General features: G+C 47.7%; 80 protein-coding genes. 49 read left to right on the plus strand and 31 right to left on the minus strand.

The window, feature by feature from the left end:
• Nucleotides 1–492: 492 nt before the first annotated feature.
• The gene (locus SHD_RS13635; RefSeq protein ID WP_023267648.1) at nucleotides 493–2,322 is read right to left on the minus strand and encodes an ABC transporter ATP-binding protein; all 1,830 of its coding nucleotides are present in this window, start codon (nucleotides 2,320–2,322) and stop codon (nucleotides 493–495) included.
• Nucleotides 2,323–2,503: 181 nt separating this feature from the next.
• Here SHD_RS13635 and SHD_RS13640 point away from each other — a divergent pair, with 181 nt between their 5' ends.
• The 7 genes from SHD_RS13640 (at nucleotide 2,504) to SHD_RS13670 (ending at nucleotide 9,707) form a co-directional block, all read left to right on the plus strand.
• Nucleotides 2,504–4,132, plus strand: a complete 1,629-nt coding sequence (locus SHD_RS13640) for a DNA-3-methyladenine glycosylase 2 family protein (RefSeq protein ID WP_023267649.1) — start codon at nucleotides 2,504–2,506, stop codon at nucleotides 4,130–4,132.
• A 116-nt stretch (nucleotides 4,133–4,248) separates the two neighbouring features.
• A complete protein-coding gene (locus SHD_RS13645; RefSeq protein WP_023267650.1) occupies nucleotides 4,249–4,815 on the plus strand; it encodes a methylated-DNA--[protein]-cysteine S-methyltransferase in 567 nt (188 codons plus the stop codon).
• A gap of 37 nt (nucleotides 4,816–4,852) precedes the next feature.
• Complete coding sequence (locus tag SHD_RS13650; RefSeq protein ID WP_023267651.1) at nucleotides 4,853–6,136, plus strand: DEAD/DEAH box helicase; 1,284 nt, start codon at nucleotides 4,853–4,855, stop codon at nucleotides 6,134–6,136.
• A gap of 64 nt (nucleotides 6,137–6,200) precedes the next feature.
• Nucleotides 6,201–6,671, plus strand: coding sequence for a phosphatase domain-containing protein (locus tag SHD_RS13655; protein WP_023267652.1), 471 nt, complete (start codon nucleotides 6,201–6,203; stop codon nucleotides 6,669–6,671).
• A gap of 136 nt (nucleotides 6,672–6,807) precedes the next feature.
• Complete coding sequence (locus tag SHD_RS13660) at nucleotides 6,808–7,707, plus strand: chemotaxis protein CheV (RefSeq protein ID WP_023267653.1); 900 nt, start codon at nucleotides 6,808–6,810, stop codon at nucleotides 7,705–7,707.
• Nucleotides 7,708–7,879: 172 nt separating this feature from the next.
• Nucleotides 7,880–9,106, plus strand: a complete 1,227-nt coding sequence (sstT, locus tag SHD_RS13665; protein ID WP_023267654.1) for a serine/threonine transporter SstT — start codon at nucleotides 7,880–7,882, stop codon at nucleotides 9,104–9,106.
• Nucleotides 9,107–9,182: 76 nt separating this feature from the next.
• Nucleotides 9,183–9,707 (plus strand): CIA30 family protein, encoded by a 525-nt coding sequence (locus tag SHD_RS13670; protein WP_039978413.1) that lies wholly within the window; start codon nucleotides 9,183–9,185, stop codon nucleotides 9,705–9,707.
• A 52-nt stretch (nucleotides 9,708–9,759) separates the two neighbouring features.
• Here the strand turns inward: SHD_RS13670 and SHD_RS13675 are convergent, their stop codons facing one another.
• Nucleotides 9,760–11,139 carry a Gfo/Idh/MocA family oxidoreductase gene (locus tag SHD_RS13675; RefSeq protein WP_023267656.1) on the minus strand — a complete coding sequence of 460 codons (1,380 nt, stop codon included), beginning with the start codon at nucleotides 11,137–11,139 and terminating at the stop codon, nucleotides 9,760–9,762.
• 335 nt (nucleotides 11,140–11,474) lie between these two features.
• Here SHD_RS13675 and SHD_RS13680 point away from each other — a divergent pair, with 335 nt between their 5' ends.
• Nucleotides 11,475–11,909 (plus strand): hypothetical protein, encoded by a 435-nt coding sequence (locus SHD_RS13680; RefSeq protein WP_023267657.1) that lies wholly within the window; start codon nucleotides 11,475–11,477, stop codon nucleotides 11,907–11,909.
• A 122-nt stretch (nucleotides 11,910–12,031) separates the two neighbouring features.
• On the opposite strand, the gene SHD_RS13685 is transcribed toward SHD_RS13680, so the two are convergent.
• From SHD_RS13685 to SHD_RS13695, 3 genes are all read right to left on the minus strand, one after another.
• Nucleotides 12,032–12,703 (minus strand): RluA family pseudouridine synthase, encoded by a 672-nt coding sequence (locus tag SHD_RS13685; protein ID WP_023267658.1) that lies wholly within the window; start codon nucleotides 12,701–12,703, stop codon nucleotides 12,032–12,034.
• A 106-nt stretch (nucleotides 12,704–12,809) separates the two neighbouring features.
• Entirely contained in the window at nucleotides 12,810–13,364 is a 555-nt protein-coding gene (locus SHD_RS13690) for a protein disulfide oxidoreductase (protein WP_039978415.1), read from the minus strand.
• A 104-nt stretch (nucleotides 13,365–13,468) separates the two neighbouring features.
• Entirely contained in the window at nucleotides 13,469–14,095 is a 627-nt protein-coding gene (locus tag SHD_RS13695; RefSeq protein ID WP_023267660.1) for an acyl carrier protein phosphodiesterase, read from the minus strand.
• Nucleotides 14,096–14,276: 181 nt separating this feature from the next.
• Here SHD_RS13695 and SHD_RS13700 point away from each other — a divergent pair, with 181 nt between their 5' ends.
• The 10 genes from SHD_RS13700 (at nucleotide 14,277) to SHD_RS13745 (ending at nucleotide 22,683) form a co-directional block, all read left to right on the plus strand.
• Nucleotides 14,277–14,486, plus strand: a complete 210-nt coding sequence (locus SHD_RS13700; protein ID WP_023267661.1) for a hypothetical protein — start codon at nucleotides 14,277–14,279, stop codon at nucleotides 14,484–14,486.
• A 64-nt stretch (nucleotides 14,487–14,550) separates the two neighbouring features.
• Nucleotides 14,551–15,588 (plus strand): tRNA preQ1(34) S-adenosylmethionine ribosyltransferase-isomerase QueA, encoded by a 1,038-nt coding sequence (gene queA, locus SHD_RS13705; protein ID WP_023267662.1) that lies wholly within the window; start codon nucleotides 14,551–14,553, stop codon nucleotides 15,586–15,588.
• 161 nt (nucleotides 15,589–15,749) lie between these two features.
• Nucleotides 15,750–16,874 (plus strand): tRNA guanosine(34) transglycosylase Tgt, encoded by a 1,125-nt coding sequence (gene tgt, locus SHD_RS13710; RefSeq protein WP_023267663.1) that lies wholly within the window; start codon nucleotides 15,750–15,752, stop codon nucleotides 16,872–16,874.
• Nucleotides 16,875–16,900: 26 nt separating this feature from the next.
• A complete protein-coding gene (gene yajC, locus SHD_RS13715; RefSeq protein WP_023267664.1) occupies nucleotides 16,901–17,233 on the plus strand; it encodes a preprotein translocase subunit YajC in 333 nt (110 codons plus the stop codon).
• Nucleotides 17,234–17,250: 17 nt separating this feature from the next.
• Nucleotides 17,251–19,101, plus strand: coding sequence for a protein translocase subunit SecD (secD, locus tag SHD_RS13720; protein WP_011716500.1), 1,851 nt, complete (start codon nucleotides 17,251–17,253; stop codon nucleotides 19,099–19,101).
• A 12-nt stretch (nucleotides 19,102–19,113) separates the two neighbouring features.
• On the plus strand, nucleotides 19,114–20,061 hold the full coding sequence (gene secF / locus SHD_RS13725; protein WP_023267666.1) for a protein translocase subunit SecF: 948 nt from the start codon (nucleotides 19,114–19,116) through the stop codon (nucleotides 20,059–20,061).
• A gap of 255 nt (nucleotides 20,062–20,316) precedes the next feature.
• Complete coding sequence (locus SHD_RS13730; RefSeq protein WP_023267667.1) at nucleotides 20,317–20,634, plus strand: putative signal transducing protein; 318 nt, start codon at nucleotides 20,317–20,319, stop codon at nucleotides 20,632–20,634.
• Between the two features lie 111 nt (nucleotides 20,635–20,745).
• Nucleotides 20,746–21,105: a rhodanese-like domain-containing protein gene (locus SHD_RS13735; protein WP_023267668.1), complete on the plus strand. Its 360-nt coding sequence runs from the start codon at nucleotides 20,746–20,748 to the stop codon at nucleotides 21,103–21,105.
• A 35-nt stretch (nucleotides 21,106–21,140) separates the two neighbouring features.
• Nucleotides 21,141–22,052: a precorrin-2 dehydrogenase/sirohydrochlorin ferrochelatase family protein gene (locus tag SHD_RS13740; RefSeq protein WP_023267669.1), complete on the plus strand. Its 912-nt coding sequence runs from the start codon at nucleotides 21,141–21,143 to the stop codon at nucleotides 22,050–22,052.
• 85 nt (nucleotides 22,053–22,137) lie between these two features.
• Nucleotides 22,138–22,683, plus strand: coding sequence for a YaeQ family protein (locus SHD_RS13745; protein WP_023267670.1), 546 nt, complete (start codon nucleotides 22,138–22,140; stop codon nucleotides 22,681–22,683).
• Nucleotides 22,684–22,727: 44 nt separating this feature from the next.
• On the opposite strand, the gene SHD_RS13750 is transcribed toward SHD_RS13745, so the two are convergent.
• From SHD_RS13750 to SHD_RS13830, 17 genes are all read right to left on the minus strand, one after another.
• On the minus strand, nucleotides 22,728–25,160 hold the full coding sequence (locus tag SHD_RS13750) for a S8 family serine peptidase (protein ID WP_023267671.1): 2,433 nt from the start codon (nucleotides 25,158–25,160) through the stop codon (nucleotides 22,728–22,730).
• A 578-nt stretch (nucleotides 25,161–25,738) separates the two neighbouring features.
• Nucleotides 25,739–26,137 carry a rhodanese-like domain-containing protein gene (locus tag SHD_RS13755; protein ID WP_039978418.1) on the minus strand — a complete coding sequence of 133 codons (399 nt, stop codon included), beginning with the start codon at nucleotides 26,135–26,137 and terminating at the stop codon, nucleotides 25,739–25,741.
• 25 nt (nucleotides 26,138–26,162) lie between these two features.
• The gene (locus SHD_RS13760) at nucleotides 26,163–26,375 is read right to left on the minus strand and encodes a YgaP family membrane protein (RefSeq protein ID WP_023267674.1); all 213 of its coding nucleotides are present in this window, start codon (nucleotides 26,373–26,375) and stop codon (nucleotides 26,163–26,165) included.
• Nucleotides 26,376–26,416: 41 nt separating this feature from the next.
• On the minus strand, nucleotides 26,417–29,665 hold the full coding sequence (locus SHD_RS13765) for an efflux RND transporter permease subunit (RefSeq protein ID WP_023267675.1): 3,249 nt from the start codon (nucleotides 29,663–29,665) through the stop codon (nucleotides 26,417–26,419).
• A 35-nt stretch (nucleotides 29,666–29,700) separates the two neighbouring features.
• A complete protein-coding gene (locus SHD_RS13770) occupies nucleotides 29,701–30,714 on the minus strand; it encodes an efflux RND transporter periplasmic adaptor subunit (RefSeq protein ID WP_023267676.1) in 1,014 nt (337 codons plus the stop codon).
• Nucleotides 30,715–30,901: 187 nt separating this feature from the next.
• Nucleotides 30,902–31,618, minus strand: a complete 717-nt coding sequence (locus SHD_RS13775) for an SIMPL domain-containing protein (protein WP_023267678.1) — start codon at nucleotides 31,616–31,618, stop codon at nucleotides 30,902–30,904.
• Nucleotides 31,619–31,775: 157 nt separating this feature from the next.
• The gene (locus SHD_RS13780) at nucleotides 31,776–32,162 is read right to left on the minus strand and encodes a VOC family protein (RefSeq protein ID WP_023267679.1); all 387 of its coding nucleotides are present in this window, start codon (nucleotides 32,160–32,162) and stop codon (nucleotides 31,776–31,778) included.
• Between the two features lie 98 nt (nucleotides 32,163–32,260).
• Nucleotides 32,261–33,577 carry an OmpP1/FadL family transporter gene (locus SHD_RS13785; RefSeq protein WP_023267680.1) on the minus strand — a complete coding sequence of 439 codons (1,317 nt, stop codon included), beginning with the start codon at nucleotides 33,575–33,577 and terminating at the stop codon, nucleotides 32,261–32,263.
• Nucleotides 33,578–33,917: 340 nt separating this feature from the next.
• On the minus strand, nucleotides 33,918–35,369 hold the full coding sequence (gene putP / locus SHD_RS13790) for a sodium/proline symporter PutP (RefSeq protein ID WP_023267681.1): 1,452 nt from the start codon (nucleotides 35,367–35,369) through the stop codon (nucleotides 33,918–33,920).
• A gap of 158 nt (nucleotides 35,370–35,527) precedes the next feature.
• A complete protein-coding gene (locus tag SHD_RS13795; protein WP_023267682.1) occupies nucleotides 35,528–36,232 on the minus strand; it encodes a DUF3379 domain-containing protein in 705 nt (234 codons plus the stop codon).
• The gene (locus tag SHD_RS13800) at nucleotides 36,225–36,788 is read right to left on the minus strand and encodes a sigma-70 family RNA polymerase sigma factor (protein ID WP_023267683.1); all 564 of its coding nucleotides are present in this window, start codon (nucleotides 36,786–36,788) and stop codon (nucleotides 36,225–36,227) included. The genes SHD_RS13795 and SHD_RS13800 overlap by 8 nt, the downstream gene beginning before the upstream one ends.
• Before the next feature lie 93 nt (nucleotides 36,789–36,881).
• Nucleotides 36,882–38,543: a BatD family protein gene (locus SHD_RS13805; RefSeq protein ID WP_023267684.1), complete on the minus strand. Its 1,662-nt coding sequence runs from the start codon at nucleotides 38,541–38,543 to the stop codon at nucleotides 36,882–36,884.
• Complete coding sequence (locus SHD_RS13810; RefSeq protein WP_023267685.1) at nucleotides 38,537–40,615, minus strand: vWA domain-containing protein; 2,079 nt, start codon at nucleotides 40,613–40,615, stop codon at nucleotides 38,537–38,539. The genes SHD_RS13805 and SHD_RS13810 overlap by 7 nt, the downstream gene beginning before the upstream one ends.
• The gene (locus tag SHD_RS13815) at nucleotides 40,615–41,631 is read right to left on the minus strand and encodes a vWA domain-containing protein (RefSeq protein ID WP_023267686.1); all 1,017 of its coding nucleotides are present in this window, start codon (nucleotides 41,629–41,631) and stop codon (nucleotides 40,615–40,617) included. Before SHD_RS13815 ends, SHD_RS13810 begins: the two co-directional genes overlap by 1 nt.
• A complete protein-coding gene (locus SHD_RS13820; protein WP_023267687.1) occupies nucleotides 41,625–42,218 on the minus strand; it encodes a DUF4381 domain-containing protein in 594 nt (197 codons plus the stop codon). Before SHD_RS13820 ends, SHD_RS13815 begins: the two co-directional genes overlap by 7 nt.
• A gap of 63 nt (nucleotides 42,219–42,281) precedes the next feature.
• On the minus strand, nucleotides 42,282–43,250 hold the full coding sequence (locus SHD_RS13825) for a DUF58 domain-containing protein (RefSeq protein ID WP_023267688.1): 969 nt from the start codon (nucleotides 43,248–43,250) through the stop codon (nucleotides 42,282–42,284).
• Between the two features lie 72 nt (nucleotides 43,251–43,322).
• Complete coding sequence (locus tag SHD_RS13830; protein WP_011622189.1) at nucleotides 43,323–44,279, minus strand: AAA family ATPase; 957 nt, start codon at nucleotides 44,277–44,279, stop codon at nucleotides 43,323–43,325.
• Nucleotides 44,280–44,552: 273 nt separating this feature from the next.
• On the opposite strand from SHD_RS13830, the gene fadI reads away from it, so the two are divergent.
• Nucleotides 44,553–45,863: an acetyl-CoA C-acyltransferase FadI gene (gene fadI, locus SHD_RS13835; RefSeq protein WP_023267689.1), complete on the plus strand. Its 1,311-nt coding sequence runs from the start codon at nucleotides 44,553–44,555 to the stop codon at nucleotides 45,861–45,863.
• A gap of 5 nt (nucleotides 45,864–45,868) precedes the next feature.
• The gene (gene fadJ / locus SHD_RS13840) at nucleotides 45,869–47,998 is read left to right on the plus strand and encodes a fatty acid oxidation complex subunit alpha FadJ (RefSeq protein ID WP_039978451.1); all 2,130 of its coding nucleotides are present in this window, start codon (nucleotides 45,869–45,871) and stop codon (nucleotides 47,996–47,998) included.
• 747 nt (nucleotides 47,999–48,745) lie between these two features.
• On the opposite strand, the gene SHD_RS13855 is transcribed toward fadJ, so the two are convergent.
• The 3 genes from SHD_RS13855 to SHD_RS13865 all read right to left on the minus strand — a co-directional run bounded on the left by SHD_RS13855 (nucleotide 48,746) and on the right by SHD_RS13865 (nucleotide 56,767).
• Nucleotides 48,746–49,324, minus strand: a complete 579-nt coding sequence (locus SHD_RS13855) for a hypothetical protein (RefSeq protein WP_023267692.1) — start codon at nucleotides 49,322–49,324, stop codon at nucleotides 48,746–48,748.
• Between the two features lie 108 nt (nucleotides 49,325–49,432).
• The gene (locus SHD_RS13860) at nucleotides 49,433–53,692 is read right to left on the minus strand and encodes an EAL domain-containing protein (protein WP_023267693.1); all 4,260 of its coding nucleotides are present in this window, start codon (nucleotides 53,690–53,692) and stop codon (nucleotides 49,433–49,435) included.
• Nucleotides 53,693–53,977: 285 nt separating this feature from the next.
• Nucleotides 53,978–56,767, minus strand: a complete 2,790-nt coding sequence (locus tag SHD_RS13865; protein WP_039978420.1) for an insulinase family protein — start codon at nucleotides 56,765–56,767, stop codon at nucleotides 53,978–53,980.
• 169 nt (nucleotides 56,768–56,936) lie between these two features.
• On the opposite strand from SHD_RS13865, the gene sixA reads away from it, so the two are divergent.
• Nucleotides 56,937–57,407, plus strand: coding sequence for a phosphohistidine phosphatase SixA (sixA, locus tag SHD_RS13870; RefSeq protein WP_023267695.1), 471 nt, complete (start codon nucleotides 56,937–56,939; stop codon nucleotides 57,405–57,407).
• 65 nt (nucleotides 57,408–57,472) lie between these two features.
• Here the strand turns inward: sixA and smrB are convergent, their stop codons facing one another.
• The gene (smrB, locus tag SHD_RS13875; protein WP_023267696.1) at nucleotides 57,473–58,003 is read right to left on the minus strand and encodes an endonuclease SmrB; all 531 of its coding nucleotides are present in this window, start codon (nucleotides 58,001–58,003) and stop codon (nucleotides 57,473–57,475) included.
• Nucleotides 58,004–58,083: 80 nt separating this feature from the next.
• On the opposite strand from smrB, the gene prmB reads away from it, so the two are divergent.
• The 6 genes from prmB (at nucleotide 58,084) to SHD_RS13905 (ending at nucleotide 63,649) form a co-directional block, all read left to right on the plus strand.
• Nucleotides 58,084–59,028: a 50S ribosomal protein L3 N(5)-glutamine methyltransferase gene (prmB, locus tag SHD_RS13880; protein WP_023267697.1), complete on the plus strand. Its 945-nt coding sequence runs from the start codon at nucleotides 58,084–58,086 to the stop codon at nucleotides 59,026–59,028.
• 114 nt (nucleotides 59,029–59,142) lie between these two features.
• Complete coding sequence (gene aroC, locus SHD_RS13885) at nucleotides 59,143–60,237, plus strand: chorismate synthase (RefSeq protein ID WP_023267698.1); 1,095 nt, start codon at nucleotides 59,143–59,145, stop codon at nucleotides 60,235–60,237.
• A 69-nt stretch (nucleotides 60,238–60,306) separates the two neighbouring features.
• Nucleotides 60,307–61,476 (plus strand): MFS transporter, encoded by a 1,170-nt coding sequence (locus tag SHD_RS13890; protein ID WP_023267699.1) that lies wholly within the window; start codon nucleotides 60,307–60,309, stop codon nucleotides 61,474–61,476.
• A gap of 64 nt (nucleotides 61,477–61,540) precedes the next feature.
• The gene (locus tag SHD_RS13895; RefSeq protein WP_023267700.1) at nucleotides 61,541–62,725 is read left to right on the plus strand and encodes an ATP-NAD kinase family protein; all 1,185 of its coding nucleotides are present in this window, start codon (nucleotides 61,541–61,543) and stop codon (nucleotides 62,723–62,725) included.
• Between the two features lie 30 nt (nucleotides 62,726–62,755).
• Nucleotides 62,756–63,037: a YfcL family protein gene (locus tag SHD_RS13900; protein WP_023267701.1), complete on the plus strand. Its 282-nt coding sequence runs from the start codon at nucleotides 62,756–62,758 to the stop codon at nucleotides 63,035–63,037.
• A gap of 3 nt (nucleotides 63,038–63,040) precedes the next feature.
• The gene (locus tag SHD_RS13905) at nucleotides 63,041–63,649 is read left to right on the plus strand and encodes an RNA methyltransferase (RefSeq protein ID WP_023267702.1); all 609 of its coding nucleotides are present in this window, start codon (nucleotides 63,041–63,043) and stop codon (nucleotides 63,647–63,649) included.
• Nucleotides 63,650–63,840: 191 nt separating this feature from the next.
• Here the strand turns inward: SHD_RS13905 and mnmC are convergent, their stop codons facing one another.
• The gene (gene mnmC / locus SHD_RS13910) at nucleotides 63,841–65,934 is read right to left on the minus strand and encodes an FAD-dependent 5-carboxymethylaminomethyl-2-thiouridine(34) oxidoreductase MnmC (RefSeq protein WP_039978422.1); all 2,094 of its coding nucleotides are present in this window, start codon (nucleotides 65,932–65,934) and stop codon (nucleotides 63,841–63,843) included.
• 138 nt (nucleotides 65,935–66,072) lie between these two features.
• On the opposite strand from mnmC, the gene fabB reads away from it, so the two are divergent.
• The 9 genes from fabB (at nucleotide 66,073) to purF (ending at nucleotide 78,397) form a co-directional block, all read left to right on the plus strand.
• On the plus strand, nucleotides 66,073–67,284 hold the full coding sequence (fabB, locus tag SHD_RS13915; protein ID WP_039978423.1) for a beta-ketoacyl-ACP synthase I: 1,212 nt from the start codon (nucleotides 66,073–66,075) through the stop codon (nucleotides 67,282–67,284).
• 149 nt (nucleotides 67,285–67,433) lie between these two features.
• On the plus strand, nucleotides 67,434–68,564 hold the full coding sequence (locus SHD_RS13920; RefSeq protein ID WP_023267705.1) for a 4-phosphoerythronate dehydrogenase: 1,131 nt from the start codon (nucleotides 67,434–67,436) through the stop codon (nucleotides 68,562–68,564).
• 2 nt (nucleotides 68,565–68,566) lie between these two features.
• Complete coding sequence (locus SHD_RS13925) at nucleotides 68,567–69,583, plus strand: aspartate-semialdehyde dehydrogenase (protein ID WP_023267706.1); 1,017 nt, start codon at nucleotides 68,567–68,569, stop codon at nucleotides 69,581–69,583.
• A gap of 179 nt (nucleotides 69,584–69,762) precedes the next feature.
• Nucleotides 69,763–73,047: a FimV/HubP family polar landmark protein gene (locus tag SHD_RS13930; protein ID WP_023267707.1), complete on the plus strand. Its 3,285-nt coding sequence runs from the start codon at nucleotides 69,763–69,765 to the stop codon at nucleotides 73,045–73,047.
• Between the two features lie 103 nt (nucleotides 73,048–73,150).
• A complete protein-coding gene (truA, locus tag SHD_RS13935) occupies nucleotides 73,151–73,936 on the plus strand; it encodes a tRNA pseudouridine(38-40) synthase TruA (protein WP_023267708.1) in 786 nt (261 codons plus the stop codon).
• 51 nt (nucleotides 73,937–73,987) lie between these two features.
• A complete protein-coding gene (gene folC / locus SHD_RS13940) occupies nucleotides 73,988–75,286 on the plus strand; it encodes a bifunctional tetrahydrofolate synthase/dihydrofolate synthase (RefSeq protein ID WP_023267709.1) in 1,299 nt (432 codons plus the stop codon).
• The gene (locus tag SHD_RS13945; protein ID WP_023267710.1) at nucleotides 75,279–76,103 is read left to right on the plus strand and encodes an SPOR domain-containing protein; all 825 of its coding nucleotides are present in this window, start codon (nucleotides 75,279–75,281) and stop codon (nucleotides 76,101–76,103) included. The genes folC and SHD_RS13945 overlap by 8 nt, the downstream gene beginning before the upstream one ends.
• A gap of 110 nt (nucleotides 76,104–76,213) precedes the next feature.
• Nucleotides 76,214–76,702 carry a CvpA family protein gene (locus tag SHD_RS13950; protein WP_023267711.1) on the plus strand — a complete coding sequence of 163 codons (489 nt, stop codon included), beginning with the start codon at nucleotides 76,214–76,216 and terminating at the stop codon, nucleotides 76,700–76,702.
• A 180-nt stretch (nucleotides 76,703–76,882) separates the two neighbouring features.
• The gene (gene purF / locus SHD_RS13955) at nucleotides 76,883–78,397 is read left to right on the plus strand and encodes an amidophosphoribosyltransferase (protein ID WP_011716540.1); all 1,515 of its coding nucleotides are present in this window, start codon (nucleotides 76,883–76,885) and stop codon (nucleotides 78,395–78,397) included.
• A gap of 102 nt (nucleotides 78,398–78,499) precedes the next feature.
• Here the strand turns inward: purF and SHD_RS13960 are convergent, their stop codons facing one another.
• Nucleotides 78,500–79,984, minus strand: a complete 1,485-nt coding sequence (locus tag SHD_RS13960) for an alanine/glycine:cation symporter family protein (protein ID WP_023267712.1) — start codon at nucleotides 79,982–79,984, stop codon at nucleotides 78,500–78,502.
• Nucleotides 79,985–80,354: 370 nt separating this feature from the next.
• Nucleotides 80,355–80,642 (minus strand): hypothetical protein, encoded by a 288-nt coding sequence (locus SHD_RS13965; protein ID WP_023267713.1) that lies wholly within the window; start codon nucleotides 80,640–80,642, stop codon nucleotides 80,355–80,357.
• A gap of 199 nt (nucleotides 80,643–80,841) precedes the next feature.
• Between SHD_RS13965 and SHD_RS13970 the strand changes: the two genes are divergently transcribed.
• Together SHD_RS13970 and SHD_RS13975 are read left to right on the plus strand one after the other, a co-directional pair.
• The gene (locus tag SHD_RS13970) at nucleotides 80,842–82,956 is read left to right on the plus strand and encodes a DNA topoisomerase III (protein WP_023267714.1); all 2,115 of its coding nucleotides are present in this window, start codon (nucleotides 80,842–80,844) and stop codon (nucleotides 82,954–82,956) included.
• A gap of 249 nt (nucleotides 82,957–83,205) precedes the next feature.
• Nucleotides 83,206–84,375, plus strand: a complete 1,170-nt coding sequence (locus tag SHD_RS13975; RefSeq protein WP_039978453.1) for a porin — start codon at nucleotides 83,206–83,208, stop codon at nucleotides 84,373–84,375.
• Between the two features lie 89 nt (nucleotides 84,376–84,464).
• On the opposite strand, the gene SHD_RS13980 is transcribed toward SHD_RS13975, so the two are convergent.
• On the minus strand, nucleotides 84,465–85,991 hold the full coding sequence (locus SHD_RS13980) for a sigma-54 interaction domain-containing protein (protein ID WP_023267716.1): 1,527 nt from the start codon (nucleotides 85,989–85,991) through the stop codon (nucleotides 84,465–84,467).
• A 165-nt stretch (nucleotides 85,992–86,156) separates the two neighbouring features.
• On the opposite strand from SHD_RS13980, the gene SHD_RS13985 reads away from it, so the two are divergent.
• Genes SHD_RS13985 through SHD_RS13995 form a run of 3 tightly spaced genes read left to right on the plus strand, consistent with a single transcriptional unit; the run spans nucleotide 86,157 to nucleotide 89,809 of the window.
• A complete protein-coding gene (locus tag SHD_RS13985; protein WP_039978426.1) occupies nucleotides 86,157–87,710 on the plus strand; it encodes a flavocytochrome c in 1,554 nt (517 codons plus the stop codon).
• A 36-nt stretch (nucleotides 87,711–87,746) separates the two neighbouring features.
• Nucleotides 87,747–89,384, plus strand: a complete 1,638-nt coding sequence (locus tag SHD_RS13990; protein ID WP_023267718.1) for an HAL/PAL/TAL family ammonia-lyase — start codon at nucleotides 87,747–87,749, stop codon at nucleotides 89,382–89,384.
• 41 nt (nucleotides 89,385–89,425) lie between these two features.
• Nucleotides 89,426–89,809 (plus strand): cytochrome c3 family protein, encoded by a 384-nt coding sequence (locus tag SHD_RS13995; RefSeq protein WP_023267719.1) that lies wholly within the window; start codon nucleotides 89,426–89,428, stop codon nucleotides 89,807–89,809.
• 221 nt (nucleotides 89,810–90,030) lie between these two features.
• On the opposite strand, the gene SHD_RS14000 is transcribed toward SHD_RS13995, so the two are convergent.
• On the minus strand, nucleotides 90,031–91,320 hold the full coding sequence (locus SHD_RS14000) for an alpha/beta fold hydrolase (RefSeq protein WP_023267720.1): 1,290 nt from the start codon (nucleotides 91,318–91,320) through the stop codon (nucleotides 90,031–90,033).
• Between the two features lie 176 nt (nucleotides 91,321–91,496).
• Here SHD_RS14000 and SHD_RS14005 point away from each other — a divergent pair, with 176 nt between their 5' ends.
• From SHD_RS14005 to SHD_RS14040, 8 genes are all read left to right on the plus strand, one after another.
• Nucleotides 91,497–92,141, plus strand: a complete 645-nt coding sequence (locus tag SHD_RS14005) for an MBL fold metallo-hydrolase (RefSeq protein WP_023267721.1) — start codon at nucleotides 91,497–91,499, stop codon at nucleotides 92,139–92,141.
• A gap of 317 nt (nucleotides 92,142–92,458) precedes the next feature.
• Entirely contained in the window at nucleotides 92,459–94,198 is a 1,740-nt protein-coding gene (locus SHD_RS14010) for a methyl-accepting chemotaxis protein (protein WP_039978430.1), read from the plus strand.
• A gap of 225 nt (nucleotides 94,199–94,423) precedes the next feature.
• Entirely contained in the window at nucleotides 94,424–95,437 is a 1,014-nt protein-coding gene (locus SHD_RS14015; RefSeq protein WP_039978431.1) for an XdhC family protein, read from the plus strand.
• Nucleotides 95,437–96,123 (plus strand): nucleotidyltransferase family protein, encoded by a 687-nt coding sequence (locus SHD_RS14020; RefSeq protein WP_023267724.1) that lies wholly within the window; start codon nucleotides 95,437–95,439, stop codon nucleotides 96,121–96,123. The genes SHD_RS14015 and SHD_RS14020 overlap by 1 nt, the downstream gene beginning before the upstream one ends.
• A gap of 3 nt (nucleotides 96,124–96,126) precedes the next feature.
• Nucleotides 96,127–96,624 (plus strand): (2Fe-2S)-binding protein, encoded by a 498-nt coding sequence (locus SHD_RS14025; protein WP_011625802.1) that lies wholly within the window; start codon nucleotides 96,127–96,129, stop codon nucleotides 96,622–96,624.
• 1 nt (nucleotide 96,625) lies between these two features.
• Entirely contained in the window at nucleotides 96,626–98,872 is a 2,247-nt protein-coding gene (locus tag SHD_RS14030; RefSeq protein WP_023267725.1) for a xanthine dehydrogenase family protein molybdopterin-binding subunit, read from the plus strand.
• A 368-nt stretch (nucleotides 98,873–99,240) separates the two neighbouring features.
• Nucleotides 99,241–99,732: a DUF1097 domain-containing protein gene (locus SHD_RS14035; protein WP_039978432.1), complete on the plus strand. Its 492-nt coding sequence runs from the start codon at nucleotides 99,241–99,243 to the stop codon at nucleotides 99,730–99,732.
• Between the two features lie 113 nt (nucleotides 99,733–99,845).
• A complete protein-coding gene (locus SHD_RS14040) occupies nucleotides 99,846–101,300 on the plus strand; it encodes a methyl-accepting chemotaxis protein (protein ID WP_023267727.1) in 1,455 nt (484 codons plus the stop codon).
• Nucleotides 101,301–101,410 lie beyond the last annotated feature (110 nt).

The following is a 101,410-nucleotide window of genomic DNA, read 5'->3' on the forward strand; positions in this document are numbered from 1 at the left end:
TCAACTAAGATTAATCGCTAATGTTAGTTGAGAACAATAAGCCACCGTTAGGTGGTTTTTTTGTATCTAAAATTCGTTATCTTGCCATAAGCCATAAGCCATAAGCCATAAGCCATAAGCCATAAGCCATAAGCCATAAGCCATAAGCCATAAGCCATAAGCCAATTCTATTGAGACCGTATCAGTTTATTTGTCTTGGGTTGTAGTAGGGGAGTTGGTACTTTCTGCGGTATTTTCGTCTTATCAAATCGCAGTACAGTGATGAGAGTAAACGACGTGTAATTTCAGCAGATCACAATACTTAAAGGGTCCAGTTTGCAGATTTTGTTGAGGATAAGTGCTGGCAATAAACTCTTTATGCCTTTACCTGACAATAAAGCAACATAACGAATAAAGCCGAATATAAAGGCGACTCAAGGTCGCCTTTTATATCCAAACGCAATGATTTTTCAAATCAAAATGCACGGTAGTGCGCTTAAGGAATGCTTCAATCTACTCAACCCCGAGGAAGCCACCAGTTTGATGCGCCCAAAGCTGTGCATAGATACCGCCAGCAGCAATCAACTCTTGATGGGTTCCTTGTTCGACAATACGACCTTGATCTAACACGATTAATCTATCCATTGCGGCAATAGTCGATAATCGATGGGCGATTGCAATTACGGTTTTGCCCTGCATCAATTCGTACAAGCTTTCCTGAATCGCGGCTTCCACTTCGGAGTCCAAGGCAGAAGTTGCCTCATCGAGCAGTAAAATCGGCGCATTTTTCAATAGTACCCGAGCAATCGCGATACGTTGTCTCTGTCCGCCGGAGAGCTTAACCCCACGTTCACCCACTTGTGCATCTAAGCCATGGTTGCCATTAGGATCGGTCAGTTCGTTAATAAAATCATGGGCCTGAGCCTGTTTTATTGCATGCTCGAGTTGGGTTTCGCTCGCATCAGGATTACCGTAAAGAATATTCTCCCGAATAGTGCGATGCAGTAGCGACGTATCTTGGGTCACCATACCAATCTGTGAGCGCAGTGAGTCCTGCTTGACCGCTTTAATATCTTGACCATCGATACAAATTTGGCCTTTCTCAACATCGTAAAAACGCATCAACAGGTTCACTAGGGTGGACTTACCCGCGCCAGAACGGCCAACGAGACCGACTTTTTCGCCCGCTTTGATATTGAGGTTCAGATCTTCAATAACACCCGCTTCTTCGCCGTAATGGAAGCTCACCTGATTAAAATCGATACGTCCTTGCTCAACCACTAAAGTGTTGGCATTGGGCGAATCTTGAATAAGAGTCGTTTTCGAAAGGGTATTCATCCCATCGGTCACTGTACCTATATTTTCAAATAACGAACTGATTTCCCACATGATCCATTGCGACATTCCATTGAGACGCAGCGCTAAACTCACGGCAATTGCAATCGCTCCAACAGAGATGGCATTGTCACTCCAGAGCAGGATAGATACAGCGGCAATGCTGAAGGCGAGCATATAGTTAATCACCTGCACACTGACACTGATCCCCGTAACGAGGCGCATTTGGCGGTACACAGTGTCGAGGAAACTGCGCATACTCGCTTTGGCGTAATCGGCTTCTTTATCTGTATGGGCAAACAGTTTTACCGTGGTGATATTGGTGTAACTGTCGACGATGCGTCCCGTCATCGTTGAGCGCGCATCGGCCTGTTCGGTCGAAACGGTTTTCAGCCTAGGCACAAAATACCACTGTAAACCGATATAGAGCGCCAGCCAGATCAACATGGGGATCACCAAACGCACATCGGCGCTGGCCACCATCACCAGCATAGAGGTGAAATACACTAAAATGTACACCAGTACATCGAGCAGTTTCATCACGGTCTCACGGACCGCAAGGGAAGTTTGCATCACTTTAGTGGCAATGCGGCCGGCAAAATCATTTTGATAGAAGGACACGCTTTGCTTGAGCAGATAGCGATGCGCAAGCCAACGAATCGACATGGGATAATTACCCAGCAAGGTTTGATGCATGATCAGCGCATGGAATAGCACTAATAATGGCATCACCACTAGGACCATCAGCCCCATTAATAGCAGCGTCGAACCTTCATCTTGAAAGAGTGTCTCAGGGCTTTTTTTCACTAACCAATCGACTAATTGCCCCATAAAGCCAAATAGCGAGACTTCGAGCATGGCGATTAATGCCGTCAGCACCGACATTAAGATAAGCGGTAATTCATAGCCCTTAGTGTAATGGCGGCAAAACGCATATACACCCGTGGGCGGCTTGGTTGGTTCGCCATCGGGCAGGGCTTCAACCCAAGATTCAAATCGTTTAAACATGAATTGACTCTATTTTATTGAGAAAAATGGATGGGGAAAACGTCGAGGTGTCTAGCATATAGGATCTTACACTTTAAAAGCACGTGATGATCCAGTTCCGTTTTCCGCGAGTGTGCTAGCATAGGGTGACGTACAGTAACCGACAAGTACAAAATTGTGAATAAGATTGTCGGATAGCCAAATGAAGCAAACAGCCGTGAGCCAAAACTCAACCCCCAAACCGCCATTCGAGCCGGCATTTAGCGACTCGCAGGATTGCCAAATATCCGCCGGGATTTGCCGTGAAGCGCGCATGAGCCGCGATCCACGTTTTGACGGTAAGTTCTTTGTGGGCGTGTTAAGTACAGGAATTTATTGTCGAACAGTGTGCCCAGCCGTTGCACCTAAAGAAGAAAATGTGCGTTATTTTGACTCGGCCATTAAAGCTGCACAGGCGGGACTCAGGCCTTGTCTACGTTGCCGTCCCGACAGTGCTCCAGGCTCTAATCCGTGGAAAGGCACTGGCACAACCTTAGACAGAGCCATTGGTTTGATTGAAGCTGGCGCCTTATCTGGCGAGCACGGATTAACGGTCGAGGCCTTGGCTGACAAACTGGGGATCAGCAGCCGTTATCTGAATAAGTTATTTACCGCAGGATTTGGCACTTCACCTAAACAATTTGCCCTCTATCGTCAGTTATTGTTCGCAAAACAGTTGTTGCATCAGACGCAGTTGCCCATCACTCAGGTCGCCCTTGCCGCAGGCTTTAACAGCATCCGCCGTTTTAACGAAGCGTTTCAGCAGGCGCTGCAATTAACGCCTACACAGTTACGAAAATCCAGCCAGAAATCGACAACGAAAATAGACGACGGGGAGAGTGCCGAACTCGCTTGTTCGCAGGAGATGCCAGCGCACAGCTTGATTCTGTATCAGTACTACCGGCCACCATTCGATTGGTCGGCGCAATTAGCCTTTTATCGCCTGCGCGCCGTCGCTGGCATGGAATGGTTTAGTGATAATGTAGACCCTCACTTCCATGAGGTAATTAACCAAGATACATCACTTGAGTATGGCCGCACCCTGCAACTTGAGGATATCCGCGCTGTGGTGCATATCGTCCATGAGGCACCTTTGCATCGCTTTAAAATCACGCTGACGTTAACGCCTGACTCGCCCTTATCGGGCCTACAAAAGCTCATCACCCAAGTGCGGCGCATTTTAGATCTCGATGCCGACATGCAGCTGATTGAACACAACCTTCAGCATCTGACCGATCTAAAACTCAGTAGCAAATCCGGGCTTAGGATCCCTGGCGCAGGCGCGGTGTTTGAGGCGGGTTGTCGAGCCGTCTTAGGTCAGCAGGTGAGCGTAGTGCAGGCGACTAAATTACTGAATATATTGGTCGAAGCCTATGGCGAGCGCTTTAGTTTAAATGGGCGGGAATATCGCCTGTTCCCCACGCCGCAGGCGATTCGTGAAGCGAGTCTCGATGAGCTTAAAATGCCCGGTGCGCGCAAACTGGCGCTCAATGCGCTTGCGGCGTTTATCTGTGAGCAGCCCGAAGCCTCAGTCGATGAGTGGATTGGGGTAAAAGGTATAGGTCCTTGGACCATTGCCTACGCCAAATTACGTGGACTTGGCGATCCGAATATCTTCTTGCACACAGATTTAATCGTTAAAAAACAATTGTTAGCCAGTGTTGCCGAGCAAAGAGGCTTGGATATTGAAGCGGTAAAACAGCTGGATTATACGGCGCTTGCACAGCGGGTGAGTGCGGATATCGCCCCTTGGGGAAGTTATTTGACCTTCCAGTTGTGGTCCAATGCATAAGGCATTTCAGGCCATTCGTTATTGTTCCAGTGACTAGGAACCAGTGACTAGGCTACATATGAGAGCCACTATTAACTATTTGAAACACAGTACTAAAGCCGTTTACGAGACCCATTATGAGCCCGAATTTCTCCCAATTGATTAGCGCGCCAACGGCCAAAGATTATCAGCCCTGCGCTGTCGATACCTTAAGTACCCCTGTCGGCGTACTACAACTCAATGCCAATGCCTACGGATTAAGCCACTTAACGGTCGTAGGGTCGAGCCGAACGGAGATCCCGCTAAAGGTTGCAACTGATGTCGAACTCGCGCGGGCCAAAAGCCATATTGAGCAGGCAAAGGCGCAGCTTCAGGAATATTTTCGCGGTGAGCTAACTGAGTTCCACTTAAGCTTAGCGCCTAAGGGAACCGAATTTCAGCAGCAGGTGTGGCAGGCGCTGGTACAGGTCGGTTATGGGCAGAGTTGCAGTTATGGCGATATCGCCCAGCGTATTGAAAGGCCAAAAGCCGTCAGGGCAGTAGGTGCCGCCAATGGCGCCAATCCCATCGCGATTATTGTGCCCTGTCACCGTATCATTGGTAAAAATGGCCAATTAACCGGTTATGCCTATGGACTTACGATGAAACAACAGCTGTTAATGCTGGAATCGACAAGCAAGGGAGCGCATTTTACGTTAGAATAGCGGTCATATTTGTTATTGATGAGCCATGTAATTTTTTATGACCCAAGCTTCTTCCTCCGTTGCCAGCTTTGCCGAACTTGGCATTATTGCGCCCCTGTGTAATCGACTCACTGAGCTGACCTATGCGGCGCCTACGCCCATACAAGCGGCGACTATTCCGGCCGTGCTCAGTGGACGGGACGTATTAGCGGGGGCGAATACGGGCTCTGGCAAAACGGCCGCCTTTGCCGTGCCGTTACTACAGCGCCTGTTTGAGGCGAAAACCGCGGAAAAATCGGCAGGCCAAGTGCGTTGTTTGGTACTCGTGCCAACCCGCGAATTGGCGCAGCAAGTTGCCGATAGCTTTTTATCCTATGCCTCTCATTTTAATGGCCAGCTTAAGATAGTTGCGGCGTTTGGTGGCGTGTCAGTCAATCTGCAAATGCAAAGTTTACGCGCGGGAGCCGATGTGTTGGTGGCAACGCCTGGCCGTTTATTGGATTTATTAGCCAGCAATGCGCTTAAGTTAAATCGCGTCTCGGCCTTAGTGTTGGATGAAGCGGACCGCATGCTAAGCCTTGGGTTTACTGATGAATTAAATCAAGTGCTTGAGGCGCTGCCGTCCAAGAAACAAACCTTATTATATTCGGCGACATTCCCTGAAGAAGTGCGTGCACTCACGGCCAAATTACTCCATCAACCGCTTGAATATCATCTGCAAAGTGAGCAAGAAAGCACCATTGAACAGCGCGTTATCACAGTCAACCGTGAACAAAAAACGGCGTTGTTGGCACACTTGATAAAACAGCATCAGTGGTCGCAGGCGCTTATTTTTGTCAGTGCTAAAAACACCTGTAATCACCTCGCACAGAAGCTGTCTAAACGTGGGATCAGTGCCGAAGTCTTCCATGGCGATAAGGCGCAAGGCGCGCGGACTCGGGTACTCGATGGCTTTAAAAGTGGCGAAATCAGTGTGTTGATTGCGACCGATATCGCAGCCCGCGGTATTGATATTGATAAACTCCCTGTGGTGATTAACTTCGATTTGCCAAGAAGTCCTGCCGATTATATGCACCGTATTGGCCGTAGCGGCCGCGCGGGAGAGGCGGGTTTGGCGGTGACCTTGATTTCTCATGAGGAATATCATCACTTCGGTGTGATTGAAAAGAAAAATAAAATCAAATTGGTACGTGAACAAATCCCCGGATTTGAAGCGAATGCCGAGATGCCACTGGAAGTGTTAGCGCAGGAAAAACCGCAGGCTAAACCCGAAGGCACTGGCAAGAAAAAGCGTAAACAGTTACCCGCGGCGAACCTTGAATTTTGGGGTAAAAAGTCTTAATTCCTTGGGCGTGAGTTATGCTTAGTGCATCTTATGTCCCTTCGCATCTGGTTGTGGGAGCAGTATGCAGCATCTATTTTGGTTAGTTGAAGGCAAGATAGCGGGTCGAAGTGGCCCCAATAAGGATCCTTGGGATTTAGCCGAGCTTAAAGCTGCAGGGATCCGTGCGGTGTTATCCGTGAATGGCGGAGAGGGCTGTGAGCCAGGCAGTTTTAAGCAGCATGGATTGCGTTATGAATGCATTCCTTTTTCACGCAATGTCCCGCCGCAGGAAGGGGATGTTGCTATTTGTGTGGCCCAGTTACCGCGGGCGTTGGCGTTTATTCAGCAGTGTGAAGCCGATAATTTGCCTGTGTTAATTCATTGCCGCTCGGGCAAAGACCGTACTGGGCTTATTATGGCCTATTACTTGATGGTCAATGGCGCAGCGCCTTTACATGCCGTTAGCCAAGTGCGCAGCATTCGCGACATTGCGTTTACAGCCGAAGGTTGGGATCAGTTTGCCTTCGATGTGCTTTATGCACTGCAGGATTAATTCAGTAATAGGTATGATTTTCGTAAAGCTAAATACAAATCACTGATTTCAACTCATTTGACCTTAGTCATCACTTTTAGCGCGTGTTAAGGTTAAGATACTGGCAGTTTAATTTGAGTGAGCACTCAGTTTTATTATGAAAAGTAAGGCAAATCAATCACAGGGATTACTCCTATTTAGGCTATCTCAACGTCAGATATTTGCCTTAGGCACCCTAAAAGTTCGTGAACTCGTTCCTTATACTCCGTTGAGTAAAATCCCTCAATCCCATCCCACGATCCTTGGGGCAGCTACTATTCGTGGCAATACTATCCCTGTGGTCGATATGGCGGCCGCGATTGGTTATCGCCCCATCAGCGATGAAGAGCGCCAACATTGCTATATCATCATTACCGATTGTCAGCGGATGATTATCGGCTTTTTGGTGCGTGCGATTGATAAGATCATCGAGTGCAATTGGCGCGATATTGAAGCGCCATCGGCCAATTTAGGCCGCAATGCCTTTTTAACCGGAGTAACGCGTTACGATAATCAGCTGGTGCAGTTACTCGACGTGGAGTTGTTGCTGTCGAAGGTCTTCCCCGATGCGCCCGAGGCCAATCGCGCCATTTTAACTGACGTGCAGCGCGAGAAGTTAAAACCCATGCGTATTTTGTTGGTGGATGATTCTAAGGTCGCACGCAAACAACTTTCTGACGCGCTTGATAGCATTAACATTCCTTATTTTGTGACCCCAGACGGTAAAGAGGCGCTCTCGATTATGGAGCAGGCCGCCGCTGAGCATCATCCCATCGATATTCTGGTCAGCGATATTGAAATGCCAGGGCTCGATGGTTATGAGCTGGCGTTTGAAGTGCGTGACAATCCTCTTCTCGCCAAGGCTTATATCATTTTGCATACCTCACTTTCGAGCGAGATTAGTGTCAGCCAAGCCCACCAAGTTGGGGCAAATGAGGCGCTGACAAAGTTTGATGCCCATGAGCTGGTCGAAGCCATGCTGCGGGGTGCCGATTTAGCGGCTACGCGGGCACATTAGACCCCATGTTGGATTTTTGTAAGGGTTTTGCAGGGGCAGGGTAATTTAATCGGCTTATTTCCCTGCAAAGCTAGACAAGTTCCGTCGCATCCTATAAAAACCTTATTGACCTCGATTTTGAAGGTGTGGGGTGGGGAAACTCAGCCGAAATATAATAACGATAGGTTAAGTAATGAAACAAGAATCGTCTTTGTTAGCCAAGTTGGCTAATGGCAGTTTGGTGCTGCAAATTCTCGTGGGGATTATCGCTGGTGTGAGTCTAGCCAGTTTTTCACATGAAGCCGCAAAGCAAGTCGCGTTTTTAGGAAGCCTCTTCGTAGGTGCATTAAAAGCCATTGCTCCTATTCTGGTGTTTATCCTTGTGGCGTCTTCCATCGCCAATCAAAAGAAAAATACTCAAACCAATATGCGCCCGATTGTGGTGCTGTACTTATTTGGCACCTTCGCAGCCGCATTAATTGCAGTTATTTTAAGTATGATGTTCCCAACCAATTTAGTGTTGGTTGCTGGCGTTGAGGGCACGAGTCCGCCGCAGGGTATTGGTGAAGTGATCAATACCTTACTCTTCAAACTGGTTGATAACCCAGTCAACGCATTAATGACGGGTAACTACATTGGCATTTTGGCTTGGGGTGTGGGTTTAGGTTTAGCCCTGCACCATGCGAGTGATTCGACCAAGCAAGTGTTTGCCGATGTGAGCCACGGTATTTCACAAATGGTGCGTTTTATCATTCGTTTAGCGCCTATCGGTATTTTTGGTCTGGTAGCGGCGACCTTTGCCGAAACCGGTTTTGCCGCCATTGCGGGTTACGCCAAGCTATTGGCCGTGTTACTCGGCGCGATGGCGATCATCGCTTTAATTGTTAACCCGCTGATTGTTTATGTGAAAATTAAACGTAATCCCTATCCATTAGTGATCCGTTGTCTGCGCGAAAGTGGCGTAACTGCATTTTTCACCCGTTCTAGCGCGGCAAATATTCCGGTGAATATGGCGCTGTGTGAAAAATTAAAGCTGCATGAAGACACCTATTCTGTCTCTATTCCGTTAGGTGCAACCATCAACATGGGCGGCGCTGCGATTACCATTACCGTGTTGACCTTAGCCGCGGCGCATACCTTAGGCATTCAGGTGGATTTATTAACGGCGTTACTGCTGAGTGTAGTAGCGGCGATTTCGGCCTGTGGTGCATCGGGTGTCGCTGGTGGTTCGTTACTGCTTATTCCACTGGCCTGTAGCTTATTTGGTATTTCCAATGATGTGGCCATGCAAGTGGTTGCCGTTGGCTTTATTATCGGGGTTATCCAAGATGCGGCCGAAACCGCACTGAATAGCTCTACGGACGTGATTTTTACGGCCGCTGCTTGTGAAGCCGCTGAAAACAAAGCTAAACTTGTATAAAGTGTGCTGTTGTTAGTGTAGAAAAAGTATCATAAGAGCAGTCACCACGGTGGCTGCTTTTTTTATGGGAGTAGTTATGATCCTTTTCGATTTTAAGGACTTAGATGCGGCTAAGTCTTGGTATGGCGTCAATGATACCGTGATGGGCGGCCTGTCACGCAGTAAGCTCACCATTTCACCTTTAGGCTATGGGATGTTTAGCGGCCATGTGTCGCTTGCCAATGGTGGCGGGTTTGCCTCAGTGCGTTGCGAGTTTGCACCGCTTGATGTCGGCGAGTTTAGTGGGATTTACCTCGAACTCGACCGTGACAGAAGCAAGCACTACAAAGTGAACCTTAAGGATGCCGATACGCCGCAGAGCACGGTTTATCAGGCGCCTATGCCCGATGCTAAGCATCAATCCTTTGGCGTTAACGGTGGCAGTATTATTCACTGGCAACGCATCGAAATTCCTTTTACGGCGTTTCATCCCCATTGCCGTGGTAAACCGATTGAGCGTGCTGCGATAGATTTAAGCCGTTTGACTAGCATAGGGCTGGTGATTGGTGCGCAGCAAAGTGGTGATTTTTCGTTAAAGATTAAATCGATAGGTTGTTATTAAAGGGATAAACCTAAGTGTATCCCTTTACGTTAACCACTCACTTTCGAGTGTTCTAGGCGCCGACAATCCCTAAGGGCGTGGCATGTTCCCACGCGCCGCGGGTAAAGTCGGGGAAATTGACCGAGTTGCTGCGGTTATTCAGCGATTGCTCACTTAAAATATTCACCACAGACCAAGCGGCGCCATCGTAGACATCCTGATCGAGCGCCTCGCCGTTACGTAGGCAATAGACCATACGCCAGAGCATCACAAAATCCATCCCGCCATGACCGCCGTTGATTTCGGCTTCTTTACCGATGCGTTGCCAGAGTGGATGATCGTATTTGTCATACCACTTTTGCATGTCCATATCCCACTCGTGGTAGCTCTTACCAAAACCGCCATGCTCAACGGCAATCCGATTTGGAAATCCGGCAAAAACGCCATTGGTGCCTTGGATAAGGTTATGGCGGCTGTAGGGTCGAGGTGTAGTGGTATCGTGCTGAACCATAATGGTTCGGCCCTTAACGGTTTTAATCAGGCTAGTGCTCATATCGCCATTGATGTACTTGAGCTGATTACGCTCATGATCGGCGGGAAATTCACGCTTGGCATACAGCGCGCGCCCGAGCGCGGGTGAACTCATGGAGGTGAGATAATCGAAACGGTCACCACGGTTGATGTTCATATATTGAGAAATCGGCCCTAAGCCGTGGGTCGGATATAAGTTACCGTTGCGTTTGGTGTGCCAATAGGTGCGCCACGAACCGGTTTTATGGTTAATTTCCTTCATTTGCCAGCGCAGCTCATGGATATAAGCGGCCTCACCGTGGAGCAGCTCGCCGAACACACCTTGGCGCACCATGTTGAGCACCATCAATTCTTCGCGGCCGTAATTGACGTTCTCCATCATCATGCAGTTTTTCTGGGTGCGTTCGGCGGTATCGACAAGTTGCCAGCATTCTTCCACTGTCAGTGCCAATGGCACTTCCACAAAGGCGTGTTTACCACTTTCCATGGTATCGATGGCCATGGGGGCGTGCCATTCCCACGGGGTCGAAATAATCACAATATCGATATCATCGCGGTTTAACAGCTCGCGATAGCTGAGATCATTCCCCGTGTAGACCGCAGGTTTTGGCCGTTTTTGCTTAACGATATGCTCAACGGCTCTATCGATAACGGCTTGGTGGGTATCACAAATGGCTTTAAGTTCTACGCCTTCTAAGTGACAGAATTGTTCGACATGGCTAAAACCTCGCTCTCCCACACCGATAAAACCGACTCTAACCACCTCCATTTTCGGGGCGATAAGTCCAATAACGGATTTTCCAACGCGGGGTTTAGGGGCAACGCTACTGGCGTTGGCATTGAGGGCGATATTGGCCGTAACAAGACCTGCGGTAACTGCGCCTGCGGTTTTTAGAAAATGGCGGCGATGAATATTGTGCATAGGCTTCCTGCATTATTTTTAATTATGTATAGGGCGATAAATAACCCATTTGTTATATCAGAATCCTTGAGTAAGTGGGCAATAAAAGATGTAACAAGCTCATACAGCGGGGAGAATGAATAAGGTGTGATACAAGGTATTTATCTTTACTTTAGCGATAGGTAAATAGTGATAAAGATCGCGTTTTTATTTTCTAATTAAGCTACACTGCCGATTAATTAATCAAGCTAAATTATCTTTTAGTTTTTAAATGTTGAGCAAATTAAATTTAACCAAAAAATTACATTTTGTGTTGAGTTTGACGTAATTTGCGACTCGGGGGAGTAAAGCGGTAAATGGGTTCTATGCTTAATGTACTACCACAACTGACGTTCACTTTAGGTGAGTGGGTATTGCATAAGGATATCAGGATGTCTGGGATTGAAAAACGCCGTCGCCTTCATTGGCGGGAGACAGATATGCAAAATCGAGAAATTATTGGTCGCTGGTTAGATGAGCGTCCACTGCTTGGTGACAAAATTACCCTCTATAAAGAAGCGGGCAAATATTATTTAGAAACCTGGTTTAGCGATGGCTGCCATAGTTTGGATGAAGTGAGTCTGTCCGATACGCCGCAGGGCCAAAAAGTGGAAGATGTCGGCGGCAACTTCTTCGGTGAATATTTTATGGTGACGCCTGCTATGCAACTCCAGTTCTGCAATGAGCAGGGCAGTTATTTCCAAGTTGATAAGTTGATGGCGGATATTGATTTCAATCAGCGCGTGGCTTAATCAGTCGCCGTGATAGACGCTAATCAATAAATCGGCAAACACCAACCCGGTTTGCTAAATATAAGGTCGCCTGAGGCGACCTTGTGTCTTTTTAGGGGGGGGGGAATTGATAAGGTGGCGTGTTAAGCCGAGAAGGGATGCTTACTGTAAAAATGCATGGCTTTACCCGAGTAAGGATGGGTAAAACGTAAACTTTGGGCGTGAAGACAGAGTCTTGGTCTGGCCTTTATCACTTCATCATCGCCATAAAATTCATCCCCAAGAATGGGATGCCCCAAGGCGAGCATATGCACTCTCAGTTGATGGGTACGGCCCGTTTGTGGTGTTAATTCGACTAAGGTGCTGTTTTCGCGTCTTTCTAGCACTCGGTAATGGGTCAGGGCACTCTTGGCGCCAGCCGTCCCTGCCGTTTGTGTCTTCTGATAGGGCGGGTGCTCGGGATCGGGCGCGATAGCTAAATCGATTATCCCTGCATCCTTTGCAATTACCCCCATGACTTCGGCGATATACACTTTCTCGTTTTGTCTATCTTGGAACTGGGTTTTTAACTGGGATTCGGCTTTTTTGTTGCGGGCAAACACCATAATGCCTGAGGTGGCGCAATCGAGTCGATGCACGAGAATAGTGTCAGGATACAAACGTTGTAGTCGGGTGAGGGCACAATCTAAGGTATGTGCGGCCCTGCCGGGATTAGACAACAATCCAGAAGGTTTATTAATAATGATCAAATCTCTATCTTGATAGCGAAGATCTATCCAAGGGACTGAAGGGGGCTGGTAATCAAATATCTGCATCGTATCCTCATCATTTGCGCGGCCATACTAGCAAAATATCAGTCACTAAGCAGTATATTCTCGAGCTGGCGTTTGCTGAGGTTGCTAGAACCGAACTAGAGCTGAACTAGAATTGTGCCAACCACAATCTGAACTTCATGCCCCAAGTCGAGGTGACTCCTGAGGTGACAAAACGGATTTCCCCTTGGGGATCGATTATATAAATAGCCGGAAATGCCATCGCGCCCCACTGAGTGCTTCGCTTACCATCGTCATCGTTTAGCACCGGAAAGTGATACTGATGCTCGTCCATATAACGCTGGATCTCACTATCACTGCCAGAGGCTACGGCTACCGAAATCACCTTATGGTCTTGGCTGATACTCTCAACCATAGGGGAAGTGACGCGGCACACCGGGCACCAAGTTCCCCAGAAATAGACTAATGTTGGCTCTGTCTGGGCTGTATTCAGCGTAAGCTGGCTGCCATCAATCGCGATACCGCCTAATACTGGCGCTTGGCCTGTGATCATATCCCGTTGCAAATAGAGGCTGATGCAGTAGAGCACCAGCGCTATGATGCTAAGATCCCTAAGCTGTTTAAGCCAAAAGCGCGGGCTTCGTAGTTTTTGGCGCCAACTGAGTGGGTGAGCTGGTTTAGGGCTTGGGTTTGCGGACGTCACTGTGACGGTAACCTCACTGAATATATGCTATTGCAAAGGCGTTAGGGTAAACGCTTAGGCTTAAACAAGGCTTGATACCAGAATGCAGGTGTTAGACTTCGAGCTTAGTCAGCTGAGCCACTGGGTAAATAGTCACTTGGGGTTTTACGGCTCCAAATACGGGTATACGCCATTAATTGAGGATAGAAGGTGCGAAAGGCGGTTTCTGTCTCTATTTGCATTTTCGCTAACAGTTTATCCGCGCCATTAAATAAGGCACTGTGTGGATGACCCTTGGCCCGTTGTACTAATGCCTGTTGTATTCCCTTCGATGTGGCGTAGTTGTTTAACCAATCATGACAGCGCATATCGGCGATGATCTCTAGGCAAGACTGTGGATGATACTCATCGCATTGGGTCGCAAATTCTTCCAGTTCAGCATAGGCTTTTTGGCTAAACTCAGACAATGGCTGCTGGTGATATTCTTCCCAGTAGTAGGCTAAATAATGATCGAAACTTACGAACATTAAATCTGCTGCTATGCTTGATAACCGAGCGGGAAAGAGTGCCATGAGTTCTTGAGTGAGCTCATGATTGACACAAAGCTGATTAATTTCTTGGTTTAACCACAGTCCTTGGCGAAGTGCTTGCGGCGCAGAATCGATTGGCGCAGTGACAAAATTGCCGGCCAAATTGGCGCCAAGGTGGGTTTTACTGATCTCAGCTAAATGTAAGTGTGTAAGAATGTTCATTTTTTGTGCTTGGTTTATCGCGTTAGTTCACGGTATCATGGGCAGGCGCGCTGAGGAAAGCACAAATAGGCAAAATCGTGTGCTTTTCTAAGGGAGTGCTTACGTTAGCGTTTCACCAGGAAGGCAAATGCTGATGTAGGATTGAAAATGCACCAATTAATTAACCTGTTAAGGATCATGGATGATGTGGAACTGGTTTTCCAAAATGCTTGGTAAAGACTCGCGCCCTAAGCGTAAAAAAGTGCTAGTCGATATTCCCTATGAGCAGCATAGTTTCAGCATGGATAATTTTTCGCGAACACGACCCAAATATGATGTAGATAACACATCGACCTCAGATGTGCTCGACGAGTCGGATACAACCGCGGATATGGACATCGCGAACAAGTAATCTTGATCTTATTGGCCTCTAACCATAGACTAGCCGCCGTTCTAAGCTATCTAGAGGCCTTTGCATGCGCGTAACAGACTTTTCCTTCGATCTTCCCGACGAACTTATCGCTCGTTATCCCATGGCGCAACGCACTGCGTCACGTCTGTTAACCTTAGATGGCAATACTGGCTTACTTGCCGATAAACAGTTTACCGATCTGCTGGGGATGATTAATCCTGGCGATTTAATGGTGTTTAACAATACTCGAGTGATCCCTGCGCGTTTATTTGGCCAAAAGGCCAGTGGTGGCAAACTCGAGATTTTAGTTGAGCGTATGCTCGACGATAAGCGTATTCTCGCCCATGTGCGTAGCTCCAAATCTCCGAAGGTGGACAGCATTATCCACCTCGATGGCGGTTATGAGATGAAGATGGCTGCCCGCCACGATGCCTTATTTGAACTTCAACTCTTATCCGACCTGACTATTTTAGAAGTACTCGAAGCGGTAGGGCATATGCCACTGCCTCCTTATATCGACCGTCCCGATGAGGATGCCGACAAAGAGCGCTATCAAACCGTGTATAACCAAAACCCTGGTGCGGTAGCTGCGCCTACGGCAGGCCTTCATTTTGACGATGCCATGCTTGAGGCATTAAAAGCCAAGGGCGTAAATATCGCATTTGTGACTTTGCACGTGGGCGCTGGTACCTTCCAGCCAGTGCGCGTAGATAATGTGCTCGAGCACAAAATGCATTCCGAGTGGGCCAATGTACCGCAGGATGTCGTGGATCTAATTGCCCAAACTAAAGCGGCGGGCAAACGTGTGGTCGCTGTTGGGACGACGTCCGTGCGCTCACTGGAGAGTGCCGCCCGGGCCAGTGAAGGCGAACTGAAAGCCTTTAGCGGCGATACCGATATCTTTATCTATCCTGGGTATCAGTTCCAAGTTGTCGATGCCATGATCACTAACTTCCACCTGCCGGAATCGACCCTCATTATGTTGGTCAGTGCCTTTGCAGGTTTTGATCATGTTATGGCGGCGTATAAACACGCAATCACGCAAAAATATCGCTTCTTTAGCTATGGCGATGCCATGTTTGTGACGAAAAAAGCTCACTAGACCAAGATTTTGTTTTAAAATAGCCGCCCACATTGAGTTTGGGCGGTAATTTTTTTCAGCCAAAGGTTGAACCTTTTAGATCTGTCCCTATCTCTATTGTTAATCAAAATGGCGCTTGCCATTACAAATGTAGTCAGACTGTTTATCTGGCGAGGTGAATTATGAAATTTGAACTCGACACTACCGACGGCCGTGCGCGCCGTGGTCGCTTGATTTTTGAACGCGGCACGGTAGAAACCCCAGCCTTTATGCCTGTTGGTACTTACGGTACGGTAAAAGGCATGACGCCTGAAGAAGTGCGTGCTACTGGTGCGGATATTCTGCTCGGTAACACTTTCCACCTGTGGTTACGTCCCGGCGAAGAAATCATGCGTAAGCATGGTGACTTGCATGATTTTATGAACTGGCAGCGTCCTATTCTGACCGATTCGGGCGGTTTCCAAGTATTCAGTTTGGGTGACATTCGTAAAATTACCGAAGAAGGTGTGCATTTCCGTTCGCCAATCAATGGCGAGAAAATCTTCTTAGATCCTGAAAAATCAATGCAAATTCAACATGCATTGGGCAGTGATGTGGTAATGATTTTTGACGAATGTACTCCGTATCCGGCAACTGAAGATGAAGCGCGCAAGTCAATGCAGATGTCACTGCGTTGGGCTAAGCGTTCACGCGACGAGTTCGACCGTCTGGAAAACCCCAATTCATTATTCGGGATCATCCAAGGCAGTGTTTATGAAGATTTACGCGACGAGAGCTTAAAAGGCTTAGTCGACATTGGTTTCGACGGTTATGCCGTCGGTGGTTTGGCCGTAGGTGAGCCTAAGGAAGACATGCACCGCATTCTTGAGCATATCTGTCCACAAATTCCTGCGGACAAGCCGCGCTATCTGATGGGGGTCGGTAAGCCAGAGGATTTAGTTGAAGGTGTGCGTCGTGGTATCGACATGTTTGACTGTGTCATGCCAACCCGTAACGCCCGTAACGGTCATCTGTTTACCAGTGAAGGTGTGATCAAGATCCGCAATGCGCGTCATCGTGATGACACATCACCGCTCGATCCTAAGTGTGATTGTTATACCTGTAAAAACTATTCACGGGCATACCTTTACCATTTAGATCGTTGTAATGAGATTCTGGGTGCGCGTTTAAACACCATTCACAACTTGAGATACTATCAAATGTTAATGGAAGGTTTGCGCGGGGCGATTGAGACAGGTACATTAGACGCCTTTGTAAAGGACTTCTATACCAGTCAAGGTCGTGAAGTACCAGAGTTAGTCGATTGATTTTTTGCTAATAAGAAGAGAAAACTATGTTCATTTCAAATGCATATGCAAATGCAGCAGGCGCTCCACAGGGTGGCGGCACCATGGAATTGATTTTCATGCTGGTGATTTTCGGTCTGATTTTCTATTTCATGATTTTCCGTCCGCAATCTAAGCGTGTTAAAGAGCACAAGAACCTGATGTCATCTTTAAGCAAGGGCGACGAAGTCCTGACCAGCGGCGGTATCTTAGGCAAGATTGCAAAGATCAGCGATGAAAATGACTACGTGTTACTGAGCTTGAACGACACGACTCAAATTACAATTAAAAAAGATTACATTGCAGCTGTATTGCCTAAGGGCTCTATCCAGTCGTTGTAAGCCAAGAGGGCTCAGGCGTGTTAAATAAATACCCAATGTGGAAAAACATTATGGTGGTGCTCGTCATCGCCATAGGTTGTTTCTATGCCGTACCTAACCTGTTCGGTGAAGATCATGCGGTGCAAGTAGTGGCGACTCGAGGTGCTGAAGTCACGGCATCTACCCAAGCCAGAGTGAACGAGCTGTTAGCCAGTAAGGGCATTGCGGTAAAACGTTCTGAGCTTGAAAAAGGCCAATTGTTGGTTCGCGTGCAAAACGCGGATCAACAGTTGCTGGCCAAGGAAACCATCGCCGAAGATTTAGGCGATAAGTTTACCGTGGCACTTAACCTTGCCCCTGCGACGCCGCAGTGGCTCGAGTCCATGGGCGGTAGCCCAATGAAACTCGGTCTGGACCTTCGTGGTGGTGTGCACTTCTTAATGGAAGTGGACATGGGCGAAGCCATCCGCAAGATGGAAGAGGCCAAAGTGGCCGATTTCCGTTCACAATTACGTGAAGAAAAAATCCGTTACGCTGGCATTCGCAACAATGCGCAAGGTATCGAGATTAAATTCCGTGATGCCGAAAGTTTAGCCAGTGCAGAACGTTTCTTAAAATCGCGCAGCAACGATATGGTGTTCAGCGATGTGAGCAAGGGTGAAGACTTTGCCCTGCAAGCCGTGATGAGCGAAACCTATCTCAAGCAGATTAAAGAAGAAGCGCTGCAGCAAAACATTACCACTATCCGTAACCGTGTGAACGAGTTAGGGGTAGCTGAGCCTGTGGTTCAACGCCAAGGTGCTGAGCGTATTATCGTTGAGCTGCCAGGTGTACAAGATACGGCTCGCGCTAAGGAAATCTTAGGTGCAACTGCATCGATTGAATTCCACATGGTAGACGATAAGGCCGACCCGAATGCGGCGCAATCTGGCCGTGTACCTGCGGGTTCTGAGGTGTATCAACGCCGTGAAGGCGGTCAAGTGGTACTGAAGAAGGAAGTGATGCTAACGGGTGATCATATCACTGGCGCACAACCAAGTTTTGACCAATACAGCCGTCCACAGGTGAGCATCAACCTCGATGCTAAAGGCGGTACCATTTTCTCTAACGTGACTAAGGACAATATCGGTAAACCGATGGCGACCTTGTTCATCGAATATAAAGACAGCGGTGAGCGTAACGCCGATGGCAGCGTCAAGATGCAGAAAATCCAAGAAGTGATTTCTGTGGCGACCATCCAAGCGCGTTTAGGCCGTAACTTTGTGATCACCGGCTTAAGCCATGGTGAAGCACAAAACCTCGCACTGCTACTGCGTGCGGGTGCCCTGATTGCGCCTGTATCGATTGTGGAAGAACGTACTATCGGTCCAAGCCTAGGTGCGGAAAACATCGAAAGCGGTGTGCAAGCCATGATTTGGGGTATGGCAGTCGTACTTATCTTCATGTTGGTTTACTACCGTAGTTTCGGCTTGATCGCTAACTTAGCCTTAACAGCCAACCTAGTGATGGTAGTTGGGGTGATGTCTATGATCCCTGGCGCCGTATTAACCCTGCCTGGTATTGCGGGTATGGTGTTAACAGTGGGTATGGCGGTTGACGGTAACGTACTGATTTACGAGCGTATCCGTGAAGAGTTACGTGCAGGTCGCAGCGTACAGCAGGCGATTCACGAAGGTTATGGTAACGCCTTCTCTACCATCGCCGACGCTAACATTACTACCTTCCTGACAGCGCTGATCCTGTTCGCCGTTGGTACGGGCGCGATCAAAGGCTTCGCGGTAACCCTGATGATCGGTATTGCGACATCAATGTTTACCGCTATCGTGGGTACCCGCGCAATCGTGAACGCGATTTGGGGCGGTAAGCGCGTGAAGACGTTGTCTATCTAAGGGGAAGCGATAATGTTAGAAATTTTATCTTTAAAACGTACGGTTAACTTCCTCCGTCATGCGCTGCCTATCAGTATTATGTCTGCCATTTTGGTGTTTGGCTCGCTGGTGTCCTTGGCGACCAAAGGCATTAACTGGGGCTTAGACTTTACCGGCGGTACTGTGGTTGAGATGGAGTTCACTCAACCCGTCGATTTGAACGTGCTGCGTTCGAAACTGTCTGCACCTGAGTTAGATGGTGCCGTGGTACAAAACTTCGGTTCTAGCCGTGACATATTGGTGCGTCTGTCTGTTAAAGAAGGCGTGAGCAGCGATGTACAGGTCAAATCTGTGATGGCTGCGGCCCAACAAGTGGATGCGGGCGTTCAACAGAAACGTGTTGAATTTGTCGGTCCTCAAGTGGGTAAAGAGTTGGCTGAGCAGGGCGGTTTAGCGGTATTGGTCGCGCTTATCTGTATCATGATCTACGTGTCTTTCCGTTTCGAATGGCGTTTAGCCTTCGGTTCGGTGGCAGCACTTGCCCACGACGTGATTGTAACCTTAGGTGTGTTCTCCTTATTCCAACTGGAATTCGACCTGACCGTATTGGCGGGGGTGTTAACGGTTGTGGGTTACTCACTTAACGATACTATCGTTGTGTTCGACCGTATCCGTGAAAACTTCCTCAAGATGCGTAAGAGCGAGCCTGAAGAAGTGGTCAACGTCTCTATCACCCAAACCATGAGCCGTACCATTATCACTACTGGTACGACGCTGGTGACCGTTGTGGCGCTGTTCCTGAAGGGCGGCACTATGATCCACGGCTTTGCGACTGCATTGTTGTTGGGTATTTTCGTCGGTACCTATTCTTCTATCTACGTAGCAAGTTACCTTGCGATCAAACTGGGCATTTGCCGTGAGCATATGATGCCAGTTGAAGTCGAGAAAGAAGGTGCTGATCAGCCATCAATGATGCCGTAGGCCATTCTGAGTACCGCTTATTACTCATTTTCGATATCAAATGCCACTTTTTAAAGTGGCATTTTTTTAGCTTAGATTTTTCAACCTTTGATAATCTGCTAGCAAACTCACAACTTTATAGTGACTAATGCTGTAAAACGTAAATGTTAAATTTATTAACAACTGATGTAAAAAACAGCACTCGACAGGCTAAGTTATTTCACTGTAGGATGTCGGCTGCCTAGTTTTTTGAAGATAAATGCAGTAGGAAGTCGCATGGAAGAACGTAAAACATTAATTGCTGGTGGAAACCTGTTACAGGCCCATACATGGAAGGGACTATTAGAAGCCTGTGGCATTCATGTTGAGTTGCGTGGCGAGGCCTTGCTCGGTGGTATAGGTGAGTTGCCTGCTGGGTTGCACAATATCGAGCTTTGGGTGTATGAGTCACAACTTGCAAAAGCACAAGCACAGCTTAGTGGCTTGGATGTGATTAGCCCTCAGTGGCAGTGTTTACAATGCCACGAGATGAACGAGGGCAGTTTTGAATTGTGTTGGCATTGCAGCGCCGAGCGTAGCGAAAGTCATAATTAATCTCTAGTTTGTCCCACGCCCACAGTGGCAAAGATTGCGTCCCATCACTTAGCGAATTACACTTCAGCAATATTCGCTAAGTCATTCAATCTCTTATCTAAGGAGTATGTGATGCATCCGTCCAGTGCTTTTTCCGCTCTTGTCGAATCTGTTCGTCCCCATGTCGTTGAAGTGAGCATTGAGGCCTATCAAGCCGACGACACTTGGGTACTAATTGATGTCCGTGAAGATCATGAATGGTTGCAGGATCATCTGCCCCAAGCGAAGCACATGAGCCGCGGCACTATTGAGCGCGACGTTGAACAGCGTTTTCCCGATAAAAGCACTCCGCTATTACTCTATTGTGCGGGTGGTGCACGCTCTGTACTGGCTGCAAGCAGTTTACAGCTTATGGGCTATAGCAGAGTTGCTTCTTTAATTGGCGGTTACAAGGGGTGGATCCAACGCCAACTACCCGTGGTGCAAGATTAATTTATATCCGGTTTGACTTCTTACAGGCGAGTGACATGCAATATTTCCCACTATTTATCGATACTGTTAATTTAAATGTTCTGTTGGTGGGGGCCGGTGATGTGGCTAGCCGCAAGCTGGCGTTATTAACGCGTACTGAAGCCAATATCCATGTCATTGCGCCCGAGGTGAATCCTGAGGTACAAGCCTTTGCAGATAAGGGGCGGATCCTGCTTTCACAACGGTCTGTGGTTCAGGCCGATATTCAAAACTACGATCTTATCTATCTAGCAACCGCAAACGATATGCTCAACGCTGAACTGGCTACCTTAGCCACTGAGCGTGGAATTTGGGTTAATGCTGTGGATAATCCCGCCTATTGCCGCTTTATTACGCCTTCAATTGTCGACAGGGGGCGCCTTGTGGTGGCGATCAGCACGGCGGGGGCGGCGCCCGTGTTTGCGCGAACCATTCGAGCAAGGTTAGAGACCAGCCTGCCGCAATCCCTTAAACCCTTATTCGACTTTGTAGCCGACAAGCGTCTCGAAGTACAGCAAAGACTTACTAAAACCGCGACGCGAAGATTGTTTTGGGAGCGCTTTTTCGACACCAATGGCGATAGGTTTGATGCGCGCACCCCAGAGCATTATCAAAATGCTTTTAATAATATCGTCAGCCGCGGGGAAATCCTGCTATTGGACGAGGCCACGCCTGTCGAGTTATTGCCGCTGGCGGCGATGCCGTTATTGCAGCGCCTCGACTGGATTTACAGCGAAGTCAGTTTAGCCGATAACTTGGCTGAGTTGGTGCGCCGCGATGCTAATCGGGCAGCGCTCCCTGCGCTGAGTGATATCAGCCGTGAATATGAGCAAGGCTCACGGATGCTGTTGGTTGCTGATACCCAGAAGATTGAGCAACTTAAGGCGCATTTTCCGGTGGCTAAGCATTTACGCCCAGGTGCGATTTAGTCTGCTTAATCGCAGTTTGTTTGAGCTAACGGCGAGTCTTAGGTAGACTCGCCGTTTATTTTTATCGTTAAGCTTAGGATGTACTATGGCTCTCAAAGCGACAGTGTTTAAGGTCAATCTTCAGATCGCTGATATGGACCGAGGTTATTATCAAGATCATCAGCTGACGTTAGCGCAGCATCCCTCCGAAACCGATGGCCGCATGATGGTGCGTTTGTTGGCCTTTATCTTAAACGCTTCTGAGACCTTAAGTTTTACTAAGGGATTGTGCGTCGACGATGAGCCTGAGCTGTGGGACAAGAGTCTCTCTGGGGAAGTGGACCTGTGGATTGAATTTGGCCAAGCCGATGAAAAATGGCTACGTAAGGCGAGCGGCCGAGCCAAAGCAGTACAGCTCTTCGCTTATGGTGGCCGTAGTGTGCCCATTTGGTGGAAACAAAATCAAGTGGCTCTAGAACGTTATAAAAATTTGAAAGTATGGAATATTGCCGAAGAGTCGGTGACGGCGATGGAGGCGTTAGTGAGCCGCACTATGTCGCTGCAGGCGTCTATCAGTGAAGGGCAAGTCTGGTTATCGGACAATGAGCACAGCGTGCTTATCGAGCCCAAAATGCTTAAAGATTATCAATAAAAAAAGAGCCTGCTATTGCAGGCTCTGATGTTTTTTCGTTTTGATTATTGGAATTTCAATTCCCAGCTATCGATATAGCCAACGTCGCCACGGGCTGCGTCAATTGCTTTTAGCTTCCAAACACCGCTAGATTCTACACCCGTCATATCAACTGTGTAGCTTTTATTGATATTGTCAGTGCCAGAACCTGTTCTATTGTGCAATGTTGAAGTTTGACCACTTGGGCTGATCAATTGCACTTTTAAATCACCGATATAAGGATGAACAATATTAACCACTGCAGTCACTGTGCCTGAATTACCAGTGCGGGTCACTGTAATTGGGCTAGTGATCCCTGCTGTTTTATTATCAGGAATATTGTAGTTGTCGGTATTGCTATAGCTTGATGGCGCAGTTGGAGGTGTTCCTCCGTCACTAGGATTGGTATAGCTTGCTGTTAAAGACACTCCGCTGAAGGCAGAATAACCTTTTACCATCGCGTAGTAAGTACCAGATTGAACGTTGCTGATTGGGCAAGATTCACTGTTACCACCTTTGTATGGACGGCAATCGTAGTTTGAGGTCGTTGGCGCTGCGCCGTACTGTACGTATAGATCAGCATCACCCGTGCCACCGTTCATTACAAAGCCTAGGTTAGTCGCGCCCTGTGGCACTTCAAATGAGAAATGCAGCTCTTCATTGGCAGCGCCGCTTAAACCTGTTTTAGGTACACCATTAACCAATACGCCATCTGTAGGTGTGGGATCGACAGGATCTGTTGGGCCATTACAAGACGCATCTAGGAAGGCTTTGGCAGCAACGGCATTCACTAAACCATAACCATAATAGTCATCACGGCCTGCAGTGCCTAAGTCTTCAGCGGTTTGCTTGAGCGCATTACGCACCTGGGCTGCGCTACACTCTGGGTGGTAGCTCCACACTAGGGTCGCTACACCCGAAACGTGTGGTGTCGCCATCGATGTACCGTTGTAATACTCGTAATCCTTGTTGCCTTGGTTACTGACAGTAACCGTTGCACCCAACTGGTTACGCAGTGCTAAACCGGTTGCACGGTCAACAGACACTGACACCATGTTGATTTCGCTATTCGCATCAACGAGGAAGGGGTTTTGTAATCCTGGTAGAGCACTATTACTGTAAACAATTGCAGCGCTGGCACCCGCATTCTTACAGGCTTTTACCGCATTGATTTCTGGATACGAAGTACCTTGGTTACCTACGCGTTCGACTAAACATACCTTGTTGGTCATGTTACCGCAGTTGAAGGTTGAGCCGTTAACACTACATTCGGCTAAGGTCGCAGTTGCTGTACCATTAAATGGATTTGGCGCGTAGTTGGTGCCCGATGGCGTAAAGCGATTGTGCGGCACCACACCAGAGTTAAAGTAAGATTGACCGCCGATAGTGATATCCGCTAAACGACCTTCACCGCGGGTAACGGTTGATAGAATCGCTTCACCTGGGCCTGCAATCTCAACTTGGTTAGTGTATTGCGAGAAGGCTGAATGATCTTTATGGCTATCAACAGAAGCGACTGACATCACCGCATCGTATGAGGCTGGATAGCTATGGGTGTTGTCACCATCGTTACCGGCAGCGGCGATTAATAGTACACCGTTGTTATAATGGGCTGCTAAAGCATTACGTTCAGTCGTGCTCGAACCTGCACCACCTAAGCTCATGGTAACAACATTGGCACCATTAGCCACACAAGTATCTACGGCAGAAACGAGCGATGAAGAGTAACCCCAGCCAGCCTCGTTAAACACTTTAATCACGTGGATATTGGCATTTTGGTTTGGCATTACACCAACCACACCATCGTTATTGGCAATGGCTGCGATAGTACCTGCAACGTGAGTACCGTGGGCATTGTTATTACCTGGCTCATACCAGTTACCTGTGCCTGAGTTATTGGTACCAGTGACATTGTTACCGCTTAAGTCGCTGTGGCCACGATCGTAACCTGAATCGATAATACAAATAGTACGATTGCCCGCTTGGCTATCGCTTAATTGAGTAGCACCCACATAGGTTTGCCCCCAAGGGGTTGTTTCACTTAAAAAGCGGCGTGGCATGTCTTCCTCAACATACTCTACATCAGCACGCGCTCTTAATGTCTTTAATGCATTGTTATCCAACTTGACAGAATAGCTGTTGCTGCGGCCAATGCGTTTCATTTCCTTGGCTTTTGCTTTGTTCAACACGCTATGTTGTGCGCTCACTTCTGCAACCTGAGGTTGATAATTCATGGTTGTTTGCAGTTGATCGCTTGCTTGTAAGCTGCCCTCAGACATCATTGCGGGGGCATCAGCATTTTTAAATTTAACAATATAACGTTTTGGCAGAGGAGAGGTCTGTGATTGCATTGCTGCGGCAAAACCAGGTGCTTCTGGTGCCGCATTAACACCTGCTGAGATCGCAATAGCTAAGCTGGATAAGCTTAGAACTATTTTTGAGGTTCTATTGATTCTCATGTTTTTCTTCCATGTTCAATTTAGTGTTAATCATTATTATTTTGTGCTTTTAAAGAATAACTACAACTCAGATGCTACTCATTTGGTGAATCTATCTTTGTTGTAACGTGTTGTAAAATAATTGTTAATAGTACGATGGTTGGTAAAATGCAATATGTACATAATCAGATTAAGTGAATAAATAGTCACATGTAACAAGTTGTAACCTTTATTTTTAACTATTTATGTTTTTTTATGTGGAAAAGGTGAATAAGGAAAAGCGAATCTTTAAGCTATTTTTAAGTGTTAATAAAGAATGGTTTTGATATAAAATTCTGAAAAATATGCTTATATTTTTTTGGAATTACATATTTTAAAAATATTAAGTGTTAGTTTTATTTGAGTGATGAATTTTGCTCAAGTGATTGATTATGCGATTTTATTGAATTTTGGCGTCGAGGGTTTGGCATTTGCCAATTTATTGGCTTATTTGGGCAAGGAATAGAATAATAAATGGGCTGAATAGCGGCGGGAGAAATGACGAAGGTAAAATCCAAAAGCGCCAAATGGCGCTTTTGGGGTGAAAGTAAATGAGTGACTTACTCCGTTTTCGGTTGAGTACCCGCTAAAGTTTGATAACCGCCACCGTTATAGGTTTGAGTATAACCTGCAGCAACGAGTGCTTCGGTCGCGATACTACTGCGCCTGCCGCTGCGGCAATACAAGACCACCGGGGCATCTTTGGCAATACCGCGTTTCGCAAATTCTGTTGCGACTTGCTCAAAGGGAATATTAACCGCATTGGCTAAATGACCTGCGGCAAATTCCTCAGGCGTTCTCACGTCTAATACCATAGCGCCAGCAGCGATTTTCGCCCATGCGACTTTGGGTTCTTGATCGGCGGCACTTGCCGCGCTGGGTACTAAGGCGAGTGATGATAGACTCAAGAGAGCGACCCCGAGTAAGCTCTTACTACGATACAGTAGCTGGTTGAACACTGACTTTCTCCTTTGCAATTGTGCATTAACCCTGTCTTGCGATTTCAGCCTCGGATTTCACGCCTAACTTGCGTAACACCATAGCTGCGGGGCAAAAACCCGTAAAAGCGCTTTGGAATAGGTTAGCGCCAACGAAGGCCGTTAACCACATAAAGTTATGGTGTACAAAAGCGGTTAATACCAAAGACAGTAACACCATAAATCCGGCAAAAGCCATAATGCTGCGTTCGAGTGACATATCTTGCTCCTAGCGGCAGCACAATAGCTGCCTATTGTGGGTTAGTCGTTTGTTTGAATTAAGTTTATGCGATTTTTCATCGCCGCGTAGTAAAGCACTGGGATAACGATTAGCGTTAGTAGTGTTGAGATGAAAATCCCAAAAATCAGACTGATCGCAAGCCCATTGAATATCGGGTCATCCAGAATAAATAGGGCGCCTATCATGGCCGCCAAAGCGGTCAGCATAATGGGTTTTGCCCGCACGGCGCCCGAGTGAATTACAGCCCGCTCAAAGGGAACGCCTGAAGCGGTTTCCTGATTGATAAAATCCACTAATAATATTGAGTTACGGACAATAATCCCCGCCAAGGCAATCATGCCTATCATCGACGTCGCGGTAAATTGCGCACCGAGTAGGGCATGCCCAGGCATGACTCCAATTACTGTCAGAGGGATTGGCGCCATAATGATAAGCGGCACTAGATAGGATCTAAATTGGGCGACGACCAATAAGTAAATTGCAATCATGCCCACCGCATAGGCAATGCCCATATCTCTGAAGGTTTCATAGGTGATCTTCCATTCCCCGTCCCAGAGCACGGCGACTGAGTCTAGCCCGGTTGGTTGGTGGATATAATGCTGATCGAAACCTAAGCCACCTTCGCCGTCGATTTTGCCCGCCATGTCGAACATGCCATAGAGCGGACTGTCGAGCGGACCTGCCATATCGGCAACCACCATCACCATAGGGATCATATTCTTATGGATGATAGGGGCATCGATGTTACCGCGCTTGATGGTCACCAGCTCAGACACGGGCACAGATTGGCCCGTTTGACTCTGTAGCTTCATATTCAGCACTTGCTCTAAATCGATTTTGGCCCCTTCTTGCAGTTGCAGGCGGATAGGCACGGGTTGTTTTTGCTGGGCGATATGCAAATAGCTCACATCCTTGCCGCCAACGGAAGTCGCAATTAAATCAACGATATTGCTATAGGGCACCGCCATCAGGCTAGCTTTAGAGCGGTCGATCATCACCTGCCATTTTTGCTGCGCTGCGGGCAAGAAGATATCAATATCGACCACATCTTTTGTTTCACGGAAAAGTGCCTGCAGATCATAGGCTGCTTGTTCGCGAATCGCAGGACTTGGACCATAGACTTCGGCCACAATCGGCGACCAGACTGGCGGGCCAGGTGGTACTTCGACGACTTTCACATTGGCCTGATATTTAGCGCCGATATGCTGCAATTCTTCACGTACCGCCAGCGCAATGCTGTGACTGTCGCGTTTGCGATGCTTTTTATCGACTAGATTGACCTGAATATCGCCAAGCTCTTGGCTGTGACGCAGAAAATAGTGGCGCACTAAGCCGTTAAAGTTCATTGGCGCATTGGTGCCGGCATACAGCTGCAAATGTTCCACCTCGGGCACAGTGGCAAGGTAGCGACTTAAATCCTGAAGTACCCGCTGGGTTTGTTCCACAGGCGTGCCTTCAGGCATATCCACCATGACTTGGAACTCGGATTTATTATCGAAGGGCAGCATCTTTAACACCACGAGCTGACCCACAGGCAGCGCCACGGCGATACCGATGAGTACAAAGACTCCGGCAGCGAGGCCAATCCGTGCTTTACGGGCACCTTTACCCAGCAGGAAGGGACCGATTAAACGGGTAAACAGGCGCACCATTTTGCTCTCGTTCATCTGAGCATCGGCATCACTGCTGTGTGCGGTATCAGTCGCCGAGCCGCTGTGCTGTTTGAGCAACTTACGACTCAGCCATGGGGTCACCATAAAGGCGACCACAAGCGAAATCAGCATGCCCATACTGGCGTTGATGGGAATGGGGCTCATATAAGGGCCCATTAATCCCGACACAAATGCCATGGGTAGCAGGGCGGCGATAACCGTAAAGGTGGCGAGAATTGTTGGGCCGCCGACTTCATCGACCGCAACGGGGATGAGTTCGCTAAAGGATTTTTTACCGAGCGCCATGTGCCGGTGGATATTCTCCACCACCACAATGGCATCGTCGACCAAGATCCCGATGGAGAAAATCAGCGCGAAGAGTGAAACGCGGTTAAGGGTAAATCCCCACGCCCAGGAGGCGAACAGGGTGATCGCCAAGGTGATAATAATGGCGACACCGACCACCAGTGATTCGCGGGCACCCATGGTTAAAAATACCAATACGACAACGGCGCTGGTGGCAAAAATCAGCTTAAGAATAAGGGTGTTCGATTTATCCGCCGCCGTCTCACCATAGTTGCGCGAAACAGTCACTTCGACATTGTTGGGGATCAACACATTCTTGACCTTAGCAATGCGTGCAAGCGTCGCATCGGCAATATCAACGGCGTTTTGCCCTGGCTGCTTACCAATGGCTATGGTCACTGCGGGGTAAATATCTGTCTTGTCACTATGCCAAACGCTTTGAGTGGGAATATCACTCTTTAAACTGATGTCGGCAATGTCAGCCAAATAAACGGGGATGGGTTTACCCTGTTTATCTTGTGAAATACTCACCACGAGCTGTTTTACATCATCGATAGATTGTAAAAACTGACCTGCCTGAACCTTAATCTCTTGATTACCTTGCACTAAAGATGCAGGCATCGAGATGTGATTATTGTCATTCAGGCTCTGTCTCAACTTGTCGTAGGTGAGATTAAAGCTATTCATTTTGGCGGGATCGATACGTACATTTGCCACTATTTCATGTTGGCCAACGGTGTATATTTCCCGCGTACCAGGGATACGCTTGATTTCGGTTTCTAAACCTTGTGCCACATGGGTGAGTTGTTCAGCCGATACCTGTTTATCCTTGGACCATAAAGTCAGGCTAACAATAGGCACATCATCAATACCGCGTGGTTTAATTAATGGTTCACCAACGCCCGCGCCCTGAGGCAGTTTATCCATATTGGAATAAATCTGGTTGTAAAGACTCACAATGGCATCGTTTCGGGTCACGCCGACCTTAAAGATCACAATGATCATGGCGCCATCGGGCTGCGAGAAAGAATAGAGCGTGTCTATCCCTTTGATTTCGGAAATAACTTGCTCAGCGGGCAGGGTGACTAAGTTTTCAACTTCGGTCGGGGTCGCGCCGGGGAAAGGGATAAAGACGTCGGCAAAAGTGACGTCAATCTGCGGTTCTTCTTCCTTGGGGGTCACTAAAATGGCAAATAAGCCGAGCAACAAGCCTAACAGCGCCAGCAGTGGCGTGATGGCACTGTTTTGGAAGGCCGCCGCAATTCGACCCGAAATGCCAAGTGACGTCGAAGATTCAGTAGCGTGTTTCATTCAACAACCTCATCAAATTGATATCGCTAGGGAATTTATTGCTTTTGCTCAAGCAACACTTGGTAAGCATCCATGGCGATAATATCTCCGGATTTAAGTCCTGCGAGTATTTCTACTTCACCATTGACAGGTTCTGATACTCGTACCTGAGTAAGCACAAATTGCTCACCTTTTTTCAGGTAAACGCTACTGAGTTCATTCATGGTGATTAGCGCTGAAGTCGGTAGTTGGATTTTTTCTCGCTCGCCATTTTTAAATAGTGCCTTGGCCCAAGTTCCGGGTTGCAAGTTGTGTTCATCTTTTGGCAGGTTAATCCGCACTTGATAGCTATGGCTAACGGGATCGGCAAAACTAAAGATGGTGAGATCCTTAGAGAGGATTTCACGACCATCATTTAAGCGGACTATAAATTCGGGGGCACTTTTTAGCTGTTGAATATAGCGCTGCGGCACTTGGGTGATGGCGCGCATTTGGCTGGGTGAAAAACCGGACAGTAGCGGTTGACCGACACTCACGGTTTCACCCAACTCAACTAAACGCTCGGTAACAATCCCGCTAAATGGGGCCGATACTACAGTATATTTAAGCGACTCAGTTGCCTTGATAACTCGGGCCTTAGCCGCACTCACGGCTTGTTCGGCGGCCTTGGCATTGGCGGTCGCTTCATCCATAGCGCCTTTCGAAATCGCGCCTTGGGGGAAGAGTTCTTTATAGCGTTTATATTGGGCCTGCGCCTCTACGTTTAGCGCGGTGGCTTTGGCGAGATCGGCCTCATAGCTTGCCAGTTCAGCGCCTTGCTCTTTACTGGTGATCTCGAGTAAGGCCGCACCTTCAGGTACGACATCATTGACATCGTAGTTGAGCTTAACAATTCGCCCTGAGGTTTGTGCTGATACAGTTGCCGCTTTTACAGCCTCAATATTGGCATCTAAAGTCACCCAATTCGCGTAGGGTTTGCTTATTACTTCGAGGGTTTCTAAAGAAGATGCCTGCGCTGTGAAGGCAGAAAATGCTAATAATGTGAACAGAGTACGTGAGATTGCAGCCATACTAAATCATCCCAAAAATAATTCATGAGTAAATTCTAATGGAGTTGGTTTCAATAGGCAATCAATATTTATTAGAAAAAATTAATGTAATCGATTTTACTAATATAGGGGAAAAGGCGAATGAATCTTCCCTTACATCAATCGCCATCGTCATCATTTTTAAGCCGCAATCAGAGCGGCTTAAATATCAGTCGTTTAAATAATAGGTCAGAGTTGAAACAATGCGAATTTGTTTTATATAAGGCGTGCTGCTGTCACGATCGGAAATCGTAAACTGGCCTTGGCTGGCACTCTTAATCTTGCCAAGGCGAGATTGTGAGTCCTTGGCAAACTTTTCGGCTACTTCTCGCGCATTTTGCGTCGCTTCCTGCACCATGGTGGGTTTGACATCATTGAGTGCCGTAAATAAAAACTCAGTGCGATTCTCATAGTCTTGGCTGGCGATAGCAATGCCTTCTTTAACTAAATTAATCATCTGCTTACGTGTACTTAGCATTAAGTCAATTTGCGAGGTATAGACGGAGAGATTAATCTTAGCCGAGTAACGATACCTTACATTGGGGTCGACATAGCCTTGGGCTTGACGATCTTCAATGGATGGCAATGACACCGTAATCTCACTGTCGCTAAATCCACGTTCTTTAAGGAAGGCGACCACTCTGTCGGTTTTTTGCTGCACTGTTTCATAGAGTTTAGGCAGATTGTTGTCGACTTCGGTGAAGTTAATCGGCCAGATAGCGATATTGGCTTTGACTTCTTTTTCGGCCAAGCCTTTAACCGTGACTGTGCGCTCTAAGGCTTTCATCTCTAATAATGCTGAGCTGGCACTTTGACCAAGATAGACCATACCAGCACATAAAAAACCGCCAAGTAATAATGCGGAGAGTAGATAATTTTTTTGCATAACAGATGCTCTCGATGGGATTCCTTAGGCTACCTTACTGCAATTATTCGGTTTTGTGCATAGGTAAAAATGAAAAGCGCAGCGCTTAATACTAAATGCTCAGCTGCCATACAGGATTGAAAATCTGTTGTTGCAAAAGTCGCATACTAAGAACAACTTAGTTGGCTGGTGGTATTGGGCTTGGCTGCCATAATTCCACTTTATTGCCATCGGGATCGATAAACCAACCGAAACGACCAAATTCAGAGTCTTCAATCTCCCCAATCTGTTCGCCACCACCTTGAGTGATTTGAATGAGTGCTTGCTCTAGATCATCGACAATGAAATTGAACATAAAGGTTTTATCAGTTGGTGCAAAATAGTTGGTGTTATGGTCGAATGGAGTCCATACATGGTAACCGGGTGTGGGTTTATCATTATGATAAAAAGCCGCGCCGCCCCAATTTTCAATGGGAATGTGTAGATGAGTTTTATACCAAGTTGCTAATGCAACAGGATCGGTGCTTTTAAAGAAAATACCACCAAGTCCAATGACTTTTGCCATAAGGGTGACATTGTGAGTGGAAGATGAATTAACTTTAGGCAATAAATTCGTAAGATACAAAAAAGCCGCAAAATTGCGGCTTTTTTGAGGATGAGAGCTTAGAACTGGTAGCTGTACTGTACTGAGTAGTACATACCTTTTGATTCGGTTACGGCGTTAACAGGGCCTGTGATAGCACTGTTTTCGATCAGGTGAACTTCTTCACCTTTAATGTACGCGATACCGAAATCAAGGGTGTTTTGTGGGTTGATGTGGTAGCTCATACCCGCTGTGTACCAGTTACGGTCAGAGTCTGGGAATGAAATTGAGCTGATTTCGTCCACAACGCCTTGGTCATGCATGTAACCCGCACGAACGGTGAATTGTTCGTTAATGGTGTAAGTACCACCTAAGCTGAATAACCATGAATCTTTCCATTGGTATTCTTTCAGTGCGACATCACCAGCTTGCAGTTGAGTACCCGCACCCGTTTGGCCTGGCATGATAGTGGCAACGCCATCTTTGGCAGTGATTTGATCAAAGTTGCCCCATTGGGTGTACTGCGCAGTGTAGTGCAGTGCAAACTTAGGCGTGATCTGATGGAAGCCTGCAACTTGGAAAATATCCGCTAACGGTACATCTAAGCTATCAAAGCTTGTAGCGAGCATCGTTTTTGAACCTAAACCAACAGCAGATAAATCTTTAGTGGTGATAGTATTGATGTCGCCTTTAACGTTAACCGTTGGGCTGAAACGGTAGCTGATACCGAAACGGTTATCTTTATCTAATTCAACAGTAGCACCCACGATACCGCCAAACGCCCAACCGTCAGCGTCTACGTCAACCAGAGGCGTAGTGCCCATATTGCGGGTTAAGCGGCCTTCGCCGTAGACGGCATCCAGACCCGCACCGATACTGAACATATCGTTGATGCGGTATGACACGCTGGCGTTGAAGTTAACTGTAGTGACTTCAGTTTCACCAAGTAGGTCATAAGGTGCTGGTGAGCCTGCCGGCAAATTCTTCGAAAGTGAGCTGGCATCGGTACCTGTGCCGAAGTTAGAGAATGCAGCAAAACCTACGGCTAACTTATCGTCAATTGGGTGAATGTAGAAAATGTTCGGGATAACTTTAGAGCTACCCGCATCGTCGATGCTGCCTAAGTCATAGGCGCCACCTGCAAAGTTCACGTCTTTAACGTCAACAGTAATATCGGCATAGGTTAGGCCAAAAGAGATTGCATCTTTATCGAATAATGCCATCGCTGCTGGGTTACGCGATAACACAGAAGCGTTATCGGCGATGACTGCGTCACCAGCAAAAGCACGGCCCATACCTGTGGCTGATTGGCTGTTTAATTGGAAACCCGAAGCGAAAGTTTGTGAGCTCGCCAGTGCAACGGCAACAGCAAGCAGCGTCTTGTTGAATGATTTCATTATTATTCTCTCATTATTTTGGTATTGGATTTTGTTCGGTCCTAGTCGCCGGAACAACGCGCAAATCCTTTTATAATCTTCGGCATGTTAGGGATTGTGTGTAACCTCAACAAGTCCGACCAGATGTAAAAATTGTTAAATAACAGTTAATTAAAACGTGATCGTACTTTAGGATGAGTGAATGGTCTGGCCAGATACTTGGTATCTATGGTTTTTATTTAAGGCGAGGGTTTTAATTAAGGTTAATTATTTGTAATGGGCGAAAGGTTAATTAAATTATACAAATTGTAAAAAGCGTACACTTGTACGCTTTTTACCTTCTCAGAAATAATTTCTGCTGTTACAACGAGGATTTAAACTGCTCAAATTCTGCGGTGATCGCTTCTGCTGGGCGAGACATCTTGCTCACAACAACCCCTGTGATAATAGCGAACACAAATCCTGGTAAGATTTCGTATAGGTCGAAAATGCCACCACTGAGCTGCTTCCATATCACCACGGTTAATGCGCCGACAATAATGGTCGCAATTGCACCGTTACGGCTGTATTGCTTCCAGAAGAGTGAAAGGAGCACCACTGGACCGAAGGCAGCGCCAAAACCTGCCCACGCATAGCTTACAAGACTCAATACACTGCTTTCAGGATTCAAGGCGATGATGCCCGCAATCACAGCAATGGCCAGTACACCCATACGACCTACCATCATCAGCTCGCGATCGTCGGCTTGAGGGCGCAACCATTTGCGATAAAAGTCTTCGGTGATGACGCTTGAACACACTAATAACTGTGAATCAATGGTACTCATGATGGCCGACAGAATTGCAGCGATCAGTAATCCGCCAATCCAAGGATTAAAGGCGGCTTGCGCTAAATGAATAAACACGGTTTCGGCATTGGCTAACGGTTGATTAGCAAAATACAGTGAACCTGCCAAACCAGTAGCTAAGGCGCCCATGAGGGATAAAATCATCCAGCTCATGGCGATACGGCGAGAAAGTGGTAATGCCTCGGCGCTGCCAATGGCCATAAAGCGCGACAAAATATGCGGTTGACCGAAGTAACCCAGTCCCCATGCGAGTAGTGATAGCAGACCGATCACAGTAGTTTTGTCGCTGATAAGTGCCAACATAGCTGGGTCGATAGACTCAATCCCCGCATGGCTCTCAGGGTGAGAAAACACTGCAAAGGGAATGATCAGCAAGGCTATCAGCATTAAGCAGCCTTGGAAAAAGTCGGTCCAACTCACGGCAAAAAAGCCGCCAATAAAGGTGTAACCAACAATGATGGCCGAACCTATTACTAAGGCAACGTTGTAATCTAAGCCGAAGACTTTTTCGAACAAAATGGCGCCGCCCACCATGCCTGAGGATGCATAGAAGGTGAAGAACACCAGAATCGTTACCGCAGAGACGAGTTTGAGGTAGCCCTGTTTATCGTGAAAACGTTTCTCGAAGAAGTCGGGCAGGGTGAGGGCGTTGTCCGCTAATTGGGTGTAAATGCGCAGACGTTTAGCCACAAACAACCAGTTAAGCCAAGCTCCGACCACTAAGCCAATGCCAATCCAGGCTTCGCCTAAGCCGCCTAAGTAAACGGCGCCAGGTAAACCTAAGAGTAACCAGCCTGACATATCGGAGGCACCCACGCTGAGCGCGGTTACGCCGGGGCCCATTTTACGGCCACCTAAAATATAATCATCAACAGTATCGGTGGCACGGTAAGCCCAAAATCCTATGCCCATCATCAATACTAAATAGCCAACAAATGTGATTAAAATCGGGGTTTCAATCGTCATATTGTCTTTGTCCCATCTTGTTATTATTAAAAGTGGCAAGCATGCTACCAGATGTTTGAGCAAGAACCCATTAGTAGATAAAGATGTGATCGAAATCCGACCTCCTAGCATGAGAAAAGATCGGAGGTCGGTATAAGAAAGGATTTGATATTAATAGGTTAGATAAAGGTGTTCTTGATTTCGTCTTTTACGAAGCTAAGGTCGGTCTTATCTTCACCCACAAGCAAAATGTATGCATCACCGGCCTCAAAGCCCATACCTTGGTATTTACCGTCGGCAAAGGTGTTGTCCAGCACCATGCGTTTTTCAATCGGCACAATAAACAGAGTGACTTTGCCTTTTTCAGCTTGAAGCACTAAATGCAGACTCTTAACCCCTTGAAAATCGCAGTAAGAGGTGTAGTAGACCTTACCGGGCTGCTCAGTAAATTTAGCGTTTCCTAGATTATTCATCGAGGCTAATTGCGCATTTACTTGGGTAAAATCGACATTCTGATCCACCTGCAAGGCCACACCTTCATGGTAAACATGGGCTAAGGCATGCTCGGCTAAATCTACTGGGCCTAAGCGCAATAAACTAAAGCTGATCCCTACAATAAAGGCAATGGACGCGGCCATGGCGACTAAAAAGCCCGTTTGACGGCGCTGCTTATGGTGCTGCTGTAGTTGTTGGCGCAGAATGAGTTTATCTGCGAGATCCTCAGGCACATCCACTTTTAAAGCATTGATAAGTTTGGTATCTAAGCGTTTAAGCTCAGCAACAAATGCTTGGTTTTCTGCGCTTTCTTGCATTTGCGCAACAAACTCAGGATCTTGATTATGAGGATCTTCATAAGCTTGACGTCTAAATTTAAGCTCATCCATTGGATTGGCCTCTTACCTCAGTTTTCTCAAGTAATTCTTTCAATTGGTTCCTCGCCCGAAATAACCGCGTCATCACGGTATTACGATTTAGTTCCAATAGTTGGGCGATTTCATCCCCACTAAAACCACCAATCAATTGCAGTAATAAGGGTTCCCGATATTCAATATCCAGCTTAGCGATTTGTCGCCTCAACCAATATTGCTCAGTTTGCTCTTCCGTGCTGGAGGCGATGTGATCTTCTAAACTCTCTTGCTCGACATCGGCGTAATCGAATTGTTTGCGCTCGAATCGACGGGCATTTTCGCGCCTCAGAATCGTGATCAGCCAAGCCTTCGCCGCTTTATCATCCTGTAGGGAATCTAAAGAGCGCCATGCCCGCAAGAAGGTTTCTTGGGTTATATCCTCTGCCACCTGCTTATCGCCGCATAACCAAAAGGCATATCGGAAGATATCGGCGTGCAGCGCCTTGACTAGGCTGTTGTATCGTCGTTGTTTGCTCAGCATGTCAGAAGAGACCGCAGGCTCGACGGATTTCTTTCGCCAGTTAGCAAACATTTTTTCGATATTTTATTTTTATTTTACGATTCAAAAGATTACACCTTATTCATTCGATTAAGCCGTGCGTCGTTTTGATTTATCCGTCTGTGTTTAGCCATTGGGATTCAGCGGTTGCAATGGCGTGGATTGCTGCGCCATAGGGTGTAGCTTGCCGCTTTTAACCGCGCTTAACAATGCTTTTACAGCGCTTTCGAGTTGGGCGTCGCTATTGGCTTTGCCGCCGTAGGCCAAGGCTTGTAGCTGACGAATCGCCTCTGCTAACTCGCTCGACTGCGCCGCAATTTTATCGAGCGTCATGGGCCGAGCGGCCTGTTCACTACAGTATTGCTGCAATTGCTGCAAAATATCACTGACATTGCCTTTAGCGCAGGCTTGCTCTAAGCCCTTAAGGCCAGAGCCAAGAGCGAGCGGTTGTGATGCGACTTGTGTATTGACCGTTACTTGGCGCTTAAGCGCGCGGCGCCAAGCGACAAAGGTAATCGCCCAAGCAACTAATGTCACTAGCCACAGTAGGGCAAACAGATTAGCACTCCAACTGCCTTCATTATTGGCACTGATATTTGCTTGCCAGTTGGGTTCGATCGGCGCATCGACCACGGCGCCACCTTTTACTTGAATGGTACGGGCGGGCAGGGTTGCCATTTCTTGGCGTTTAAGATGCGGATTCCACCAAGGCACTTTCACTTCGGGCAAGGTAAAAGTGCCCGCCTTACTGGGGACGATAGCCGAGGTAATACTGTATTGGGACACTATCTGCGCATCGCGCACAAAGCTCTGGCGCTGGGGTTTTTCGGGATAGGATTTAAGCTCCGGCGGCAGATTTTGCGTGATATCCGGCAGGCTATTCTCATCGGCATTGGAGGCCAATAAGGTGAGCGTGCGGGTAATAGGGCTTCCGACGGTAAACTCTTTTACATCCTCAGGAAAACTCTCTTTTAATACCACTAAGTCGGCCACAAGCCATTGGCCTTGGAAGCTAGTTGGCGCAGGTTCGACTTGGATGCTTAAGGAGGGCGCGCCGGCTTGCATTGGGCGGCTCTCGTTAAAGCCAAACATGCCGCCACGGCGTTGGGATTCCACTAATACATCGCCAGAAAAGGTCGCGCCTTTGATATTTACTTGGCCGGGTAAATCGGGAATGATGCCATAGGTGCGTTCAATCACGCGGTAACGGCGGCCTTCGATGATCTCTGAGCCGTCTTTATCTTCGCCGATTTGCTTAATTTGTGCGCCTTCGATAATGGGGGCATTGAGTACACCCCGTTGCAGTTCGACCGCAAGATAGAGCTTCACTTTGTAGGTGATAAGCTGGCCGACGTAGGCCTCATCGGTCGAGACTTTGGCATCGATAAACAGATTCTTGGCCTGCTCAGGTTGTGCGCCCGCTTCGACGACCTTGAGGGGGATTTCGGCGGAGCTGACGCCATCAATGCTAAAGGATGGAATAGTCAGTTGGCCCTTTTGTTTTGGGGCTAGCAGTACTTGCCAGCGTGTCTCTTTAACCGCATCGAAGTTCATTATCTGGGTGCTACGACTCACGCTGGTGCGACCCACGATAAAATCCTTAAGCAGGATAGAGGTATCGAGTTTACCTGTGTCGACCTCATCATCGGCACTCACATTGAGCACAAAGTACTCTCCCTCCATCACCGGATTGCGATCGACCGACGCCTCGAGTTTGCTCAGGGCAAAGGCGGGCTGAATGACCGCGATGCAAAGCGTGAGGAGGATAAAAAATTGTCTGATCACCACTGTTCGTTATCCCTTGATATTTGGCCATTTTGACGGCGTTTTTGATATTCGAGTTGCATCTTGTTACGCAGCAACACCTGTGGATCTTCACTCACGCCCCGCAGTGCTCGCTGCATCTCCGCGGGCAAAGGCTCGCTGTTGCTCGGCGGCGCTTCAACAGACTCAACAGCGGTATCTGGGTTGTTATCCGCCTGTGACTGTTTCTCTTTATCCGCTTTTTGCGCTACGGCCTGTTGCTGTTCTTGCTCGGCTTTGGACTTATCATCCTCGACCTTTGCCTGCATTTTGGCCTCGTTGCTGGCTGGATCTTCTTTATCTTCTGCATTGTTATCGGCGCGGTTTTGCTGATTGGCTTGTTGCTCGGCTTGCTGTTGTTCCTGCAGTTCATCTTGCTGATCTTGCTGATCTTGCTTGGCCTTATCATCACTCGCTTGCTGTTTATCCTGTTCGCCTTGCTGAGGATTATTCTGCTCGGATGAAGCCTCTTGCTCCTGCGCCGGTTTGTCGTCCGCTTGGTCAGGATAATTTTGCTGTTGGGACTGCTGCTCTTGAGACTGCTGTTGAGCTTGGTCGTTTTGCGAGGATTGTTGATCTCCCTGCTGACCCTGCTGGCTTTGTCCCTGCTGCTGATCGTTCTGATTCTGTCCCTGTTGGTTTTGATCGCCTTGAGACTGCTTATCTTGATTGTCAGCATTTTGCTGCGATTGTTGCTGGTTCAGCAATTTCTCTGCTAGCTCAAGGTTGGCTTTGGCCTGTGGGAAATCGGGCTGCTTGTCGAGTGCGGCCTGATAACGCTCCTTGGCTTTATCGGGTTTACCAAGTTGCATCAGCGCGTTGCCTTGATTGTACAGGCCATTAGCAGAGCTATCTTGCTCAAAGTTTTTTAGCGCCTGTTCGTACTCGCCCGCCTTGTACTGCGCCGCGCCTTGCCATTGGGGCGTCTCGAATTTTTGAGCGGCATTGGCGTAATCCTCGGCTTGATAGGCCTGCATCGCCTGTTGATCTTTGGTGTGCCAGAGCGAGTCCCAAGCACTAGCATGGGCATTCTGTGGGGCTGCACCGAGCAATAGACCAGCTAATCCCATCAGCAGCCAGTTGGCGAGCATGCCTTGCCTAAAGCTCAGCAGGGCAGGGATGATTAAAAGTAAGGCGAGGTAAGGGCCGAGATCCTGCCAGGTTTCCCCATCGAGATCCGTGGCCTTGGCATCGCCACTGTCGCTTAACCAATGTTGCAACTGCACTAGATCCTGACCATCGGCCCGATTGGGGATCATGATGCCATTATGGTTATCGGCTAATTTTTGCAGTAAGCCAAAGTCGGTTTTGGCGACAACCACTTCATTGCTGCTGTCCCGCTGTAATTGGCCATCGGGTAAACGGATTGGCGCGCCTTGAGGGCTACCAAATCCCATAATAGCAAGGCGATATTGGCTACCAGCTAAGGCCGAGTTAGCCTCATCGAATTGCCTCGGAGTGATGCCATCTGTCATCACAATAATATCGCCGCGCAGATGCCCGCCCTGTGCCAGTAGATTCTTGGCTTGGGTTAGAGCCGCCGCTAGGTTTGAGCCCAACACAGGCATAATCTCTGGGCTTAAAGTGGGCAATAAATTAAGCAGCGTACCCGTATCTCGGGTGAGTGGGCTTATAGTAAAGGCATCGCCAGCGAAGGCAATCAGGCCAGTTTCGCCTTCTTTTAAGCCGCGGAGCAAATCTGTCGCTCGAAACTTGGTTTGGGTTAAGCGGTTGGGCGCCAGATCGGTGGCAAACATGGAGACTGACATGTCCATCACCAACACTCGGCCTTGCTCGGCTGCAAAAACGGGCAAGGTTTGCTTATTGAGGGCCGGCCCCGCTAAGGCCAAGGTGGCAATGACCCAAGTGAAAGCCAAGATATGCAGTGGTCGACGGGATTTTTGCGTGCCCTCTGTGACCAATATTTTGGCCAAGTGCGGCGCAATATAGCGGTTCCAGGCGCTATTACTCTGGTGTTGACGCCATAGCGCCCACAGGATGATGGTGAGTGGCAACAGGGCGAGTAACCATTCTGGACGAATAAAATGCAGGCTCATTAACGAACATCCCCCCGTGGTGTTGCTGATGGAACAGGGTTTTTAGTCCGCGAAAACAGCGATAACTGACCTAAGGCTATCCAAATGCTGGTGAGTAGCGCGAGGGCGAGCGGCCAATAGAATAGCTCCGCTTGAGGACGATAGCTGAGTTGATCGCGGCTCACGGGCTCAAGCTTGTCAATTTCTTGATAAATCTGTTCCAGCTCTTGGCTGTTACGGGCGCGGAAATAGCGGCCATGGGTAACATCGGCAATATGCTTGAGTTGGTTTTCATCGAGATCCATCGACGGATTGACTCGCTCACGACCAAACAGGGTGCGTCTTTCCATAACATCGGCACCCACGCCAACGGTATAAATTGTCACTTTGCGATTAGCGGCGATTTGGGCCGCTTGCTCAGGATCGATATTACCGGCGTTATTTGAGCCGTCAGTCAATAAAATCAATACTCTGTTACTCTCATCCATCTTATCGAAGCGCTTGACCGCAAGCGCAATCGACTCGCCGATCGCCGTTTGTTTACCGACAAGGCCTATCTGCGCCTCCTTTAAAAACTGGGCGACAGAGCGTCTATCTTGAGTGAGTGGTGCCTGTAGATAGGCGTGATCGGCAAATAAAATCAAACCGATACGATCGCCTTTGCGACGTTCAATAAACTCACTAACCACGTGTTGGATCAGGGTAAAACGGTCGACCACTTTGCCGTTAATCACCATATCTTCAATCTGCATACTGCCGGATAAATCCACCGCCAGCATCAGATCTCGCCCTTGGCTTGGTAGTTCAATCGGATCGCCAAGCCATTGTGGTCGGGCGATAGCAAGCACTAACAAGCTCCACATCAACCAATAACGTTTGCGACTTTGGTGGCTGTGGTTCGTGATATTGGCTTTGCCAGTTTGACTAATACCGGGCAATTGCAGGCGGCCACCTTCGGCTTGCACCGTTTGGCGACGCCAAAAAATAAAAGGTAAAGGCAGTAAAATCAATGCCAAAGGCCATGCGACTGTTAACATTGCTCCTCCGCAGGCTTAGCTGGAACCGATGTTACTGCTGCTGACGTACTCGGGTTTTGGTTTGCAGCAGTGTGCATTATCGGCGTGCTTAATTTGGCTTTTGAAGCAAACCAGCTGCGGGCGAGGGCCTGTAACTCAAGGGCCTCCTCGGCGCTGAGTGGTTTAGCCTGGTGGCGTTTATCCAATAAAGGCCCAATGCGGCCGCGCTGCTTTGTGGGCAAATGACTATCTAACCAAGTTGCCCACGCGGGGCCGTCGAGTTTGGCTATCATTTCCCTTGGCAGATAACTTAAGGCGGTGCGCTTTAACAGCTGATTCACGTCAGAGGGATACTGGTTCGAATGAGGATCAAGTGCTGCAAATAAGCCTTGGGCGGCTTTTTTAGGCGCTAAGTAGGCGGCTCGTTTTTTGAGCCAAAGAATTGTGGCAATCAACAAAACTAACAGGATAGCGAGTGCTAACCAATAACCTATTGCCCATGGCCAAGCCCCAATCGGGTCGGGGAGAATAATATCTTGTAAATCCGCCAAAGCGGGATTTGGCGTGGCTGCCTTATCCAAGGCTGGATTTAGAGTTTGTGGGTTCACGCTTTGGACTCACTTATGCTTTATGTTGCACTGTCTACTATTACTCACTTATTTGCCGTGCTGTTATTGCAGTAAGGCTAACTGTTGCGCAAGGGGTAAACCCGCGTCGATAAATTGGGTACGCACCTTTAGCTTCTGCATCATGGCGATAAAGTCATTCTGCTGCTGTTGTTGCAGCCCAAGCCATGCTTGATAACTGTCGCGAGTCAGCACTCGATCTTGGTCTCCTTCGCGAACGGGCAAACTAAACTGCTTGGGTAAGTTGAGGTTGCCCTGCCTGAGTGGGTCGGTCACCAGATAAGCGCCAATATCACAATGGCGTTTAAGTTCTGTCAGCGGCGCGATACATTGCGGCGTAAAATGGCTGCCATCTGTGATAATCCAAATCAATGAGCCCGGTTTCGCGATACGTTGCAAGCGCTGGCAGGCACGCAGGATATGGTCTGGATCCCTTGGATGAGTGCCGAGCTGATTGAGTTGTTGCTCGTGCACTCGGCGCAATCCTGAAATGAGCTGCAATATCCCTTGGCGGCGACTGCGGGGTTTTAACTCTAGATGCTCAGATTCGCAGGCGATTAAGGCGCCGAGTCTGTCACCGTGGTTGATGGCATTCCAACCTAGCGTGGTCGCTAAATGTCCCGCTTGTACCGACTGTAATAATAAACTCGAGCCAAAATACAGGCTCTGGCTTAAATCGAGCAGCAGTAGGATAGGGCGCTCGCGCTCCTCAATAAATAACTTAGTGTGGGTTTGCCCAGTGCGGGCGGTCACGCGCCAATCTATGGTGCGAACATCGTCGCCCTGTTGATAGTGACGCACTTCGGCAAATTCCATCCCGCGGCCTTTGATTAAACTGCTGCGATGCCCCGCCATATTGGCACGTGCCCGGCTGTGACGCTCAGGAATAGCCCGCGCAATCGTCTGGCAGGCGAGCAGTTCTTTCTCGGTTAAATGCAGCCCGTCGGCAAATAATGGCAAGCCATGTAGATTGCCATCACTGTGTTGGGATGCGTTTAGCGCACTGTTATTCATTCAAAGCTACTCATACAAAGCGATTCATTTACCTAGGATTTATCAGCCCGTGTATTCAGACCTGCCATGCGATTAAGGGACGGCCACCTGAGTCAGAATATGGTTGATCACTTGGTCGCGGCTGACACCTTCGGCCTGCGCTTGATAGCTCAGCAGCAGTCTGTGCCTTAACACATTGGGCGCAACGGCTTGAATATCTTCGGGAGAGACAAAATCGCGCTCGTGTAACCAGGCTCTGGCGCGGGCGCAGCGTTCCAATGAAATCGTCGCGCGAGGGCTCACACCGTACTCTAACCATTTTGCCAGCTCGTCGCTGTAACGCGCGGGTTGTCGGGTCGCCATAATGATTTCGACTATGTATTTCTCTAGCGGTTCGGCCAGATAAATTTCCATCGCTTCATCACGGGCGGCAAAAATATCGGCCTGGGCTATTGGCTCCGCTGTCGGCAGCTCATGGGTGAGCGCTTCTTGACGGGATTGGCGCAGAATTTCGATTTCAGTGTCGCCGCTTGGGTAATCTAAATTCAGGTGCATTAAAAAGCGGTCGAGCTGGGCTTCGGGCAGCGGATAAGTGCCTTCGTTTTCTAAGGGGTTTTGTGTCGCCATCACGAGGAAGAGTGGCGGCAATTTATAACTGTTTTTCCCAACAGTCACTTGACCTTCGGCCATGGCCTCTAATAACGCCGACTGCACCTTAGCGGGGGCGCGGTTGATTTCATCGGCGAGGATCAGGTTATGGAAAATCGGGCCCGCCTCAAATTCAAAGGTACCAGTTTGGGAGCGATAGATATCCGTACCCGTAAGGTCGGCGGGCAGTAGGTCAGGGGTAAATTGGATCCGGTGAAAATCCCCTTCCACACCGTCGCAGAGGGCTTTAACTGCACGGGTTTTAGCAAGACCTGGTGGGCCTTCTACTAATAAATGGCCATTGGCAATGAGGGCAATCAGCAGGTTTTCGGTCAAAACTGGCTGCCCTAAAACAACCTTATTTAGGTAAGTGCGTAATGCGTGGAAGCGACTCAAAGGCATGATGCTACTCGTTTTTTAGGTTGAAAATATCGATTGAAAATACGTGTGTGGGCTTAAGACCACGAATATGGTAAAGAATTCCCTAAGGGTTTGGCTAGTGTTAAAAAAACAAACAGGTGTTTAAAACTTGCTGACAAGAAGTTAGAATCAGATCACACTTTAATGGTCAGACCTGTTATTGGGCTTTTTTGGTGCCAAACAGCAGGGCAAACATGGAAATCGATAGCGCCGCCTGAAATCTCTCAGCGATAGCGCACATAAAGAGGGTGACAAATGAGTGATAGACAACAGGTAACTAACGCAAAGGGTGAGCGTATCGCCATTGTGGCGGGCTTAAGAACGCCATTTGCGAAACAGGCGACCGCATTCCACGGTGTGTCGGCGCTCGATATGGGCAAAATGGTAGTTAACGAGATGCTGGCCCGTAGCGAACTGGATCCTAAGTTGATTGAGCAACTGGTGTATGGTCAGGTGGTACAAATGCCTGCGGCACCGAACATTGCCCGTGAAATCGTGTTAGGGACTGGCATGGATGTGTCAACCGATGCCTACAGCGTGACCCGCGCCTGTGCGACCAGTTTCCAATCCGCGGTGAATGTGGCCGAGTCAATCATGACGGGCAATATTGAGATTGGTATTGCTGGCGGCGCCGACTCTTCTTCTGTATTACCTATCGGTGTGTCTAAAAAGCTCGCCCATGCCTTAGTCGATCTGAATAAAGCCCGCAGTTTTGGTCAAAAATTACAGATTTTCCGCCGTTTAGGCATCAAAGATTTATTGCCAGTGCCGCCTGCTGTTGCCGAGTATTCTACGGGATTGTCTATGGGACAAACCGCTGAGCAAATGGCCAAGACGTATAATATCAGCCGCGCCGACCAAGATGCGCTGGCACACCGCTCCCACACGTTGGCGAGTGAAACCTGGGCTTCGGGTCATCTGCGTGATGAAGTGATGGTGGCCCATGTCCCACCCTACAAACAGTTTATCGAGCGCGATAATAACATTCGTGAAAACTCTGATTTAGCCTCTTACGCCAAACTGCGTCCCGCTTTCGATAGAAAGCATGGTAGCGTGACTGCCGCGAACAGTACGCCGCTGACCGATGGTGCCTCGGCGATCATTTTGATGAGTGAAGGTCGCGCTAAAGCCTTGGGTTATCAACCTATTGGGTATATTAAGAGCTACGCATTTACCGCGATTGATGTGTGGCAAGACATGTTGATGGGGCCATCCTATGCAACGCCATTGGCATTAAAACGCGCTGGCATGGAATTAGAAGATTTAACCCTTATTGAAATGCACGAAGCCTTTGCGGCACAAACCTTAGCTAACATGCAAATGTTTGCCTCCAAAAAATTTGCCGAAGAAAAATTAGGGCGCAATCGTGCCATTGGTGAAATAGATATGAGCAAATTTAACGTGCTCGGTGGTTCTTTAGCTTACGGCCATCCTTTTGCGGCTACAGGTACGCGTTTAATCACTCAAGTTTGTCGTGAGCTTAAACGTCGTGGCGGCGGAACGGGCTTGGCAACGGCCTGTGCTGCGGGTGGTTTAGGGGCTGCAATGATTGTGGAAGTGGAGTAATGGCGATGGAAAAGACATTTAATTTAACCCGCCGTGAAGACGGTATCGCCATTCTAACAATGGACGTACCCGGCGAAACCATGAATACCCTCAAGGCAGAATTTGGCCCTGAGATAAGTGAGATCCTGTCTGAGATTAAAGGCGATAACAGTATCCGTGGCCTAGTGCTGATTTCGGGTAAAAAAGACTCCTTCGTAGCAGGGGCGGATATCTCTATGCTCGATGCGTGCCAAACGGCCGGTGATGCGAAAGCCTTATCCCAGCAAGGGCATGTGGTGTTTAACGAGTTAGAAGCCTTGAATATCCCTGTGGTTGCAGCTATTCATGGTGCCTGTTTAGGAGGCGGTCTAGAATTGGCGCTAGCCTGTCATCTACGTGTGTGTAGTGATGATGGCAAGACCATGTTGGGTGTACCCGAAGTGCAACTCGGTTTATTACCCGGTGGCGGCGGTACTCAGCGTTTACCTCGTTTAGTGGGGATCACTACTGCACTAGATATGATGTTGACGGGTAAACAAATTCGTCCGAAACAAGCGTTAAAGATGGGCTTAGTTAACGATGTGGTGCCACAAACGATTTTGCTGCAAACCGCAGTGGAGATGGCGCTCGCGGGTAAGCGCACGGCGAAACCGGTTAAAAAATCGCTGGTTAATCAATTACTCGAAGGCACAGGGTTTGGTCGCAATATTATTTTCGATCAAGCCATCAAGCAAGTCGCTAAGAAAACCCAAGGTAACTACCCCGCGCCTGCAAAGATTATTGATTGCGTGCGCCAAGGTATGGCGAAGGGAATGCAGAAAGGGCTTGAGGTGGAAGCCAGCCATTTTGCTGAGCTGGTGGTATCGAAAGAATCTGAGGCGCTGCGCAGTATTTTCTTTGCTACCACAGAGATGAAGAAAGAAACTGGCGCCGAAGGGGCGACACCACGTAAAGTCAAAAAAGCGGTGATTTTAGGTGGTGGTTTGATGGGCGGTGGTATTGCTTCGGTCACGACGACTAAGGCTAAAATTCCTGCGCGGGTAAAAGACATTAACGAAAAGGGCTTAAGCAATGCGCTTTCCTACGCCTATAAGTTATTGGATAAAGGTGTTAAACGTCGTCATATGACGCCGGCCGTTCGTGACAATTTAATGGCACTGATGACAACGACAACCGAATATAAAGGCGTTAAGGATGCTGACATTGTTGTTGAAGCCGTGTTTGAGGATTTAGCGCTTAAACATCAGATGGTTAAAGATATTGAGCGTGAATGCGGTGAGCACACGATTTTTGCATCTAACACCTCATCTTTACCCATTGGCCAAATTGCACAAGCGGCCAGCCGTCCTGAAAATGTGATTGGCTTACATTATTTCTCACCAGTAGAAAAAATGCCGCTGGTGGAAGTGATTGCCCATGCGAAAACGTCTCCAGAGACGATTGCCACCACAGTGGCCTTTGCCCGCAAACAGGGTAAAACGCCAATCGTAGTACAAGACGGTGCCGGCTTTTATGTTAACCGTATCCTCGCGCTTTATATGAACGAAGCAGCACAATTACTGCTGGAAGGGCAGAGTATTGAGCACCTAGACAAAGCCTTAGTGAAGTTCGGTTTCCCCGTCGGCCCTATCACTTTGCTCGATGAAGTGGGTATCGATGTCGGTGCTAAAATCGCTCCAATCCTTGAAAAAGAACTGGGTGAGCGCTTTAAAGCTCCAGCAGCCTTCGATAAGTTACTGAGCGATGATAGAAAAGGCCGTAAAAATGGCAAAGGTTTCTATCAATATGCTGCTGGCAATAAAGCGTCGAGCAAGAAGAAAGCCGTAGATGAAAGTGTTTACGCAGTGCTTGGCATCAAGCCTGGTATGGACAAAGACTTAAGTGCAGTGGCGGAGCGTTGTGTCGTGCAAATGCTCAATGAAGCAGTACGTTGTTTAGATGACGGCATTATCGCTTCATCGCGCGATGGTGATATTGGTGCCATCTTCGGTATTGGTTTCCCACCATTCTTAGGTGGCCCATTCCACTATATTGATACCCTAGGTGCCGATAACTTAGTCAACATACTGGAACGTTATCAAGCCCAATACGGCGACCGATTTGAGCCATGTCCACGTCTTAAGGCAATGGCGGCAGAAAAGACACGTTTCTTCTAAGCGCTTAATATAACCTGGTTAAAAAAGCGGCAAATCTATGCCGCTTTTTTATTGCCTCAAGGCTAATTTTTGCCTAAAAAATGTTCACACATGTTTGAGTGATCTTGTATCATGGCGTGCCTATTTACGGCAGTTGTGCCGTAATACCCTAAATTTAGATGTTGATTAGTGCTGATAAATAGCCTCGTTTAGAGTTTATTTGTATTGAGAACTGCTATTTTTTGATTTGCACATAATGACTTAGTCGATGAAGAGGTTGCTGTGGGATTAATGTTTTATGTGATTTTCGTCTTGTCAGTGAGTTGTTCCTGGTGTTTTGGCGTTGCGGCTTTTAGAATCGGACTTTCTGTAACCTATTGGGCTGTAATGGGATTTATACTGGGACCCTTAGCGTTTCCACTGTTTTCTTCCCATAAACGTATTGCATTAAGCAGAGTTCGCCAGACTTCTGAATGTAGTCTAACCGCTTAATATTGTTATTATTTGTTGTAATGGGGTAAATAACAAAGGGAGCATCAAGCTCCCTTTGTTATTGGCCTAGGCCTCGCGCTAGCAAAATAGCTCTAGTCCCTTTGAACTGCATATTTCCGCTTTAAGGGGGAAATTAATTCCACCAACCCTTTGCTGGGATCACTTCAAGGTGGTTTAAGCCTTCTGGTAATTTTACTTTTTTACGAACAGGCTTTGCGAAACCAAGTGCTTTTTTGATTGAATTTAACATTGACACTCTCCTTCACCTGATTAATGTTATGCGATTTCTGCGTTAATGAACTTAACGCATGCATGTCCAGCGACTTCAAATGACTTGAATTTGACTGCAGGATGTCCAGCGACTTCAAATGACTTGAATTTGACTGCAGGATGTCCAGCGACTTCAAATGGCTTGAATTTAACTGCAGGATGTCCCGCAACTTCAACGGATTTAAATTTGACTGCAGGATGCCCAGCGACTTCAAATGGCTTGAATTTAACTGCAGGATGTCCCGCAACTTCAGCGGATTTAAATTTCACTGCAGGATGTCCAGCGACTTCAAATGGCTTGAATTTCACTGCAGGATGTCCAGCGACTTCAAAGGGCTTGAATTTGACAGCTGGATGTCCCGCAACCTCAACTGATTTAAATTTCACAGCGGGATGTCCAGCGACTTCAAAGGATTTGAATTTCACATATGGAGAACCAGCAACTTCTTGATTAACTTCTTTAGTCGCTTCAGATGATACAACAGTTTGAGATTGCTTATTCTCTATAGTTGTTTCAATTGCTAATGAGGTTGTTGCAAAGCCGATGGTAGACAGTAACGCAGCTGCGGTTAGAATTCCTTTCATTATTTTATCTCTCAGGGTAGTTGATAATATTTATTTTTTGACACTAAACACCTTGTTGCAGATGTTGTGCCAATGTTTCAAACTACCGGTTGAGAGATAATCTAATGATTAAATTATGCTGTGGTAGGGCATAAATTTACTCCTGTCCTCTTGGAGCAATTGAGTAAATTCAGTTTCATTTATTGCTTTGCTAAAGATATATCCCTGTATCTCTTCGCAGTTCAGGGCGCGCAAGATATTTAATTGTGCGGCTTGTTCAACACCTTCACCGACAACCGACAGACCCATATTGTGGGCAATAGTTATAATAGAATCGACCATCTTTAAATCACGATCTGACTTATCAATATCATCGACAAATGCTTTATCAATTTTGAGCGTATGAATAGGGAATCGCTTTAAGTAAGAAAGCGAGGAATAGCCCGTGCCAAAGTCATCCAATGCTAGGCTGACTCCCATTCTCGTCAATTGCTGCATCACACTAATCGCCATTTCTGGTTGTTTAATCACTGTCCCTTCGGTTATTTCGAGTTCAAGATGTGCTGCTGGCAATTTTGTTAACCGTAAAATAGCTTCAATTCGTTGCTGTAAATCGGGTAGGGCAAATTGACGTGACGATAAATTGACAGCGACTCGTCCTTTAAACAAACCCTGTTCACGCCATTTTTGGGCGGCAAAACAGGCTTTTCTAAGTACAATTTCACCTATTTCGATAATTAGGCCATTTTCTTCAGCAAGAGGAATAAAGTCATTTGGCGGGATAAGTCCAAGAGTTGGATGATTCAATCGGACTAATGCTTCCATCCCTGCAACGTGACCACTTTTGAGATCGACTTTGGGTTGGTAATACACTTCAAATAAATCTTCTTTTAAAGCTTCACGGATCAGGTTTTCAATTTCCAGTTGTTTAATCGCATGTTGATTGAGGGATTCTGAGTAAAATTGATAGCAATTACCCCCTGCAGATTTTGCATGATACATGGCAATATCAGCCTTTCTAAGTAGTGCTTGCTCACTTTGTTCATCCTCAGGGTAGAGAACAATACCAATGCTGACTCCTAAGACTAATTGCTCACTATCAATTTCAAATACGGTTTTAAAGGCTTCGATAACTCGGCCCGCAATAGCTGCACATGCGCTAATATCAGAGGCTTTATCTAGCACTATGGCAAATTCATCTCCCCCTAAGCGATAAATATTAGTGTTTTTAGGCACGACAGACTTAATTCTGACTGACACCAGCTTCAGTAATTGGTCACCAATTTGGTGACCTAATGAGTCATTAATGCGCTTAAAATTATCGAGGTCGAGCACCATTAACGCATGGGTAATTTCTTTGTTGACTAAGTTGCTTAATGTGACTTGTAAGTTTGAGCGATTGGGCAGACCCGTTAATAGGTCATTGTTGGTGAGTTTACGAAGCTCTTCTTCTTGCTGTTTACGTCTCGATATATCAGAAAATACCCCTACATAATGTGATAATTCACCTAATTCATCGTAAATGGCGTCAATAGTGAGCTCCATATGGAAATGGCTATTGTCACCACGGCTGGCTTCGACTTCGCTGGCCCAACGACCTTGTTGTTTTAACATGGTTCGAATTTGATTAGAAAAGGATTCAGGATATAATTCGAAGGTCAGAAGATTGCCAATAAAATCCGAACGGTTTCGTTGTGAAATTCTACAACAGGCTTCGTTTACTTCAACAAATCGATATTCGCTGTCGAGAATAAACATACCTTCGGAAATATTCTCAATAGCTTTTTCGAAGAGTCTTAATTGCTCTTCTTTTTGCTTAAATTGACTGATGTTTTTAATAGTGCCTGTCATCCGCAGCGCATTGTCTTTATCGTCTCTTTCTACGATTTTTGCTCTGTCTAGGATCCAGACCCAGCTATCATCTTTGCCTTTAACTCTGTATGCCGCTTCAAAATGATCAGTTTCGCCATAGAAGTGTTTGTTAAGCGCTTCCCTTACACGTTCTTGATCCATGGGGTGAATATTACTTTCTTCATCACTGTTGCCAGAGCGGTGACCATCTCTTGGGAATTCCAATGCCCCCCAGATATTCGAACGGAAAATATTGCCAGTTTCTATATCCCAGTCCCACATTTCATCACCGCTTCCCCACAGAGAAAGCTTTAAACGCTCTTCACTTAAAGCTATTTGACGCTGAATTTCTCTTTTTCTTAAAATTGCTTTAAATATAAAAACAGCTATTAACATTGATATAATAAAATAAAATACTTTAGCTTGAGTTGAGGACCACCAAGGAGGTGTAATAATTACTGAAACTTCCTTTATTGAAGATTTTTTACCTGAAAGTGAATTGACAGCATATACTTGAAAATTGTATTTCCCAGGAGATAAATTCGTATATGTCGCTGAGTTGGTTCCATTTGCCGATATCCATGTATCAGAAAGACCATACATTCTATAGTTATAATTAGTGGATGAATCTTCCGACATAGGTGAGATAAAGTTGAAGGAGAATGGATAATCTGAATACTTTAAGGTTATTTCGTTAATAGCTGATTTTTTGTTATTAAAGAAAATGCTATCGTTTTCTTGTGAAACATTAAATACAAGGAAATCAGATATTTCTGTTTGGTTTATTTCTTTGCTTTTAATATAGTTTATGACATTGTGGGGATGTAAAATGCTGACGCCGTTTATTCCGGCAAGTAAGACATAACCATTCACATCTATTGCACTTGGCGAATTATATTCATACTGACTTCCGTTAGCAGTCTTTAAAGTATATGTTTTTTTGCTTTCTTTTTCATATATTACGACTTCACCTAATGATGCTGCGGTTATATAGTTTTCATCGTTAATGATTGAATAAATTTCTTTTTTATTAGAAAATATTTTAGAAATGTTATTATCGCGTCTATCGAAAAACATTAAAGATGTAGATGTTCCAAAATAAATTCCATTATCCTCCTGCATTATACTGTATGTTATTTCATCGCCTAAGCTGGACAATTGTCCATTCTCATACTTTTTAAAACCACCCTGACCAGCTATATAGATCAAATCTTGTGAGTAAAATTCAATATCGAAAATCGGTTCGCTATTTTTCGTATCGATAACATCAATAATTTCAGTGTTATTGATGATTAACACCTTACCATCAGATGTTCCAGCTGTTATTATGGAGTTGTCACTATTACTAGATAATGAAGATATTGATTTATCACTAATCATTATTAAACTTTTCTCAGTTTTTAAAAATAATCCTGAATTAGTGCCAAAATAAAGACCATCTTCATTTAATATTGCGTATTTGTATCCTTGGGTTTCAGTGTTTAATCTTTTTATGAGATTAAAATTGTTGTCGAAAAGATCTATTATTTCTGATTCAGATGATACTATAAATCCTTGTGTGTTTTTTGTTAGATACCATGTGTTGTATTTAGATAAATCAGTTTGTTGTACTAAATTGTTAATTTTATTTACAATAATAAAGCCTTTGTCAATAGTTCCCAATATAAACATATCTTTCGTTACAACAAATGAAGATATTTTATCTACCTGCTCTGGAGGAAGAGTTCCTATTATGATGTTTTTAGAAATATTAACAATTTTTCCATTGGTGAATCCATAAATGGTATTGTTGTACTTTGCGAGTTGAGAGAATGGTCGAGGGTCAGTTTTTACTATTTCGTTGCCATTATATTGATATAACCCATGGTTGAAAGATATTGAAATTTCATTATCATTCGTTTCATCTAAATCTATTGTGCCATGAGCGATTTCTTTTAACTGATTATTTCCTAACTTAAATAGTTTCCCTGAATAATCCCTTATATAATAATTATCACCAACTTTTATAGCTTTTTTTATTTCACTTAATCCTTTACTGGACAGTTCATATGTTTTTTCTTGGTTGCTTATATCGATAATGGATTTGTCAGTACCAATTATGAGGCTATTATTTTTTGAGTTGATACTCCAGACGGGAGTATTTTTTACTGATAGGCCATAAGGAGAAAATGAGTCTTGAAGTTTATCGTAAACAACTAGACCGCTGTCTGTTCCAACATATAACACTCCTTGATCATCAACGAGTAAACTTCTAATAAAAGAACTAGGAAGCCCTGTTCTGGCATCATTAGCATAAAAGTGCTTGAAGTTTTTTCCATCAAACCGATTGAGCCCATTAAAGGTTCCAATCCATAGATATCCATCGTGATCCTGAACTATCGACGTAACGGTACTTTGGGAAAGTCCTTCTGGTACGCCAAAGGATTGTGACTGGAGAATAATAGGTGATTTATTTGAAAAGGGAGATGCGTTTACGTCTTTTAATGCAAGGATGCCAAAAAAAGCGATTAAGACGATTTTTAAGAGTATTTTCGGCATAGTGTTGTTCTTAGTATTGTCCGAGGATGCCATGAAACAATTGTGTTACATCACTTTTCCAGAAATACTTTCCTTTGTCAAAAGTGAGAATGTAAAAATTCCTTTTAATTGCAGGTAGATGACGCTTTATGCTGCACAGCTTTTCATCTAAAACACAGATTGACCGTGTTTTACAGTTCTTTTTTATGTTAATACCATAGATACCACTGCATAAATGTATCAATGCAGCGGTTTTGTTTGTTTACATCAAGTCATCTAATTAAGGTTTTGGTGGGTAATGATTGGCTAAAAATTGAACTTTTCTGTGTTTTGTTTAAACAATTTAAGATCGGTAATCATATTATCTGATGTGAGGGCAGATTGGGCAGTATGCGCTGTTCCTGTACTAAAAAGCACCAGTCTGTCACTATGCTTAGTACGCATTTTGCGCATCATAAACTTGATAAGATCAGTGCGAGTGAGTTTGTTGATTTCTTCGACAACTAATTCACGCTGATTAAACTGGTAATCACGGTTGCCTACACTTACCCAATAACGCTGGCCACGGGTTTTGAGGTTAGCATCATGTTCCATCACTTGATTGATGAGTCCTTGTTTGGTGCTTTCCCATTCTTCATTGGTAATTTGCATTACGGCATAATTAAAATCCGCGATAAACTCATCGATTGCCTCTAATAAATGCAGTGGCCCCGTTGTCGGGGATTGAATATAGAAAATGAGTCCCGGATGGCGATTGAGTGGCAGATAACCTGTGCCTACCATGTAGCCCAATTGTTTTTCGGTGCGTAGTTCATGGAAGAAGGTCGAAGACATAGTGTGATTGAGTAAGCTAAACAGCGCCATTTTCTCAGGTGTCGCTGAAGCAGATTGATAGTAAACAATAATCGCACTGTCTTGATGGTCGATCGCTAATTCTCGAAGCAGGGTGCCTTGCCCGGTTAAGTTGATTAATTCACGGGTCGACTCTGCGCTTGGGTTGGATACGAGGGACAAGATATGTTCTAGTCGTTTTCCTAGGGCTTGCGCCTCTGACACAAGCCAGTCGCCATAAATCAGCCCTTCGAGGTAAATTTTCTCGTAAAAGGCGCGTACATGGTTATGCAGATCATTTAAGGTGATATTTTCAAGCATCTGCGCCATGCGAGCTGGCTCATAGCTGCGTTTTTGCAGCGTGGCTGTCAAGCTAGTGAATAGCTGTGAAATCGGTTTGGCTTGCGCGAGGTTTTGCCAGCTACGCAGCAGCTGAGATTTAATTAACGCAAACCGTTCTTCGGTGAAATTACGTTCTCTTGCTTTATGGATAAGCAGGGCTAACAGCGTTTCTTGATTCCCCGTAAAACCAGACAAATGCAGGGTGATCCCACCCTGATGGGGGTAAATGTTATAGCTAAGTCCAGCGACTTCCGCTTGATAAGTGGGCTCAGTCAAGTAATCGAGCAGCATCTCAACGTATAAGCGGGTGAGGGCAGCATGTTTTGGGGTTTTACTCGCCTGCTCTGAATCGAGGGATAGATACATATGGCCTTTGGGGACATTAAACTCGTCGTCTTTTTTATGCCAAATCCGGTATCCCGTTGATTCCGCGACAATCACAGGCACGGCGACTTCACTTTTATCGGGCCGAGCAATGGAGTCGGCCACAATAAAGGGATTGGCAGCGGGCAATTGCAACTCTGGGCGAATGTGTGTGACTTGCCAACGGGCAAGGGATTCGGGCTTTATCGGTAAGACTTGATACGGCGTATGGTACCAATTGGCTTTGCGGTCGGTCTTAACGGACTGTGCTATGAGTTGCAAGCGCATATTTTGCGGTGTCATTAAGCGCAATAGCTCAAGGGTTTCATCAATATCTAAGCCATCCATGCGATAGTCGCCAAAGACTAAGTCTTCCACTTCGTAGTGATGCATATTGATGCTTAAGTGGCTGGCCAAATCGAGGGATTTCACTTGCTCCTGATAGCGAAACGCCATTTTGAGCAGATTCGCACGTTCTAAATAGCGCCAATCCTCAAGGCCTTGGTTTTTTATCAGCTCGATGTATTCAAAGCAGCTGCACACAATATCATCAATATTGGCCACGCCTTTGTCGGTCAGTTGTAGGCCTATACTGTAGTCCTTGAAGTTATAGCCATTGACTCCGCCACCTGCGGAGAGGTTATTCACTAAACCTTGTTCTTTAAGATACGACAGCAGGCTACCTTTACTCTCATTGCCGAGGATATGGCTAATGTAGGTCAGCGGCTTGCGTTTGTAGTAGTGATCGATGCCAGGAAAGTTAAAACTGATACTTAAACGCTTTTGTTCCTTTAAGGGGACAATATTGATTTGCTTAAGCAGTTCGTTTTCAGAAAACAGCGGTACATCGGGATACTGTTTGACTAAGTTTAAGTTTCTGATTGTACTGAAATATTGCACTGCAAGCGCCTGAAGCTCATCTAACGGCATAGGTGCGACTAAACAGAGCGTCATTAAATTGGCGCTGTAATGGCTTTGATAAAATGCTAATAGCTCGCTTCTGACCTGCGCCTGTTCTCCGCCTAGCGTGACTAAATTGCCCACGGAAAACTTTGAAAAGGGATGCTGTTGATTGACGGTTTCTTTAAGCACTTGATAGGTGCGGCGGATATCGTCCTTCAGCTTTAAACTAAATTCAGATTCAATCGCTTGGCGCTCCCTATCGACTAGGTCGAGGTCAAATTTGGGGGCGATAAAGAATTGGCTAAATCTGTCTAGGGAGTCGGCAAATACGTCGGCGTTGATCGTAAAAAAGAAATTGGTGTGCTCTGTGCCGGTCCAAGCATTGTTACTGCCGCCATGCTGATTGATAAAGGCATGATACTCGCCGGAGTCGGGGAATTTTTCCGTGCCTAAAAAGAGCATATGCTCTAAAAAATGCGCCATACCGGGTCTATCAACAGGATCATCAAAATGTCCTACGGCCACCGCCATGGAAGCGGCGGCTTGGCTGGCGTCCAAATCTTCGACCAATAATACCCGCAGGGCATTATCTAACACGAGATAACGGTACTGACGATGATCGTTTGGACTTTTGTAAATAGACTGAGAGGCTTGCAAAGAGACACTCCGGTAACGATGGCTTGTTATATATTGATAGTCTTAATGGTTTTTGGCAAATATCTCTTGTGTTTATCGACTAAAGATTAACCCTTGCAAGGTTTGTTGAAATCCATTTTAGGGCTACAATTGGGATAAAACAAAAACAAGTGTGGGTAGCGAGAGAAGTATGCAGCTATTTTTGATGCGACATGGTGACGCTGGATTTAATGCTCAGTCGGATAGGGACAGAACGCTTACCGATTTAGGAAGACACCATACTGTCTTAATGAGTAACTGGTTAGCCCGAAGTGTCAGCGATTTTGATCTTGTTTTGGTCAGCCCTTATTTACGTGCGCAGCAAACCTGGCAAGAATTGAGTCAACATTTCCCCGAGCCACGTAAATGGCTGGTCGTGGATGATTTAGTGCCTTCAGGCGATCCCGTCAATGTGGCCGCCTTAATTGTTGCCTATGCCGAATTGTACAAGGCTGATAAAGTGCTGGTGATTTCCCATATGCCGCTCTTAGGCTATTTGGTCAGCGAGCTAGTTGCGGGTGTTGAACCGCCCCTATTTGCCACCTCAGGAATTACTCTGATAGATAAACATGCCGAGCAGGCCTGCATTGTTTGGCAGCATGCGCCCCACAGCATTAGTTAATTTCTTCGATAAAACAAAGGGCTCACATTAGTGGGCCCTTTGTTTTTAGAGGATAAATTCGTCCATTAACGTCGATGTGGTTGGTCGCCAATATCGATAAGTACCAGCAGCGCCGCATCGCCACCCCATTCTTTGGGGGCTTGATGAAAGGCTTTTACCTTAGGATGTTGCACCAACCACATAGGCACCTGCTGTTTTAGTATGCCAGTGCCGTAACCGTGCATCACACAACAACATTGGCTTTGCTGTTTTACGCAGGCTTGGATCAGCGCCGCGAGCTCGAGTTTAGCCTCAGATTGGCGGTAACCATGTAAGTCCAGCAATAAATCCGGTTGGTAATCGCCGCGTCTTAAGCGTTTAAGCTCGAGACTGTCGACACCCTCGTCGAGCCAACGCATTGGCCCCTGAACGGGCAGCAGAGGTTGGTAAGTATCTGAGAAATAACTGTCAGCATGCAGTTGCTGCTCTTTCAGTTCAATTTCCTGTTTGGTTTTTAGGGGCGTGCGAAAATGCCGCTTATCTTGGGCGATAGGTTTTATCCCCTCGATCAGCGCCGAAAACATCGCCATGCCTTCTTTATCATCGTCTTTATTCATGGCGGGTATTCTATTGAATCCTATGGTTTCTGAACAGAGTTCAGTTACAATGTTTACGAACACACAAGCGGGAGAGCGTTTTGGATAAGATCTTTGTAGATGAAGCTGTGACAGAGTTACGCACCATTGGTGATATGTTGCGTTGGGCGGTGAGCCGCTTTAATGATGCTAATGTGTACTATGGCCACGGGACGGATAACGCGTGGGATGAGGCGATTGCCTTAGTGTTCCATGCGCTGCACTTGCCTGAAGAAATCGGCCAACAGGTGATTTTAAGTAACTTAACCAGCAGCGAAAAACACAAAATTGTCGAGCTTATCATTCGTCGCGTTCGTGAACGTTTGCCAGTGCCATATTTAACCAATAAAGCGCGCTTTGCAGGGCTTGAGTTCTATGTGGATGAGCGCGTATTGGTGCCACGTTCACCTATCGCCGAGATGATTGCCAATCGCTTTGGCCCTTGGTTATACGGCAAACCCGTTAATCGTATTTTAGATTTATGTACCGGCAGTGGTTGTATCGCAATTGCCTGTGCCTACGAATTTGATGACGCTGAGGTCGATGCGCTGGATATCAGTGAAGATGCCCTCGATGTGGCGCAAATCAACGTTGAAACCTTAGGGGTGATGGACAGAGTCTTCCCGATGCAATCGGATCTGTTTTCAGCCATTCCTGAAGGTCCACAATATGATTTGATTGTATCTAATCCGCCCTATGTGGATGAAGAAGATATCGGCGATATGCCAGATGAATACCACCATGAGCCAGCTATTGGTTTAGCTTCCGGTCGTGATGGCCTCGATTTAACCAAACGCATTTTAGCGAATGCGGCCCAATACCTGACACCAACGGGGATTTTAGTGGTTGAGGTGGGTAACTCTATGGTGCATCTGATGGAGCAATTCCCTGAAGTACCTTTCACTTGGGTTAACTTTGAACACGGCGGTGACGGTGTGTTTGTGTTGACGCGCGACCAACTGGTCGAACATCAATCGCTTTTTGCTATTTATCGCGACGCGCAATAATAAATTAGGTTGAGTCTTTTCCCGCTGCCAGTTAGGCTTGCAGCGGGAAAAAGAATTGTCCAGCCATTGCTGGGCGCGGAGCGATAAGCAAATCATTTAAGGTGTAAAAAGCGGATGTCTGGAAACAGTATTGGTCAAAATTTTGTGGTGACTACCTTTGGTGAAAGTCACGGTGTGGCGCTCGGTTGTATTATTGATGGTTGCCCACCAGGGCTCGAACTCACCGAAGCCGATATGCAGCATGATTTAGACCGCCGTCGTCCTGGCACATCCCGTTATACCACAGCGCGCCGTGAGCCTGATGAAGTACGGATTTTATCCGGTGTGTTTGAGGGCAAAACCACGGGCACTTCCATTGGGCTTTTGATCGAAAACACCGATCAGCGCAGCCAAGATTATTCCAATATCAAAGATTTATTCCGTCCAGGACATGCCGATTACACCTATCAGCAAAAGTATGGCCTGCGTGATTACCGTGGTGGCGGCCGTTCATCGGCACGCGAAACCGCTATGCGGGTTGCTGCAGGCGCTGTGGCGAAAAAGTATTTAAAACAAGTGCATGGCATTAGTATCCAAGGCTATATGTCGCAACTTGGACCGATTAGTGCCGAGACCCTCGATTTTAGTCAAATAGAGCAGAACGCCTTTTTCTTCCCCGATGCGAGTAAGCTCGAGGCGCTGGATGAGTATATGCGCGAGCTGAAAAAATCCGGTGATTCCATTGGCGCCAAAATCTCTGTGGTAGCGACTGGTGTTCCCGTGGGACTGGGCGAACCCGTATTCGACAGGCTCGATGCCGACATCGCCCATGCCTTAATGGGCATAAACGCGGTAAAAGGCGTTGAAATCGGCGATGGTTTTGGCGTTGTCACGCAAAAGGGCTCGGAAGGACGCGATTTAATGTCGCCGCTGGGTTTTGAATCAAATCATGCCGGTGGCATCCTCGGCGGCATCTCATCGGGTCAACCTATTATTGCTCATATCGCATTAAAACCGACCTCGAGTATCAGTGTGCCGGGTCAAAGCATGACGGCCCAAGGTGAAATGGCAGAAGTGGTGACTAAAGGTCGTCACGACCCCTGTGTCGGGATCCGCGCGGTACCGATCGCCGAAGCTATGCTGGCGATTGTGTTGATGGATCATCTGTTAAGACACAGAGCTCAAAATCAGGATGTTCGCAGTCATACACCTATTCTCGGCATGAGATAGGCGCGATGAATGAGACAGTCTGCATGGAATAAAGATGCATAGCGGCTGTGTAATAAATGGAATGCGTTAATGCCAACTATCTCTAGCACAAGCCAGCAGTTGCGCTGGCTATGTGCCTGTTATTTTTTCTTCTTTTCAATTCTCGGCACTATGATCCCTTACCTTGGGGTCTTCTTCGAAAACCGTGGATTTAACCCTCAAGAAATCGGTTTTTTACTGGCGATTTTAATGGCGACCCGTATCGTGGCACCCAATGTGTGGGCTAAGGTGGCCGATCGTACTGGCATGCGCTCCGAGTTGGTGAAGATGGGCGCTGGCGCGGCGATGCTGGCGTATTTGAGTTTCTTCTACCACGGTGGCTTTGTGTATATGGCGCTGAGCCTTGCGCTGTATACCTTCTTCTGGAACGCGATTTTGGCACAGCTTGAGGTGATCACCCTCGAAACCTTAGGTGAAAATGCTAGCCGCTATGGGCAAATCCGCAGTTTTGGCAGCATTGGCTATATCTGCTTAGTGGTCGGCGCCGGTTTTGCTATCGGCCAATGGGGCACCGAGGTGTTGCCTTATATTGGTTTAGCTTTGTTTACTGGGATGCTGGTCAGCGCCTTGCCGTTGCCAGCGAATCGTGCCGTACGTCCTCAAGGGCAGGAGCGGCAGCCGCTCAAATGGACTAAACCCATTCTGTGGTTCATGGTGTCGGCAATGTTATTACAGATGAGCGCTGGGCCGTTTTACGGCTTCTTTGTGCTTTATCTTAAGCAGGCGGGATACACCGAAGCGGCCGCGGGGATCTTTGTTGCCTTAGGTGCAATGGCCGAAATCGTGATGTTTATGTTTGCGCCTCGCTTGCTTGGACGTTATGGCGTCAATACCTTGCTTGTTGTCAGTATCGCCATGACCGCCGTGCGCTGGTTGCTGGTCGCCTTTGGCGTTGAGAGCATGTTGTTACTGGGCTTAAGCCAAGTGTTGCATGCGTTCACCTTTGGCTTGACCCATGCGGCCTCGATTCAATTTGTGCATCGAAATTTTGATGCCAGTCATCGCAGCCAAGGGCAAGCCCTGTATGCCAGCTTAAGCTTTGGGGTTGGCGGCGCGCTCGGGACTTGGATTTGCGGTTATATCTGGGGTGATGGCAGTGGCGCTGTATGGTCTTGGGTATTTGCGGCGGCCTGTGCCTTTGCGGCCATGTTAGCGGTATTTTTGATCCCTAAGGATAGGGCGCAAGCAGTTGCGTCATAAGCTGATATTGATTGTGAAAAGTAACTCATTGTAAAAACTAAAATAATGAACAAGAGAGGTTAAGGTGATCCGGTTTCGTTTAGGCTTAGTCATCAATCCACTGGCGGGTTTAGGTGGCAGTGTGGGTCTCAAGGGCAGCGATGGCGTGGCCGAGCAGGCACTCGCCTTAGGTGCCGAGCCCAAGGCGATAAAGCGTATGATGCAAGCCTTAGAAGTGATTGCCCCCTATGCCAATGATATCGAAATCATTACCGCCTCCGGCGTGATGGGGGAAGACGCCGCTAACGCCTTAGGTTTTAACACCCGTGTGGTGTATCAAACCCCAGATAAAACTCAGGCCATCGACACGCAAGCCGTAGTGCGTACCTTGCTGAACGAACCGTTGGATTTATTACTGTTTGCAGGGGGCGATGGCACGGCGCGTGATGTATATAGCGTGTTTGAACAAGCCGTTATCGACGATAAATTGCCCGTGCTTGGTGTGCCAGCTGGGGTGAAAATCCATTCGGGCGTTTATGGCATCACCCCCCATGCTGCGGGTATGGTGGTGAAAATGCTGCTCGATGGCGAGTTGGTTAGCCTAATGAGCGCCGATGTGATGGATATCGATGAAGCTGCCTTTCGCCAAGGTACGGTGCGCGCCAAACGATTTGGTGAGCTGTTAGTGCCTGCCGAACCCCGTTATGTGCAAGCGGTGAAGATGGGGGGAAAAGAAGTCGATGAGCTAGTGCTCGCCGACATTGCCGCCGATGTTATTCAGCAGATGGAAGATGAGCTGTACATTATGGGCTCGGGCAGCACTGTCGCCTTTGTGATGGAGGAACTTGGGCTTGATAATACCCTGCTGGGGGTTGACCTTATCCAAGATAAAGCCTTGGTGGCGAGTGATTTAACCGCCAATCAGTTACTCGAACTTACCCAAGATAAGCCAGCAAAACTCATTATTACCTTGATTGGCGGGCAGGGGCATATTCTTGGTCGTGGCAATCAACAGTTGTCGCCAGAGCTTATCCGCCGCCTAGGCAAGGACAATATTATTATCCTCGCCACAAAAACTAAGCTAAAAGCACTTGAAGGACGTCCCTTAATTGTGGATAGTGGCGACCCTCAATTAGATCGTGAGCTTTGTGGCTATTACAAAGTGACGACGGGTTACCATGATTATGTGATGTATCAGGTGGCCAACCCAGACTATTCAGATTTATTCTCCTCGGAGATTGCAAGCACCGAGGGGGCTACTGCCATTTAGGCGAAATACGTTATTGGAGAGTTTTACCCTATGTTAGAGCAGTATGAAGATGCATTATCACAATGGATTGAGTCCGTTGTGAGCCATGGTGATGACGATGCCTTATTTGCCTGTGGTTATCTGCAAGGCCATGTGGCGGTGGTGTTGTCGCAACTTGAAGACCAAGGCGAGAGCACGCTAGAAGCCTTACTTGAAAAAATGACTGAATGTTTAGCCCTTGCTCGCCAAGAATTAAATGATGCCGATTACGCGCTGGTAGAAGCGGCGTGGGCAGAGTTGCATGGCAAGATTGTTAGTCATTTAGCGGCGTAATTGATGAGTTCATCCACAACGACTTTGGTTGATGTCATGGCAAAACCTGAGGCGAAGCAAGCGGTTTATATCGGTTTAGTGAATCCCAAAACGCCCACCAATGTGGGCGGCATTATGCGCGCCTCGGGCTGTTATGGTGTCGATGCGGTGTTCTACACGGGCAAACGCTATGAATATGCCGCCCGTGGGCCGCAGCAATATAACGCCGATACGCAGAGCGCCGCCGAGCGCATTCCGTTAACTGGGGTGGCCTCATTACTCGATGCGATCCCATCTGACACTAAGCTGGTGTGCGTGGATTTAGTTCTAGGTGCGACACCCTTGCCTGAGTTTGTCCATCCCGAAAAAGCCTTTTATGTGTTTGGGCCTGAGGATGGCACCATTGGCCAAGAGATTATCGATAGAGCCGATGCCGTGGTGTACGTGCCTACGGTGGGCTGCATGAATCTGGCGGCGTCGGTTAATGTGCTACTTTACGACAGATTAGCTAAGGCCCATCGTGAGCAGGTATTTGCTCAAACCGAGTTCGATGGTGATGCCTTGATCCGCCAAAGTCGCGACAACAATAATCGCACTCGAGTAAAAACGACTAAACCTGGTTCTTCAAAGTAGTCTTAACAATCAGCATCTGTTCCAAAAAGGATTAAGCAATGGCTTAATCCTTTTTTGTTTTTGCACTTTTATCTTGAGAAAATACCAGCAAGAGTGCTTAGTTTTCTCTTAGCGATAACGCTTAATTGCTGCAACTCAGCTTCTTTATTCAACAACTAATCAGAAACACTAAACCACTGTGCTGACTTTCACTAAAGTGCTTTGCCTTTGAGCAATTTGCGTAGCCACATCCGATTCGGGCTGAGTTTATTTAAGGTTGGCCAATCGAGTGGCAACGGCTCTCCGGTTAATTGTGCTGCCAAGCATTCGGCCGCTAAGGGGCCAGAGCTTAATCCCCGCGACCCTAAGCCACCCAAAATATAAAGGCCATCGAGGATCGGAGCCGGGGTCGTTTGCCAATAATGCTTGCTTTGTTCTGCCTGCTGCTGATTGAGTTGATGCTGTTCATAGCGCGCCAATATTTCAGCCACATCGGGTGCACAGCCCATCATGGGGAAATGATCCCGCGTCACCATGCGCACGCCGATACGGGCGCTATTGCCGCTGATGTCGATATCGTCAACCCAGGTTTGGTTGGGGTAGCTTTCTTGCATTTTTCCGAGGTTTTCACGTTGCTCCTGCGGGCAAAAATCGAAGTGTTCCGCCGCTTTGACATAACTGGCGCCGAGGCAATGCAAGCCTTGATGACTCGGCGTGAGGTAACCGTTCGCGCATAACACAGTCGCCAATTGGCTCAGCTTAAATTGGGCGGGGACGTGGCTCACTTGGCCGCGAAACGGACTTATCTGTAATCGCTCACTGGCCGAAAATTGGGTGAGCTGCGCACCATTGGCGAGCACGAGTTGGCGGAATGGTCCAAAACGTTGGCCTTGACTGTGGAGATACCAAGCCTGCGCATCACACTCGATTTCGGTGATCTCGGTATTGAAATGGCACTGCACATTGGCAAGTTGCGAGGCCTTGTCCACCGCCGCCTTGGCGTATTCAAATGGGCATACCCAGCCACCAAGGGGATAAAAAAATCCAGCTTTATCAATACCTATTTGGGCTATTTCGTTAGCTTCATTCGCATCAACGGCGTAGGCGATTTCCGCCGGCCAGTCCTGACTTTGGATGATTTTATCCAGCCGTTGTTGACTGCGCTCATCATGACCCGTTTGCAGTACCCCACAAAAGTCATGGGAAATCGCGGTAATAGTAGGGGCGGCGTCTGTCTCCATCTTCGACGCATGGCTCAGCGCCTCGATACGGCGACGGCTGAACAAAAATGCCTGTTGGAAAAAACGGCTAAGTTCATCATTTTCAGGCGTGAGTAGGGGGTAAATCGCCCCTTGACGATTGCCGGATGCGCCTTGGCCTAACTCATTATCTTTGCAAAACAGTATGCTACTTTGGCCACGTTCGGCGAGGGATAGCATTAGGTTCGCTGAGGCCAGTCCGCCACCGACGATGGCAACAGGGTGATCTTTAGTGGCGAGCGGGGCAGGTTTTGGGGTAAATGCCTGAGCGGTATCGGCTTGTTGGCGCAGCAGTTTGCGCTCATGGAGCAAAATTTCATCGGTGATAATCTGACTTTGCAGCGCGTCACTTGCATCACCATTCAGGGATTCTGGGCGGACATAAAGCGTGCTAAAGCCACTGCAGTGGGCAAGCTGCTGCACGGTTTCAGCCAAATTGACCCCAATCAGCTGCGCATCATCGGCACTCAAACGGGCCATTTGCCAAACTTGCTTGCTGCTTAACTGCGATGCCAAATGCGGTAAAACCAGCCATTGCTGAATGGGATGAACAGGGCTGTGGGGTAAATTGGTGAGTGAGGTGTGCAGGTCGCCAAAATGTAAATCGACCGTGATGCGGCCGTCATCAAAAATTAATCTCTGGCACCCTATAATGCGCGCAGGTTTTGCCTTGAGTATGGCATTGGCAATCGGTTGCAAATGGGGCTGGGAAATTAAGCTTTGCGATTGATCCCAAAGTAATTTAAGTTCGTAATCGTTAATGGGATTGGGTTCAAACACTTTGACTAACAGCCGTGTGTTGCTTTGAGTCTGGGTTTGCCTGTGATGCAGTAAAGAGAGCAGCTCGAGTCCATCGCCCAGTCCCCATTGCCCCATGACGCACAGTCCTTGACCGAGTTGGGCTGATGGCGTCGTTAAGCGAGAGCGTCGAAGGCGAGTTAAATTGTCCAGAGACTGTGCAGTAGTCAACGCGCATGGGGGATAAAGGTTGATCAATTGCGGGTAATCACGCTTAAATTGGCAAGATTTTTGGGGCTTAGCAGTCAAAGAAATATACTCTCGGTCTCATAATAGGCATTATTTTACCCGCCTTTATGGAAAGCTGACCACTTAATTGAAGCAAAACAGATACTATTGGCTCAGCAAAAAGTAGGTACTGACATGTACACAATGGATAGCAATAAAATGAAAAGAGTCGTGATCACCGGAATGGGTGTTGTTTCAAGTATCGGTAATAACAAGCAAGAAGTGACAGAGTCACTTAAAGCGGGCCGTAGTGGTATTACACATTCCGCTCAGTTTGAAGAGATGCAACTACGTAGTCATGTATGGGGCAATATCAAATTAGATCCTTCTGAGCTGATTGACCGCAAAGCGCTGCGTTTTATGGGCGATGCTGCGGCATATGCTTACATTGCAATGCAAGAAGCCATTAAGGATGCTCAGTTAACTGAAGAGCAGTATTCAGATCCTCGTGTTGGCTTGATTGTTGGCACTGGCGGCGCCTCGTCTTCTAACCAAGTACAAGCAGCGGATATTTTGCGCGAAAAGGGCGTAAAACGTGTCGGTCCTTATATTGTGCCTCGTATTATGGCAAGTACCGCAAGCGCCTGTTTAGCTACTCCATTCAAAATTAAAGGCATGAACTACTCTATTAGCTCTGCCTGTGCGACCAGCGCTCACTGTATCGGTCACGCTGTTGAACTTATCCAAATGGGTAAGCAAGATATGGTCTTTGCGGGTGGGGCTGAAGAGCTTGATTGGACACTGACAATGGGCTTCGATGCGATGGGTGCATTGTCGACTAAATATAACGACACTCCAGAAAAAGCCTCTCGTACCTATGACGCGGACCGTGACGGTTTTGTTATCTCTGGTGGTGGCGGTATCTTAATCGTTGAAGAGTTAGAGCATGCTCTGGCTCGTGGCGCGAAGATTTACGCCGAAGTGATTGGTTATGGCGCATCATCAGACGGTTACGACATGGTAGCTCCGTCTGGCGAAGGTGCAGTGCGTTGTATGCAAATGGCTCTGGCCGATGTGGACACGCCAATTGACTACATCAACACCCACGGTACTTCTACTCCAGTTGGTGACGTGCGTGAGTTAGAAGCCCTGCGTGAAGTTTTTAAAGACAAGTGCCCACCAGTTGCATCGACTAAGTCTATGACAGGCCATGCCCTAGGTGCAGCGGGTGTACACGAAGCCATCTACAGTTTGATCATGATGGAAAACAGCTTTATTGCGCCTAGCATCAACATCGATAATTTAGATGAAGCTGCGAAGGCTATGCCAATCGTGCGTGAATACCGCGATGCAGAGCTAAACACTGTGATGAGTAACAGTTTTGGTTTTGGTGGCACTAACGCAACATTAGTGATGCGTAAATATAAGTAAGCCATTATTCTCGTTAAAAAAGGAAGCCTAGGCTTCCTTTTTTATTGGCTAAAATTAAGAATTCGACTCAGGGATTGGGTTTATGATCAGAGTCTTGTTAGAATCCTTGGCTACTCACTCTCTAGCCCACTTTTATCAGAAAGGTCCCCATGAAGATTGTTGTCGATGAAAATATGCCCTATGTCGAACCCTTATTTGGGGCGTTAGGCGAGATAATTCCAGTTAATGGCCGCACATTAACGCCTGAGCAGGTGCAAGATGCCGATGTGCTGCTGGTGCGCTCAGTCACCCGAGTCAATGCCGCACTGTTAGATGCCAATCCAAAACTTAAGTTTGTCGGCAGCGCCACCATAGGGACGGACCATGTGGATCTGGCCTACCTTGCTGGGCGTGGTATTCCCTTTTCGAATGCGCCCGGCTGTAATGCGACCGCAGTCGGGGAGTTTGCCTTTATTGCGATGTTAGAACTGGCGGCGCGGTTTAACTCGCCGCTCAAGGGCAAAGTCGTGGGGATTGTCGGCGCGGGCAATACTGGTAGCGCGACGGCCAAATGCCTCGAAGCCTACGGCATTAAGGTATTACTCAATGATCCCATCAAAGCAGCAGAGGGCGATCCCCGTCATTTTGTGAGCCTTGAGACCCTATTACACCAAGCGGATATCATCAGCTTACATGTGCCCATCACTCGCACTGGCGAGCATAAGACGCTGCATTTATTCGATGAAGCGCGCCTGATGAGTCTTAAACCCAATACCTGGCTTGTGAACTGTTGCCGTGGTGATGTGATTGATAATCAAGCCTTAATTAAGGTTAAGCAGCAAAGGGATGACCTTAAATTGGTGCTGGATGTATGGGAAGGGGAGCCAAATCCCATGCCGGAGCTGGTGCCTTTTGCTGAGTTTGCGACTCCGCATATCGCCGGTTACAGCTTAGAAGGTAAGGCCCGAGGCACTTTTATGCTGTACCAAAAGTTGTGTGAGTTGCTAGCTATTCCTGCCACTAAACATTTATCCGAGCTCTTGCCTCCATTTCATTTTAAGGCGGTTGAACTCGAACAAGCCCCCGATGAAAAAGCCTTATTACAGCTCGCTAGATTCGTCTACGACCTGCGTGATGACGATGCCGTATTCCGAAATGGCTTTGTAAAGGAGAATGGCTTCGACACTATGAGAAAAAATCACAAACATAGACGCGAATTTAGTGCATTGGCGCTGGCTTATCACGGCCAATCTGAGGTAGATTGGTTGTCCAATTTAGGTTTTTCAGGAGTCGGTCGGTAATTATGTCGCAGGAATTTAATGTTGTCGTTTTAGGTGCATCGGGTGCAGTGGGTCAAACAATGATTGAGATCCTCGAAGAGCGTAACTTCCCGGTTGCGAACTTATATCCTTTAGCCAGTAGCCGTAGCGCCGGTGAAACGGTCAGCTTCCATGGCAAACAAGTTACCATTTTGGACGTCGAAACCTTTGATTGGAGTCAAGCGCAGTTAGGCTTCTTCTCGGCTGGTGGTGATGTCTCGGCCAAGTGGGCGCCTATTGCCGCTGAAGCGGGTTGTGTGGTGATCGATAACACCTCTCACTTCCGCTATGACATTGATATTCCGCTGGTTGTGCCTGAGGTTAACCCCCATGCTATTGCTGATTTCCGCAACCGCAATATTATTGCCAACCCGAACTGCTCGACCATCCAAATGCTGGTAGCACTAAAACCGATTTACGACACTTACGGTATCAGCCGTATCAACGTCGCGACCTATCAGTCTGTTTCTGGCACAGGTAAAAAGGCGATTGAAGAACTGGCAAAACAATGCACTAAGTTGCTGCAAGGTCTGCCTGCTGACGCTGAAGTTTATCCAAAGCAAATCGCGTTTAACGTATTGCCGCAAATCGATAAATTTATGGATAACGGCTACACCAAAGAAGAAATGAAAATGGTCTGGGAAACCCAGAAGATTTTCGGTGATGACGAGATCCTCGTCAACGCAACGGCCGTGCGTGTACCAGTCTTCTATGGTCACTCTGAAGCCGTACATATCGAGACGCGTCAAGTCGCCGATGCAGAAGATATTAAAGCTTTACTGCGTGATGCCGAAGGAGTGGTATTGTTCGAATCCGACGACGAGTATCCAACGGCTGTGACCCATGCAGCGGGTACCGATCCTGTTTATGTGGGCCGTGTGCGTAAGGATATTTCCCATTCTCACGGTATTAACCTTTGGGTGGTATCGGACAATATCCGTAAAGGCGCAGCCTTAAACAGTGTGCAAATTGCCGAGATTTTAGTGAGAGACTATTACTAACTCTTAAGTGGCGATTGATGCTCAGTGAAAAAGCCTGCTGCCAGCAGGCTTTTTTTGTTTTACAATTGTGAACAGTAGCAGGGCTGGGATTTCTAGTTTATAGTAATCTCAATAAATACAATTGCCTAAAGCCTGTTATCAGCGAGATAACTTAAATAGCGCTTCAAAGGGAAGGATTGATGAAATTTCGCACTTCGTATCTTGTGGGCCTGATGGCCACCGTTTTAGCTGTTTCTTCCACGACCTCTTTTATTGATCCTGCGATAGCTGCTGATACTCCCAAAATAAAACCTTTAAAAATCATGGGTCCAGACGGACAGATCCGTCAGGTCAATCATCAATATGGGCCAACGACCTCTAAGGACACCTTCTGGAGCATTGCGCAAAAAGTCCGTCCCGATGCCAGTGTCAGTGTTTATCAAGTGATGGCCGCAGTATTTGATGCTAACCCCCATGCGTTTAACTCCGACAGTTATAACAGCCTAGAACGTGGCATGATTTTGCTGATCCCTTCGAAAGAAGTGATGCTCGCCATTCCTAATAGTCTGGCCATTGCCCGCGCCGAACGCAGCGATAAGCAGGCTCGTACTGCGGCTAAAGCCGCACCTAAGCCTGAAACCAAACCAGCAACGAAGCCTGCACCGGCTCAGGTTGCTGTACAGCCTAAGGTTGAAACACCTAAGGCAGAGGTGAAACCCGAGGCGGCGAAAACTGAGGTTGCTAAAACCGAAGCAGCGCCAACGCCAACCGCGCCTAAGATGGTGAGCTCGGATATCAATGCGCGTCTTGAAGCGGCGGAGAGCAAGAATTTATCCCTCACTGACGAGTTAGCCAGAGCGCAAGATCAACTCGCGGTGAGAAATACCGATGTTGAGACGCTCAAAGCTAAGATCGAAGAATTAAATCAACAGATTGCGGTATTAGAAGAAACCCTGCAGGCCAGCAAGAAGCAAAACCTTGCCCTTAAAGCCGAGGTCGAGGCTGCACAAACGCCAGAAGCAGCTACGACTGATGAGCCTGCCATGCCAGCAGAGCCTGATGATCTATGGCGTAATTTGATGAGTAATCCGCTGCTCCTCGTTGCGGCGGCGGTGATCCCTGCATTATTGCTACTTATCCTCGTCTTCTGGCTATTACGCCGTAAACGCAATAAAGAGCGTCGCGAGTTAGAAGTGCAGCAAGCTGCTATGGTGGCTGCGGGTGCGGCTGGCGTAGCGGGGGCATCCGTACTGGCGATGGATGATGACGATTTAGGCGACATGGCTGTGCATTTAGATGGCGAACATGCCGATTCTATTGACAGCTTACTCGATGTCGGCAGTGTTGATCTGCAACCCGAGCAGGAAATGACTGATAGCCATGAGCAGATGGATATTGCCTCTGAAATGTTTATCGACCCTGGTATCAGTGATGAGCCAGAGCCTAAGTTTGAAGAGGAAGAAGGCCAATCATTAGATGATCTCTGGGCTGAGGCTATGGGAGATCAGGAAGAGGCTGTCGCCGAAGAAAAACCTAAATCTGGCAATATCTTAGAGGAAGAAGATCTTGATGCCTTGTTGGCTGGACTAGGGACAGAAGAGGCGAGTGATACTGCTCAACAAAATACGGAATCGTCACTTGATGAATTAGCTGGGTTTGACATGCCTGCTGAGCAAGAGGCCGATGCAACAGCTATTGATGACGATATCACAGCAGCAATAGCCGCTGAGTTAGATTCTGAGCTTGAAAATAATGAGCTTGCTGCAGATGCAGATATTGATGCCTTGCTTGCTGACTTTAATCAACCTGACGCCAGTACTGCGATTTCGTCAGAGATTGATGACGATCTGGATGCTTTGTTAGCCGAAAGCAAAATTGACGAAAACCAAGAGCCTGATCTTGGCGATGCGATTGCCGCTGAATTAGATGGTGATTTAGCCGAGTTGGGGGTTGAGCAAACCGATGATATCGATGCCTTATTAGCGGACTTTGATAAACCTGCGCCAGCTGCTCCCGATTTGAGTGATGAAATCGCAGCAGAATTAGATGCGGATTTGAATGAGATAGGTATAAGCGATTCAGATGATGATATCGATACATTACTTGCGGGATTAGATGCACCAGTTGACCATGATCCGGAGATTGCCGCAGCTATTGCCGCTGAACTTGAGGATGAACTCAACACCGAGTCAGCGAGCGATGATGATTTGGGCCAGTTATTAGCTGGTTTTAATACTCAAGAAGTCTTTGACGAAGACACCATTGCGGAGCAAGTATCGTCTGACAATGATGAGATTGCTGCAGAGCTTGAGTCAGCTTTGCCAGAAGATTTATCTAATGCGCAGGATGATCTCGACTCACTCTTAGCCGAGTTTGATGTGCCAGAACAAGGCGAAGCTGATGCTGATGACTTTAACTTCGACATAGAAACTACTCACACAGAACCAGAAGCCAAAGTTGAGGAAGAAGATTTACTCAAGGGGATTGGTGCCTCCCATGCCATTGATGGCACGGATGACACCTTCGAGCTAAACGAAGAGATTGCGGCAAACCTAGACAGCGCCGATGAGGCTGCAACTGAACCTCTGTTTACAGGTTTTGATGCCGATACCGATGATATCGCGCCCGCCCTTGCTGGTGCCGCCGTCGCGTCAGCCGCAGCTGCAAAAGCTAAAGATAAAGAGTCCTCTTTCTTTAATGACCTAAAGGCCAATAAGAGTAAGGATCCCCATGTGCTTGATTGGGATACCGAACTGAATTTTGCGCCTACGCCTAAGGCGGAAACGCCAGTCAAACCGGAAACAGATTTGCCCTTAGATCCTGTACCTGTGCAGGGCACTATACGTCAACCGCTGGAATTTGCGCCAGATGCGAAACCAGAGGTTGATGCCAAAAATACGGCTGAGAGCACTGAGTTTAACCTCGACGATGAGCTGGATTTAGGCCGCGAGTTTGATTTAAAAGACGACACCGATGACGTCGATTTAAGCGATGACAGCGTACTTGCCGCCTTTAGCACCAATACCGAACTCGAAGAGGAAGAGGTATTAACCCCTGAGGATAGCTTTGCCCTCGATGACGAACACACGCTGACCGTCGATGAGGCCCTAGCCGCCCTCGATGCGCAGGAATCTCGTCAGTCGAAGAAGTTTGTTCCAGAGCATGATTTAACCAACTTCCAAAATGAGCATGGCTATATCGATATCGAAAAACTGCTTAACGATGCCGAGCAGGACAACACAGAGACAGATCTCTATCCTGAAATGGATGTTGAGATGAGCGATGTCGGCGCGCTGATTGGCGATGCCGCCATGATCGACGTGGACGACGAGGAAAACTCAGTCAATGCCAAGCTCGATTTAGCCCGTGCCTACATCGAAATCGATGACAGCGACAGTGCCAAAGCATTGCTACGGGAAGTCCAAATCGACGGTAATGAGCGTCAGCAAGAAGAAGCGGCCCGTTTACTTAAAGAGATGGGCTAATCCTTAAGGGGCTTGATTTCACACTAACGGCGCGCAGAGCGCCGTTTTTTTTATGGGCTGCTGTGATAAAATGCGCCGCTAAATTAACTGTGAGGATGTGTGGATGCGGATTGCATTAGGTATTGAATATGACGGAAGTGGTTATTTCGGTTGGCAGCGTCAGGCCGAAGTCGATTCAGTACAAGGGCAATTAGAACAAGCCTTATCAAAGGTGGCGAACGAACCCATTAGTTTGTTTTGTGCCGGAAGAACCGATGCCGGCGTTCATGCAACGGGGCAGGTGGTGCATTTCGAGACTAATGCCATACGTAACGAAGGCGCGTGGACCTTAGGGGTGAATGCCAATTTGCCCGATAATATCGCCGTTCGTTGGGCAAAAGAGGTGGATGAAAGTTTCCACGCCCGCTTTTCGGCCACGGCCAGACGTTACCGCTATGTGATTTACAATCATAATTTCCGCCCCGGGATCCTGCGTCACGGTGTGAGCCATTACCACGGTGATATCGACGCTGATAAAATGCATGTTGCGGCGCAGGCGCTGCTGGGGGAGCAGGACTTTACCAGTTTTCGCGCTATTCAATGTCAATCGAAAACCCCATTTCGCAATGTGCACAGCGTTAAAGTGACGCGTCAAGGCATGTATGTGATTGTCGATATTTCTGCTAACGCCTTCTTGCACCATATGGTGCGTAACATTGTCGGCTCCCTGCTGGAAATCGGTCTAGGCAATCAGCCTCTGACCTGGATGGCGGATTTACTGGCCCTTAAAGATCGAAATCAAGCAGCGGCCACCGCCAAACCTAATGGACTCTATTTAGTCGATGTGACATATCCCGAGCAGTATCAACTGCCTAAGTTGGCTTTAGGGCCATTGTTTATGCTGGATTAATCGCTGCTTTGCCCGTTAAGTGAAGCGCGTATCGAAGGAAGGAAAGAACAGATGACCACAGTCCCGAGTGAACAGACATCTTTAACTGTGCCGAGTGCGAATGCGCCACTGGCACAATGGCTAGATTATTTATTATCGATTCACCCAACCGAAATCGATATGGGATTAACCCGGGTTTCAAAGGTTGCAGCGCGCCTGCATTTATTGGATCTCGGGCCTAGCAAAGTGGTCACTGTAGGAGGCACCAATGGCAAAGGCACCACCTGCGCCATGCTCGAGAACATCCTGCGTTTATCTGGGCTGACGGTGGGCGTCTACAGCTCGCCCCATATGCTCAAATACAACGAAAGGGTGCGCATCAACGGTCAAGATGCCAGCGATGAAGCCTTTGTTGCGGCCTTTGAACAGATTGAGGCGGCGCGCGGCGAGATTTCGCTGACCTTCTTCGAATATGCCACTTTAGCAGGCTTAATCCTGTTTAAAGCGGCCAAGTTGGATGTGGTGATCTTAGAAGTCGGTCTTGGCGGCCGTTTGGATGCCACCAACATGATTGATGCCGATATCAGCGTGGTGACGTCCGTCGATTTAGATCACGAGGCCTATTTGGGCAATACCCGCGAATTGGTCGGCCGTGAAAAGGCAGGCATTTTTCGCCAAGGTCGCCCAGCGATTGTCGGCGAGCCGAACTTACCCCATACGGTCAATGATGTCGCCCAAGATGTTGGCGCCAAGCTCTATCGTGTGGGCGAGGAGTTTAGTTACCAGCAAGATGGCCAGACGTGGGATTACCAAGGCCAAGTATTTAGCCTTAAGCAGCTGAGTTTGCCGACACTGCCATTACCAAACGCCGCGACTGTGATTGCGATTGTTGAGCATGGCTGGCCGCATATTACCGCCGATATCATTGCCAAAGGCATCAGCAGCGCGCGCTTAACCGGGCGTTTAGAGCAAGTTAACGAGCAGCCGCTGATTTTACTCGATGTGGCGCACAATCCCCATGCGGCGCGCTTTTTAGTCAAGCAGCTCACGCCTATGGTGACGGGGAAGCGAGTGTTTGCCCTGTGTGGCATGCTAAAGGATAAGGACATTGCAGGCGTATTGCCTGTGGTTTCGCCCTTAATCGATACTTGGTACTTAGTGAGTTTACAGGGGGAGCGCGGCGCAAATGCAAGCCTGCTGCGCCAAACCTTAGCGCAAGACACTAAGGCCCATGAGTTTGACGATATCGCCGCGGCATGGACGGCATTAAAAGCGCAAATTCAGCCCGATGATGTGGTAATTGTGTTTGGCTCCTTTTACACTGTGGCAGGTTTTAAGTCTCTCTTTAAGCAGGATAACCGTTTTGTCTAGCCAGTTTCATAATCGATTAGTCGGCACTGTGGTGCTGGTCGCCCTCGGGGTGATTTTTCTGCCGGATATTTTAGATGGCAAGAAGGATCGTCAAGAGGAACAATTTGCCGAAATTCCCCTGCGTCCTGCCGCGATAGCGCAGCAAAACGCCGATGATATGTTTGAGGTGTTGTCCACCCAAGATGTGGATGGCGAAGGTGCCTTACCCGAAGAGTCCTCTCCTAACGATGAGGCGGCGTTAGCACAGGCGGTCAATACTGACGTCAAAGACACGTCTGCGGCAAAAGTCGAGCCTAAAGCGGAAGAGGTGAAGGAGACCGCCAAACCACAGACGGCAAAAGCGGAAACCAAGCCTGAGGTGAAAGCGCCGGTGAAAACCGAGACCGCTAAGGCCGAACCGAAGAAAGAGACGCCAAAGCCGACTCCAACTAAAACTGAGACCAAAAAGCCAGAACCCAAGCCAACCGTAGTCGCGAAAACGGACAAACCTAAAGCCGAAACCGCGAAAACAGAATCTGCAAAACCTGCCAAAGACGATGGCATTAAAGTGGTGAGCCGTGATTCATTAAAGCCAGGGCTTACGCTGCAACTAGGCGCATTTAGCAATGCCGCCAACGTAAAAGCGCTGGTGGCGCAGTTACGTAAAAGTGGTTACAAGGCGTACACAATTCCAGACACGCCTAAGGATGGCGTATTGACGAAAGTGTTTGTGGGGCCCGACGTTTCCGAAGCTAAGCTGAAGAAAATGCAGGAAGAAATTGAAACTCTAACTCGTTTGAAAGGCCGAATTGTGCCTTTTAATCCCTTGGAATCTTAATGCCATTCAGCAGGGGCTGAAATAATTTATTTACCTCGCTAGGGGTGAGAATCGTTTCAGTCTCTGGTAGAATCGCGCCGTCTTAAAGCCTATGCTGGAAAGCCATCTCAATGGTTTGGATTGATTACGCTATCATCTTCGTTATCGGGTTATCGACTCTTATCAGTCTGATCCGCGGATTTGCCAAAGAAGCCATGTCGTTAGTGGTATGGTTCGCGGCTTTCTTTGTTGCCAGCCAATTTTATCAAGACCTCGCCGTTCATCTCACGCAAATGAACGATGAGGTGCTACGCAATGGGGTCTCCATTGCTATTCTTTTTATCACCACCTTAATACTCGGCGCCCTTATTAATTACATCATTGGGCAATTAGTGGTTAAAACCGGATTATCTGGCACTGACAGACTCTTAGGTCTGTGTTTCGGTGCCATTAGGGGCGCACTGATCGTCAGTGCGCTGCTGTTTTTTATGGATGCTTTTACAGGCTCACCCAACACCCAATGGTGGAAGGACTCTGTACTAGTGCCCGAATTTGGCGTTGTGATCCAATGGTTCTTTCACTATTTGGAAAACACCTCCAGCTTTGTACCCAAACTATAAAAAAGACAATAAATTTATCCTAAGTGATGGAGGATAAGTAAGGTTGAGTCCGAAGCCTAAGGCCACGGACTCAACACTGAGATGAAGCGCTTCAGTCGTATGGCTGGAGATTTACTTCGTCTTTTACTTATATTTCAACATGAAAGGGCATAGAACATCTTACAATGAGGAAGCTTACCCATGTGTGGTATCGTCGGAATAGTTGGCCAATCATCGGTTAATCAGACCATTTATGACGCACTGACCGTGCTTCAACACAGAGGTCAGGATGCGGCAGGTATTGTGACCGTTGATCGTGGTGCTTTCAGACTACGTAAAGCCAATGGTCTGGTCAAAGATGTATTTGAAGTCAAACACATGCAGCGCCTACAGGGCAATGCAGGTATTGGCCACGTACGTTATCCTACTGCAGGCAGTTCCAGCGCGTCAGAAGCGCAGCCTTTCTATGTTAACTCGCCATTTGGGATTTCATTAGCCCATAACGGTAACTTAACCAACACGGTTGAATTAGCAGAAGGCCTGATCAAAAAACGTCGCCATGTGAACACCACATCCGACTCAGAAGTATTATTAAATCTGCTGGCCGATGAGCTGCAAAAAACCACGAGCTTAATGCTGACGCCTGACGAAGTGTTCGACACTATCGCTAAAGTGCACGAGCAAGCCCGTGGCGCCTATGCGGTTGTAGCCATGATTATCGGTCAAGGTCTAGTGGCATTTCGCGATCCATTCGGTATTCGTCCACTGGTATTAGGTAAACACGAAACCCCAACCGGTACTGAGTACATGGTGGCTTCTGAGAGCGTGGCGCTCGATGCCGTGGGTTTTGAAGTGATGCGCGATGTGGCGCCAGGCGAAGCGATTTATATCTCTCTCGATGGTCAGCTTTATACTCGCCAATGCGCCAAAGAGCCAAGCTACTCACCTTGTATCTTCGAATTCGTGTATTTTGCGCGCCCAGATTCGACTATCGACAATGTCTCTGTTTACGCCAGTCGCGTGAACATGGGTGCCAAGCTTGGTGAAAAGATCAAAAAAGAATGGTACGACCATGATATCGACGTAGTCATTCCTATTCCTGAAACCTCATGCGATATCGCATTAGAAATCGCCCGTTGCATGGACTTACCTTACCGCCAAGGTTTTGTGAAGAACCGTTATATCGGCCGTACCTTTATTATGCCTGGTCAACAGGAGCGTAAAAAATCGGTACGCCGTAAACTCAATGCCATCAACACTGAGTTTAAGGGTAAGAACGTGCTGTTAGTGGATGACTCTATCGTGCGTGGTACCACGTCAGAGCAAATCATTGAGATGGCGCGTGAAGCGGGTGCGAAGAAAGTGTACTTTGCCTCGGCGGCACCGGAAATTCGTTTCCCGAACGTTTACGGTATCGATATGCCAACCTCGAATGAGCTGATTGCCCACGGTCGTGATGCCGATGAAATTGCTAAGCTGATTGGCGCCGATGGGATTATCTTCCAAAATCTGCCGGATCTGGTTGAAGCGGTGAGAATGGAAAACCCAGAGATCAAACGTTTCGAAACCTCAGTGTTCGACGGTCACTACATCACTAACGATGTTGACCAATCTTACCTCGACCACTTAACTCAGTTACGTAACGACGATGCCAAAGCCGACCGTAATAAGGACATTGGCACTAACTTAGAGTTACACAACGTTTGCCATCCATAAGATGAGTTGAGTGTGTGCTTGGCGTTAAGCGGGTGCACCTTAAAACGCGCAACAAAAAAGCCAGTGATAAGTCACTGGCTTTGTTATTTGGAGCTTTAATCTTTAGGAGAGCTTTGGAGGTTCGCTCGATTGACTCTGCGCGAGTTCATCCTGCGCATTTTTACGCTCAACCCAATAGTCTGCATGGGGAATACCGAGTTTTTCAGGGTCAAATAACGGCTCAACCCCTTGTTTCTGTTGCGACTCATAATCCTTCAGGCAAGTGAAGGCGATGCGTTGCAGCAGAATAATGGCGATAATGTTTAGCCATGCCATCAGGCCCACACCAATATCACCCATGCCCCAGGCCAAATCGGCGGTTTTCACTGTGCCATAGACCGTTGATGCCATCAGCACTACTTTCAGTACCACAGTGAGCCAAGGACGATTCGCCTTGCGATTGATATAGGCAATGTTGGTTTCGGCAATATAGTAGTAGGCCACAATGGTGGTGAAGGCGAAGAAGAACAGCGCAACGGCAACGAACATATTACCAAAGCCTGGCATCATGCTTTCCATCGCGGTTTGCACATAACCTGGGCCTGCTGCGACACCCGCAATCCCGGTATAAAGCGCGGCACCATCAGGGCCTTGCACATTATACAAACCCGTGATCAGCAGCATAAAGCCGGTGGCAGAACAGACAAACAGGGTATCAACATATACTGAGAAGGCTTGTACTAAACCTTGTTTAGCTGGATGACTCACTGCGGCGGCAGAAGAAGCGTGCGGCCCAGTACCTTGGCCCGCTTCGTTTGAGTAAATACCGCGTTTTACCCCCCACATAATCGCAAGACCGAGAATCGCACCAAAGCCTGCATCGAGTCCGAAGGCGCTTTTTAGGATCAACATAATAATATCGGGCAGCTGGCCAATGTTAAGGGCAATAATCACGCAAGCGACGATGATATAACCCAGTGCCATAAAGGGCACTACGGTACTGGCAAAGTGGGCAATACGTTTTACGCCACCAAAAATAATGAAACCTAATAGCATCGCAAGAATGGCTGCTGTGACGTTAGGGGCAATATTGAAGGCGGTTTTTAGGCTAGAACCTATGGAGTTAGCTTGCACGCCAGGCAGTAAAATCCCGCAGGCAAAAATAGTCGCAATGGCAAATGTCCAAGCGTACCACTTCATGCCTAAGCCTTTTTCAATATAAAAGGCGGGGCCGCCGCGGTATTCACCGTTGATTTTTTCTTTGTAGACTTGTCCTAAGGTGGATTCAACGAATGCGGAGCTGGCGCCCAGAAACGCCACCATCCACATCCAAAACAATGCACCCGGACCGCCGAAGGTAATCGCAGTGGCGACACCAGCAATGTTACCGGTTCCCACACGACCCGCTAAGGTCATGGCTAAAGCCTGGAAGGAAGACACGCCAGCATCAGTGCTTTTGCCATCAAACATTAGACGGATCATTTCGGGTAAATGGCGTAACTGTAGGAAACGTGAGCGCAGGGAGAAAAAGAGTCCTACACCGAGGCAAAGATAAACGAGTGCGGGGCTCCAAACGATATTGTTGACCGCATTAACAATCTCATTCATATAGTTCAACTCCAATATTCTGTTGTTTTTGCAGAGTTTTTAAGAAATTTGCTTGTAAGTTTGGGTACCAAATGGCCACTTTGGCCTAAGGTTAAGACGTGTGCGCACGTCTAAGAGCTTCAACATAACGGCTTTTTAAGCCGCTTCATAGCTAAAGTTGTTAAATAATTGATAATTTAACGTTCTTTATTTGGTGTGGTTACTGAGGAGCTTTATTTTGCAGCGTGTTATCTCTGCAGTATTGAGATTCATAATCTAGCAACTTGAATCATTGAGAAAAGCGGGGAGATAAGGCGAATTGATCGAGACTATTAACTCAGCCAAAGTGGATAGCGGGGACGGTATTTGTGCAAGGCAAAGTAAACTTGGCTTAAATTACCAGCCATAGCAGCATCCATAGTCCGAAAAGCCATGCCAGACTGCGGCGGCTAATACGATGTTTTAATAGCAAAGATAGGCTCACCGCCACAGGTAGAAACAGGATAAAAGCCCAAGAGAGGAAAGGCGCCTCAAGCCCCAAGCTTTTTAGCCCCATTTCACAAAGCAGACTTAACGCCAATAACAATAAGCTATGAAAGAGCATTAATTGATTGAATCTTAATACTAGCGCTGGTTTAAAGGCGGGTTTCGCATGACAGGGCAAGGTCAGTGTATTCATCTCTTGTTCTCAATTCCTTGTAACGGATACGAGGGATTTTAGTTTTAGATGAGAATTATTCTCAACTAAATTTACACAGCTTTAGTGTTCCATCGCCATTCATCGTGTTCAATCGGCCCTCTAGGTTAAATGGCGGTTTGCACTCTTGTCCGCTTTGGGCTAAATTACACTGTAATTATATACAGTGTTTAATGTAGATATGATCCTCTATATTGCTGAAAAACCAAGCCTTGGGCGTGCAATTGCCGATGTGCTGCCTAAACCCCACAAAAAAGGTGACGGGTTTATTGAAGACGCCCAAGGTAACTGTGTGTCTTGGTGTGTGGGGCACTTGCTCGAACAGGCAGAACCCGATGCCTATAATCCAGAGTTTAAATCGTGGAAATTTGAGCATTTACCCATAGTGCCCGAGAAGTGGCAGCTTAAACCTAAGGCCGCAACCCGCAGCCAACTCACAGTACTTAAAAAGCTGGTGAAACAGGCCGATACCTTAGTGAATGCGGGCGATCCCGACAGAGAAGGGCAGTTGTTGGTTGATGAAGTGATCGCCTATTTGGGTGTGACGGGCGATAAATTACAGCAAACGCAGCGACTCCTTATCAGCGACTTAAATCCGCAGGCGGTGAAACGTGCCTTGTCGCAACTTCGCAGTAACCGTGAGTTTATTCCTTTGTCGACTTCGGCACTTGCCCGAAGCCGCGCCGATTGGCTCTATGGCATGAATATGACGCGGGCCTACACCATCCAAGGGAAAAAGGTTGGCTATCAGGGCGTGCTATCAGTCGGTCGAGTACAGACCCCGCTCCTTGGACTTATTGTGCGCCGCGATGAGGAAATCGCGAACTTTCAATCTAAGCCTTTTTATGAGGTTCTGGCCCACTTAGTGACGGACAAAGATCAGGCTTTTACGGCGAAGTGGCAACCCAGTGAAGCCTGCTTACCCTATATGGATGAAGAGGGGCGCGTGCTCGCTAAGGGGTTAGCGCAAAATGTGGTGCGCCGGATCACCGATAAACCCGCCGAAGTGACCCAGTTAAGCACTAAGGATAAGCAGCAGAATCCGCCTTTGCCCTACAGTTTATCAGCGCTGCAAATCGATGCGGCCAAGCGCTTTGGTATGAGCGCGAAGGACGTGCTCGACACCTGCCAGAGTTTATACGAGCGCCATAAGCTAATCACCTATCCACGCTCAGACAGCCGTTATTTGCCCACAGAGCAGCATGGGCTTGCAAGCGGGGTATTAGCGGCCATTACAGGCGGTGCGCCCGAGTTAGTCGCACAGGCTGAGGCGCCAAATCCTCGGCTTAAATCTAAGGCGTGGGATGATAAAAAAGTCGATGCCCACCATGCCATTATACCAACGGAAAAACAGCCTAATTTAGTTGGCTTAAGCCAGCGGGAAAGACAGCTTTATCTGCATATTGCTCGTCAGTATTTGGCGCAGTTTTATCCTGCCTATTGCTACAGTGAAACCGCGGTCGAGGTGACGATCGAAGGTGGTCTTTTTAAAACTAAGGCAAAACAGGATAAGTCCCTCGGTTGGAAACAGCTGTTTGCCAGAGAAGAGAACGAACGAAAAGACGCATCATCCACAGCGAGTTTTGCGCAAGGCGATAAGGATATAGATGAAGGAGAATATGTTGGTCAGTTACCGCCGCTTACCTTAGGGCAAGTGCTTCATTGTCACCGAGGTGAATTAGTCGAGAAGCAAACTCAACCACCCAAGGCCTTTACCGATGCGACCTTGCTGAGCGCCATGACGGGGATTAACCGTTATGTAACAGATCCTGAGATCCGCAAAATTTTAAAGGAAACCGATGGCCTAGGTACGGAAGCGACTCGCGCAGGCATTATTGAGCTGCTGTTTAAGCGAGGTTTTATTCAGCGTCAGGGGAAGTCGATTGTGGCCACTGAGGTGGGCAAGGGCTTAATCAATAGTTTGCCCCTTAGCGCTACGACGCCCGATATGACGGCGCTGTGGGAGGCAAGCCTAAACGGTATCTGTCATAAAGAAATCTCTTATCAAGGGTTTATGCAGCCACTGCTGGGGACGCTAAATAACTTGATCGAAAATGCGGGTGCTCAATTACCCTCAGCCCTCAATGGCTTAAAAGGGCAGGGTTTTAAGCGTGCCGCGACTAAAAAGTCCGGTTATCGAAAAGCGGGAGCCAGAAGCGCTGCTGGCGGGAACAAAGCCCGTACTGGCGCTAAAAAAGGGAATTCTAGCAATTCAGCCGCAGCATCTACCACCTCCACAACCGCTAAACCGACTGCGCCTAGACGGCGAACGAGCAAAGCGGTCGCCCAAGCCTGATGACACATATGTGATCAAACTGTCGCTAAACCACGGGATTTGGTAACGATATTTAATTTATTCCGCGATATTTAATTACCGCCAATCACGATATTTCGTGATTGGCGGATCCACTTCTAAAAAACACCTTGAAACTCAGCTTTTCAGCGCCGTGGCATGCAAACTGCTGTGTATTGGCTGGAGAATATAATAAGCCAATTAAATCATATGATTATATATGGTTTAGCTGAATTAAAAGGTGTAGATGATATGAAAAAGAAATTGCTAGCAGTGATGATCCCTGCGGTGCTGCTCACTGGTACAACTCAAGCGGTCGAGCTGTATAACGATCAAACCAATAGCGTCAATATGATGGGTTGGCTAGGCTTTGCGGCGTTAAACGATGGCCACGAAACCTCAGTAATTGATAACTTTTCCCGGGTGGGATTCCGTTTCGACCGCCAAGAGAAAAACGGCTGGCGCTCCTTTGCCCATACCGAATGGGGCATTAACATGGTCACCAGTGACGATGGTCTGATCTATACCCAAGGTCAAGGTGGAGGTCAGTTATCGGCTTCAAAAACCTCAGATTTTCTCTTTAATCGTTTAGGTTATGTCGGCATGGCACACGAAAAGTGGGGTACCCTCAGCTTTGGTAAGCAATGGGGTGCTTACTATGACGTGGCTTATACCACTGACGTGCTCAATGCGTTTACTGGCTGGTCTGTCGGAGCTTACACCTTCGGTGATGGTGGTCTGACGGGGGCGGGCCGTGCTGATGCCGCGCTGCAATACCGTAATACCTTTGGCAATCTACATATCGCTGTGCAATACGCTTCTAAGCAAAATAGCGATGTTGCACTCTATGACAATCAAGGTCATGCCTTAAATGATGGTTCAGAGCTGAGCTTTGACCCTAGCTATGGTGCGAGTGCCACTTACTACGTTACCGATAAATTTAAGGTGTTAGCGGGTTTTAACCGTGGCGACTTTACTGGAAACCTCGCTGGTAAAGACGTCGATAATACCAATCAAATCATTGGCATTGGTGCGCAGTATGGTAGTTTCTATCAGTATGCGCCGGGTCGTGATGCCGATGGATTATATGTTGGTTTTAATGCCCATAAGAGTGAGCAAAACGAGTTAGTGGGTGGCGATCTCTACGACTCAACTGGCGCCGAATTTATCGTCGCTTACCACTACGATAACGGATTCGTACCTAGCTTATTGCTGACTTACCAAGATTTGGACACCGATGAAAACACCGTCATCCAAGGTAAATGGACCCGCCAATTTGCCGTGCTAGGCCTGCATTATCGTTATAGCCGCGACACTATCATGTACGCCGAAGCCAAAATCGATTTCAGCGATATGGACGATAAAGCCTACGAAGATCTGCAGGATAACAACTATGCCGTTGGCATCCGTTATTTCTTCTAAGTTCGACGACAGATTGCGCTAAAAAAGCACATAAAGCAAAGGCCACATATTGTGGCCTTTTTCAGAACTATCCATGCCTAATCAAAGTATTACACAATCCCTAACTTCTTCATTTTACTGCGCAGGGTATTGGCATTGATATCCAGCAATTCGGCGGCGCCGCCCGGGCCATAGAGTTTACCCCCAGTGATCCTTAAGGCATGGCTGATGTATTTTTTGGTCATCACCTCCAGCGGCACCAGCTTATCGCTGGCATGACTAGGGTCGATAATCACGGTTTGATTGGATGGGGTTTTAACGGCTTCGAGGCTCTGTGGCGCCAGAAAGCTAAAATCCAGCGGCCCTGCGGGGTGCTGAATAATGGCGCGCTCGAGCACATTAATGAGTTCGCGCACATTTCCTGGCCAGCCATATTGGTTGAGAATATTCAGTTGTTCTGGGGCGATTCTTGGCAGCTGCGGCAAATTGAACTTGGCACTGAGCTGCTCGATAAAATGTTGTACCAGCAGAGGTATATCTGTGCGTCTTTGTCTGAGTGATGGGATCTCGATGGGGAAAATCGCCAGCCGATACCAGAGATCCTCGCGAAACACTTCTCTGTGCACCATGGCCTGAAGGTTTCTGTGGGTTGCGGCCACAATACGAATATCGAGCTGAACCGCATCGTGACCGCCAACGCGGGTGATACAACTATTTTGCAGTACTCTGAGTAACCTAACTTGAGCCGAAAGCGGTAGCTCCCCAATTTCGTCTAAGAAAATGGTGCCGCCATTGGCCTGCTCGAAGTAGCCAATTTTGCGTGAATCGGCGCCGGTAAATGCACCTTTTTCATAACCAAAGAGCTCGGAGTCAATCAAGGTATCTGGGATGGCGCCGCAGTTTACCTTGATAAAAGGCTTACCCGAGCGCTCCGACAATTCGTGAATGGCGTTGGCGATGACTTCCTTGCCGCAGCCCGTTTCCCCAAGCATTAACACTGTGGTGTTGATTTTGGCGATGGATTGCACCTGTTGCATTACCTGTTTCAGGCCAGAATTAGCGCCAACCACGCCATTTTGAACATCTAAGGTGCGGCGTAGACTCACGTTTTGTTTTGAGAGCGCTTCATTCTCTTTGAGTAAGTTGCGATCCCTTAAATTCAGCGCCGTGATCAGCGCGAGGTTTTGCATATGCGGTGCGATTAAGTCCGCATGGCGGGGCCTAAATACTCCAGTGGTTTTGGCATAAAAACCGACTATCCCAAGATGGGTGTTTTCAATCGACATTCGCAAGATAATCAGTGACCGAATATCTTTAATCACTTGAGGTGCGACTAATGCAGTAACAGGATCATGCTCAATATCGTTAACAATTCTAACCCTTGGTCGCTCGGGATCTTCTAAGTATTGCGCCATCTTCTCAGGAATTTGGACGCGCTTATCGAGCGTACAGCAATGGGTGTTATCTACATGGGCGATAAACTGTATATCATTAAATTGTTTGCGAAAAATATTCACAAATAGCCCATCAATGGGGAGTTCATCCCGAATAAACTCAAAGTAACTCTGTAGGGATTTCTCCAGTTGCAGACTACTACAGAGTCTTAGGGTTGATTCGTAATAAAAGTGTTTTTCCATTGATATTTCAAGTTAATCACTAAGTATCGTGATTGTAGATCTTTATATTTCGTGATTTTGTGCCTGCAATCAAAGTTCCCCGCTTAAATACCTCTTTTTAGGTGCTTGGCACAGCATCTGCACTTTCACGCTGACAAGTTCCAATGATTATTGAAGGAAATCAGCATGAGTAAAACCCAAGGTATTAATTCGGGGCGTCGACAATTATTAAAGGGCGGTATGGTCATGGCCGCAGGGCTCGGGGCGAGTATCGCGTTGCCTGCCTCTGCCAGCTGTGACTCGGCTCCTGTTAATTTCGATGAAATCGTAGATGTGCTCGTGGTTGGCAGCGGTTTTGCGGGCATGTCAGCAGCGTTGCAGGCCAGAGAAGCCAGCGTGAGCGTGATGGTTATCGATAAGATGCCCGTGTTTGGTGGCAACTCGACCATCAACGGCGGCGCGATGGCGGTCGCGGGGTCAGCCCTACAGAAGCAGGCAGGGATTGAAGATTCGGTCGATGCCATGGTGGCGGACATGCTGCGGGCTGGTCGCGGCATGAACGATGTGGAAATGCTCAAACTGGTATGTAACGGCACAGCTGAATCCTGCCAGTGGCTGATCGATTACGGCGTGAACTGGAAACCGTTTGTACAGCACTTTGGCGGCCACTCGGTACAACGAGTGCTACAAACCGTTGAAAGTTCAGGCGCTGGCATTATTCGCCCCCTAATTAAAGCCGCCCGGGACAAGGGCGTCACCATGAAAAATCAGACCAAGCTCGAAGGCTTTGTACAAGATGAGGCCGGACGGGTGATCGGTGTCGAAGTTCGCGAAGGTTTTTATTTTCCCAATGAGCGCACGGGTAAAATACGTCGTATCGGCGCGCGCCGTGGCGTGATTATGGCGACTGGCGGTTTTGGTCGCGATATTGAATACCGCATGATGCAATTACCCGAGTTAAATAGTGATTTAGATTCAACCAACCATGCAGGTGCCACCTCCGAGGCGCTCAAGCAGATGATGCTTATTGGGGCCAATCCCATTCATTTAGACCAAATTCAGCTTGGCCCATGGGCATCCCCCGACGAGAAGGGATTTGGCACGGCTTCCCAGTTCAACACTATCGCTACCTATCCCCACGGCATTGTCGTGGATGTGCGCACAGGTGAGCGTTTCTTCAATGAATTAGCCGACCGTAAAGCCCGTGCCGACGCCATCATGACCCGACGGGATGAGAAAGGGCAGCCTGTCTATCCTATTGGTTTTACTAATGCTGCCGGTGCCAGCAAGGCACAGACCTTAGATTGGGGCCTGAAATACAAGGTCATCAGCAAGGCCGAAACCTTAGACGAACTGGCCACGATTTACGGCATGCCAGCTAAGGCGTTAAAGGCGCAGGTTGCGCGTTGGAACGAAGCGGTGAAGACAGGCATCGATAAAGAGTTCGACCGTCCTATGCAGGAGGCAATAGTGCTCGACAAAGGCCCTTGGTATGCGGTGCGCATGTGGCCGAAGGTGCATTACTGCATGGGTGGCGTGAAGGTGAATACTCAATCCGAAGTGCTGCATTTGGTCAGTAATAAAGCCATTCCCGGGTTATATGCCGCAGGCGAGGCCACGGGCGGTATCCACGGAGCGAGTCGATTAGGTGCCTGTGCAGTGGCTGAAGGAGTTGTCACTGGGCGTAATGCTGGTCGAAACTGCGCTGCGGCGAGTGCTGTGACGCTAAAGCAAGTTTAGATTTTATTAAAAATAACAAAATGTTGGAGAATGATAATGAATAAATCCTTGTTGATGGCCTCACTTACCTTGAGTTTACTTTCTGGCAGCGCGCTCGCGATGGAGCAAGTGGTACTCGACGGTAAACATTTAACTCAAGACCAAGCCTGGGCAATTGCCGATGGTGCAAAAGTGAAGATTGCTCCGCAGTCCAAGACCCAACTCGTGAAAGCACACGCGCTATTGATGGAAGCTGCGCGTCTGGGCAAACCTGTGTATGGCTTAACCGTAGGTGTTGGGCTAAACAAAGACCACAAGCTGTTCGATGCTAACGGCAAGCTGAGTGATTCGGTGCTCGATGCTTCCAGAAGTTTTAACTTTAGTACCTTTCGGGCTCACAGTGCGGGTGTGGGTGAAGCTGCGCCCATCCGCTTAACACGCTTAGCATTAGCCGTGCGGTTAAATACTATGCTAGCCGGGCAAACTGGTGTTCAACCTGTGGTGGCCGAGCTTTATGAAGCCTATCTTAACAAGGGACTGACCCCTGTGATCCCTGCTAAGGGCACAGTCGGTGAAGCGGATATTCTGCTGTCATCCCATGTTGGTTTAGCCATGGTTGGCGAATGGGAAGTATTCTACAAAGGTCAGCGTGTGAGCAGTAAAGAGGCGATGGCTGATGCGGGCATTACGCCATTAGTCCCAATGGGTAAAGATGCATTGTCGATTTTATCTAACAACGCCTTTGCTGTGGCGTATGCGATGCAAGGTTACCGTGAGGCGAAGCAATTATTGTCGGTATCGCCCACCGTCTTTGGCTTAAGCTTGGAAGGCTTAAACGGTAACGTGGCGCCATTCTTGCCGCAGACCAATGATATCCGCCCGTTCCCTTACATTAAATCGGCCACCAGTGACATTCTCAAGCAGCTCGATGGCAGCTATTTATGGCAGCTTAACGATGAGCGTCCATTACAGGATCCGTTAAGTTTTAGAACCACGGCTTACACCTTTGCTGGCGCCGAGCAGGCCCTAGCTTCATTGGATGAAGTGATCAATATCCAAATCAACCATTCGGACGATAACCCAGCCGTGATTGTGGGCGCGTCGAACCAGTATGCCGAGTTCCCGCAAGTGGCTAAATATATGGTTGAAGGGCAGGGTGGTGTGTTCCCTACCACTAACTTTGAGCCGCTGCCTGTGGCACTCGCAGTGCAAAACCTGAGTGTCGCCCTGACCCATGTGTCCCACAACAGTGTGATGCGCACTATTCATCTGTCCGATGATCACTTTACTAAGCTGACGCGCTTCCTAAGTGCGCCGGAGAATCAAGGCCATGCCTTCGGTGCGATTCAAAAAGCCTTTGTGGATATGCAAGTGCGTAACAAGCAGTTAGCCACGCCTGTATCCTTCGATGGGATTTCTATCGCCGGCGGGATTGAAGATACCTTCACTAACCTTAAGTTAGCGTCGGATAACCTGATCCAAATCGTGGATAACACCCGAGTCATCTATGGTTTAGAACTGCTGCACTCAACTCAAGCGATTGATTTACGTAAGCAAGCTCACCCTGATCTGCAACTGGGCAAGGCAACACAAGCCATGTACAAGGCCTACCGTGAAAAAGTGCCTTTTGTCGCCAAGGACCGTCCGTTTACCCCTGATATCCAAGCGTCAACTGACTTTATTGCAAACTATTAATCTACGATGCGGGGCGCGATGCCCCGCCTAGGAAGACTCTGATGTTAAAACCCGTATTTATTCTATTACTCGGTGTCATGCTGGTAACGCCAATGGCCGCTAATGCATTGAATATCAAGGACTACCATAAAGAGGTGATGACTGAAACCGATGGTAAAGTCGATTGCGCGGCATGCCACGGTGACGCAAAACGTAAAACTGTTCCCGATGCTGCGACTTGCAGTAGTTGCCATGGTTCGCCCGAGGAGGTCGCTAAGCTGACTGAGCGCCCTGCGGATGCGGGCCATTCGGTTGAGCCAAATCCCCATAACAGTCTGCACTATGGTACTGATCTGCCATGTACTTACTGTCATCAGGAACACAAAGAAAGTAAAGTCTATTGCAATCAATGCCATGAATTTACTTACCCTCAGATGAAACGTTAGTTTGATCTCCGTTAAACACTCGCTCCCCTGTATTTTTTGACTATCTTTGTCACGCACTCAACCCGGTTGAGTGCATTTTTTTTGGCAAAAAAAAGAGTAACCCAATACGGATTACTCTCACGGAAAATAGGTCGTTGAACGTTGTAGCCAAAATCACTCAATTGGATGAGGAGCCTGCACACAATGACAGCTTTTACTTAATTAACCCTTAAAATTAACATTTATCTTAAGCTGTCACCGCGGTTGAGACTGATGAGCTTATCTAAGATCCGCTCGCCATCCATTCGAATGCCATTATGCTCATATTCCGAAGTTAACCAATACTTTAGATGCGCTATTTGTTTGGCTGTTTCTAGGCTGTAGTCCATCTCGACATACATATCTTCGCTATAAATCGCGGCCGCAACTGGGACGCGGTTCTGGCTGAGCTGCTCAAGATTATATAACGCTGGCCAGTCCGTCTTATGGGCAAGGAGATTGGCCGCAGCTTGGAGTGGGGCTAAATGGCTAAATTGTTCAAACATCCAAGGATAAATCATCTCGCCAGTAAACAGGAAAGGCTTACCGATTTGATAGTTAAAGACCGGATACTGCTCACGCACCCTATGGGCAGACCACTGTGACGCACTGTGTTGGCAGTAGATCGCTTCATGTAACAGGGCGAAAATTGGGTTGGTGTTGTAGTCGAGTAATTGACAGAAATGATTTAAAAACAGCGGGTTGACATAATCACCTTGGGGGGAATGTATCAGCGCCTGTTCAAGCAAATAGTAAACCGACTCTGGGCCTTGCTCCATGCCTAAGTTAATGCCGAGCAGTTGCAGCATCTCAACCGTGAGGCGCTCGCCCGTGGCTAACTGCACTGGGTGCTCGAGTAAATGTTTGGCGAGGCGAGTCACGAGATGCTGCGCATCGTGGAAGCGCTGGAAGAAGTCCTTATTCTTGGCGAGCACGCGCTGATAGGTGGCCTGATAGACTTCATCACTGCTGCGCGTGAGGGAAGGAATGCCGCCGGTGATATAGGCTTCACTCACGCCCTGAGGCGCTGCACTTAGATAATGCAGCACGCAGAAACCACCGAAGCTTTGACCTAGAATCGCCCACTTGTCGGCGGGGCAGAGCTGGGCACGAATTGACTCGGCATCACGGACGATATTATCGGCCCTAAAATGGCTTAAATATTCGGCCTGTTGTTCAGGCGTTAAGTGACCGAGGCTTTGGTAATTAATGGGGCTAGAAAGCCCTGTCCCCCGTTGGTCGAGCAATAAAACTCTAAACTCTTTGAGTGCACGGCGGATCCAACCGCTATTACTGGCCGGACGCATGGCAGCAAAGCCAGGGCCGCCCTGAAAAAAGACGATATAAGGTAGTTTTTTATCTTTATTTTCAATGGCGCAAAGTTCTCTCGCAAACACAGTAATCTGCTCACCAATTGGTTGTTGGTAGTTGAGTGGCAGAGTAAAAGTATGTTTTTTGGCGAGGATACCGGCGAGCATCATATCGGGTTTCATCAATTAACCTTAAGGGTAAGACCTGTTTATGGCAGATTGTATACAAAAGCCCTGTCGTCGCAAGTTAGGATTATTTTAAAAGCCTTTGGTTAAGATCAATTTTTATTGTAAAAAATTGAGCCATGATAAGCCTCTTAGCGTAATCTATCGGCTATGGATAACACGAGATTGAAGCTATGAAGTACCAAATTATTCCTGTGACACCTTTCCAGCAGAATTGCAGCTTGATCTGGTGTGAAAAAACGAACAGTGCAGCGGTTGTCGATCCGGGAGGGAATGTCGACCGTATTCTTGGTGAAATTGCCAAACTAGGGCTCATCCTCGAAAAAATCTTACTTACACATGGTCATATCGACCATGTTGGCGGCGCTAAGCTGCTGGCTCAGCAGACAAATGCAGCTATTGTGGGGCCCCATGTGGCGGATAAGTTTTGGATTGAAAATTTGCCCAAACAGAGCCAAAACTTTGGTTTTCCACACTGTGATGCCTTTGAACCTGATCAATATCTACAGGATGGCGATGTCGTCACTGTGGGTGAACAAAGCTTAAAAGTCTTGCATTGTCCAGGCCATACACCGGGTCATGTGGCGTTTTACTCGGCTAGCTCAAAACTAGCTTGGGTGGGAGATATTCTGTTTAGAAGCTCGATTGGTCGCACCGACTTTCCGCAATCTAATCATCAAGATTTAATTCAGTCGATCACGTCTAAACTCTGGCCTTTAGGGGCGGACGTAGAATTTATTCCCGGCCACGGACCAATGTCGACCTTTGGGGAAGAGCGCGAACATAATCCTTTTGTCGCTGACCAGTTACTGCTGTAAGTGGTATAACACCGCATCGATTGGCTCAATACTCAATAGCAGCTTTTAATCAGGTACAATTCATATTTACTGTGCCTGATTAAATCTGCAAATCTCATCTCTGCTTGATACGAATCTTGGTTTTTTACCTAGATTTATCCACAACTATTTATTTTTAAGCATTATATTTTGTCCTAAACCCAATATAGGTGATTTGCGCAACTGAGAATCGTTCGTAACTCAGTGTATTATTTCATCAAAATCCACTTTTTTACTTTTTAGTTACATTTTACTGACTAGACTTAAAGCTAACGTTGTACATGTCTATCGGGGTAGCTATGAATACAAAAACGATGATGAGTGTTGTCTTTTCCACCATAGTCGCCAGTGCGGTGATTACGGCGGTGTTGAGTTTTAATGTCAAATCTAAGATTGAGCTGTTTAATGACGCGGCTAATATTCGCTATCAGTCCTACCAACTTGCTGATGAGCTGCGGCAAAGTTCCGATGATTTAACTAGGCTTGCCCGTACCTACGCGGTCACAGGCGATGAGAAATACGAAAAAATGTATATGGATATTCTGGCTATTCGTAATGGTGAAAAACCTAGGCCGGAAAAATATCACCAGATTTATTGGGATTTGGTGTTGAGCTACGGTGATAAACCTAAGCCTGATGGCGCCAGAGTTGCGATTAAAAAACAAATGAAGGACTTAGGCTTTTCTGATGAGGAATTCCATTATCTCGAGCAAGCACAGCAAAACTCTGATGCTTTAGTTGCCCTCGAAGTTAAAGCGATGAATGCGGTGAAAGGGATTTTTATGGATCCCAATACCCAAACCTACAGTATTAAGGGGGAACCTAATCTCGCGATGGCGAGGGAATTACTACATAGTGATCAATACCATAGAGAAAAAGCAAAAATTATGGAGCCTATTGATCAGTTTTTTACTGCTCTGGATAAACGTACAGAAGGGGAAGTGACTAATCGCTTAGACTCTTTAAATATGGCGCTTAATGGTTCGCAGTTTGTGTTGTTTTTAGTTATTTTAGTGGCTGTCGGCGGCTTTATTATTGTTAAGAGCAGGATAGTTACTCCGCTGATAAAGACCTGCAGTGAGTTACTCGATATTCAAAGGTCAAAAAATCTTGCCCGCAGGATTTCAGTCTCTACCCAAGGTGAGATTGGTGAAATCGTCAATCAAATCAACTTATTTATTTCCTCATTAGCCAGTTCATTAGCAACTACAGACAGTATCGCGAAGGAAGTGGCGGATCTGGCTAAACAAACCAAAGCCTCGATTCAAGTCTCCCGTCAAAGCTCTAATCGAGTTGCCAAAGAGCTTGATGCCAGTGCGAGCGCGATGGAGGAAATGACCACCACATTAGTGCATGTCAGTGAAAGCACTTCAAACGCTGAAATCCGTGCGGCAGAAAATGAAACCCATGTCGGCGTTGGCCAAGATACGGTTTCGGAAGCGCTCAATGCGATGGCAGTACTCGAAAGTGAATTTACGACAACTCAAGATTCGATGCAGCATTTAGTGAATGAAAGTACCCAAGTAAGTAATGTGCTTAGCGTAATTAAAGCGATTGCCGAGCAAACCAACTTACTGGCACTCAATGCAGCAATTGAGGCTGCGAGGGCTGGAGAGCAAGGGCGTGGTTTTGCGGTGGTGGCCGATGAGGTACGTTCACTTGCCCAACGGACACAGGATTCCACTAAGGAAATCGATGATATTGTTGCCAGTTTACAAAATAGGACCAATCAGGTGGGCAGCTCAGTCACTCAAGCGGCCAGTTTGATGCAAAAAGCCTCAGGTGAATTGCAGCGTATCGTCACTGTCTTCGATGATATTCGTCAAAGCACGGCAGCTATCCATGGGATCAACACTCAAGTGGCCGCATCAACTGAAGAGCAATCTCTGGTTTCTAAGGATATTGCTACCAGTCTTGTGGTGATCCGCGATAATTCCCGCGAGGTTTCGCAAATTATTGAGCAAATCGAATCGACATCGATAAGTCTGGATAACCAATCCCAAGTATTGCGTACTAAAGCGGGGGAATATCAATTTTAAGTTTTAGCTATATTCGTCCAGAAATGGATTGGGTCAGATGACAGGGATGTCAATTTTTCAGTTTCTTCCATTCGTGCTTCCGCTTATTTTCCCTTTTAAATTTCAATTGCCTTTGTTAGCTTGTTTTATATTCGGTAAAAATAATACTGATAAATAATGCCGCTAATCGATGAGTACGCTTACCACCCGTGTGCGTCGATGAGTGAAAAAACGGAGCTTAGGTCGATGGATCACCAAATTGAAGACTTATTAGAGCATTGGTTGCCCTTAGCCGATGATGCATGGGTGCTGGCGGTGATCACTCATATTCAAGGCTCGTCCTACCGTAAACCCGGTGCCATGATGCTGTTCCATGAATTTGGTCAAGGCGCCGGGATATTAAGTGGTGGCTGCTTAGAGGCGGATCTGCGTCGCCATGCCCAAAATGCCATGCAGTCACAACAGATTACTTGTGTTACCTACGATGCGACCGATGAGTCCGATGCCAGCTACCGCTTAGGTTGTGGCGGTAAAGTCGATATCATGTTGATCCCACTACTAAAAGAAAATCACGATCTAGGGCTTGTCGAAGTAGCAAAAGCGCTGCGTAAGAGGCAATCAGGGTTTTATCAATTGCCTCTCGCACCTGCGGGCAGTGATGCTCGCAGTTACTCGGCGCAGTTTTATTCGGTGGATAACGCACCTTTTCCAACGGCAGATTTTGCAAAATCAGGGATATTCAGCGCCCCCGAAGGGGATACGTTAATCATTCCCTTAAGACCGCGATTTCATTTAGGGATTTTTGGCGGTGGAATTGATGCCCAGCCAGTGGCGGCGATTGCCCACAGTTTAGGTTGGCAGGTAAGCGTATTTGATACTCGCACCGCGTATGCGCGAACTGCCGATTTTCCCCACGCCCATATCGTTAAGCAAAGTCTTGATGAGGTCGAAGGGCTTATCGCACAGTTGGACTGCGCTGTTGTGATGCACCACAACCTGAACTTGGATGCCGCAGCGCTCAAGGCCATTCAAGCTTTTGATCTTAAATATGTTGCGCTCTTAGGGCCCGCCCATCGGCGGGACAAAGTGCTGGCGATGGCCGACCTCAGTACGGATTCGTTTAGCGGTTATTTCTCGGCGCCCGCGGGGCTAGCCCTTGGTGGTGAGTTACCTAGCGCCATTGCCTTGAGCATTTTAGCCCAATGCCATGGGGTGCTACACGGCGCGCCATGTTCAACCCTCGATGGGATCATGCCCTAATGCAGAGCCGCCAACGCTTGTTAATTGCCGTGCTGGCCGCGGGTGAGAGCCGGCGATTTCAGGGTGTTAAATTGGCGCAGCCATTATCCACGCCAGCGAATGAAGGGCGAGGGCAAAGCATCTTACAACGGCATATTGACCGTCTGGTTCGTTTTACCTCGGCGCCATTGGTAATGGGTGCATCCAATCAAGTCAGTGCTTCGCTGCTGGTGGTGCTCGGTGCCCATGCTAACGAGCTGCTTTGTCAACTTGAGGCTCTTGGGGCGAATCAATTCACGCTACTGCATAATGCCGACTGGCAGACTGGCTTGTCATCGTCACTGCGAGTTGCGGCGGACTATGCAAAAGCGCAGCAGTATGATGGCATGCTACTCACCTTAGCGGATCAGGTTGCGCTGACATTTGAAGACTATCGGCAGTTGATTGAGACTTGGCAAACCAGTCAGCAATCTGTGGCCGCGCTTTATAAACACGAAGCAGGCAAGTTGGATGAATTAGGCGCCCCTGCTATTTTTAATGCCTCAATACTCGATTTATTAACGGATTTGACCGGCGATCGCGGCGCCAAATCCATATTAAAACAACTGGCAAATGTGGGTGAGTTAGTGGCTGTTCCCTTACCCCATGCCGCGATTGATATTGATACTAAAGCCGATCTTGCGTCGTGGTTGGCACTTAAGGAGTGAGTTATGGCAATACCATCCTCGGAGGCGGCAAAGGACCAGAGTCTTGCGATGCCTTCCCAAAACCTGACCATTAACGGCAGATCTTTTACCTTAAATGCGGATCCGAATATGCCTATCCTCTGGGCATTACGGGATATTTTAGGCTTAACGGGCACTAAATATGGCTGCGGTGCAGGGCTTTGCGGCGCCTGTACTGTGCATTTAGATGGTCAGCCTGTGCGCGCCTGTTTAACCAGCGTATCCCAGGCGCAAGGCAAACAACTGACCACGATTGAAGGGCTGGATAATCAAAAGCTTAAAAATGCTTGGGCCGAACACAATGTGCCTCAGTGTGGTTATTGTCAGGCCGGGCAACTAATGTCGGCGGCGGCCTTAGTCACTCAGCATCCCAAACCGTCGGCGGAGCAAATCGATGCTGCCATGTCGGGTAATTTGTGTCGCTGCGGTACCTATCCTCGGATAAAAGCGGCGCTGCAAAGCTATGCCAAACAGGAGGGCTAAGATGAGTACATTCACCGCAGTTGAAAATATCAGTCGCCGCGATGTGTTAAAACTCTTCGGCGCCGTCGGAGGCGGCCTCGCTCTTGGGGCTAGTGGTCTCAGTTGGAGTCCCATGGCATTGGCGCAGGATCAGCAGGCGCGGCTCAATCTGTTTATCGCCATCGGTGAGGATGACAAGGTTTATTTGACCTGCCACCGCTCCGAAATGGGTCAGGGGATCCGCACGGGGATTTTACAAATCTTGGCCGAAGAGCTGGAGGCCGATTGGGATAAAATTGTGCCTATTCAAGGACTCGCCGATAAACGCTACGCCAGCCAAAATACCGATGGCAGCCGCAGTATCCGCGAAAACTATGACCGCATGCGTGAGATGGGCGCGATGGCTCGAACCATGCTTGAGCAAGCCGCCGCAGCCCGCTGGAAAGTCCCCGTGAGTGAGGTGCAGGCCAAAGATCATCAAGTGCTACATGCCAAATCAGGCCGTGCTGCGCGCTTTGGCGAATTAGCCCTAGATGCGGCGGGATTACCACTGCCTGCGGCCGATTCGCTACGATTAAAGGCGGTTAAGGATTTCAAGCAAATTGGAACTTCGCGTCAGATAGTCGATATGCAGGCCATGCTCACGGGCAAGGCCATCTATGGCTATGATATCCAAGTGGATAACATGCTTTATGCCAGCATTATGCGCCCACCCGTATTGGGGAGCGATGTGGCAAGTCTTGACGATAGTGCGGCGCGCAAAGTAGCGGGGGTGGTCGATGTGTACCGTTTACCAACGTCCAAGGGGGCTCCCGCTTTTCAAGCCTTAGGCGGCGTAGCTGTGGTGGCGACAAACACTTGGAGTGCGCTGCAGGGGCGTAAAGCCTTGCAAGTGAGCTGGACTGAGTCTGCCAACAGCAGCCACGATTCTAAAACTTACCTGAAAGAGCTGGTGGATAAGGTACAAGCCCCAGGCAAGGTGGTGCGTCAAGTTGGGGATGAGGTCAAAGCATGGCCGAAGGATGATACCCTCAAGGCGATTTATACCGTGCCTTATCTTATCCATTCCTCCATCGAGCCGCCCGTGGCCACCGCCAATGTGACCGATAAGGGCTGTGAAATTTGGGCATCGACACAAACACCGCAGAGTACCCAGCAAAATGTGGCAGCTGCCTTAGGTATTGCCGAAGATGCGGTGAAAGTGAATGTGACGCTACTGGGCGGTGGCTTTGGACGTAAGTCCAAACCGGATTTCAGTGTGGAGGCGGCGCTACTCTCCAAGCAATTTAAACGGCCGGTGAAGGTGAGTTGGAGCCGTGAGGATGAGATCCAAAACGGTTATTATCATGCTATCAGTGCCCAGTGTTATCAGGCCTTGTTCGATGCCAATAACAAACCCACAGCGCTACTGGCGCGTACGGGCTTCCCGTCGATCAGCTCCACCTTTGCCGAGGGCGTTGAGTATCCATCCGGCGGTGAGTTGGACTTAGGTTTTGTCGATGTGCCCTTTGCCCTGGCAAATTTACGCTACGAGGCCGTTAAGGCCAGCGCCCATAGCCGTATCGGTTGGATGCGCTCGGTATGTAACATTCAACATGGGTTTGGCGTGGGCAGTTTTGTCGATGAAATGGCCCATAAAGCTAAGTTATCTTGTCCCGATATGTGGCGTAGCTTACTGGGTCAAGCGAGGCGAGAGACCTTTGAGAACCAAGGCTTTAAATATGGCAACTATGGCGAAGACTTAACTCGTCACCCCGTTGATGTCGGCCGTTACCTCAAGGTGATTGAGGTGGTTGAACAAGCTCAGGCCAAGGCGCCTAAAGCGGGTAAGAATCAAGGTTGGGGCTTTGCGGTGCACCGCAGTTTTGTGAGTGTGGTGGCGGTGGCAATGCGGGTAGAAGTCGGCGAGGACAAACAGCTTAAAGTGCTGAATGCCATTGCTGCGATTGATGCTGGCACTGTGGTTAACCCCGACAGGGTGAAAGCGCAGACCGAAGGCGCGATAGTCTTTGGCTTAAGCTTGGCGCTTATGGGGGAGATCAGTTACCAACAGGGTAAGGTGATGCAGTCTAACTTCCATGATTATCCGCTTCTACGTTTACCCCAAGTGCCAGAGATGGAGATCATCATTATCGACTCGGATGCACCGCCAGCAGGTGTGGGTGAGCCCGGCGTACCGCCTGTGGCACCTAGCCTGACCAATGCGATATTTGCCGCAACAGGCCTTAGGATCCGAGATCTGCCAGTTAATAAACAGTTAAAGGTGTGATGCTGTAAACCACACCTGAGTGAGCAAAAAAGCGCCTAATAAGCGCTTTTTTCGTTTTTTTACCACAAATAAATTGCTTGTTTGTAAATTTACGGGCATTAATGCCGAAAATTAGCAATAGATCAGGTTTTTGTTACCAGAATAGAGGTAATTTAACCAATATGTTTACTCAAGTGACCTAAGGTATGCGGACTCGCGTACACATTCATTTGAATCGGTTCCTAGTCGGCCTGTGAGTCAATTTTCGATTGCAGATCCCTACTAAAAATTGATCGACACGGAAGTGAAGGGCGCTATAACACCATAATACAGCCGCACCTTAAGCGCATTTGAGTATTTACTTCCGTGAAAACAATAAAGGGGTCATCATGGAAAATCGTTGGCAAGTCGCTATTTCGGCGGGGCTATTAGCCTCTGTCTGGTGTGGTATCGCAGATGCCTTTCATCTCGTTACTTGGATTGGCTTTTTAGGTTGCAGCACGTTTTTTGCTCAGCCTAAGGCGGGTTTTCAAGGCGTGATGATGGCGTGGTGCACCAATCTCTCCGGTGTGTTTTGGGCTTGGCTCATTATCAGCGGTAGCAGTTTTTTCGTATCGCCTGTGGCGGGTTATCTGTTTACGGGTATCGCGACCTCGGCAATGTGCCTACAAGCCAGTTATCAAAAACTCAGTTTTATTCCCGGTGCCTTTATTGGCTGTTGTATTACCTTTGCCATGGCAGGGGATGTCGCCAATATTGTGCCGCCTTTAGTATTGGGCGCCCTGTTAGGTTTTTGTATGAGCTTATTGACGGCGCAGTTAATCACCCTTCGTCAAAAATGGTCAGCATCTACAGGTTCTGAAATCGCCAGTGCCGATTAATTTTCTTTCACTGTCATGTGCGGATGTGTCTGTGCGGTAATAAAGTGATGGAATAGATGAGCTATAATGCTGATTTAGTACCCGATAGCCTTTAGATCTTAGGAAATATCAAGATGAAACAAATCCAGTTTCGTACCATTGATGCCATATTGATCAAATTCAGTCTCAACGGAAAATTTTGGATTGTCTGTTCTATGGTGGCGTTAATCACGGCTACCATTGCACTTATCAATTACCAACATGCTCACCGCAACCTCGAAGCCGCCTCTCTGGCTCGGGTACAGGCGACTGTTGATGCCTTTGCACAAGTCGCGAATGCGCAAAAATTGCAGGGTGATGCCCTGTCACAGTTTGCCCGTGACAATGGTTTAAGTGTTGTCACTCGCCAAGCAGAGGCGCAGCGCCAAAGGGATAATGTGACCGCCAGCGCCAGCGTGGGATCAAGCGGCGCACTTGAGCTGTCGCAAAATGTTGCCCAATGGGAAAGCGACGGTCGCAGCGATGCCAACTTAATGTTTTGGCTCGCGTTAATCGGTTTATTGCCCTTATTCCAGTTAAGCTATTGGATTTCAACCTCCCTCGGCGGTGGTCTGTGGGATATGTACATGGCCATCAAACGCTTAGCCGATGGCGACTTAAGTTTTAGATTAAACTTTTTCGGTACCGATGACTTCAGCTTAATCGCCCGCGAAATTGACCGCTGCGCCGATAATATGAGCGAAATGGTGAGCGCTATCCGCAATAATGCCCAGACGCTCTCCCTTGCCGCCGATGAGTTTAATCAGCAGGCTAAAATCAGCGGTGAGTTAATTGGTGCTCAGCATCAATTTTTAGACTCAGTGGCTGTTGCCATGGCGCAGATGACTTCGGCGATTGAAGAAGTGTCGGTCAATGCCAGCAACACCTCGCTCCAGACCAAAGATAACGCCAGCCAAATGAGTGCCAGCCAAGGACGTATTAGCCATACGGTGGACAGTATTGGTCAACTCTCAACCAAGATTGGTGCGGCCTTTTCATCGGTAGAACAACTATCTAAGGATGCGGCGGCTATCGATGCCGTGGTGACTACCATCAACAGTATTTCCGAGCAGACCAATTTGCTGGCGCTGAATGCGGCGATTGAAGCGGCCCGTGCGGGTGAGCAAGGTCGAGGTTTTGCGGTGGTTGCCGATGAAGTGCGTACCTTAGCGGGACGCACCCAGCAGGCAACAGTAGAGATCCAAGCGATGATCGAAGGCTTACAATCGGGTACTCGTCAGCTCTCCAATATCACCACCGAGATTGTGGACCGCGCCGATGAAGGCCGTAGCGCCATTATTGCCGTGGGCGATGATGTTGAAGGGATGGCGCAATCGGTTAATGCCGTATTCGATATGAGTAGCCAGATTGCCGCATCGGCGGAAGAACAAAGTGTCGCCGCCCGTGATATTGCTGGCCAACTCAATGAGATCCGTCATCAATCCGATACCATTAAACAAACGGCGCAGCGCAGTGTCACCCTAGCGCATGATTTGCAACATGCCTCGGTTCAGCTTGAAGGCATTTTAAAGCAGTATCGAACCAGCTAAGCGATTGCTTTATGTGGATTAGGTTTATGAATCCTCATTAGTTTGGAAGCTTAACGCTCTATCTTTTGGCGAAGCGTAATAGCTAAAAAAATGGCGGTTAAAATTTTTTT

Source organism: Shewanella decolorationis S12 (assembly GCF_000485795.1).
GTDB lineage: Bacteria > Pseudomonadota > Gammaproteobacteria > Enterobacterales > Shewanellaceae > Shewanella > Shewanella decolorationis.

Bases quoted from the DNA above. Each gene is read 5' to 3' on its own strand.
- SHD_RS13950 (WP_023267711.1), top strand. From the start codon at position 76,214: ATGGTTTGGATTGATTACGCTATCATCTTCGTTATCGGGTTATCGACT.
- SHD_RS13810 (WP_023267685.1), bottom strand. From the start codon at position 40,615: ATGAGCCTGCATTTTATTCGTCCAGAATGGTTACTCGCCCTGTTGCCA.
- fadI (WP_023267689.1), top strand. From the start codon at position 44,553: ATGAGTGATAGACAACAGGTAACTAACGCAAAGGGTGAGCGTATCGCC.
- putP (WP_023267681.1), bottom strand. From the start codon at position 35,369: ATGACGATTGAAACCCCGATTTTAATCACATTTGTTGGCTATTTAGTA.
- SHD_RS13855 (WP_023267692.1), bottom strand. From the start codon at position 49,324: ATGAAAGGAATTCTAACCGCAGCTGCGTTACTGTCTACCATCGGCTTT.
- SHD_RS14020 (WP_023267724.1), top strand. From the start codon at position 95,437: ATGCAGAGCCGCCAACGCTTGTTAATTGCCGTGCTGGCCGCGGGTGAG.
- SHD_RS13860 (WP_023267693.1), bottom strand. From the start codon at position 53,692: ATGCCGAAAATACTCTTAAAAATCGTCTTAATCGCTTTTTTTGGCATC.
- truA (WP_023267708.1), top strand. From the start codon at position 73,151: ATGCGGATTGCATTAGGTATTGAATATGACGGAAGTGGTTATTTCGGT.
- queA (WP_023267662.1), top strand. From the start codon at position 14,551: ATGCGCGTAACAGACTTTTCCTTCGATCTTCCCGACGAACTTATCGCT.
- tgt (WP_023267663.1), top strand. From the start codon at position 15,750: ATGAAATTTGAACTCGACACTACCGACGGCCGTGCGCGCCGTGGTCGC.
- SHD_RS13685 (WP_023267658.1), bottom strand. From the start codon at position 12,703: ATGCAGATATTTGATTACCAGCCCCCTTCAGTCCCTTGGATAGATCTT.
- SHD_RS13890 (WP_023267699.1), top strand. From the start codon at position 60,307: ATGCCAACTATCTCTAGCACAAGCCAGCAGTTGCGCTGGCTATGTGCC.
- SHD_RS13905 (WP_023267702.1), top strand. From the start codon at position 63,041: ATGAGTTCATCCACAACGACTTTGGTTGATGTCATGGCAAAACCTGAG.
- SHD_RS13730 (WP_023267667.1), top strand. From the start codon at position 20,317: ATGGAAGAACGTAAAACATTAATTGCTGGTGGAAACCTGTTACAGGCC.
- purF (WP_011716540.1), top strand. From the start codon at position 76,883: ATGTGTGGTATCGTCGGAATAGTTGGCCAATCATCGGTTAATCAGACC.
- SHD_RS13925 (WP_023267706.1), top strand. From the start codon at position 68,567: ATGTCGCAGGAATTTAATGTTGTCGTTTTAGGTGCATCGGGTGCAGTG.
- SHD_RS14010 (WP_039978430.1), top strand. From the start codon at position 92,459: ATGAATACAAAAACGATGATGAGTGTTGTCTTTTCCACCATAGTCGCC.
- aroC (WP_023267698.1), top strand. From the start codon at position 59,143: ATGTCTGGAAACAGTATTGGTCAAAATTTTGTGGTGACTACCTTTGGT.
- SHD_RS13815 (WP_023267686.1), bottom strand. From the start codon at position 41,631: ATGTTAACAGTCGCATGGCCTTTGGCATTGATTTTACTGCCTTTACCT.
- SHD_RS14000 (WP_023267720.1), bottom strand. From the start codon at position 91,320: ATGAAACCCGATATGATGCTCGCCGGTATCCTCGCCAAAAAACATACT.
- SHD_RS13745 (WP_023267670.1), top strand. From the start codon at position 22,138: ATGGCTCTCAAAGCGACAGTGTTTAAGGTCAATCTTCAGATCGCTGAT.
- SHD_RS13640 (WP_023267649.1), top strand. From the start codon at position 2,504: ATGAAGCAAACAGCCGTGAGCCAAAACTCAACCCCCAAACCGCCATTC.
- SHD_RS13635 (WP_023267648.1), bottom strand. From the start codon at position 2,322: ATGTTTAAACGATTTGAATCTTGGGTTGAAGCCCTGCCCGATGGCGAA.
- SHD_RS14025 (WP_011625802.1), top strand. From the start codon at position 96,127: ATGGCAATACCATCCTCGGAGGCGGCAAAGGACCAGAGTCTTGCGATG.
- SHD_RS13985 (WP_039978426.1), top strand. From the start codon at position 86,157: ATGAGTAAAACCCAAGGTATTAATTCGGGGCGTCGACAATTATTAAAG.
- SHD_RS13680 (WP_023267657.1), top strand. From the start codon at position 11,475: ATGGGTTCTATGCTTAATGTACTACCACAACTGACGTTCACTTTAGGT.
- SHD_RS13995 (WP_023267719.1), top strand. From the start codon at position 89,426: ATGTTAAAACCCGTATTTATTCTATTACTCGGTGTCATGCTGGTAACG.
- SHD_RS13675 (WP_023267656.1), bottom strand. From the start codon at position 11,139: ATGCACAATATTCATCGCCGCCATTTTCTAAAAACCGCAGGCGCAGTT.
- SHD_RS13695 (WP_023267660.1), bottom strand. From the start codon at position 14,095: ATGAACATTCTTACACACTTACATTTAGCTGAGATCAGTAAAACCCAC.
- SHD_RS13930 (WP_023267707.1), top strand. From the start codon at position 69,763: ATGAAATTTCGCACTTCGTATCTTGTGGGCCTGATGGCCACCGTTTTA.
- SHD_RS13970 (WP_023267714.1), top strand. From the start codon at position 80,842: ATGATCCTCTATATTGCTGAAAAACCAAGCCTTGGGCGTGCAATTGCC.
- SHD_RS14040 (WP_023267727.1), top strand. From the start codon at position 99,846: ATGAAACAAATCCAGTTTCGTACCATTGATGCCATATTGATCAAATTC.
- fabB (WP_039978423.1), top strand. From the start codon at position 66,073: ATGAAAAGAGTCGTGATCACCGGAATGGGTGTTGTTTCAAGTATCGGT.
- fadJ (WP_039978451.1), top strand. From the start codon at position 45,869: ATGGAAAAGACATTTAATTTAACCCGCCGTGAAGACGGTATCGCCATT.
- SHD_RS13990 (WP_023267718.1), top strand. From the start codon at position 87,747: ATGAATAAATCCTTGTTGATGGCCTCACTTACCTTGAGTTTACTTTCT.
- SHD_RS13920 (WP_023267705.1), top strand. From the start codon at position 67,434: ATGAAGATTGTTGTCGATGAAAATATGCCCTATGTCGAACCCTTATTT.
- secF (WP_023267666.1), top strand. From the start codon at position 19,114: ATGTTAGAAATTTTATCTTTAAAACGTACGGTTAACTTCCTCCGTCAT.
- SHD_RS14005 (WP_023267721.1), top strand. From the start codon at position 91,497: ATGAAGTACCAAATTATTCCTGTGACACCTTTCCAGCAGAATTGCAGC.
- SHD_RS13975 (WP_039978453.1), top strand. From the start codon at position 83,206: ATGAAAAAGAAATTGCTAGCAGTGATGATCCCTGCGGTGCTGCTCACT.
- SHD_RS13800 (WP_023267683.1), bottom strand. From the start codon at position 36,788: ATGTTTGCTAACTGGCGAAAGAAATCCGTCGAGCCTGCGGTCTCTTCT.
- SHD_RS13650 (WP_023267651.1), top strand. From the start codon at position 4,853: ATGACCCAAGCTTCTTCCTCCGTTGCCAGCTTTGCCGAACTTGGCATT.
- SHD_RS13645 (WP_023267650.1), top strand. From the start codon at position 4,249: ATGAGCCCGAATTTCTCCCAATTGATTAGCGCGCCAACGGCCAAAGAT.
- SHD_RS13825 (WP_023267688.1), bottom strand. From the start codon at position 43,250: ATGAATAACAGTGCGCTAAACGCATCCCAACACAGTGATGGCAATCTA.
- SHD_RS13780 (WP_023267679.1), bottom strand. From the start codon at position 32,162: ATGGCAAAAGTCATTGGACTTGGTGGTATTTTCTTTAAAAGCACCGAT.
- SHD_RS13765 (WP_023267675.1), bottom strand. From the start codon at position 29,665: ATGAAACACGCTACTGAATCTTCGACGTCACTTGGCATTTCGGGTCGA.
- SHD_RS13795 (WP_023267682.1), bottom strand. From the start codon at position 36,232: ATGGATGAGCTTAAATTTAGACGTCAAGCTTATGAAGATCCTCATAAT.
- SHD_RS13750 (WP_023267671.1), bottom strand. From the start codon at position 25,160: ATGAGAATCAATAGAACCTCAAAAATAGTTCTAAGCTTATCCAGCTTA.
- yajC (WP_023267664.1), top strand. From the start codon at position 16,901: ATGTTCATTTCAAATGCATATGCAAATGCAGCAGGCGCTCCACAGGGT.
- SHD_RS13900 (WP_023267701.1), top strand. From the start codon at position 62,756: ATGTTAGAGCAGTATGAAGATGCATTATCACAATGGATTGAGTCCGTT.
- SHD_RS13775 (WP_023267678.1), bottom strand. From the start codon at position 31,618: ATGCAAAAAAATTATCTACTCTCCGCATTATTACTTGGCGGTTTTTTA.
- SHD_RS13960 (WP_023267712.1), bottom strand. From the start codon at position 79,984: ATGAATGAGATTGTTAATGCGGTCAACAATATCGTTTGGAGCCCCGCA.
- sstT (WP_023267654.1), top strand. From the start codon at position 7,880: ATGAAACAAGAATCGTCTTTGTTAGCCAAGTTGGCTAATGGCAGTTTG.
- SHD_RS13670 (WP_039978413.1), top strand. From the start codon at position 9,183: ATGATCCTTTTCGATTTTAAGGACTTAGATGCGGCTAAGTCTTGGTAT.
- SHD_RS14015 (WP_039978431.1), top strand. From the start codon at position 94,424: ATGGATCACCAAATTGAAGACTTATTAGAGCATTGGTTGCCCTTAGCC.
- SHD_RS14030 (WP_023267725.1), top strand. From the start codon at position 96,626: ATGAGTACATTCACCGCAGTTGAAAATATCAGTCGCCGCGATGTGTTA.
- SHD_RS13785 (WP_023267680.1), bottom strand. From the start codon at position 33,577: ATGAAATCATTCAACAAGACGCTGCTTGCTGTTGCCGTTGCACTGGCG.
- SHD_RS13655 (WP_023267652.1), top strand. From the start codon at position 6,201: ATGCAGCATCTATTTTGGTTAGTTGAAGGCAAGATAGCGGGTCGAAGT.
- SHD_RS13965 (WP_023267713.1), bottom strand. From the start codon at position 80,642: ATGAATACACTGACCTTGCCCTGTCATGCGAAACCCGCCTTTAAACCA.
- SHD_RS13740 (WP_023267669.1), top strand. From the start codon at position 21,141: ATGCAATATTTCCCACTATTTATCGATACTGTTAATTTAAATGTTCTG.
- folC (WP_023267709.1), top strand. From the start codon at position 73,988: ATGACCACAGTCCCGAGTGAACAGACATCTTTAACTGTGCCGAGTGCG.
- SHD_RS13700 (WP_023267661.1), top strand. From the start codon at position 14,277: ATGATGTGGAACTGGTTTTCCAAAATGCTTGGTAAAGACTCGCGCCCT.
- SHD_RS13660 (WP_023267653.1), top strand. From the start codon at position 6,808: ATGAAAAGTAAGGCAAATCAATCACAGGGATTACTCCTATTTAGGCTA.
- sixA (WP_023267695.1), top strand. From the start codon at position 56,937: ATGCAGCTATTTTTGATGCGACATGGTGACGCTGGATTTAATGCTCAG.
- SHD_RS13980 (WP_023267716.1), bottom strand. From the start codon at position 85,991: ATGGAAAAACACTTTTATTACGAATCAACCCTAAGACTCTGTAGTAGT.
- SHD_RS13830 (WP_011622189.1), bottom strand. From the start codon at position 44,279: ATGCCTTTGAGTCGCTTCCACGCATTACGCACTTACCTAAATAAGGTT.
- SHD_RS14035 (WP_039978432.1), top strand. From the start codon at position 99,241: ATGGAAAATCGTTGGCAAGTCGCTATTTCGGCGGGGCTATTAGCCTCT.
- SHD_RS13760 (WP_023267674.1), bottom strand. From the start codon at position 26,375: ATGTCACTCGAACGCAGCATTATGGCTTTTGCCGGATTTATGGTGTTA.
- SHD_RS13770 (WP_023267676.1), bottom strand. From the start codon at position 30,714: ATGGCTGCAATCTCACGTACTCTGTTCACATTATTAGCATTTTCTGCC.
- SHD_RS13735 (WP_023267668.1), top strand. From the start codon at position 20,746: ATGCATCCGTCCAGTGCTTTTTCCGCTCTTGTCGAATCTGTTCGTCCC.
- smrB (WP_023267696.1), bottom strand. From the start codon at position 58,003: ATGAATAAAGACGATGATAAAGAAGGCATGGCGATGTTTTCGGCGCTG.